85 protein-coding genes and 11 pseudogenes are annotated in these 103,791 nt (G+C 72.8%); 47 read left to right on the forward strand and 49 right to left on the reverse strand.

The window, feature by feature from the left end:
• Nucleotides 1-120: 120 nt before the first annotated feature.
• Nucleotides 121-909 carry a GntR family transcriptional regulator gene (locus tag AC5WRT_RS26045; RefSeq protein ID WP_496096349.1) on the reverse strand — a complete coding sequence of 263 codons (789 nt, stop codon included), beginning with the start codon at nucleotides 907-909 and terminating at the stop codon, nucleotides 121-123.
• Nucleotides 910-1,334: 425 nt separating this feature from the next.
• Between AC5WRT_RS26045 and AC5WRT_RS26050 the strand changes: the two genes are divergently transcribed.
• A complete protein-coding gene (locus tag AC5WRT_RS26050) occupies nucleotides 1,335-2,384 on the forward strand; it encodes a DUF2637 domain-containing protein (protein ID WP_496096350.1) in 1,050 nt (349 codons plus the stop codon).
• A gap of 183 nt (nucleotides 2,385-2,567) precedes the next feature.
• On the opposite strand, the gene AC5WRT_RS26055 is transcribed toward AC5WRT_RS26050, so the two are convergent.
• From AC5WRT_RS26055 to AC5WRT_RS26065, 3 genes and pseudogenes are all read right to left on the reverse strand, one after another.
• Complete coding sequence (locus tag AC5WRT_RS26055) at nucleotides 2,568-3,041, reverse strand: ATP-binding protein (RefSeq protein ID WP_496096351.1); 474 nt, start codon at nucleotides 3,039-3,041, stop codon at nucleotides 2,568-2,570.
• Nucleotides 3,042-3,342: 301 nt separating this feature from the next.
• Nucleotides 3,343-3,716 (reverse strand): annotated as a pseudogene (locus AC5WRT_RS26060) (thiamine pyrophosphate-dependent enzyme); the annotation flags it as partial.
• A gap of 12 nt (nucleotides 3,717-3,728) precedes the next feature.
• Nucleotides 3,729-5,231: a protein phosphatase 2C domain-containing protein gene (locus AC5WRT_RS26065; protein ID WP_496096352.1), complete on the reverse strand. Its 1,503-nt coding sequence runs from the start codon at nucleotides 5,229-5,231 to the stop codon at nucleotides 3,729-3,731.
• A 507-nt stretch (nucleotides 5,232-5,738) separates the two neighbouring features.
• On the opposite strand from AC5WRT_RS26065, the gene AC5WRT_RS26070 reads away from it, so the two are divergent.
• Nucleotides 5,739-6,719 carry a helix-turn-helix domain-containing protein gene (locus tag AC5WRT_RS26070; protein ID WP_496100647.1) on the forward strand — a complete coding sequence of 327 codons (981 nt, stop codon included), beginning with the start codon at nucleotides 5,739-5,741 and terminating at the stop codon, nucleotides 6,717-6,719.
• 343 nt (nucleotides 6,720-7,062) lie between these two features.
• Here AC5WRT_RS26070 and AC5WRT_RS26075 read toward each other — a convergent pair.
• Nucleotides 7,063-8,287: pseudogene (locus AC5WRT_RS26075) on the reverse strand (SGNH/GDSL hydrolase family protein); the annotation flags it as partial.
• A gap of 377 nt (nucleotides 8,288-8,664) precedes the next feature.
• Here AC5WRT_RS26075 and AC5WRT_RS26080 point away from each other — a divergent pair.
• Nucleotides 8,665-9,036, forward strand: a complete 372-nt coding sequence (locus AC5WRT_RS26080) for a PPOX class F420-dependent oxidoreductase (RefSeq protein ID WP_496096354.1) — start codon at nucleotides 8,665-8,667, stop codon at nucleotides 9,034-9,036.
• A gap of 27 nt (nucleotides 9,037-9,063) precedes the next feature.
• Here the strand turns inward: AC5WRT_RS26080 and AC5WRT_RS26085 are convergent, their stop codons facing one another.
• From AC5WRT_RS26085 to rsgA, 3 genes are all read right to left on the reverse strand, one after another.
• The gene (locus tag AC5WRT_RS26085) at nucleotides 9,064-9,639 is read right to left on the reverse strand and encodes a methylated-DNA--[protein]-cysteine S-methyltransferase (protein ID WP_496096355.1); all 576 of its coding nucleotides are present in this window, start codon (nucleotides 9,637-9,639) and stop codon (nucleotides 9,064-9,066) included.
• Nucleotides 9,636-11,030, reverse strand: a complete 1,395-nt coding sequence (locus AC5WRT_RS26090) for a DNA-3-methyladenine glycosylase 2 family protein (RefSeq protein WP_496100659.1) — start codon at nucleotides 11,028-11,030, stop codon at nucleotides 9,636-9,638. Before AC5WRT_RS26090 ends, AC5WRT_RS26085 begins: the two co-directional genes overlap by 4 nt.
• Before the next feature lie 220 nt (nucleotides 11,031-11,250).
• Nucleotides 11,251-12,411: a ribosome small subunit-dependent GTPase A gene (rsgA, locus tag AC5WRT_RS26095; RefSeq protein ID WP_496096356.1), complete on the reverse strand. Its 1,161-nt coding sequence runs from the start codon at nucleotides 12,409-12,411 to the stop codon at nucleotides 11,251-11,253.
• A 466-nt stretch (nucleotides 12,412-12,877) separates the two neighbouring features.
• Between rsgA and AC5WRT_RS26100 the strand changes: the two genes are divergently transcribed.
• Entirely contained in the window at nucleotides 12,878-15,049 is a 2,172-nt protein-coding gene (locus AC5WRT_RS26100) for a SpoIIE family protein phosphatase (RefSeq protein WP_496096357.1), read from the forward strand.
• Between the two features lie 183 nt (nucleotides 15,050-15,232).
• Here the strand turns inward: AC5WRT_RS26100 and AC5WRT_RS26105 are convergent, their stop codons facing one another.
• The 3 genes from AC5WRT_RS26105 to AC5WRT_RS26115 all read right to left on the reverse strand — a co-directional run bounded on the left by AC5WRT_RS26105 (nucleotide 15,233) and on the right by AC5WRT_RS26115 (nucleotide 19,025).
• Nucleotides 15,233-16,711 (reverse strand): cellulose binding domain-containing protein, encoded by a 1,479-nt coding sequence (locus tag AC5WRT_RS26105; RefSeq protein WP_496096358.1) that lies wholly within the window; start codon nucleotides 16,709-16,711, stop codon nucleotides 15,233-15,235.
• A gap of 237 nt (nucleotides 16,712-16,948) precedes the next feature.
• A complete protein-coding gene (locus AC5WRT_RS26110; protein WP_496096359.1) occupies nucleotides 16,949-18,292 on the reverse strand; it encodes a radical SAM protein in 1,344 nt (447 codons plus the stop codon).
• A 58-nt stretch (nucleotides 18,293-18,350) separates the two neighbouring features.
• The gene (locus tag AC5WRT_RS26115) at nucleotides 18,351-19,025 is read right to left on the reverse strand and encodes a pyridoxamine 5'-phosphate oxidase family protein (protein WP_496096360.1); all 675 of its coding nucleotides are present in this window, start codon (nucleotides 19,023-19,025) and stop codon (nucleotides 18,351-18,353) included.
• Nucleotides 19,026-19,180: 155 nt separating this feature from the next.
• On the opposite strand from AC5WRT_RS26115, the gene AC5WRT_RS26120 reads away from it, so the two are divergent.
• From AC5WRT_RS26120 to AC5WRT_RS26160, 9 genes are all read left to right on the forward strand, one after another.
• Nucleotides 19,181-20,455, forward strand: coding sequence for an FAD-binding protein (locus AC5WRT_RS26120; RefSeq protein ID WP_496096361.1), 1,275 nt, complete (start codon nucleotides 19,181-19,183; stop codon nucleotides 20,453-20,455).
• A 130-nt stretch (nucleotides 20,456-20,585) separates the two neighbouring features.
• A complete protein-coding gene (locus tag AC5WRT_RS26125) occupies nucleotides 20,586-21,848 on the forward strand; it encodes an ROK family transcriptional regulator (protein ID WP_496096362.1) in 1,263 nt (420 codons plus the stop codon).
• Nucleotides 21,845-22,309 (forward strand): RICIN domain-containing protein, encoded by a 465-nt coding sequence (locus AC5WRT_RS26130; RefSeq protein WP_496096363.1) that lies wholly within the window; start codon nucleotides 21,845-21,847, stop codon nucleotides 22,307-22,309. The genes AC5WRT_RS26125 and AC5WRT_RS26130 overlap by 4 nt, the downstream gene beginning before the upstream one ends.
• Before the next feature lie 257 nt (nucleotides 22,310-22,566).
• Nucleotides 22,567-23,829: an ABC transporter substrate-binding protein gene (locus tag AC5WRT_RS26135; RefSeq protein WP_496096364.1), complete on the forward strand. Its 1,263-nt coding sequence runs from the start codon at nucleotides 22,567-22,569 to the stop codon at nucleotides 23,827-23,829.
• Nucleotides 23,830-23,849: 20 nt separating this feature from the next.
• Nucleotides 23,850-24,815, forward strand: a complete 966-nt coding sequence (locus AC5WRT_RS26140; RefSeq protein ID WP_496096365.1) for a carbohydrate ABC transporter permease — start codon at nucleotides 23,850-23,852, stop codon at nucleotides 24,813-24,815.
• A 23-nt stretch (nucleotides 24,816-24,838) separates the two neighbouring features.
• Nucleotides 24,839-25,654 (forward strand): carbohydrate ABC transporter permease, encoded by an 816-nt coding sequence (locus AC5WRT_RS26145; protein WP_496100660.1) that lies wholly within the window; start codon nucleotides 24,839-24,841, stop codon nucleotides 25,652-25,654.
• A gap of 12 nt (nucleotides 25,655-25,666) precedes the next feature.
• On the forward strand, nucleotides 25,667-28,567 hold the full coding sequence (locus AC5WRT_RS26150; protein WP_496096366.1) for a glycoside hydrolase family 2 TIM barrel-domain containing protein: 2,901 nt from the start codon (nucleotides 25,667-25,669) through the stop codon (nucleotides 28,565-28,567).
• Nucleotides 28,568-28,971: 404 nt separating this feature from the next.
• Nucleotides 28,972-29,163: a DUF397 domain-containing protein gene (locus tag AC5WRT_RS26155; protein ID WP_496100648.1), complete on the forward strand. Its 192-nt coding sequence runs from the start codon at nucleotides 28,972-28,974 to the stop codon at nucleotides 29,161-29,163.
• Nucleotides 29,163-29,759, forward strand: a complete 597-nt coding sequence (locus AC5WRT_RS26160) for a TetR/AcrR family transcriptional regulator (protein WP_496096368.1) — start codon at nucleotides 29,163-29,165, stop codon at nucleotides 29,757-29,759. The genes AC5WRT_RS26155 and AC5WRT_RS26160 overlap by 1 nt, the downstream gene beginning before the upstream one ends.
• A 2-nt stretch (nucleotides 29,760-29,761) precedes the next feature.
• Here AC5WRT_RS26160 and AC5WRT_RS26165 read toward each other — a convergent pair whose 3' ends face one another.
• The 4 genes and pseudogenes from AC5WRT_RS26165 to AC5WRT_RS26180 all read right to left on the reverse strand — a co-directional run bounded on the left by AC5WRT_RS26165 (nucleotide 29,762) and on the right by AC5WRT_RS26180 (nucleotide 33,922).
• The gene (locus tag AC5WRT_RS26165) at nucleotides 29,762-30,850 is read right to left on the reverse strand and encodes a cellulase family glycosylhydrolase (RefSeq protein WP_496096369.1); all 1,089 of its coding nucleotides are present in this window, start codon (nucleotides 30,848-30,850) and stop codon (nucleotides 29,762-29,764) included.
• Between the two features lie 260 nt (nucleotides 30,851-31,110).
• Nucleotides 31,111-31,897, reverse strand: a pseudogene (locus tag AC5WRT_RS26170) (isocitrate lyase/phosphoenolpyruvate mutase family protein).
• Between the two features lie 110 nt (nucleotides 31,898-32,007).
• Nucleotides 32,008-33,729, reverse strand: a complete 1,722-nt coding sequence (locus AC5WRT_RS26175; RefSeq protein WP_496100661.1) for a DUF2264 domain-containing protein — start codon at nucleotides 33,727-33,729, stop codon at nucleotides 32,008-32,010.
• Nucleotides 33,730-33,796: 67 nt separating this feature from the next.
• Nucleotides 33,797-33,922 carry a hypothetical protein gene (locus AC5WRT_RS26180; RefSeq protein WP_496096370.1) on the reverse strand — a complete coding sequence of 42 codons (126 nt, stop codon included), beginning with the start codon at nucleotides 33,920-33,922 and terminating at the stop codon, nucleotides 33,797-33,799.
• A gap of 3 nt (nucleotides 33,923-33,925) precedes the next feature.
• On the opposite strand from AC5WRT_RS26180, the gene mmuM reads away from it, so the two are divergent.
• Complete coding sequence (gene mmuM / locus AC5WRT_RS26185) at nucleotides 33,926-34,852, forward strand: homocysteine S-methyltransferase (RefSeq protein ID WP_496096371.1); 927 nt, start codon at nucleotides 33,926-33,928, stop codon at nucleotides 34,850-34,852.
• A 496-nt stretch (nucleotides 34,853-35,348) separates the two neighbouring features.
• Here mmuM and AC5WRT_RS26190 read toward each other — a convergent pair whose 3' ends face one another.
• The gene (locus AC5WRT_RS26190) at nucleotides 35,349-36,917 is read right to left on the reverse strand and encodes a carboxylesterase/lipase family protein (RefSeq protein WP_496096372.1); all 1,569 of its coding nucleotides are present in this window, start codon (nucleotides 36,915-36,917) and stop codon (nucleotides 35,349-35,351) included.
• A gap of 478 nt (nucleotides 36,918-37,395) precedes the next feature.
• Here AC5WRT_RS26190 and AC5WRT_RS26195 point away from each other — a divergent pair, with 478 nt between their 5' ends.
• The 3 genes and pseudogenes from AC5WRT_RS26195 (at nucleotide 37,396) to AC5WRT_RS26205 (ending at nucleotide 39,149) form a co-directional block, all read left to right on the forward strand.
• Nucleotides 37,396-38,412 carry a hydroxyacid dehydrogenase gene (locus tag AC5WRT_RS26195; RefSeq protein ID WP_496096373.1) on the forward strand — a complete coding sequence of 339 codons (1,017 nt, stop codon included), beginning with the start codon at nucleotides 37,396-37,398 and terminating at the stop codon, nucleotides 38,410-38,412.
• A 21-nt stretch (nucleotides 38,413-38,433) separates the two neighbouring features.
• A pseudogene (locus tag AC5WRT_RS26200) lies at nucleotides 38,434-38,886 on the forward strand (substrate-binding domain-containing protein); the annotation flags it as partial.
• 62 nt (nucleotides 38,887-38,948) lie between these two features.
• Nucleotides 38,949-39,149, forward strand: coding sequence for a hypothetical protein (locus AC5WRT_RS26205; protein WP_496096374.1), 201 nt, complete (start codon nucleotides 38,949-38,951; stop codon nucleotides 39,147-39,149).
• Between the two features lie 94 nt (nucleotides 39,150-39,243).
• Here the strand turns inward: AC5WRT_RS26205 and AC5WRT_RS26210 are convergent, their stop codons facing one another.
• From AC5WRT_RS26210 to AC5WRT_RS26220, 3 genes and pseudogenes are all read right to left on the reverse strand, one after another.
• Nucleotides 39,244-39,507: a hypothetical protein gene (locus AC5WRT_RS26210; RefSeq protein WP_496096375.1), complete on the reverse strand. Its 264-nt coding sequence runs from the start codon at nucleotides 39,505-39,507 to the stop codon at nucleotides 39,244-39,246.
• A complete protein-coding gene (locus AC5WRT_RS26215; RefSeq protein ID WP_496096376.1) occupies nucleotides 39,504-40,367 on the reverse strand; it encodes an isocitrate lyase/PEP mutase family protein in 864 nt (287 codons plus the stop codon). The genes AC5WRT_RS26210 and AC5WRT_RS26215 overlap by 4 nt, the downstream gene beginning before the upstream one ends.
• A gap of 156 nt (nucleotides 40,368-40,523) precedes the next feature.
• Nucleotides 40,524-40,937 (reverse strand): annotated as a pseudogene (locus tag AC5WRT_RS26220) (ThuA domain-containing protein); the annotation flags it as partial.
• A 467-nt stretch (nucleotides 40,938-41,404) separates the two neighbouring features.
• Between AC5WRT_RS26220 and AC5WRT_RS26225 the strand changes: the two are divergent.
• Nucleotides 41,405-41,806: a VOC family protein gene (locus tag AC5WRT_RS26225; protein WP_496096377.1), complete on the forward strand. Its 402-nt coding sequence runs from the start codon at nucleotides 41,405-41,407 to the stop codon at nucleotides 41,804-41,806.
• Here AC5WRT_RS26225 and AC5WRT_RS26230 read toward each other — a convergent pair.
• Together AC5WRT_RS26230 and AC5WRT_RS26235 are read right to left on the reverse strand one after the other, a co-directional pair.
• Nucleotides 41,789-42,475 carry an AraC family transcriptional regulator gene (locus AC5WRT_RS26230; protein ID WP_496096378.1) on the reverse strand — a complete coding sequence of 229 codons (687 nt, stop codon included), beginning with the start codon at nucleotides 42,473-42,475 and terminating at the stop codon, nucleotides 41,789-41,791. The genes AC5WRT_RS26225 and AC5WRT_RS26230 overlap by 18 nt on opposite strands.
• A 108-nt stretch (nucleotides 42,476-42,583) precedes the next feature.
• Nucleotides 42,584-43,774 (reverse strand): YihY/virulence factor BrkB family protein, encoded by a 1,191-nt coding sequence (locus tag AC5WRT_RS26235; protein WP_496096379.1) that lies wholly within the window; start codon nucleotides 43,772-43,774, stop codon nucleotides 42,584-42,586.
• 131 nt (nucleotides 43,775-43,905) lie between these two features.
• Between AC5WRT_RS26235 and AC5WRT_RS26240 the strand changes: the two genes are divergently transcribed.
• The 15 genes from AC5WRT_RS26240 to AC5WRT_RS26310 all read left to right on the forward strand — a co-directional run bounded on the left by AC5WRT_RS26240 (nucleotide 43,906) and on the right by AC5WRT_RS26310 (nucleotide 59,008).
• On the forward strand, nucleotides 43,906-45,543 hold the full coding sequence (locus AC5WRT_RS26240) for an acyl-CoA dehydrogenase family protein (protein WP_496096380.1): 1,638 nt from the start codon (nucleotides 43,906-43,908) through the stop codon (nucleotides 45,541-45,543).
• Nucleotides 45,544-45,986: 443 nt separating this feature from the next.
• The gene (locus AC5WRT_RS26245) at nucleotides 45,987-47,273 is read left to right on the forward strand and encodes a GAF domain-containing protein (protein WP_496096431.1); all 1,287 of its coding nucleotides are present in this window, start codon (nucleotides 45,987-45,989) and stop codon (nucleotides 47,271-47,273) included.
• A 173-nt stretch (nucleotides 47,274-47,446) separates the two neighbouring features.
• The gene (locus tag AC5WRT_RS26250) at nucleotides 47,447-48,781 is read left to right on the forward strand and encodes a hypothetical protein (protein ID WP_496096381.1); all 1,335 of its coding nucleotides are present in this window, start codon (nucleotides 47,447-47,449) and stop codon (nucleotides 48,779-48,781) included.
• 66 nt (nucleotides 48,782-48,847) lie between these two features.
• On the forward strand, nucleotides 48,848-49,420 hold the full coding sequence (locus tag AC5WRT_RS26255) for a GNAT family N-acetyltransferase (protein WP_496096382.1): 573 nt from the start codon (nucleotides 48,848-48,850) through the stop codon (nucleotides 49,418-49,420).
• Nucleotides 49,421-49,559: 139 nt separating this feature from the next.
• A complete protein-coding gene (locus tag AC5WRT_RS26260) occupies nucleotides 49,560-49,643 on the forward strand; it encodes a putative leader peptide (protein WP_316248393.1) in 84 nt (27 codons plus the stop codon).
• 127 nt (nucleotides 49,644-49,770) lie between these two features.
• Nucleotides 49,771-51,468, forward strand: coding sequence for a nitrite/sulfite reductase (locus AC5WRT_RS26265; RefSeq protein WP_496100649.1), 1,698 nt, complete (start codon nucleotides 49,771-49,773; stop codon nucleotides 51,466-51,468).
• Nucleotides 51,465-51,644 (forward strand): hypothetical protein, encoded by a 180-nt coding sequence (locus AC5WRT_RS26270; RefSeq protein WP_496096384.1) that lies wholly within the window; start codon nucleotides 51,465-51,467, stop codon nucleotides 51,642-51,644. The genes AC5WRT_RS26265 and AC5WRT_RS26270 overlap by 4 nt, the downstream gene beginning before the upstream one ends.
• Complete coding sequence (locus tag AC5WRT_RS26275; RefSeq protein WP_496096385.1) at nucleotides 51,641-52,351, forward strand: phosphoadenylyl-sulfate reductase; 711 nt, start codon at nucleotides 51,641-51,643, stop codon at nucleotides 52,349-52,351. Before AC5WRT_RS26270 ends, AC5WRT_RS26275 begins: the two co-directional genes overlap by 4 nt.
• Before the next feature lie 26 nt (nucleotides 52,352-52,377).
• Nucleotides 52,378-52,914 carry an adenylyl-sulfate kinase gene (gene cysC, locus AC5WRT_RS26280; protein WP_496096386.1) on the forward strand — a complete coding sequence of 179 codons (537 nt, stop codon included), beginning with the start codon at nucleotides 52,378-52,380 and terminating at the stop codon, nucleotides 52,912-52,914.
• Nucleotides 52,911-53,846, forward strand: a complete 936-nt coding sequence (cysD, locus tag AC5WRT_RS26285; RefSeq protein WP_496096387.1) for a sulfate adenylyltransferase subunit CysD — start codon at nucleotides 52,911-52,913, stop codon at nucleotides 53,844-53,846. Before cysC ends, cysD begins: the two co-directional genes overlap by 4 nt.
• Before the next feature lie 2 nt (nucleotides 53,847-53,848).
• Nucleotides 53,849-55,183, forward strand: a complete 1,335-nt coding sequence (locus tag AC5WRT_RS26290; protein WP_496096388.1) for a sulfate adenylyltransferase subunit 1 — start codon at nucleotides 53,849-53,851, stop codon at nucleotides 55,181-55,183.
• A 250-nt stretch (nucleotides 55,184-55,433) separates the two neighbouring features.
• Entirely contained in the window at nucleotides 55,434-56,534 is a 1,101-nt protein-coding gene (locus AC5WRT_RS26295) for an aliphatic sulfonate ABC transporter substrate-binding protein (RefSeq protein ID WP_496096389.1), read from the forward strand.
• Nucleotides 56,535-56,570: 36 nt separating this feature from the next.
• Nucleotides 56,571-57,356, forward strand: a complete 786-nt coding sequence (locus AC5WRT_RS26300; RefSeq protein ID WP_496096390.1) for an ABC transporter ATP-binding protein — start codon at nucleotides 56,571-56,573, stop codon at nucleotides 57,354-57,356.
• Nucleotides 57,343-58,221 (forward strand): ABC transporter permease, encoded by an 879-nt coding sequence (locus tag AC5WRT_RS26305; RefSeq protein WP_496096391.1) that lies wholly within the window; start codon nucleotides 57,343-57,345, stop codon nucleotides 58,219-58,221. The genes AC5WRT_RS26300 and AC5WRT_RS26305 overlap by 14 nt, the downstream gene beginning before the upstream one ends.
• A gap of 1 nt (nucleotide 58,222) precedes the next feature.
• Nucleotides 58,223-59,008 carry a sirohydrochlorin chelatase gene (locus tag AC5WRT_RS26310; RefSeq protein ID WP_496100650.1) on the forward strand — a complete coding sequence of 262 codons (786 nt, stop codon included), beginning with the start codon at nucleotides 58,223-58,225 and terminating at the stop codon, nucleotides 59,006-59,008.
• 4 nt (nucleotides 59,009-59,012) lie between these two features.
• Here AC5WRT_RS26310 and AC5WRT_RS26315 read toward each other — a convergent pair whose 3' ends face one another.
• The 4 genes from AC5WRT_RS26315 to AC5WRT_RS26330 form a co-directional block, all read right to left on the reverse strand.
• The gene (locus tag AC5WRT_RS26315; RefSeq protein ID WP_496096393.1) at nucleotides 59,013-59,321 is read right to left on the reverse strand and encodes a hypothetical protein; all 309 of its coding nucleotides are present in this window, start codon (nucleotides 59,319-59,321) and stop codon (nucleotides 59,013-59,015) included.
• Between the two features lie 680 nt (nucleotides 59,322-60,001).
• Nucleotides 60,002-60,637 carry a mycothiol-dependent nitroreductase Rv2466c family protein gene (locus AC5WRT_RS26320; protein WP_496096394.1) on the reverse strand — a complete coding sequence of 212 codons (636 nt, stop codon included), beginning with the start codon at nucleotides 60,635-60,637 and terminating at the stop codon, nucleotides 60,002-60,004.
• Between the two features lie 55 nt (nucleotides 60,638-60,692).
• Nucleotides 60,693-61,283 (reverse strand): sigma-70 family RNA polymerase sigma factor family protein, encoded by a 591-nt coding sequence (locus tag AC5WRT_RS26325; protein WP_496096395.1) that lies wholly within the window; start codon nucleotides 61,281-61,283, stop codon nucleotides 60,693-60,695.
• Nucleotides 61,284-61,306: 23 nt separating this feature from the next.
• Nucleotides 61,307-61,858, reverse strand: coding sequence for a DUF1697 domain-containing protein (locus tag AC5WRT_RS26330; protein ID WP_496096396.1), 552 nt, complete (start codon nucleotides 61,856-61,858; stop codon nucleotides 61,307-61,309).
• A gap of 389 nt (nucleotides 61,859-62,247) precedes the next feature.
• Between AC5WRT_RS26330 and AC5WRT_RS26335 the strand changes: the two genes are divergently transcribed.
• Nucleotides 62,248-64,497, forward strand: a complete 2,250-nt coding sequence (locus tag AC5WRT_RS26335; protein ID WP_496100651.1) for an MMPL family transporter — start codon at nucleotides 62,248-62,250, stop codon at nucleotides 64,495-64,497.
• Nucleotides 64,498-64,791: 294 nt separating this feature from the next.
• Nucleotides 64,792-65,655 carry a phosphotransferase enzyme family protein gene (locus tag AC5WRT_RS26340; protein ID WP_496096398.1) on the forward strand — a complete coding sequence of 288 codons (864 nt, stop codon included), beginning with the start codon at nucleotides 64,792-64,794 and terminating at the stop codon, nucleotides 65,653-65,655.
• Between the two features lie 85 nt (nucleotides 65,656-65,740).
• On the opposite strand, the pseudogene AC5WRT_RS26345 reads toward AC5WRT_RS26340, so the two are convergent.
• The 4 genes and pseudogenes from AC5WRT_RS26345 to AC5WRT_RS26360 form a co-directional block, all read right to left on the reverse strand.
• A pseudogene (locus AC5WRT_RS26345) lies at nucleotides 65,741-65,860 on the reverse strand (3'-5' exonuclease); the annotation flags it as partial.
• A gap of 184 nt (nucleotides 65,861-66,044) precedes the next feature.
• Nucleotides 66,045-66,758, reverse strand: coding sequence for a 3'-5' exonuclease (locus AC5WRT_RS26350; protein ID WP_496096432.1), 714 nt, complete (start codon nucleotides 66,756-66,758; stop codon nucleotides 66,045-66,047).
• A 62-nt stretch (nucleotides 66,759-66,820) separates the two neighbouring features.
• Nucleotides 66,821-67,126 (reverse strand): annotated as a pseudogene (locus tag AC5WRT_RS26355) (exonuclease domain-containing protein); the annotation flags it as partial.
• Nucleotides 67,127-67,229: 103 nt separating this feature from the next.
• A complete protein-coding gene (locus tag AC5WRT_RS26360) occupies nucleotides 67,230-68,468 on the reverse strand; it encodes a DUF5919 domain-containing protein (RefSeq protein ID WP_496100652.1) in 1,239 nt (412 codons plus the stop codon).
• A gap of 1,144 nt (nucleotides 68,469-69,612) precedes the next feature.
• Here AC5WRT_RS26360 and glgX point away from each other — a divergent pair.
• Nucleotides 69,613-71,724 carry a glycogen debranching protein GlgX gene (gene glgX / locus AC5WRT_RS26365; RefSeq protein WP_496096400.1) on the forward strand — a complete coding sequence of 704 codons (2,112 nt, stop codon included), beginning with the start codon at nucleotides 69,613-69,615 and terminating at the stop codon, nucleotides 71,722-71,724.
• Between the two features lie 185 nt (nucleotides 71,725-71,909).
• On the forward strand, nucleotides 71,910-74,285 hold the full coding sequence (gene treY, locus AC5WRT_RS26370) for a malto-oligosyltrehalose synthase (protein ID WP_496096401.1): 2,376 nt from the start codon (nucleotides 71,910-71,912) through the stop codon (nucleotides 74,283-74,285).
• 7 nt (nucleotides 74,286-74,292) lie between these two features.
• On the opposite strand, the pseudogene AC5WRT_RS26375 reads toward treY, so the two are convergent.
• Nucleotides 74,293-74,598: pseudogene (locus tag AC5WRT_RS26375) on the reverse strand (LysR substrate-binding domain-containing protein); the annotation flags it as partial.
• 11 nt (nucleotides 74,599-74,609) lie between these two features.
• Between AC5WRT_RS26375 and AC5WRT_RS26380 the strand changes: the two are divergent.
• Both AC5WRT_RS26380 and AC5WRT_RS26385 read left to right on the forward strand, forming a co-directional pair.
• Nucleotides 74,610-75,183, forward strand: a pseudogene (locus tag AC5WRT_RS26380) (oxidoreductase dimerization domain-containing protein); the annotation flags it as partial.
• Nucleotides 75,184-75,321: 138 nt separating this feature from the next.
• On the forward strand, nucleotides 75,322-76,572 hold the full coding sequence (locus AC5WRT_RS26385) for a M14 family zinc carboxypeptidase (RefSeq protein WP_496096402.1): 1,251 nt from the start codon (nucleotides 75,322-75,324) through the stop codon (nucleotides 76,570-76,572).
• 149 nt (nucleotides 76,573-76,721) lie between these two features.
• On the opposite strand, the gene AC5WRT_RS26390 is transcribed toward AC5WRT_RS26385, so the two are convergent.
• Entirely contained in the window at nucleotides 76,722-77,144 is a 423-nt protein-coding gene (locus AC5WRT_RS26390) for an SSI family serine proteinase inhibitor (RefSeq protein WP_496096403.1), read from the reverse strand.
• Nucleotides 77,145-77,252: 108 nt separating this feature from the next.
• Nucleotides 77,253-77,804 carry an FHA domain-containing protein gene (locus AC5WRT_RS26395; protein ID WP_496096404.1) on the reverse strand — a complete coding sequence of 184 codons (552 nt, stop codon included), beginning with the start codon at nucleotides 77,802-77,804 and terminating at the stop codon, nucleotides 77,253-77,255.
• A gap of 192 nt (nucleotides 77,805-77,996) precedes the next feature.
• On the opposite strand from AC5WRT_RS26395, the gene treZ reads away from it, so the two are divergent.
• Nucleotides 77,997-79,742, forward strand: a complete 1,746-nt coding sequence (gene treZ / locus AC5WRT_RS26400; RefSeq protein WP_496100653.1) for a malto-oligosyltrehalose trehalohydrolase — start codon at nucleotides 77,997-77,999, stop codon at nucleotides 79,740-79,742.
• Nucleotides 79,743-79,769: 27 nt separating this feature from the next.
• On the opposite strand, the gene AC5WRT_RS26405 is transcribed toward treZ, so the two are convergent.
• From AC5WRT_RS26405 to cyc2, 5 genes are all read right to left on the reverse strand, one after another.
• Complete coding sequence (locus AC5WRT_RS26405) at nucleotides 79,770-80,702, reverse strand: aminoglycoside phosphotransferase family protein (protein ID WP_496096406.1); 933 nt, start codon at nucleotides 80,700-80,702, stop codon at nucleotides 79,770-79,772.
• Nucleotides 80,703-80,753: 51 nt separating this feature from the next.
• Nucleotides 80,754-81,881, reverse strand: coding sequence for an aminopeptidase P family protein (locus tag AC5WRT_RS26410; RefSeq protein ID WP_496096407.1), 1,128 nt, complete (start codon nucleotides 81,879-81,881; stop codon nucleotides 80,754-80,756).
• A gap of 226 nt (nucleotides 81,882-82,107) precedes the next feature.
• Entirely contained in the window at nucleotides 82,108-82,686 is a 579-nt protein-coding gene (locus tag AC5WRT_RS26415) for a PDZ domain-containing protein (protein WP_496096408.1), read from the reverse strand.
• A gap of 212 nt (nucleotides 82,687-82,898) precedes the next feature.
• Nucleotides 82,899-83,450 (reverse strand): hypothetical protein, encoded by a 552-nt coding sequence (locus AC5WRT_RS26420; RefSeq protein WP_496100654.1) that lies wholly within the window; start codon nucleotides 83,448-83,450, stop codon nucleotides 82,899-82,901.
• A 295-nt stretch (nucleotides 83,451-83,745) separates the two neighbouring features.
• Complete coding sequence (gene cyc2, locus AC5WRT_RS26425) at nucleotides 83,746-85,908, reverse strand: germacradienol/geosmin synthase Cyc2 (protein ID WP_496100655.1); 2,163 nt, start codon at nucleotides 85,906-85,908, stop codon at nucleotides 83,746-83,748.
• Nucleotides 85,909-86,110: 202 nt separating this feature from the next.
• Between cyc2 and AC5WRT_RS26430 the strand changes: the two genes are divergently transcribed.
• Nucleotides 86,111-86,911 carry an alpha/beta fold hydrolase gene (locus AC5WRT_RS26430; protein ID WP_496100656.1) on the forward strand — a complete coding sequence of 267 codons (801 nt, stop codon included), beginning with the start codon at nucleotides 86,111-86,113 and terminating at the stop codon, nucleotides 86,909-86,911.
• Nucleotides 86,908-88,170 (forward strand): cytochrome P450, encoded by a 1,263-nt coding sequence (locus AC5WRT_RS26435; RefSeq protein ID WP_496100657.1) that lies wholly within the window; start codon nucleotides 86,908-86,910, stop codon nucleotides 88,168-88,170. The genes AC5WRT_RS26430 and AC5WRT_RS26435 overlap by 4 nt, the downstream gene beginning before the upstream one ends.
• Here the strand turns inward: AC5WRT_RS26435 and AC5WRT_RS26440 are convergent.
• The 3 genes from AC5WRT_RS26440 to AC5WRT_RS26450 form a co-directional block, all read right to left on the reverse strand.
• On the reverse strand, nucleotides 88,142-89,344 hold the full coding sequence (locus AC5WRT_RS26440; RefSeq protein ID WP_496100658.1) for a damage-control phosphatase ARMT1 family protein: 1,203 nt from the start codon (nucleotides 89,342-89,344) through the stop codon (nucleotides 88,142-88,144). The genes AC5WRT_RS26435 and AC5WRT_RS26440 overlap by 29 nt on opposite strands.
• Nucleotides 89,345-89,366: 22 nt before the next feature.
• Nucleotides 89,367-90,014, reverse strand: a complete 648-nt coding sequence (locus tag AC5WRT_RS26445) for a ScbR family autoregulator-binding transcription factor (protein WP_496096414.1) — start codon at nucleotides 90,012-90,014, stop codon at nucleotides 89,367-89,369.
• Nucleotides 90,015-90,494: 480 nt separating this feature from the next.
• Entirely contained in the window at nucleotides 90,495-91,148 is a 654-nt protein-coding gene (locus AC5WRT_RS26450) for a Tat pathway signal sequence domain protein (RefSeq protein WP_496096415.1), read from the reverse strand.
• A 578-nt stretch (nucleotides 91,149-91,726) separates the two neighbouring features.
• Between AC5WRT_RS26450 and AC5WRT_RS26455 the strand changes: the two genes are divergently transcribed.
• Both AC5WRT_RS26455 and AC5WRT_RS26460 read left to right on the forward strand, forming a co-directional pair.
• On the forward strand, nucleotides 91,727-92,425 hold the full coding sequence (locus AC5WRT_RS26455; protein ID WP_496096416.1) for a DUF6230 family protein: 699 nt from the start codon (nucleotides 91,727-91,729) through the stop codon (nucleotides 92,423-92,425).
• Nucleotides 92,425-92,892, forward strand: coding sequence for a DUF6114 domain-containing protein (locus AC5WRT_RS26460; RefSeq protein WP_496096417.1), 468 nt, complete (start codon nucleotides 92,425-92,427; stop codon nucleotides 92,890-92,892). Before AC5WRT_RS26455 ends, AC5WRT_RS26460 begins: the two co-directional genes overlap by 1 nt.
• 240 nt (nucleotides 92,893-93,132) lie before the next feature.
• Here AC5WRT_RS26460 and AC5WRT_RS26465 read toward each other — a convergent pair whose 3' ends face one another.
• Nucleotides 93,133-93,501, reverse strand: a complete 369-nt coding sequence (locus AC5WRT_RS26465) for an ArsR/SmtB family transcription factor (RefSeq protein WP_496096418.1) — start codon at nucleotides 93,499-93,501, stop codon at nucleotides 93,133-93,135.
• A 201-nt stretch (nucleotides 93,502-93,702) separates the two neighbouring features.
• Here AC5WRT_RS26465 and AC5WRT_RS26470 point away from each other — a divergent pair, with 201 nt between their 5' ends.
• Complete coding sequence (locus tag AC5WRT_RS26470) at nucleotides 93,703-94,158, forward strand: tellurite resistance TerB family protein (RefSeq protein WP_496096419.1); 456 nt, start codon at nucleotides 93,703-93,705, stop codon at nucleotides 94,156-94,158.
• A gap of 58 nt (nucleotides 94,159-94,216) precedes the next feature.
• On the opposite strand, the gene AC5WRT_RS26475 is transcribed toward AC5WRT_RS26470, so the two are convergent.
• Both AC5WRT_RS26475 and AC5WRT_RS26480 read right to left on the reverse strand, forming a co-directional pair.
• Entirely contained in the window at nucleotides 94,217-95,779 is a 1,563-nt protein-coding gene (locus AC5WRT_RS26475) for an aromatic amino acid ammonia-lyase (RefSeq protein WP_496096420.1), read from the reverse strand.
• 22 nt (nucleotides 95,780-95,801) lie between these two features.
• On the reverse strand, nucleotides 95,802-96,764 hold the full coding sequence (locus AC5WRT_RS26480) for an ABC transporter substrate-binding protein (RefSeq protein ID WP_496096421.1): 963 nt from the start codon (nucleotides 96,762-96,764) through the stop codon (nucleotides 95,802-95,804).
• Between the two features lie 231 nt (nucleotides 96,765-96,995).
• On the opposite strand from AC5WRT_RS26480, the pseudogene AC5WRT_RS26485 reads away from it, so the two are divergent.
• Nucleotides 96,996-97,945 (forward strand): annotated as a pseudogene (locus tag AC5WRT_RS26485) (ATP-binding protein); the annotation flags it as partial.
• A 53-nt stretch (nucleotides 97,946-97,998) separates the two neighbouring features.
• Nucleotides 97,999-98,386 (forward strand): annotated as a pseudogene (locus AC5WRT_RS26490) (GTP-binding protein); the annotation flags it as partial.
• A 14-nt stretch (nucleotides 98,387-98,400) separates the two neighbouring features.
• Here the strand turns inward: AC5WRT_RS26490 and AC5WRT_RS26495 are convergent.
• The 6 genes from AC5WRT_RS26495 to AC5WRT_RS26520 all read right to left on the reverse strand — a co-directional run bounded on the left by AC5WRT_RS26495 (nucleotide 98,401) and on the right by AC5WRT_RS26520 (nucleotide 103,502).
• The gene (locus AC5WRT_RS26495; RefSeq protein WP_496096422.1) at nucleotides 98,401-99,069 is read right to left on the reverse strand and encodes an ABC transporter permease; all 669 of its coding nucleotides are present in this window, start codon (nucleotides 99,067-99,069) and stop codon (nucleotides 98,401-98,403) included.
• Complete coding sequence (locus AC5WRT_RS26500) at nucleotides 99,066-99,719, reverse strand: ABC transporter permease (RefSeq protein ID WP_496096423.1); 654 nt, start codon at nucleotides 99,717-99,719, stop codon at nucleotides 99,066-99,068. Before AC5WRT_RS26500 ends, AC5WRT_RS26495 begins: the two co-directional genes overlap by 4 nt.
• The gene (locus AC5WRT_RS26505; RefSeq protein ID WP_496096424.1) at nucleotides 99,716-100,882 is read right to left on the reverse strand and encodes an ABC transporter ATP-binding protein; all 1,167 of its coding nucleotides are present in this window, start codon (nucleotides 100,880-100,882) and stop codon (nucleotides 99,716-99,718) included. The genes AC5WRT_RS26500 and AC5WRT_RS26505 overlap by 4 nt, the downstream gene beginning before the upstream one ends.
• 127 nt (nucleotides 100,883-101,009) lie before the next feature.
• Nucleotides 101,010-101,729 (reverse strand): FAD:protein FMN transferase, encoded by a 720-nt coding sequence (locus AC5WRT_RS26510; RefSeq protein ID WP_496096425.1) that lies wholly within the window; start codon nucleotides 101,727-101,729, stop codon nucleotides 101,010-101,012.
• 1 nt (nucleotide 101,730) lies between these two features.
• Complete coding sequence (locus AC5WRT_RS26515) at nucleotides 101,731-102,147, reverse strand: FMN-binding protein (protein WP_496096426.1); 417 nt, start codon at nucleotides 102,145-102,147, stop codon at nucleotides 101,731-101,733.
• 17 nt (nucleotides 102,148-102,164) lie between these two features.
• Nucleotides 102,165-103,502, reverse strand: a complete 1,338-nt coding sequence (locus tag AC5WRT_RS26520; RefSeq protein ID WP_496096427.1) for a ferredoxin reductase family protein — start codon at nucleotides 103,500-103,502, stop codon at nucleotides 102,165-102,167.
• Between the last annotated feature and the right edge of the window lie 289 nt (nucleotides 103,503-103,791).

A 103,791-nucleotide genomic window follows, 5' to 3' on the forward strand; every position in this document is an offset into this window, starting at 1 on the left:
CACAGGCCGGTCGCCGACTGCGGGCCGGGCGGGGGCGCGGCGCAGGGTCGGGGCGGTCCGGTCCGGTCCGCCGCCGGGGGCGCACGCGCAGTTCCCCGCGCCCGTTCGGGGCGCTCCCGCTCAGCTCGCCCCTGCGAAGTGCTCGGTCACCAGCCTGCGCACCACGTCCACGTCTCCGGTGATCAACGCATCCAGCAGGGCCATGTGCTCGGCCGCGTCGGCGGCCAGGTACGCCCGGCCGTGCCGGACCGGCGGCCACTGCGAGCGGCGGTGCAGGTCGGCGGCGATGCGTACCAGCTGCTCGTTGCCGGACAGGGCGAGCAGAGCGCGGTGGAAGGCTCGGTCGGACTCGGCGTACGTCGCCGGACAGCCGGAGGCCGCCGCGCGTGCCGTCTCCTCCGCCAAAGGACGCAGCTCGGCCCACCGCTCCCCCGGCACGGTCCGGGCCAGCCGCAGCATCACCGGCACCTCGATGAGTGCCCGCACCTCCGCCAGCTCGGCCAGCTCCCGCGCCCCGCGCTCGACGACCCGGAAGCCGCGGTTGGGCACGACCTCGACGGCGCCCTCCAGGGCGAGCTGCTGCATGGCCTCGCGCACGGGCGTCGCCGAGACGCCGAACCGCTCGCCGAGCACCGGCGCCGAGTGGACCTCACCCGGCTTCAGCTCCCCGGTCGCCAGCGCCGCACGCAGCGCGTCCAGGATCTGCCCCCGTACGGAGGAGCGCTGCACCGCGGGCCGCGCACCGGGGACGGGCCGCTCACCGTGCGTGTGCTCGCCCCGCGCCGAGGGCACGGCGGTGTCCCGCTCACGGAAGCCCTCGGGGGCGTCCGCCGCGCGCGCCTGCACGGGCACCCGGGCCTCTCCGGGCGGGGTCCCCGCGCCGGCGGAGCCCTGCGCGCTCTGCTTCACGGGTCCCTCCTGGCGGCTTGTCGGCACTTGGGTCATTGACGGCAGGTCCGTCAAGCACCATAGGCGGCCGAGGCCCCGGTTCAAATTCACCGACGAGCGACCAAGGCATGCCTCGCCTGAGTTCCCCGGCACTCCCCCACGTCCACTAAGATCATCGCCGATACAGCCACCCGCACACCTCATCACCCCCGACAGGTGATTCACAGCTTCCTCACCCGTCGCGGGAACTTTCCGAGGAACCATCCGTACGGGTAGTCTTATTCGAACTCAACTCCCGCCCCTCAAGCGGCAGTTCGAGCAGAACGCCGTCCTGGGCATCCCCTTGCGCTTCCTTGGCGGCCTCTTGCCCCGAAACCCCCTGAGGGCCCTCGGGAGTGGGCCACTATGGCGGGCGTTACGCCCCATCCCAATGCAAGGGACCCGTGATGAGACTGACCGACATATCGCTGAGCTGGCTGCTTCCGGGCGCCGTACTGCTCCTGGGCATGCTGGTCGCGGTGGCGGTGCTCGCGCGCGGCAAGCGCTCCTCCGGGGAGAACGCGAGCGCGGACGACTCGTGGGAGCGCAGCGAGGAGCGCCGCAGGCGCAAGGAGGCCATCTACGGCACGGCCTCCTACGTGCTGCTGTTCTGCTGTGCGGCGGTCGCGGCCGCCCTGTCCTTCCACGGCCTCGTCGGTTTCGGCGAACAGAACCTGGGGCTGACCGACGGCTGGCAGTACCTGGTGCCGTTCGGCCTGGACGGCGCGGCGATGTTCTGTTCCGTGCTCGCGGTGCGCGAGGCCAGCCACGGCGACGCGGCGCTCGGCTCGCGGATACTCGTGTGGATGTTCGCCGCGGCGGCGGCCTGGTTCAACTGGGTGCACGCGCCCAGGGGCGTCGGCCACGCGGGAGCACCGCAGTTCTTCTCCGGTATGTCGCTGTCGGCGGCCGTCCTGTTCGACCGCGCGCTGAAGCAGACCCGCCGGGCCGCGCTGCGCGAACAGGGCCTGGTGCCGCGCCCGCTGCCGCAGATCCGCATCGTGCGCTGGCTGCGTGCCCCCCGCGAGACCTACAGGGCCTGGTCGCTGATGCTCCTGGAGGGCGTGCGCAGCCTGGACGAGGCGGTCGAGGAGGTCCGCGACGACAAGCGGCACAAGGAGGAGCAGCGGCAGCGCCGGCGCGAGCAGCAGCGCATCGAGCGCGCCCAGCTGAAGGCCATCAGCCGGGGCCACCGCCCCTTCGCGGGCCGCGGCGGACGGCAGGTGGAGGTCGAGGTGCAGGCGGTGGAGCGCGGCCCCGCCCCGGCGACCGCGGAGCCTGCCATATCGGCCGCGGAGCAGCTGCCCGTGCGCGCGCGTCCCTCCCTGCAGCCCGTCCGCAGCGCGTCCGCCGAGCCGGTGACCGTCGACCTCACCGCCGAGGACGACACCATGGCGCTGCCGCGCCTGGACTCCCTGGAGCGCAAACTGAAGGATCTTGAGCAGCAGTTCGGCTAGGACCTGTCTGACCATTCGCGTCGTTGCCCGAAGCGCGGCGGACGGGAATCGTCGGACAGGTCCTGGGACAGCCCCTCGGCGCAGTCCGGCCGTGACCCACCGCTCATCATGGGCGGGGGGCGTGACCGCACGGGTCACGCCCCCGGCCCGTTTCCGTCCGTGAGCCGGCGTGCCCGCCGGGCGTCACGCCGCCTCGGCGCCCAGTTCGAACCACACCGACTTGCCCACCCCGTGCGGCCGTACGCCCCAGGCGTCCGCGAGGGACTGCACCAGCACCAGTCCCCGCCCATGGGTGTCGTCGTCCGAGTCCGGGCCTCTCAGGTCGGGTCTGCGGCCCACGAAGTCCCGTACCTCCACGCGCAGTCCGCCCGGCTCCACGACCGCCGTGAGAACCGCGTCGTCGTCGGTGTGGACGAGCGCATTGGTGACCAGTTCGCTGGTGAGCAGCTCGGCGATCTCCGAGCGGCCCGGCTTGCCCCAGTGCCGCAGCAGTTCGCGCAGTTCCCGGCGGGCCTCGGGCACCGCCCTCAGATCGGCCCGGCCCAGCCTGCGCCGGAACCGGTGCGCGTGTTCCGTGATGGTGTCGGCCTCTTCCCCCGTCGCCGCCGAGGAGCCCCCGACGACCGCGGGACCGCCCCCTCGTGCCTGACTCTTCATGACCCCCGCCCGCACGCCGCTGGACCCTGCCCCTCGTGGTCGAACACGTTCACGGAGGATGCTTGCCCAGCCCGCACACAGCCAGTCATCACACGTGCACGATGACCGGCGGTTCGGCCACGGCCGTACGGCATCCGCGGCGCCCGCCGGGCCGTGCCGCGCCCGGTGCGCCGACCCTCAGCACGCCGCGGGCCGCCTCGGACGCCCCGGTACGGCGAGGCAGATGCGCCCGGCACCGGCCGTCGGCACACCGTCACACGCCGTGAAACTGGCCGAAATCCGCTCCCCGGTACGGTTTTCCTCACGTGCGCGGCACGTGGCGCAGATTGGAGCGGGCCATCTGGACCATGCGGCCGACGCCGCCGTCCAGCACGGTTCCGGAGGCGGACAGCGCGAACCCGGTGACCATCTCGGCGCTGATCCTCGGCGGGATGGACAGGGCGTCGGGATCGGTGACGACGTCCACCAGGGCCGGCCGCTGTGCCGGAAGGCGTCCTTGAGGGCGCCGGCGAGCTGCTTGGGCTTCTCCACCCGGATCCCGGGGGGGCCGCAGACGCGGGCGACGGCGGCGAAGTCGGGGTTGGTGTCGGCCAGCGTCAGGAAGTCACCCATCAGCATGGCGAACCCGCCGTCGCCCGACATGGAGACCACCTGCCGACTCCGGTCGGTGAACCGGGGCGGCAGCGGTCACGCCTCCCACACGGCCGCCGCCGTACGGTCATCGGCGTAGCCCTTCACCCGTACCTGGGCGTCGGCGAGGAACGCGGCGAGCCCCGGCGGGGTCCGGCCGGCCCAGCGGCGGGCCAGGTAGGCGCAGAGGGCGGCCTCGCCGCGCAGCGGATCGGCCAGGCCCCCGGTGCACATCACCAGGGCGTCACCCGGGCGGGCCACCGAGGCACGGAACCGGAAGGGCTCCCGGGGCGGCTCGGGAGCCGGCTCGTACGGGCTCGGCGGGGTCGGGATGCCGAAGTCAATGGTGAGCCGGTCGCCGTCGGGGGTCTCGGCGGGAGGCGAGCCGAAGCCGACCACGGGAACGCCGGTGCCGGCCTCGGACGTGACCTGCGGCTCGATGTCCTGCCACGCGCCGTCGCGGAGCCGGAACAGGCCGCCGCCGCCGACGCCGAAGAACACGCGGGTGCGGCAGCCGGGGTCGGCGGGCAGCAGCAGACAGCGCAGGCTCGCGGTGTACGCCTCCGGCTCGACGCCCCGCTCCGCGGCGCTCGCGCGGAGCTTGCCGAGGCTGCGGTCGGTCAGCCGGTTCAGGCCCGACTTCAACTCACCGCGCCGGGCCGCCCGGATGTCCTCGACGAGCCGGTGATGGCTGCGGCCCACGGCGCGCCCGATCCACCGGCACGCCTCGGCCGCCGCCAGATGCGCGTCGCGGGCACCGCGCACCCCGGTCGCCATGGCGACGAGCACCAGCGCGTTCTCGCCCGTCCCGAACCGCGCGGTCAGCAACGAGTCACGCCGCTGCTCGCCCCGGAACCGCGCCGAGTCCCCCCGCAACGACACCGCCCGCACCGTGCACGCCCCGTACCGGGCTCCGTCCAGCACGGTGTCCGCGACCAGGTCCCCCAGCCCGTCCGGATCGGCGACCGGCAGGGCGGTGGGCTCCGGGTCGTAGGTGGGCGGCCCTGAGCCGACGTAGTCGACGCAGGAGGGTGGCGGGGCGGGGGCGGTGCCGGACTGCACCGGCGGCTGAGCGGGCCGGGCGGGGGCCTGCGGCTCCTGCGCGGGCTGTTCGGCGGGCGTCACGGGGGGGTGCGGTCCGGTGCGCCGTGGTGGCTCGGGGGGTTGCTGCCCCGTCGGCCGGGGCGGCTCGGGTGGCGTCGGGGCGGTCGGTCGCCACGGGGCCGGGCGGCGGGACGGCGGTACGTCGGTGGCGGGGGGTGGCAGGGCCTCGGACGGGCGTTGCGCCGGCAACGCCGGGTCGCGGTGAACCGGTGCCGGGGGCTCCTCGGGGTCCGTACCGCCCAGGGGACCGTCGCCGGTGTCGGCCGGTGCGGGCGCCTCCGGCTCGCCCGGTGGTGCCGTGAGCGGCCGGTCCGTCACCGTGCGCTGCGCGGAGGCGAAGCGGTCGTCGAGGGAATCGGCCGCGGCTGCCGGCCCCGTGTCCTCGGTGGAGTCGTCGTACAGCTGTCCCCACCAGTCGTCCTCGGGACGGGCGGGCCTTCCCCCCTGCTGGTTCATGCCCTGATTGTCCACCGCACGGGCCGTGTGAAAACGGGGCATCGGGAAATTCCGGCGCACCCGGCGTCGCCGGACGGCGTGTCGAGTGAGGTGTCGAACAACTGTACGGGCGGGGGTGGACGGGCGGAAGTGCCGCCGGGCGGCCCCACCCCCCACGGGAGGGCCGCCCGGCGACGTCTGAAGTGGCCCGGTCCCGGATCCCCTTCGCGTGCCTCGCACACGTCCGGGCCCGGGCCACGGCCCGGGGCGACCGGGGCCGGAACAGGGCACCCGGCCGGTTGGCCGGATTGTGGCTTGGTTTCCGGGGACGCGGCTGCGCATTCGGTGCACGGTCGCGTTCCGTGGTGCTGCAACCTTGGCAGAGTCACCACATGTACGGCGATGATGTTGCGCGGCGGGTTTGCGCCGTGGCCGGTTTCCGCCAGGCCGGGCCCGTCGTGGCAGCTTTTCGGTGGCGAGTTCTCGGGCCCGGGTGCCGGGTCTGTGCCAGGGGAGGGACGTGAGCCGATGCTGGCGGCGATAGGGCTGGACGAGACCCACGAGGCGGCGTACAGGGCGCTGGTGTCCGTGGGCGCGGCCGACGTGACCGATCTGGCGCGGCGCCTTGCACTGTCGGAGCCGGACGCCGAGCGGGCGCTGCGCCGGCTGGAACGGCAGGGGCTCGCCGCCCAGTCCCCGGCGCGGCCGGGCCGCTGGGTGGCCGCTCCGCCCGGCGTCGCACTGGGCGCGCTGCTCACCCGGCAGCGGCACGAACTGGAGAAGGCGGAACTGGCGGCGGCGCTGCTGGCGGAGGAGTACCGGGCGGCGGCGACCGAGCCCGGGGTGCACGACCTGGTCGAGGTGGTGACCGGTGCCGCGGCGGTCGCCCAGCGCTTTCTGCAGCTGCAGCTGGGGGCGGCCGAGGAGGTGTGCGCCCTGGTCACCGGCAATCCGATGGTCGTGTCCGGCGTGGAGAACGAGGCGGAGGAGCAGGCGGCCGCCCGCGGGGTGCGCTACCGGGTGGTGGTCGAGCGCGCGGTGCTGGAACTGCCGCACGGATTCACCGAGTTGTCGGCGGCGCTCGCCCGCGACGAGCAGGTACGGGTGGTGGACCGGGTGCCGACCAAGCTGGTGATCGCCGACCGTGCGCTCGCCATGGTCCCGCTGACCTCGCGCACGGCGGAGCCGGCCGCGCTGGTGGTGCACGCCAGCGGGCTGCTGGAGCTGCTGGCCGGGCTGTTCGAGTCGGTGTGGCGGGGGGCGCTGCCGCTGCGCTTTGGGGCGTCCGGCGCGGTCGAGGAGCAGCCGGACGATCCCGACGCCACCGATCTGGAGGTGCTGTCGCTGCTGCTGGCCGGGCTGACCGACGCGAGCGTGGCCAAACAGCTCGACGTGGGTCTGAGGACCGTACAGCGCCGGGTGCGGCGGCTGATGGAGCTGGCGGGGGTGACGACCCGGCTGCAACTGGGCTGGCACGCCTACGAGCGGGGCTGGGTGAACCGCGCGTAGGCTCCGGCCGCCCGGCGTCCGCCTGCCCTCTCACGCCGTCTTCGGCACTCTGCGCGGACGGGCCTGTGGAAGCTCCTGCCGGCCGGCGTGGTCGTCGTGCACGGCCGGTGCGCAGTGCTGGTGCCCGGCGTGCCGGGTCGTGGCCGGTGCGGGCCGCGGTGCCGCGGTGGGCGCCGGCCGATCCGCGGCCGCCGCCCCGGGCGGTCCCGGTGGGCGCCACCGTGGTGCCGCTGGCGTCGCCGACGGGCCGCGGAGCGTTCCCCGGCCTGGTCCTGCCGGTGCCGGGCGCGCACCAGGGGCTCGTGGTCTGCTCCGGCGGCCCGACGGAACTCCGTCACCGGGTCCAGTGTGCGCAGCACGAGGTCGGCGAGCTTCGCCATGCCCGTGTCGTCGAGGTGCAGGTGGTCTCCGGGGTCGTAGGCGGGGAGGAGGCGGGTCGGGTCGGCCGGGTCGCGCAGGACGGCGTCGGCGTCGACGACCGCGTCGAAGGCGCCGCCGGTGCGGATGAAGGCGTTCACCCGCTGCCGCACCTCCTCGCGCGCCTCCGAGTAGGCGGGAAAGCCCCGGTACGGCGTGAGGGTGACGCCGACGACGCGGATGCCCCGGGCGTGGGCGCGGGCGACGAGGATGCGGTAGGCGCCGGCGTAGGCGGTGACGTCGTCGGCCTTCGGTGTGCCCTTGATGTCGTTGATGCCCTCCAGGACGACCAGCACCCGCACCCCGGTCCGGTCCAGGGCGTCGGCGTCCAGGCGGGCGAGGGCGCTCGGTCCGGTGCCGTCGCGCAGCAGGCGGTTGCCGGAGATCCCGGCGTTGAGGACGCCGAGCCGGTCACCGCGGAGCCGGCCGGCGAGCCGGTCGGGCCAGCGGTGGTTGGTGTCGGGCGTGGAACCGTCTCCGTCGGTGAGGGAGTCGCCGAACGCGACTACGCTGCCGGCGGCGGTGCCGAGGACGTCGACGCCGGTGACGTAGTACCAGCGGCTGACCGTGGTGGTGTAGGAGGCGCCGTCCTCGTCGGCGGCCCGGCCGGCGCCGTCCGGGGCGATGTAGCTGGTCTGCAGGGCGGTCCGGTGGAAGGTGGCCGGGCCGTCGTCACCGGGGGTGTGGACGGTGACGAGCAGGTCGGCGGCGGCCCGGACGGGCAGCGGCACCGGGTCGGTGACCGTGTCCTCGCCGGGCGGGACGGTGACCGTACGGGCGCCGCCGAACGTGGCGACGCGCAGGGTGCCGGGCACCGCGTCGGGACCGCCCGCCCGCAGCGCGACGGTGACCGCGTCGAGCACCAGCGGCGCGGTGCCGAAACGGTTGCTGAGTCGGACGCGGACGGCACGGCCGCCGACGCTGAGGTGGATCACGTTGCGGACGGCGGCGCCGGGCAGCGCGGAGGCGGTTCCCGACGGCGCGCTCTCCCAACTCCCGGTCCAGTGCACCGGCTCCGTCCCGTGGCCGCCGGTCCAGGTGCGCGAGACCGGCCCCGCCCCCGGTCGGGCCGGCGCAGCGACGGCCGGACGTGCCGTACCCGGCAGCATCGCCAGCACCAGCACCGCGAGGATCCGCCCGACCCCGGCCATCTGCGCACCCGACCTTCCCCGTCGCCCGTCGGAGCAGACCGTGCCACACGGCCGGGCCGTGCCGGCGCACCCTCGGCGGTCATCCACCCGCTCGGCGCAACGGGGCGCAGGACGGCGGACCCGGGCCCGTCCGACCATTCCCGTCTGCCGCGCGACGCCCTGCACGCTCCCCCACTGCCTGGGCGGCGTGGAAGGCGCCCCCACTCGCCGCACCGGCCCCGGACCCGAGTACGTCCGGTACGAGGGACGGGGTCCGGCGCGCCGGGAGCACGCCCCTGACGCCGCGCGGCCGCCCTTCGGGCAACGACGCGATTGTCGGGCAGGACCTAGGCCAGGAGGCCGATGTGCCGGACGGGCGGGCGTGCTTGGCTGGTGGTATGACCGAATTCGGCGAGGCGGAGCGGGCGTATCTGGCGTCGCAGCGGCTGGGCCGCATGGCCACCGTTGACCGGCACGGCCAGCCGCAGGCGAACCCGGTCGGCTTCCACGTCCAGGACGACGGCACGATCCTGATCGGCGGCTACGCGATGGGGACGACGAAGAAGTGGCGCAACCTTCGGCAGAACCCGAAGGTCGCCCTGGTGGTCGACGACATCGTGAGCGTGCGGCCCTGGCGGGTGCGCGGGGTCGACATCCGCGGCGAGGCCGAACTCCTCGTCGGCCCGCACGACCTGGGCCCGCATTTCAGCGACGAGGTGATCCGCGTCCATCCCCGCAAGGTGCACAGCTGGGGCCTGGAGGAGGAGTAGCCGAGCGGAGGGCCGACGGGTCCGGCGTCAGCGGGCCGGCTCCGCGCGACCCGTGCGCGAGGCCGGTCCGCCCATGGCGGTCACCGCCCGGCCGGTGTCCGTGAGCGCGCCCTCGAGGGTCAGCAGCCACACCTTCCGTTCGAGTCCGCCCGCGTACCCGGTCATCGCCCCGTCCGCGCCGATGACCCGGTGGCACGGGCGCACGATCAGCAGGGGGTTGGCACCGATCGCGCCGCCGACGGCGCGCACCGCCGCGCGGGACGCACCGATCCGCGCGGCGATCTCCCCGTAGGTGACGGTCGCGCCGTACGGCACCTCGTCCAGCGCGGCCCACACCCGCTGCCGGAACTCGGTGCCCGGGGACCTCGACGGCAGGCGGAACTCCTCGAGTTCACCGCTGAAGTAGGCCGCCAGTTGCCGTGCCGCCGCCCGGAACGGACCCGCGTCGCTCCGCCATCCGTCCCCCTGGCGCCGCACGCTCTCCACACGGCGCCCGCCCTTCTGCCCTGGCACGGACAGCGAGGTGAGCGCCCCGTCCGCATCGGCGGTGAGCAGCAACCGACCCACGGGCGAATCCAGTTGGGTCCAGTAACCGGCCGTCATCGGCTCCACTCCCCCGCCACACGCAGATGCTGGACGGCGTACGAGCGCCAGGGCCGCCACCCGTCGGGCACGTCCGCACCGGGCGGAGCGACGTCCGGATCGCCGAGGGCGCGCACGCGTACGGCGGCCACGGTGGCCGGGTCCATGCCGGGCAGGGCGAGCAGGGCCTCCTGCGCGTCCTCCCGGTCGACGCCCGGATCCAGTCGTACAGTGCCGTCGGCGAGGGCGGCGGCGAGCACGCCCAGCGGGCCGTGCGGCTCTGCCTCCGCGAGGACGGCGGTCTCGGGAAAGAGCCGGGTGAGGCTGCCGCAGGGCGCGTCGAGCACCTTGCCGTAGCGCCGCACCAGTTCCTCGGCACCCTCCTTCCCGACCATGGACCGGACGGCGGGTTCCAGCGGGTCGACGGCGCCGGGTGAGCGCAGTCCGGGCCGGGCGGCCACCAGCGGGCCGAGCCGCGGGTCGGCGCCGAGCCGCTCGTCGACGGCGTAGGGGTCGGCGTCGAGGTCGAACAGGCGCCGCAGCCGCTGCACCGCGGTGGTCAGGTCTCTGGGGTCGGTGAGGTGCAGCCGTGCGTCGAGCCAGCCGCCCGGACGGGTGCCGGTGACCGTCCTCGGCGCCCGGGTGCGCTCCGCCACGGCGACGATTCCGGTGCCGTAGGGCAGCCGCAGCGTGCGCCGGTAGGTGCGGCCGCCCGGCACGCCGGACACCTCCTCGACACCGGTCACCGCCTCCCGCGCGAACTGGTCGAAGACGGCGCCGGCCTGGTAGGGGCCGCGATGGGCGAGCCGCAGCGGGATCCCGGCGCCCGAAGCCGCCCCGCGGCCGCCCCGGCGCCGGGGTGCGGTGGCCCGCAGCTCGGTCGGGGTGGAGGCGTACACCTCCCGTACGGTGTGGTTGAACTGGCGCACGCTGGCGAACCCGGACGCGAACGCGATCTCGGTGACCGGCAGTTCGGTGGTCTGCAGCAGCACTCGCGCGGTGTGCGCCCGCTGGGCCCGGGCGAGCGCCACCGGCCCGGCGCCCAGCTCGGCGGTCAGCTGCCGCTGGACCTGCCGCGCGCTGTAGCCGAGCCGCGCGGCGAGCCCGGCGACGCCCTCGCGGTCCACGACACCGTCGGCGATCAGCCGCATGGCCCGCCCGACGACGTCGGCCCGCACGTCCCACTCCGCCGACCCCGGCACGGCGTCCGGCCGGCACCGCCGGCAGGCCCGGAACCCGGATCCCTGTGCGGCGGCGGCCGTCGGGAAGAACCGCACGTGGGGCCGTTTCGGCGTCACCGCTGGGCAGCTGGGCCGGCAGTAGATCCCGGTGGTTTCGACGGCGAAGAAGAACACCCCGTCGAACCGCCCGTCCCGGCTGCGCACCGCCTCGTAGCTGGTGTCCTCGTCCATCACGCTTCCCAGTGTCGGACGCCGCAGGAGGACCGGGCCAGCGGAAATCGGACATGGCGGTGGTGGAGGCGCCCCGAAGCAGCGCGGGGGGGTGCCGGCCTGCGGCCCGGCCGCGACGGCTCCCCCAGGTCCGGGCGAAGCCGCGGACCCTGGGGAGCGACCGGCCACGCCGTACCCGTGCCCCGGCGCCTCAGGCGCGACCCGTACCTCGCGCGTGCGCCTACTCCCGGCGCCCCCGTTTGAACTCCATGGCGGCCTTCCCGGCGGCGCCCCGGCGCTTCCAGTCCCGTCGCAGCTCCGCACGGACCCGTGCGTCGGTCTTGGCGACGATCCACTGGTTCTCGCGCACCAGTTTCCGGTAGCTCTCCAGCCGCCGCGGCGCGAGTTGCCCGCTCTTCACGGCCGAGCGCACCGCGCAGTCCGGCTCGGTCTCGTGGGCGCAGTCGTGGAACCGGCACCGCTCGGCCAGTTCCTCGATCTCGGTGAACACCTGGCCGACCCCGCTCTCGGCGTCGTACAGCCCGACACCCCGCAGCCCCGGCGTGTCGATGAGGACCCCTCCGGAGGGCAGGACGAGCAGGTTGCGGGTGGTCGTCGTGTGCCGTCCCTTGCCGTCGACGTCCCGTGCGGCCCGCACGTCCATGACGTCCGCGCCGACCAGGGCGTTGGCCAGTGTGGACTTGCCCGCGCCGGACTGGCCGATCAGCACCGAGGTGCCGGCTCCGACGAGCGCGACGAGCACGTCGAGTCCTTCGCCGTCCACGGCGCTGACGGTGAGCACCGGCACGCCGGGCGCGCCGGTCTCGACGTCCTGCACCAGATGGGCGAGGGTGACCGGGTCCGGCACCAGGTCGGCCTTGGTCAGCACGACGACCGGCTGGGCACCGGACTCCCAGGAGGATGCCGACCTGTGCAGCAGAGCCTCACCGCTCGAGCAGGACATCGCGAGCGCGAGGAACCGCTCGATCCGCCCGAGGTCCAGTTCGGCCGCGAGCGACACACAGATGACGACGTGGTCGATGTTGGTGGCCAGCACCTGGCCCTCGGAACGCTTGGACGACGTCGACCGCACGAACGCGGTACGGCGCGGCAGCAGTGTGCGCACGTACAGCGGATCGCTGCCCTCGGGGTCGACGGCTGACCAGTCTCCCGTGCACACCACCTTCATCGGGTCACGGGGGACGACGAACTCGGTGTCGGCGCGGACGAGGCCGGCCGGGGTGACGACGTCGCACTGGCCCCGGTCGACACGTACGACACGGCCGGGCAGGAGACCCTGCTCGGCATACGGAGCGAACTCCGCTTCCCATCCCTCGTCCCAGCCGTAGGGGGCCAGAGCGTGTGACGAGGCGGAAGAAGCCGGAAGAGAAGAACGATTCAAGGGGGACCCTTCACAGGGGCGGCCCCGGCCGCGCGCACGCACAGGCGCACAGAAGACAGGAAGGATCAGCCGGAGGCCACGGAGGTGGAGTGGATGAACTTCTGACTGCGGGCAGCGCCCGTCACAGAGACGGCCATCGGTCACACCTCCCGTTCTGCACACGACTGACCGCGGCGGCCGGCGGCCACCGCGAGGAGCAAGCCCCACCCTAGACAGGCTCGCTCAGCGGCACCACGGAATTTCCCCCGTCGCTCCTCCGGAGGGACGGCCGGGCCGCCTCCGGTGGACGACCGGGCCCGGCACTCCGGGCGCCGCCGGCCCTCGTGGAGGTCGAGCCGTCAGGCACCCGGCTCCCGGTCATGAGCTGCGACCGGCCCGGCTGCGGCCTGGAAACAGCCGAGACATGTGTCAGAGTGGAGGGGCGGGACGACGTCGTCAGCGGACGGAGGAGACAGGGCGGCCTGTCATGTCCATATATTCCGATCCCCACAGTTCGACCACGACCCGCTCCGTCGCCAGCGACCGGCGGAGCGAGGAGTACGCGGACCTCTTCGGGCAGGCCCCGGTGATCTTCGCTGCGCTCGGTGGCCCGAGACACCTGCTGGAAGCAGCGAACTCGGCGTTCTTCGAGGCCGTGGGGTGCGACCGCGGGCGCGTCGGGGAGCCGGTCGGAGAGCTGATTCCGGAACTGGTTCCGCAGGGCGTCGTCGACCGGCTCGACGAGGTCTACCGCACCGGCGTCGCCTACCGGGCCCGGGACGGGCGGCTGATGCTGGGAGAGCCGAGCAGGCAGCGGGAGGGGTTCTTCGACTTCACCTACGAACCCCGGCGGGACGAGGCCGGCCGGATCGACGGGGTCGTGGTGATCGCGGTCGAGACCACCGCGTACCACGACGCGCATCTCCTGGCCCTGGAGCAGCGCGTGTTGCTGGAGCAGATCGCACGCGACGCCCCTCTCAGCGAGATCCTCGACGGCATGGCCACGGCGATCGAGGAGTTCTCCCCGGACATGATCGTCTCGGTACTGCTCGTCGATCCCGACGGACAGCGCCTGCGGCACGGCGCCGCCCCGCACCTGCCCGGCTTCTACAACGAGGCGATCGACGGGACACCCATCCGTGAAGGTGCCGGCTCGTGCGGCACGGCCGCCTTCCGGCACGAACCCGTGATCGTCACGGACATCGCCACGGACCCCCTGTGGAAGGACTACCGCGACCTGGCCCGGCGGGCCGGGATCGCGGCGTGCTGGTCCACGCCGATCCAGGACACGGACGGCCGGCTGCTGGGCACCTTCGCGATGTACCACCGCGTCCCCAAGGCTCCGGCGGACAGGGATGTGACGCTCAGTGTCGTGTTCGCGCGGACGGCCGCGCTCGCCATCGAACGCCACTTCACGGTGGAGGCGAGGCGCGTCGCCCAGGAGCGGGAGAAGGCCGTCCGTGAGGATCTGGCCTTCCTGCTGGAAGCGAGCACCGCCATCTCGGGCGAGACGCACTATTCGGAGAGCCTGCAGTGCATGGCCAGGCTGACCGTTCCGGCGCTGGCACCGCTGTGTGCCGTCCATGTGGTCGAGCGCGGCCGGACCCGCCGCATCGCCGTCGCCGCCTCGGCGCGGGAGGGGGAGCACCTCCTCTGCTCCCGCGCGCTGTGCGACGCCGTGGACGCCGCCGTCGCCCGCGTACTGGCCTCCGGCGCCGTCGAGACGGCACACACGGGCGGCCCCTGCGCGCGACTCGGCGTCACGGGCTACGTATGCGTGCCGCTGGCCACCCGGGGCCGTACCTTCGGCACGCTGACTCTCCTGGCCACCTCCCTGACTCTGGACGGCCACACGATCGCCCTGGCCCAGGAGCTGGCCCGCCGGGCCGCTTCGAGTGCCGACAACGCCCACCAGTTCACCGACCGCGTCCGGCTGGCCCACGATCTGCAGGCAGGCCTGCTGCCTCCCGAGCTGCCCAGGATTCCCGGCGCGACCTTGGCCGCCTCCTACCGTCCGGCCGGTGAAGGACTCGACGTCGGCGGCGACTTCTACGACGTCTTCGCGCTGTCCGGCGACCGCTGGGCGTTCATGATCGGCGATGTGTCGGGGCGCGGCGCGCTGGCGGCCACCACCACCGGAATGGTCCGCCACACCGCACGCGCCGCCGCCCGCCTTCTGAACGACCCGGCGGCGGTGGTCGCCGCCATCAACGACGCGCTGACGGCCGGCACCGCCGAAGAGGACCAGTTCGTCTCACTCGTCTACGGCGAGCTGCGGCACTCCGCTTCCCACTTCGCGCTCAGCCTGATCCGGGCGGGCCACGTACCGCCCCTCGTGCGCCGGGCCGACGGCACGGTCGAGGAACTCGCACAGTCCGGCCTGCTGTTGGGCATCCGTCCCGACCCCGGCTTCTGCCCGTGCGGCATCGCCCTGCTCCCCGGCGACAGCCTGGTCCTCGTCACCGACGGCATCACCGAGGCGCGCTCCGCCGACGGTGAATTCTTCGGCGAGGACCGCCTGGCCCACGCGCTCGTCACCTACCGGACCACGACGCCCACTGCGGCGACCCTCATCGAGTCCATCACCGCCGCGGTCACCACGTTCGCAGGCGATGCCTCCCTCGACGACCGGGCCGCGCTGGTGGTGACCGCCACCTGATGGTGGCGGTGGCGCAGCAGTCACCGGAGATGTCCTCGGCTCCCTTGGGGCCGATTCCCCCAAGCCTGCGCATCGTGTCGATGACCCGGCCGCTGACGGCATTCTCCACCGCCGGCGGAACGTCGGCCTCCTCGGCCTTGAGGCTGTGCTGTTCCTGCGGTCGCCGCTCGCCGTGCGGCGTGATCAACCGACCGCGCAGGACGCCCCGTTGAGCGTGAAGCCGTACGGGGTGCGGTTCCTCTCCCGCCAGGTGCCGATGAAACCGAAGGTCAGCGTGCCGTGTGCGGCGACGGCCTTGTCGTAGTCGGCCGCGGTGGCGGTGACGTGGGTGTCGCTCTGGTGGACGGTGGCGTCCCACGTCTGGCCGACCTGCTGGCCGTCACGGAAGGCCCAGGACACGCTCCAGCCGTCGAGGGCCCGGTCGGTGGTGACGGTGACCGTGGCCTGGAAGCCGTCCTGCCACTGGTCGACGAGGTGGTAGGCGACCCGGCAGCCGGCCGCTGCGGCGCGGGTGCGGTCGGGGCCCGGCGAGTGGGCGGCCGAGGAGGTGCTGCCCTGGGGTTCGGGGTCGGGCTCTTCGCGGCCCGAGCCGGTGGCCGTGGCCGACGCGGAGGCGGTGGCGGCGGGTGCTGTCGGGGAGGCCGGCCGGGTGGTGGGGCGGGAGACGCTGGGGTCGGCGACGGGCTGCCGGTCGTCGCGGGCGGCGGCGCTGTCGTCGCCGGAGCCGCCGAACGGCATCATCGACACCCCCAGTGCCAGCGCCGACAGCAGCACGGCCGCGGCGAGCAGGCCGCCGCGCAGCGCGCGGTGACGGCCGGTGCCGCCCTCCTCGGGGTCGTCGCCGGCCGCCTCGGCGTCGGGGCGGCCCGCGCCGAGGCGGACCTCGGCGGCGCGGCGGCGTCGTTCCAGGTAGGCGAGGCCGCCCCAGCCGATGACCCCGCCGGCCAGCGCGGCGGGCAGTCCGCCGCCGTGCAGGCGCAGGCAGGCGGCGGCCTCGGCACACCGCACGCAGGTCGCGAGGTGCCGGGAGAGGTCGTCGGGGGTGTCGGCGGCCGGGGAGCGGGTGACCGCGTCCAGCAGACGGGCGTAGGAGCGGCACTGCGCGTCCATCGGGGTGTCCAGATGGGCGCGGTGGCAGCGGTCGCGGAACAGGGTGCGGACCTGGTCGAGCTCGTCGGCCACGGTGGCCGGGTCCAGGCCGAGCCGGCGGGCGACGGTGGGCAGCGGCAGCGCCTCCACCTCGACGAGCCACAGCAGCGACGCGTCGGCCTCCTGCATGTCCCTCAGCCCCCGCAGCGCGACCGGCCGCTCCAGCGGCGGGCCGGAAAAACGGGCGGCGCTCCCGGAGTTCAGCCACAGCCTGAGGTCGGGGTCGAGCCTGTGGCCCTGGCCGTCGGCCTCCCAGGCGGCGGCGGTGTCGCGTACGGCGGTGAGCAGGGCCGGGATCGTGGGCAGCCGTGGGGTGCGGCGGCCCGCGCCCCGCACATGGGTGCTCGCGGCGGCGCGGACCTCGCGCATGCCGAGCGCGAACGCCTCGTTCGCCAGTTGATGGGCCGTCAGCGAACCGGAGGTACACAGGTCCGCGTAGCTGAGCACCGCGTCCCAGCCCTCCGAGAACAGCGCGGCCTCGGTGACGTCCTTGGGGGTCGGCAGGTCGGGCATGGCACTCCTGCATCCACGAGCGAGGGCAACTCACCACAGGGGGAAAGGAGTTGCGGTGAACCCCGCGGCAGGGCACAGAGCCTTTCACGTCTCTGACACAACTGACAAGCGGCCTGTTCACATCCGGTTACCGTTGGTGGCGGCGCGGATGCGCGACGCGACGGGCCCACAACTCCGGCCTCCTGTACGGATGCCGGAGCCGCTTCGCTCAGCGCCGGGCCGGCCGGGTGCGCGGGATCACACCTCGGCCGGCGCCTCCCCGGCGTCCGGCACCGGCTCGTCGGCCGGCAGGCTGTCCATGAAGGAACTGACGGAGAAGACGGCGCGGCCGGGGCCGGGCGGACCGTATCCGGGCGGGGAGGACAGTCCGAAGTCCTCCATGGTCCGGCGGTAGGCCTGGAGCAGCCGGATGTGGTACTCCAGCGGAGCCCCCTGCGGATTGGCCTTGCCGAGCGGGGTGGTGGGCTCGGGGCACCAGGTGGTGAAGCGGGGCGTGATGCCGTGCGACATGAAGAAGCGCAGGCCCTCGGTGGTGGAGTCGATCGCCTCGTCGACGGTGGTGAAACCGAACGGCTCGGCCATCTCCACGCCGGCCACGAAGTTGGGGATGACGTTGCGCGCGCCGAACACCTCGGCGGAGTCCAGGATCCGCCTGTGCCACTCGTCCCGGCCGACGTACCGCTCCTTGCCGGGGCAGTACAGTTCGAACAGGCGCCGGTCCCACACCTCGAAGTTGGGGTGGTAGATCTGCACGCCGTAGTCCTTGAACCGCTGCACGTCCGCCTTCGGCAGCGCCTGGGCGACGACCTTGCCGATCCAGCGGCCCGGGAAGCGCTCCTCGATGGCCTTGGCGTAGTGGCCGTAGAAGTCGGCCTCGTCGCGTCCGGCGACCGTCTTCGTGATGGCACCGCCGGTCAGCGTGTACGCGGTGGATGCCTTCTGGGTGTCGTACCGGTCGATGATCTCGAGGGCCTCCAGGACCTCCTCGACGTCCTTGACACCGGTGTACGGCCGCCCGGCCGCCTTGTGCTGGCGCCAGTTGTGGTTGATGTCGCAGTACTGGCACTCCTCCTTGGCGCCGAAGTACTGGCAGACCCGGAAGACCGTGAGGTAGATCAGGTAGCCCCACTGGATGGTCGGGGCCACCTCCATCACGGACTTCCCGTTGGAGAGAGTGTGCCGGTAGTACTCGGGCATGGGCGGCACCCCGACGTCGGCGACGCGCTTCCCGTCGAGGTAGAGGCCGAGCAGCCCCTCCTCGTCGGCGGCCACCCGGTACGGCGAGGCCGGGTTCACCCGTACGGAGACGACGGTGCGGCGCAGGTCGTACGGGCCTCCGGTGAGGATGATCTCCTCCGGCGGGCGGCGCAGCGCGGCCTCGCCCAGTTCGGGCAGGGTGCCGTGGTCGAAGGAGAAGATGAAGTACGACTTCGGCTTGACCTCGCCGCTCTCGTTGTCGCTGAGGGCGGACGGGTCGAAGGCGACGCCCCCGCGGAGCAGGTCCTCCTTGAAGACGGCTTCCCGTGGCACGTGCGGGAACCGCTCCATCAGATCCTCGACCAGCGCGGTACGGCTGCCCATCCGTCTGTCTCCTCCCGGTTCAGGCGTACGTCTCACACCGTATGCCCCCGCCTGCGGCTCAGCCGTGCCGGGTCCCCGCACGGCGCGCGACGTGCTCCGGTACGGCCGTCCCGGCGGGCAGCGCGGGGTCGGGCTCCGGTGCGCCCCAGACGGTGGTCAGCGGCAGCACGCCGGCCCACAGGCCGAGGGCCGCGTCGGGACCGTCGCCGTCGTCCGGGGCGCCGGTGCGGATCTTGACGGAGGCCTCCTGGAGGGAGAGGGCGAGGAGGGTGGTGGCGGCCAGTTCCTTGCGGCTGGGGCGGCGGGCGTACGACCACTGGCCCGGCGTGCAGTGCTCGGTGAGCCGGCGCAGGCCCTCCAGCTTCTCCCTGGGGTCGGTGACCTTGCGGGCGGTGCCGTGGATCATGGCGCTGCGGTAGTTGACGCCGTGCTCGAAGACGGACCGGGCGAGCACGAGCCCGTCCACATGCGTCACGGTCACACACACCGGGGTGTCGCCGGCCAGGCTGCGGCCGGCCACGGATCCGTGCAGATACAGCCACCGCTCGTCCCGCCCGTACACCGTGGGCACGACGACCGGCCGCCCCTCGACCAGCACACCGAGGTGACAGACGAAGGCGGTGTCGAGGACAGCCTCCAGGTCGGCCCGCTCGAGGCTGCCCTGCTCGCGCAGCCGGCGGTGGCGGGTGCGGTCGGTGACGGGAAGGCGGGCGGGGAGCGGCTCCTGAGTCATACGCCGACGGTACCGATATCGCAGACATGAGGCCAATGGAATGTCGATTACGCCCAGAGGAACGGCATTCACAACGAAATCCGAAGCACGACTCCCTGTCGGGTCGTTCCGGATGAGAGGGTCGACGCAGAAACACTCTCCAGGAGGACGCAACTGTGGCAGGGACGGCCGAGACCGCCGGGACGGTCAGTAACTGGGCGCGCACCATCACGTACACCGCGCGGGAATTCCACCGTCCACGCACGCTCGACGCGCTCGCGGCGCTGGTGGGGGCCAGTGACCGGGTGCGGGTGCTGGGGAGCGGGCACTCCTTCAACCGGATCGCCGACCCGGGTCCGGAGGGCGTGCTGGTGTCCACCGCCGAGCTGCCCCGGGTGATCGACGTCGACACGGCGGCGCGCACGGTCCGGGTGTCCGGCGGCGTCCGCTACGCCGAACTGGCCGCGACGGTCCACGCGCACGGTCTCGCCCTGGCCAACATGGCCTCCCTGCCGCACATCTCGGTGGCCGGTTCGGTGGCGACGGGCACGCACGGCTCCGGCGTCGGCAACGGCTCGCTCGCCTCGGCGGTCCGGCAGGTGGAGATGGTCGTCGCGAGCGGTGACACCGGGACTATGGGCCGGGACGACCCGCGGTTCGGCGGCGCCGTGACCTCCCTCGGCGCGCTCGGTGTCGTCACCGCACTCACCCTCGACCTGGAGCCGGCGTACGAGGTGGAGCAGCGGGTCTACACCGAACTGCCGCTGGAAGAGCTGGACTTCGATGGCGTCGCGGCCGCGGGGTACAGCGTGAGCCTGTTCACGGACTGGCAGAAACCGGGCTTTCGACAGGTGTGGGTCAAGCGGCGCACGGACCGGGCGGCCGTGGACTTCCCGTGGGCGGCGCCCGCCGAGGTGCGGCTGCACCCCGTCCCGGGGATGCCCGCGGGCAACTGCACGGAGCAGCTCGGCGCGCCGGGGCCGTGGCACGAGCGGCTGCCGCACTTCCGTGCCGAGTTCACGCCGAGCAGCGGGGAGGAGATCCAGTCGGAGTACCTGCTGCCCCGGTCGGCCGCTCTCGACGCCCTGTATGCGATCGACGGTATCCGGTCGACGGTCGCCGGTGTCCTGCAGACCTGCGAGGTGCGTACGATCGCCGCGGACGCCCAGTGGCTGAGCCCGGCCCACGACCGGGATTCGGTCGCGCTGCACTTCACCTGGGTGCGGGACGAGACTGCGGTGCTGCCGGTGGTGCGCCGACTGGAGGAGGTGCTGGAGCCCTTCGACCCGCGCCCGCACTGGGGAAAGGTCTTCGAGACCCCCTCGGCCGTCCTGCGCGGGCGGTACGCGCGGTTCCACGACTTCGCGTCCCTGGTCCGGCAGGTGGACCCGTCCGGCACGTTCGCCAACGCCTTCGTGCGCGACCTCCTCGGCCTCCCCGGCCACCGGTAGCCGTCGTACTTTCTTCAGCCCCTTTCCTAACCCCTTGTCGAAATGCCCTGCCAGCCCCTAGCCTGGCGCCCGCGCCGGTGCCGAGGTCGCCCGGCCGGATCCGGCGGGACAGGATGGGAGGGGCAGCCGCGTGAAGCGCACATCACGTGACATCCGCACCGCGAACCGCTACGAGGTGTTGCGCCAGATCATCGCCGAGTCCCCCACCTCCCGGCAGGAGCTGGCCGCCGCGACCGGACTGAGCCTGGCCACGGTCGCCACGCTGGTCGGCGAGCTGCTCGACCTCCGCCTGATCACCGAGGTGGGGTTCGAGGACTCGGCCGGCGGCCGGCCCCGGGGCCTGGTGGCCGTCAACGCGTCGGGGGGTGCGTTGATCGGCGTCGACATCGCGGAGACGTACGTCCATGTCGAGCTGTTCGACCTGGCGCTGAACGTGCTGGCCCGCGCCGACGAGGACATGCGCCCCGGCGAGAGCCGCCCGGAGCAGGTGGTGGGTCATGTCGCCGCGGCCGTCGGCTCCGTGGTGGCGCAGGCCGGCATCGAGGCGGCCCGGGTGCTCGGCGTCGGGGTCAGCGTGCCGGGCCAGGTGGACCGGGACACCGGCGTCGCCGAGTACGCGCCCAACTGGGACTGGCACGACGTGCCGTTGCTCGATCTGCTCGCCGAACACATCGCCCACCCCCTGCACCTGGACAATCCGCTGCGTGCCTGCGCGGTGGCCGAGCTGTGGTTCGGGGCGGCGCGAGGGCGCGGGGACGCGGTCGTGGTCAATCTGGGCACGGGGGTCGGCGCCGGTCTCGCCCTCGGCGGCGGGCTGCACCGGGGGGTGAGCAACAGCGCCGGTGAATGGGGCCACACCACACTCGTGCTGGACGGGCGGCTGTGCCACTGCGGCAACCACGGCTGCGTCGAGACGTACGTCGGGGCGCCCGGCATCATGCAGAACCTGCGCGAACTCAGCCCGCAGTCCCCCCTGCTGCACCCCGAGGACCAGACGGCCACCATCGACGCGCTGGCCCGCGCGGTAGCCGCCGAGGACCCGGTCGCGCTCAAGGTCGTCCGGGACACCGCCCGTTACCTGGGCGCCGGCATCTCCGACCTGATCAACCTGCTCAACCCCGAGGTGGTCGTGCTCAGCAGCTGGGTCGCCGCCCGGCTGGGCGAGCCGCTGCTCGGCGAGGTCCGCCGGGCCGTCGCCCGGCACGCACTGCACCGGCCGCTGGCCGCCACCGAAATCGTCCTCTCCCCGATCCCCACCGACCCGGTGTCCCTGGGTGCGGCCACGTTCGCGCTGGAGGGGGCGTTGCAGTCCGTCGGGCAGAGACAGGGCACCACGAAAGGCACCGCCAAGCGCCCCACCCCCGCAAGGAGCCGTACCGCACCGCCTTCATGACGACGGAAGGGATGCACGTGTCCCACCCCCGCAGGAGATCCCTGCTGCCGACAGCCTCCGCCTCACTGTCCGTCACCGGAACCCTCCTCCGCCCGCCGCCCGCGAGTGCCACTGCCGCCCCGGCCGCTGCCGAGGTCTCCCCCACGCCGCCCAGAGCGTCGAGCAGCGTCGGCGCGTCCGGCGCCCGGTGGGTCGACGACCTGCAGCACCTCGACCCGAAGGTCCATGCCCGGACCGCCCGGCTCCTCTTCTCCGGCCAGGGACCGGCCCTCAGCTCGTACCGCTGCAACAGCGGCGGCGGTACCGGCGTCACCGGTCCCGCCCGCGCCGCCGAGGACCTCCTCGTGAACGAGGCCTCCGGCGAGTGCCTCGACGTCGGCGGACCGGCGACGACCGGCGGCAGCAAGGTGATCCTCCACCCCCGCAACGGCGGCGCCGACGAGGCCCGATCCAGGCGGTAGGCCCCTCCTCCCCACCGGCCGAGGGCCGTCGGACCACTCCCCTGACCCGGCGGCCCTCGCCCTCCTGCCCCCACTGCCCGCCCGCCGCGCCGTTCGTCATGCCGAACCGCCCACAACACTTCGAACCCACTTCGTCCAACCCCTTGCCGAAGCATTAGCCGAAGGTTAACGTCCGGCACCGCACCCCGCGTCCGGGCCACGAGGCCACCGAGCCGTTGAGCAGCGGCAGCCGCATCCGACAGACAAGGACGTCCACCATGCCGGCACAGAGCAACAGCACCTGGGACCGCCGTTCGATACTCCGCGCCGCGGCCGGAGCGGCCGTCGCCGCCCCGCTCGCCGCGTGCGGCAGCAACAACGGCCGGGGCGGGTCCGGTTCGGGCAAGCAGCTCACCCAGATGTTCCACGCCTACGGCGAGCCGGGCGTGGAGCAGGCGGTCAAGCGGTATGCGGCCGGGTACAAAAAGGCGAACGTGACCACGCAGTGGATCACCAGCGCCGACTACGAGAGCAAGCTGTTCGCCACGCTGCTCACCAGGAACGCGCCCGACGTCTTCGAGTTCCACCCGCAGATCCAGCTGGTCAAGAGCGGCCAGGTCGCGGACCTCAGCGACCTCGTCGATCCGGTCAAGAACGACTTCGACGCGGCCGACATCACCTCGCACACGGTCGACGGCAAGATCTACGGCGTCCGCATGATCGACGACCCTCAGTTCTTCTTCTACCGGCCCTCCCTCTTCGAGAAGGCCGGTGTCAAGGTCCCCGAGACCCTCGACGAGCTGATCGAGGCCGCCGCCAAGCTCACCACCGGAAAGACGAAGGGCGTCTACCTCGGCAACGACCTGCACGCGATCGTCAACCCGCTGATCTGGTCCGCGGGCGCCGACACCCTGAACGACAAGAACGAGATCGCCTACCACACACCCGCCGTCGTCGACGGCCTGAAGAAGCTCCGGACGCTCTTCACCAGCGGCCATCTGCTCCTCGGCGCCCCGACCGACTTCTGGGACCCCTCCTCGCTCACCCAGGGCCTGTGCGCCGTCCAGTTCTGCGGGATGTGGGCGATGCCGCAGTTCCAGAAGGCGCTCGGCGACGACCTCGGCATTTTCCCGTTCCCGAAGACCGTCGACTCCGGCAAGCCCTCCGTCTACAACGGCGGCTGGTCGATGTTCGTCAACGCAAAGGGCGACAACGTCGACGCGGCCAAGGAGTACGTGAAGTGGCTGTGGATCGACCAGAAGCAGTACCAGGAGGACTTCGCGACCTCCTACGGCTTCCACATCCCGCCGCGCTCCTCGATCGCCGCCTCGGCCACCAAGCTCAAGTCCGGTCTGCCCGCGCAGGGCGTCAAGCTGTTCAACGACTACGGGCACTTCGACAACATCGGCTGGACCCAGGCCATGATCCAGGCGAGCTGGGACGTCATCGCCGACTGCGTCCGCAAGGGCGGCGACCCGAAGGCGGCTCTCGACCGGTGCGACAAGACCGTCGAGCGCGAGCTGAAGAAGCTGTTCGGATAGGCCGGCGGACGGACCACGACATGTCGACGACCACCGAGCGCGGCCCGACGGCCCCCGCCCCTGCCACGTCCCGCCCGGCCGCCACCTGGCAGGGCCTGCGGGGCAGCCGCACCTTCAACTTCTGGCTCTTCCTCAGCCCCTTCCTCGCCGGGCTGATCGTCTTCGTCTACGTGCCGATCGGCTGGAGCGTCTACCTCAGCTTCTTCGACGCCCGTTTCACGGTCACGCCGTCGAAGTTCACCGGCTTCGACAACTACACGTACATGCTGACGGACCCCAAGTTCGTCCACTCGCTCGGCACCTTCACCGTCTTCGCCGCCTTCATCGTGCCGACCACCTGGGCGGTGTCCCTGGGCCTCGCCCTGCTGGTGAACCGGCTCCGGTTCATGCGGGCGTTCTTCCGGTCGGTGTTCTTCCTGCCGACGGCGTGCAGTTATGTGGCCGCGTCGCTGATCTGGAAGATGTCCCTCTTCAGCGGCGTGCGCTTCGGTCTGATGAACACGGTCCTCGGCTGGTTCGGAATCGACGACATCGCCTGGCTGGCGAGCCCCAGCCCACCCTGGTACTGGCTGGTGATCGTCACGGCACGACTGTGGCTGCAGTCCGGCTTCTACATGATCCTCTTCCTGGCCGCGCTGCAGAACATCCCGGCCGAGCTGTACGAGGCCGCCGCCATCGACGGCGCCAGGCAGGGCTGGCAGACGTTCCGGCACATCACGCTGCCGCAGCTGCGCGCCACGTCGACCGCGGTGATCCTGCTGCTGCTCGTCGCCGCCTACCAGGCCTTCGACGAGTTCTTCAACCTGCTCGACAGGACGACCTGGGGCCGGCCCCCGCTGGTCGAGCTGTACTACACCGCCCTGGGCACCGAGCAGGACTACGGCGCCGGCAGCGCGGGCGCCGTCATCCTGACCGCACTGATCGTCGTCGTGACCCTCTTCCAGGGCAGGATCATGGGCTTCGGAAGGGGTGACGACTCCACGTGACCGCCACACGCAGGGGCGGGGTGATGGGCAGCACCGGCCTGTGGATCGCCACAGGTGTCGCCGCCTTCCTCTTCCTCGTCCCGTTCTACGTGCTGCTGCGCAACGCCCTGTCCACCGACCCGCAGATCACCGGCGAACACTGGGAGTTCTTCCCCACACATCTGCAATGGGGCAACGTCGGTGAGCTGTTCGACGACCAGTCGGTACCGTTCGGCCGGTCGCTGGTGAACTCCACTATCGTCGCCGTCTCCATGACCGCCGGCATCCTGCTGGTGTGCTCGCTCGCCGGCTACGCCCTGGCCCGCATCCCGTACCGGCACGCCAACAAGATCTTCTACGTCGTCCTGGGCACCCTGATGGTCCCGACCTCGGTGACCTTCGTACCGAGCTTCGTGCTGGTGTCGTCGCTCGGCTGGGTGGACAGCTACCGAGGGCTGATCATTCCGGGACTGTTCAGTGGTTTCACCTGTTTCCTGTTCCGGCAGTACTTCCTCGGGTTCCCAAAGGAGCTGGAGGAGGCGGCGCGCGTGGACGGGCTCGGCCACTGGGGCGCGTACTGGCGGGTCGTCGTGCCGAACTCGCTGAACTTCTTCGCGGCGATCGCCACGATCACCTTCATCAACGGCTGGAACGCCTTCCTGTGGCCGCTGGTCATCGGTCAGGACCCGAACTCGTGGACCGTCCAGGTGGCGCTCTCGTCGTACATCACCAACCAGACCGTCGTCTTCCACCAGATCTTCATGGCGGCCGCCGTTTCCATCCTGCCGCTGCTGTTCGTGTTCCTCTTCCTCCAGCGCTGGCTGGTGCAGGGGATCGCACAGACCGGCATCAAGGGCTGAGCTAGGAGACCGATGCACTTCCCCCACCGCACCGTCACCGACTACGTCGAGGACGTCTCACCGGGCTCCGGGGCGCTCCCTCCCCGTGCGTGGTACGCGAACTCGGACGCCACGTCACTTTCCCTCAACGGCAGTTGGCGGTTCCGGCTGTCACCGACCGCGGACGCCGAGGACGACTCCTTCGCCGCGCAGGGGTACGACGCCGGTGACTGGGCACAGATCGCGGTTCCCGGCCACTGGGTGCTCCAGGGTCACGGATCGCCGATCTACACCAACCACCTGTACCCGTTCCCGGTCGATCCGCCGCGGGTGCCGACGGAGAACCCGACCGGCGACCACCTGCGGGCCTTCGACCTGCCGCAGGACTGGCCGGCCGGCTCTGGTGCGGTGCTGCGCTTCGACGGGGTGGAGTCCTGTGCCCGGGTGTGGCTGAACGGCACGGACCTCGGCGAGTTCAAGGGCTCGCGGCTGCCGCACGAGTTCGCGGTCGGCCACCTGCTGAGGCCCGAGGGCAATGTCCTGTCGGTCCGCGTCCACCAGTGGTCGGCCGGCTCCTATCTGGAGGACCAGGACCAGTGGTGGCTTCCGGGCATCTTCCGGGACGTCACCCTCCTGCACCGCCCCGCGGGCGCCGCCCTCGACTTCTTCGTGCACGCCTCCTACGACCACCGCGCAGGCACCGGGACCCTGCGCGTCGACTCCGACGTGGACGGCCGGGTGACCGTGCCCGGACTCGGCATCGACGTCGCGACCGGCGACAGCGTCACCGTGCCTGTCGAGCCCTGGTCGGCCGAGGTGCCCCAACTGTACGACGGCGTGCTGGCCACCGAGGGCGAGCGGGTGCCGCTGCGCATCGGTTTCCGTACCGTGGAACTGGCGGACGGTCTGATCAAGGTCAACGGCAGGCCGGTCCTCTTCAAGGGCGTCAACCGGCACGAGTGGCATCCGGAGAAGGGCCGCGCGCTGGACCTCGCCACCCTGCGCGAGGACGTGGTGCTGATGAAACGGCACAACATCAACGCCGTCCGCACCTCCCACTACCCGCCGCATCCGTCCTTCCTCGACCTGTGCGACGAGTACGGCCTGTGGGTGATCGACGAGTGCGATCTGGAGACCCACGGCTTCACCGAGCAGGGGTGGCGGGACAATCCCGTCGACGACGACCGCTGGACCCCGGCCCTGCTGGACCGGGCCTCCCGCATGGTCGAACGCGACAAGAACCACCCGTCTGTCGTGATCTGGTCGCTCGGCAACGAGGCCGGCACCGGCCGGGGCCTGACCGCGATGGCCGAGTGGATCCGCGCCCGGGACCCCTCCCGGCTCCTGCACTACGAGGGCGACCCCACCTGCCGTGACACCGACGTGTACTCCCGGATGTACGCCGGCCACGCCGAGGTCGAGCGGATCGGCCGGCGCCTGGACGGCGGCACCCGCAAGCGCCGGGACCTGCCCTTCGTCCTGTGCGAGTACGCGCACGCCATGGGCAACGGGCCCGGCGGACTCGCCGACTACCAGCGGCTGTTCGAGTCGTACGACCGGCTGCAGGGCGGCTTCGTGTGGGAGTGGATCGACCACGGGATCGCGCATCCCCGGCTGGGCTTCGCGTACGGCGGCGACTTCGGCGAGGAACTGCACGACGGCAACTTCGTCTGCGACGGCCTGCTCTTCCCGGACCGGGCGCCCTCCCCCGGACTCGTCGAGTTCAAGAAGGTGATCGAACCGGTCGGCATCGCCGGGAACGTGGACGACGGCACGGTCCGGATCGTCAACAAACAGGACGTCGCCGATCTGTCGGCGCTGGCGTTCTCCTGGTCGTACGAGGTCGACGGGGAGCCCGTGGAATCGGGCGCCCTGGCGGTGCCGGCGCTGGCGCCCGGAGCGTGCGCCGACGTCAAGCTGCCCGCGCCGCCGGCCGGTGCCCCGGCCGGCGAGGCCCACTGGACGGTCCGCGCGGCGCTCGCGGAGGACACCCGATGGGCGCCTGAGGGCCATGTCGTGGCCTGGAGCCAGGTCCCGGCGTCGGAGCGCCGGGCACCGTCGGTCGCGGCGACCGCCCGGCCGGTGACCGGCACCGGGGTGATCACCCTCGGCCCCGGCACCTTCGACGCCTGCACCGGCCGGCTCACCGCCGTCGGCGGGGTGCCCGTGTCCGGGCTGCGGCTGGACGTGTGGCGGGCCACCACCGACAACGACGACGGCGCGGCCTGGCAGTCCGACCTGCGGTACGGGCCGCAGTGGCGGCGGCTCGGCCTGCACCGGATGAGGCACCGGCTGGAGGTGGTGGAGACGGGCGAGCACACACTGACGGTCCGCACCCGGGTCGCGCCGGCGGCACGGGAGCTGGGGCTGTCGACCGTATACCGCTGGACGTCGGACGGAGACCGTCTGCGGTTGACTGTGGGCACCATCCCCGAGGGCGACTGGACCCTCCCTCTTCCCCGGCTCGGCATCCGCTTCGCATTGTCCGCGGTCGACGGTGTGCGGTGGTACGGCGGCGGCCCCGGCGAAGCGTACCCGGACACCAGGACGGCGGCGATGGTCGGCCGCTGGCAGTCGACGGTGGACGGTATGCAGACGCCGTACGTCCGTCCCCAGGAGAACGGTGCCCGCATCGACGTCCGCTGGGCGGAACTCGGCGGTCTGCGCATCGAGGGCGACCCGGTCTTCTTCCTCACCGTCCGCCGCTGGACCACCGAGCACCTGGACGCCGCCGCGCACCGCACCGACCTCACTGCCGGGGCCGCGACCGACAGCGGCTCCGCCACGGCGACCTGGGTCAACCTGGACCACGGCCAGCACGGCATCGGCTCCCAGTCCTGCGGCCCCGGCCCGCTGCCCCGGTACCACCTGCGAGCCGAACCGGCCGAGTTCTCCTTCGTGTTCTCCACCGCCCCCGCAGCCGGGTCCCGTTGACCGACACGGCACTGGGATCCACCACGGCCGGCCGGCTCTTCTCCCGGCCGGCCGCGGCCGCTCCCGTGTGGGTTTCGTCCTCACCCGCATGCTCCGGACGCCGTGCGGCCCGGCGGTCCCGGGCCTGCGCGCCGAGACCGGCCGTCGGGGCCGCCGGGGGCCTCGGCCCGAGCCCGCACTTCAACCGGCGACCGACGTGAGCGGCATCGAGGCGCGCGCCGGCCCGTACCTGCCACACCACCGTGCACCGCCCCGGTTTCCCCGATGCGCCCAGTTCCCCGGTGCATCAGGGGCGTGACGCCGAACACGATCAGCGCACTCCCCGTGCGGTGTGCGAAACTTCGCTCACAGGCTCCGGCCCCGGACGACACCCCGAGCCTGCTGGAGCGGATACGAGGAGCGTCATGAGCACCACCGGACCGGCCCGGTTCAGGAGCAGCTGCAGCGGCGACACCTCCGGTCGGGGCATCGAAGTCGCCGCGCGCCCCACCGCCCTCCACGTCCGCGCCTGCGAGAACACCGTCGGCCCGCGGCTCGCCCTTTCCCCGGCCTCCTGGACGGAGTTCGTGGCGTTCGCCGCCGACGACGCACGCTGATGGCCCGTGCCGGACTCACCGTCGAGCGGCTGATCGCGGCGGCGGCCGAGATGGCCGACGAGGCGGGCTTCGCGAACGTCACCCTGTCCGCGCTGGCCCGCCGCTTCGGCGTGAAGGACGCGAGCCTGTACTCGCATGTCAGAGGGCTGGAAGACCTGCGTACCCGGCTCGCGTTGTACGCCGGCGGCGAGCTGATCGACCGGATCGCCCCGGCCGTGGCCGGCCGCGCGGGCAAGGACGCGCTGGCCGCCTTCGCCGGCGCCTACCGGTCCTACGCTCTGGAGCACCCCGGCCGGTACGCGGCCACCCAGATCCGCATCGACCAGTCGCTGACCGCCGACTCCCCCGCGATGCGCCGCACGGCCGTGATCACCTACGGCATGCTGCGCGCCTACGGCCTGGACGAACCCGACCTGACCGACGCCGTACGCCTGCTGCGCAGCACCTTCCACGGCTACTGCGCGCTCGAGTCCTGCGGCGGGTTCGGCGCCGACCGGGACGTCCAGGCCTCCTGGGACAAGGCGGTGGAGGCCCTGCACCTGGCTCTCACCCACTGGCCGCGCCAGACGCCGCGGGAGGACACCGGAACCGGCTGACGTCACCCTTCGGTCGCGGGACGTCCCTTGCCCCAGGCCCAGGCGAGGCGGTCCGCGCCGGAGGAGTTGGTGGTGGCCAGTCCCAGGCGGGTGCCGCTGCCGGTGAGGGTCTGCATGCTGTAGGTGTCGCCGGTGCGCAGGCCCGGCCAGTAGACCGCACCCATGTCCAGGGCCCGGAACGTGTCGGTGTCGGCCTGGACGAAGGCGACCGAGTTGGGATCGGCGGCGGCCGAGGCGGGCTGGTCGTAGTTCAGCCCCGTCGTCATGGGCGCGCCGAACTCGTCCGCGACGGTGCGGGAGGCGCAGTCGCCGATACGTGCCTTGAGGTCGGTGACCCACTGGTCGTAGGTGGCGTTCTGCTTCCAGAAGCCGTAGTGGTGCAGGGAGAGGTAGGTGCCGTCGAGGCGGTGGTCCGCGCAGACGCTGACGACGCTGTCGTTGTAGCCGGAGCCGCTGACGAAGATCCGGTTCCGGGGCACGGAGGGGTAGCTGCCGATCCACTGTGCCGCCAGATCGGCCCAGGCCTGGGCGGTGTAGCCGTGCGGCTCGTTCATCGGCTCGAAGTAGACCAACGGGTTGCGCCGGTAGGAGTCGGTGACGGTGCGCCACATGCGCCAGAAGTCGGGCAGGTTGTCGACGATGCCGTCCTTCCGGGCGCCGGTGCCCTCCCAGTAGCTGAGGACGACCTTGAAGCCGTGCGCGGTGGCGGCGTCGATGACGGCGCGGTAGGAGTGCCAGTAGGGGCCGTCGACGGTGTACGGGTTGACCGGCAGCCGCACCGTGTTCGCCTGGAGGTTCTTGCGGAATCCCGCGATGACGCCGTCGGCCTTGGCGTAGGTGGTGGCGTAGTCGTCGGAGAGGCTCAGACCGGACAGCACCACCGGGTCGTCGGCGTAGTTGTCGCGTGGATCGGCCCAGTTCACGCCGTGGAACCGCCCGGGCACGAGGGAGGCGGCCGCCGTGTCCGCACCCGACGCGGGGACGGAGGCCAGCCCGATGAGGGCGCTGCTGCTCAGAGCGACGGCCGCGGCCAGTACGGTGCGGGCGAGTCCGGTGGCGCGCCGTGCGGCCGTGCGTGCGGAGCGGAACATGTGCGGGGACCTTCCTGTCGCGGGTCTGGGGGCGGGAGCGGCGTACGGAAACGGGCGTCCGGCGGGGTTTCCGCGGGCGCCGTGGGGGCCGGTTCTCCTGCCGGGCCGAGGGCGTGGGCGGCTCAGGGCAGTCGTGCCCGGGCAGGGCGCTCCCTGCACATCTGACGTGCTGTCACGCCGGGGGGGAACACCTTTCGGGCGAGAGCCTCGCCGTAGCCGCCCGGCACTGTCAATACATTGGACAGTGCTTCGTCAAACCATTACTGAAAGTCGGCGTCCTCGAAGCGAGCGCGGCTGAGCGCCTGTACCTCCCCGTGCGACGGGGTGGCACCCTGCGGCGCGCGGCCGGCCGCCACGGCGGCCATCGCCTCCACGGCCGCGCCCAGCGCCCGCCGGTAGAGCAGCGAGCCGAGGCTGACGCGGCGGACGCCGAGGTCGGCGAGCCGGGCGACGTCGGGTCCGGTGGACGAGTAGAGGATGTTGAGGGGGAGCTCCAGGTGCCGCACGAGGGCCGCGATCCGTCGGGGGTCCGTCAGGCCCGGCACGAAAACCCCGTCGGCACCTGCCTGCTGACAGGCCTCCAGGCGCCGCAGCGTCTCCCGCTCGTCGCCGTCACCCAACCAGTACGTGTCGGTACGGGCGTTGACGAACAGGCCGGGTGCGGCCTTCTTCACGGCGGCGGTCTTCGCCGCGTGCCGGTCGCTCGGTCCGAGCCCGTCCTCCAGCCCCCAGAGCCCACAACTGCCTCGCTGGCGCTGCTGCTTCGTCGGGATCGGGGCTGAACGCGTCCTCTGCGTCGACCGAGAGGAGCCAGGGCCCCGAGCCGAGGGTCAGGGCGAGTGCCAGGGTCTGTTCCCGGTTCGCGCCCTCGCCGTCGGACAGTCCGGCGGCCGCCGCCGTGGCCAGGCTGCTCGTGCCGATCGCCGGGAAGCCCCGGGCGGCGAGCGCCGCCGCCGAGGCGTGGTCCCAGGCGTTGGGCAGCAGCAACGGCTCGCCGGGCCGCTGGTGGAGTGCCGCGAAGGGGATCGGGGCGGGTGCCGGGGTCATACGACCACGCTGGACACCGGACGCTTCGGCGCCTGCCGAACCGTGCCCTCCGCCTCCGGTCAGTGCCGGCGCGGCCCTCGGGACAGCGTCCTCCCCCGTCCCGCGCCCCCTCACCGGGGCACCACTGACCACACCGGGCCCGCGCATCCCGCCTCCGCGACCGTGAAGACGAAGACGCCTTCCGCGCCGGACGCCCAGCGGACGCTCACCCGATGGTCCTCCCCCGCCGTCACGGACACCAGCTCCGTCAGCGGCCGGGGATCCGGCTCGCCGGTGAGCCGGGCGAGCGCCACGAACAGCGTGGCCCCGCCCGCCTCCGTCTCCCCGGTCAGCCCCTGCGTATCCTCCGACAGGCCCGACACCGGCAGCAGTTCGGCGCGCAGTCCGTCACGGGTCTGCCACCCCGTGATCCGCACCGGGGTCCCGGGCGCGGCCCCGGCCACGAGATGGGCGCGCACCTCCGCCGCGCCCTCGGCGAGCACGAGGCTGGTGACGGTGATCCCGTCGCGCACGGTGTGCCGGGATGCGATCCAGCCCTCGCCGGTGCCGAGCGGCTCGATGCGGGTGCGGCTGGGGTCGCCGTGGACGATCACGCTGTTGTCGTACGACGCGGAGGGCACGGTCGCGGTCGAGTAGGCGAGCCGGGTGTAGTAGGGGTCGTAGCGGACGTCCTCGCTGCCGTGGTTGTGCAGTCGGACCACACCGTCCGAACGGGTCGACTGGAGCAGCCAGTTGGGGACGGGTACGGGCCGCACGTCGTCGGCGCGGTCGGCCGGGCCCGGTTCCTCGGTGGCGGTCCACACCTCGTGCTGCGGCGGCAGCAGCAGGCCGAGGAACCCTTTGCCGGCCCAGTACGGGGAGGCCGGGCCGGAGTAGCTCTGCACGAGCGACGCGTCGGGGCCGAGCCAGCCCAGCGGGAGCAGTCCGCGCCCGTCGACGGCGCCGCCGTCGAGGAAGTACCGCAGCGCGCCGGACGCCAGGCGCCGGGTCTCGCCGGGGGTGAGGGGGGTGTGTCCGGTCAGGGCGCCGAGCCAGAGCGGGGCGGCCGTCGCGAAGCGGTAGGTGAGGGAGCGGCCCTGGTGGAGGGGAGCGCCGTCACCGCCGAACAGGCGGGCGTAGTCGGCGAGGTGGCGTGACAACCGTCGACCGTATACGGACAGCAGTTCATCGTCGTCCGCCAGCCGTGCGTGGAGGACGGTGTACAGGTGCATCGCCCAGCCGTTGTAGTAGTCGAACTTCCGGCCGTCTCCGTCGGTGTACCAGCCGTCCCCGAGGTACCAGTCCTCGATCCGCTCCAGGCCCCGGTCGATCGCCCTGCGTGCCGCCTCCGGCCGGTGGCCGATCTCCTGCAGGAAGCCGCCGACGGTGACGGGGAACAACTCCCAGTTGCACGGCCAGGGTTCGGCGCTGAGGGCGTCGGCCAGCCAGTCGGCGGTGCGCTGCCGCACGGGGTCCTCAAGCCGGTCCCACAGCAGCGGCCGGGTCAGCCGCAGGGCGAGTGCGACGGAGGCGGCCTCGACGAGCGGCTGACTGCGCTCCTCGATGGTCGGCCAGACGCCGCGGGGGCCGGTGGCGAGGCCGTCGGCGTAGCGGCCGAGCGCGTTCTCGTCGCGGCGGAAGGCGGCCAGCAGCAGCGTACGGGCGTATCCCTCCAGGCCGTCGGAGAGGTGCCCGGAGTGGCTTACGTGGTCGCCGGGGAGGTGGTAGAGGGCACGGTCGGAGGTGGCGTAGGGCTCGACGGCGGCCAGCAGGCCGTCGGCGGCGGCCTCCCAGTGGGCTCGGGTGTAACCGGTTACGGGACTCGTCCCACGGTCCTCGGCGGGCAGTTCGATCACGGCTGCGGTCTTCCTTCCTGGCGCGGCCCGGCACGCCCCGGTTCCGGTCGGGGCGCCTCGGGGCTCATCCCACCCGTACGGCGCCCTCGGGCACCAGGCGCAGGGCGAGGAGTCCGTCGCGCGCCGGGCCGGCGTAGACCGTGGCGCCGTGCACGGAGGTCCGCCGGAGTTCGGCTTCGACTAGCGTCAAGGCATGACCAGCGACACCTCCTCCAGCCTCCCCGACGCCCTCGCCGCCGGGACGCTCGTGCTCGACGGTGGCATGTCCAACCAGCTGGAGTCGGCCGGGCACGACCTCAGCGACGCGCTGTGGTCGGCGCGGCTGCTCGCCGAGCGTCCGGAAGCGGTGGCCGAGGCGCACCTGGCCTACTACCTGGCGGGCGCGGACGTGGCGATCACCGCCAGCTACCAGGCCACCTTCGAGGGCTTCGCGAAGCACGGCATCGGCCGGCAGGAGGCCGCGCGACTGCTGGCGCTGAGCGTGGAACTGGCCCGGGACGCCGCCCGACAGGCCAAGGACGCGGGCGTCGACCGGCCGCTGTGGGTGGCCGCGTCGGTCGGACCGTACGGCGCCCTGCTCGCGGACGGCTCGGAGTACCGGGGCCGGTACGGGCTGAGCGTGGCCGAGCTGGAGCGCTTTCACCGGCCGCGCATCGAGGTGCTGGCCGCCGCCGCGCCGGATGTCCTCGCGCTGGAGACGGTGCCCGACGCCGACGAGGGCGCCGCGCTGCTGCGGGCGGTGCGCGGGCTGGGGGTCCCGGCGTGGCTTTCGTACACGGTCGACGGTCGGCGCACTCGGGCGGGGCAGCCGCTGGAGGAGGCGTTCGCCCTGGCCGCCGACGCGGACGAGGTGATCGCCGTCGGCGTGAACTGCTGCGCGCCCGAGGACGTGCGGCCCGCCGTGGAGCTCGCGGCACGGCTCACCGGCAAGCCGGTCGTCGTCTACCCCAACAGCGGCGAGGCCTGGAACGCCGGGGCGCGTGCCTGGACGGGACGGACGAGGTTCGGCGCCGAGCGGGTGAAGGCCTGGCGGGAGGCGGGCGCGCGGCTCGTCGGGGGGTGCTGCCGCGTGGGGCCGGAGGCGATCGCGTCGGTCAGGCGGGCCCTGGACGCGGCCTGAGGGCGCGCCCGGCGGCTCACCCGTGGACCGGCAGCACACGCAGCCGCGGCCGTCCTGAGTCGTCCGGTGTGCGCGCGCCCTTGTCCGGGCACGCGGTCGGGCGCCGGGGCACGCAGTGGTGCGGCACGGGCCGCCTCGGGGCGTCGACCCGTCGGACAGAAAACGCTTTCTGCCGGTAGTGCGCCGCTCTCACCGCTCACAGGGGATCGCGGACGGCCGGGGAGGGCGACAACGCCTGGAGGGACGACGGGCGGCAGGCAACGGCCACGGGCGACCGGCAGCCACCCGACGACCGACGGACAACGGGCGACCGCCGACAGGCGACACACAACGGGCGACAGGCGACACACAACGGGCGACGGGCGACGGGCGACGGGCGACGGGCGACAGGCGACAGGCGACAGGCGACAGGCGACAGACAACGGGTGGCCGCCGACGGGCGACAGGCGACCGTAGAACCCGCGACCAGTAACGATGGACCGGCGACCGTGACCCGTCAGCGGCGTGGGGCCGGCCCCACCGAGCGTCGCAGGCGTCGCACCGCCGCCGCCAACTCGGCGCCGGGGGCCCGGACTTCGGATGCAGGAGCCGGTTCCGGGACAGTGCGGGCGAGCGACCAGAGGGCGATTTCCGCATCCCGGGGGCCGTATGCGGTACGTGGTTCACCATCGCCGAAGATCCGCACCGGGTGGGACGCGTCCCAGGCCTGCCAGCCGGGATTCCCGGTGGCCGCGAACCGCACCCAGGCCGCGTGCATCGTCTCGGCCAGCTCGTGCGGGGCACCCTCACCGGCCAGTCTCTTCGACTCGGGAATGTCCCCGGAGTCGAAGACGAACCCCAGCTCCAGGGCGTGACAGGCGCCCAGGCCGGGCAGACGCGAGGGCCAGGCGAACTCGTAGAGGTAGGAGCTGCCGGCGCGGGCGTCGGCGAGGCGGTGCAGCGGGATCCGCAGCAGGTGGTCGGTGACCATCTGACCGACGATCTCGGCGGCGCCCGCGTCGGGGTTCAGGGCGCGGTACCCGCGGGGCACCTCGTGGCCGGTGCGGCAGCGGGCCATGGCTCCGGCGAGGGCGACGGGGCCGAGCCGGTCGACGCGCTCCAGCAGCCCGCCGGGCACGAGCCAGAGGCGGTACTCCTCGCGGGTCCAGCCCATGAGCAGGCCGACGTCCCGGGCGGCCCCGTCGATCAGGGCCTCCAGCGGGTCGCGCGGTACGAGGTCGCCGTCCACGACGATGCCGAACGCGGGTCCGCCCAGCACCGGGCTGCTGAGTCGGCCGACCTCGGCCTGGGTGCGCAGCAGCAGGTCACGGTCGACAGCCGCGAAGGCCTCGGCGGTCGCGGGAATCCTCAGCCGGGCGGCCATGCGGCGCACCATCCGCCGTACCTTGTCCCGTTCGGACGACTCGGGCGGTCCGCTCTGGAGGACCGCGCGGCGGATCAGGCCCCGGCCCGCGGGCGCGGCGAGCAGGGCGCCGGCGCTGATGGCGCCGGCCGACTGCCCGCACAGCGTGACCCGGGCCGGGTCGCCGCCGAAGGCACCGATCGCGTCGTGCACCCAGCGCAGGGCGGCGAGCTGGTCGCGCAGGCCGGGGTTGGGCGGGGCGTCGGGGAAGAGCCCGTAGCCCTCGATGCCGAGGCGGTAGTTGACCGAGACGCAGACGACGCCGTCCCGGGCGAAGGTGGCGCCGTTGTAGACAGGTACGGCCGAGGATCCTCTGGTCAGGGCGCCGCCATGGAGCCAGACGAGGACGGGGAGGCGGGCACCGGGATCCGGATCGGGGGTCCAGACGTTGAGGTTGAGGCAGCCGTCGCCGGGGATCACGGGGTCGGACAGGTACTGGGCGAATGCCTCGGAGTACGGCGGTTTGGGTGCGGTGGGCCCGAAGCCGGCGGCGTCGCGCGCCCCGTCCCAGGGCTCGGGCGGTTCGGGCGGGCGGAACCGGCGGGGACCGAAGGGCGGGGCGGCGTACGGGATGCCCCGGAAGACCGCGACGCCCTGCTCGTACCGGCCGCGAACCGCTCCGTACGGCGTTCTGACCACGGGATTCGCCTGGTCTGCCGTCATCGCCCACCAGCCTTTCGCCGCGTGCCCCGTGCATCATCAGAGCACCACAGGAGTGCCGGGTATTCCGGCGCACGGGCGTGCGGAAGGGCCGTTCGGGCGATGTCCGGTACGGTGAGTGACCAGGAGATCCCATTGCCCGCAGGAGGGCGCCGACGCCGGGCCGCTCGCAGTGTCGCGTGCACCGGCCGTGCCTGTCCGTGCGTTCCGATGCCGATCGCCGTCTGCGCCTGCGTCTGCCGGGCGCGATTCGGCCGCTGCGCGGGGTGCGGGCCCTTGTGGCGGCGGTCGTCGGTGGCCGCGTGAGGCGGTGGTCGCCGTACGCGAACCGGGCGGTGTCCCCGTTCGGGATCGGGCAGGCCCTGCCGTGTCTCGTCGCGACCGAGCCGCCGCGTCCGCCGATTGACCGCCTCTTCCCGGCACGCCTACCGTAGAAGGCGCTTTCTGAAAGCGTTTCTGCTTCCGGATCGTCAGGAGAGCCATGTCGCCCAGCGCCCAGCCGCCGCGGATCGTGTTCGCGATGGATCCCGTCCACCTTCCGCTGCTGTTCCCGGCGCCGCTCATGACCCGGCTGCGGCGCACGGCCGACGTCGACACGGCGCTGGTCGTACGGGACTTCGCCGATCCGGCGGTGACCGACGCGCTGGCCCCGGTCGAGGTACTGATCACCGGCTGGGGATGCCCGCGCCTGGACGCCGGTGTCCTCGCGGCCGCCCCGAAGCTGCGTGCCGTCCTGCACGCCGCGGGCTCGGTCCGCTCCCTGGTCGGTGAGGCGCTGTGGAAACACGGCGTCACCGTGTCCAGCGCGGCGTTCGGCAACGCCGTGCCGGTGGCGGAGTACACGCTCGCGATGGTTCTGCTCGTCGGCAAGGACGCCTTCGACCATCGGGAGCGCTACCGCCGCACGCACACTCCGCCGGCTCCCGCCGAGACCGCGGCCACCGGCAACCTGCGCCGCCGCGTCGGGATCGTCGGCGCCTCCCGGGTGGGCCGCCGGCTCATGGAGCTGCTGCGGCCCTTCGACTTCACGGTCCTGCTGTACGACCCCTGTGTGGGCCCCGCCGAGGCAGCGGCCCTGGGTGCGGAGCTGCTGCCGCTGGAGGACCTGCTGCGCCGCAGCGACATCGTCAGTTTGCACGCCCCCGACATCCCCGAGACCCGTCACATGCTGGACGGCGCCCGGCTCGCCCTCGTCCGGGACGGCGGCGTGCTGCTCAACACCGCGCGCGGTGCGCTGGTCGACCACGAGGCGCTGACCCGGGAGCTGGTCTCCGGCCGGCTGCGTGCCGTCCTGGACGTCACCGAGCCCGAGCCGCTGCCCGCCGACTCGCCGCTGTACGAGTTGCCCAACGTCTTCCTCACCCCGCACATCGCGGGCTCGCTCGGCAACGAGCTGGAGCGGCTGGGCACGATCGTCGTGGAGGAGCTGGAGCGGCTGGCCGCGGGCCTGCCGCCGCTGCACGAGGTGCGGCACGCGGATCTGTCCCGAGTCGCCTGAATCCGGGCCCCGTTCGGTCGAGCCGCCCGCAGATGTGCGCTCGCCTCGGCCGGGCCGCGGCACCGCGCCGAGTACGTGCGGCACGCCGGCTTCGACGCGACCGCCGTCCGGCGGTGCACGCACGGGTTGCTGGACCTGTCCGAGCCGCCGACCGCGGTGTTCGTGTGGTCCTCCCGGATGGCCCTCGGCGTGTACGAGACTCTTGCCGGACGGGATGTGAGGGTGCCGGGCGACGTGAGCGTCGTGGGCTTCGACGCCCTGCCCGAGGCCCGCTGGGCGGCGCCGGCGCCGCCCACGGTCCGTCGGCCGCTCGGCGAGACGGCGACGACCGCGCTCCGGCTGCCGGTGCGGATGATGCACGGCGAACGCCCGGAGGGCACCGGAGCACCGGAGGGCACCCGTATCGAGCTGTCGACCCGGCTGGTGACGCGCGCGAGCACGGCCGCGCCACCCGACGGGCGGCCAACGGCGTGACGTACGGCGCCCGTTCGGAGCCACGGCGGTGACCGCGCCCCGCACCGGCGCGTTTTCCGGTCATGAACCTCACCTCGCGCACCACAGCGGCCCTCGCCGTGGCCGCGGTCGCTCTGATCGCCGTCTACGGCACGGCCCACGCCTCCTGCCACACCCTGGCTCCCGGCCGGCACCGCGCCACGGTGGCCGCGCCCGGCGACGGGCACGGCACGGAGGAGGACGTGGAGTTCGGCGGGAGCGGTCCCGGCCTCGCCGAGGACTGACGCGCGCGACGCGGTGACGGACGGGCGCCTCCCGCACGGGGTGCCCGGCCGTCACCGTCGATGCCGGATTCTCGGCGGCCGGTCTCCCGGTCGCTCAGTCCCAGACCTCCCGGTGCCGGCGGCTGCCGCCGACGAGGGCCTGGATCGCGTCCACGGCGCTGCCGTCGTGGTCGCTGCCGGCCGTGCCCCTGCCGGTCTGGACGTTGGCCGTGCGGTCGACCTCCAGCCAGGAGTCGGCGTGGGAGTTGTCGATCACGGTGATCAGGCTTCCGGACGCGGCCGCGGGTACGGCACCGGCCCCGAGGAGTGCGGCCGCGGCCGCCGCGGCCGTCCCGAGCCGCGGTACGACGCCCGTCACACGCCCACACTCTCGGGGACGAGCCGGTCACGGGCGATGTTGCGCTCCAGCAGGCTGGTGGAGGCCTTCACCCCGACACCGCTCGCGGGATGCACCTCCGGCAGCCGCCCGTCGGCCGCCTTCAGGCCGGCGAGCGCGGAATCCATCGCCTCGTGCGCGGCGAACAGACAGGGGGTGCTGTAGATGGCGACATCGACGCCGAGGTCGGACAGCTCGCCGAGGGACAGGCGGGGCGACTTGCCGCCGGCGATCTGGTTGAACAGCAGCGGCTTGGTCCCGACGACCTCGCGGATCCGTTTGATCCACTCCACGCTGCGCACCCCGTCGACCAGGACCACGTCGGCGTCGGTCGCGGCGAGCCGCTCGGCGCGGTGCAGGATGTCGTGCTCGTCGGTGGCGTCCGTACGGGCCACGACGACCAGGTCCTCGCGGGTCTCGAGGACCTTGTGCAGTTTCTCCAGGTACTCCTCCAGCGGGAGTACCTGCTTGCCGTCGGCGTGGCCGCAGCGGCGGGGCCGCTTCTGGTCCTCGAGGATCACTCCGGAGGCGCCGATGCGTTCCAGCCCTTCGACGACGTGACGGGCGACTTCGGGGTCCACGTACCCGTCGTCGATGTCGACCAGCAGATGGTGGTGGGGGAACGCGCCCCGCAGCCGCTGGACGAAGGCCACCATGTCGGGCCAGGCGATGAAACCGATGTCCGGCAGCCCGTAGTACGAGGCCGCGAATCCGAAGCCCGAGACGAACATCCCGTCGTAGTGCTTGGCCGCGATCGACGCCGAGTACATGTCGTACACGCCGATCAGCGGTGTGGTCCCGGGCCCGGCGATGCGCTCGCGCAACTTCTTACCGTAGGTCAAGGTCCGGCTCCTCCTGTGGGTGGGTGACGCGGGGCCGGCGGCCCGCACGTCTCGACGCCCTTTGCCAAGACAAGAGCATGTCTAGGTATTCACGTGACTTTCCATGTGTGCGGCCTTTACTCACCTCAATGGCGGAACCGGTTCACCGCAGAAACGTCACGCACAGAGCCGTCCCGCCCAGCCGAGCCCGCCGTCGAGGTGGGCCGGGAAGGCGGGATCGCGGTGGGCCCCGGCGGCGTGCCCGAGCACCGTGCAGCAGAAGACGCGGCCGCTGCCCGCCCCGTGTTCGCGGCACCAGGCGAGCGGATGGTCCGCGCCGATCCCGCCGTCCTCGTACGAGGTCTCGTCGGCGCTCAGCAGCACCCGCGTCCGGCCCCGGGGGCTCGCGTCGAAGTCGTACCACTCGTCGCTGAACTCCCGGACCGCCGGCAGCGCGCGGGTCGCGGGGTGAGCGGGATCCTCGACCACGGCCCGGCCCGGCTGGAAGGCGGGGTGCCGCACGAAGCGGGCGCCGAGGAGTTCCCCGTAGTACGGCCAGCCGTACTCGGTGCAGGCCGCGGCGTGCACCCCCGTTCCTGATCGACTGGGGCGGCTCTCCCCACCCCACGGCCTCCGGGCTACCGCTCACCCCCCTGCTGCACATGTCCGCGACGGCCCCGGTCCGGCCGACCTGCACGGCCCGCTGACGGCCCTCGGCACCGCCCTCTCCTTCACCGTGGAAACGCCGAAGGGACCGGTCACCTTCGGCTGAGGCGGGGGCGCGGCAGGGGGCGAAGCAGCATGCGCGCCGGGGCGTTCGAGTGGGGGATGCGCGTTTTTTTCGAGCGGCGTCGGCCGTCGGAACAGGTCGGAGGGCCAGGACGGTTCGCCGGCGCGGGCACGGGGGGTGCGGAGCCGGGGACGGCGGACCTCGGGCAGGCGGGCCAGGTGCGTGCAGGAGCGGGTCACGGTCGCGGAAGGGGCGGCGCGGCGGCGCGGGCTTCCGGGTGTCCGATTCCTTCAAGACCGGGCACCGGCCGTCCGCCTACGGTGACGGCATGACTCCACGATTCGCACTGATCGGCGTGGTGACGTCCGACATGGCCGCCGCGCTCGCCTTCTACCGTCGCCTCGGGCTCGTCTTTCCCGAAGGGTCCGAGAAGGAGCCGCACGTCAATGCCGAGCTGCCCGGCGGGCTGGTCTTCGCGCTGGACACCGAGGAGACCGTCCGCTCCTTCCACTCCGCCTGGAATCCGTGCGAGGGCGCCGGACGCGTCGGGCTCGCCTTCCGGTGCGACTCGCCCGCCGAGGTCGACGCGTTGTACGACGATCTGGTGTCCGCCGGGCACCACGGGGAGCTGAAGCCGTGGGACGCTTTCTGGGGGCAGCGGTACGCCATCGTGCACGACCCCGACGGCAACGGCGTCGACCTGTTCGCCCCGCTACCCTCCGCCGAGTAGCCGCCCGAGCGGCATACCCGTCAGCTCTCTCACCTCGCGGGCGAGGTGGGGCTGGTCCGCGTACCCTGCACGGACGGCCGTCTCGGCGTACGGCGCCCCGGAGCGGGCCAGCGCCAGCGCGCGTTGCAGGCGCAGGATGCGGGCCAGGGTCTTCGGGCCGTAGCCGAACGCGTCCAGGCAGCGCCGGTGCAGCGTGCGCGTACCGATGCCGAGTTCGCAGGCCGTGGCGGACACCGGGCGGCCCTCGTCCAGGCGCTGCACCAGCCGGTGCAGCTGGGGGTCGGGGGCCGGGGTCCACGCGGCCCGGTCCAGGGCGATGTCCTCCAGTGCCGTCGCCGGGTCCGCCGCCGCCTCGACGCGCTCGCGCAGCCGCCGGACCCGGGCGGCGGGCCAGAGGTCGGCCAGGTCGACGCGCAGATCGCGCAGTTCGTGCGCGGGTACGCCGAGCAGGACGGGCGCGGTGCCGGGGAAGAAGCGGACGCCGGCCCAGGAGCGTGGCGGCCCGTGCGGAACGTACGGACGCGTGTCGGGGCCGGCGACCAGCAGCCGGCCATCGCTGCACAGCAGGTCCATGCAGCCGTCGGGCAGTACCGGACCGCCACCGGTTCCGTCCGGGATGTTCGTCCACACGACCGCGCCGGTCAGCCGGGAAGCCCGCTCCGTGTACACGGCCACCAGCCTACGGCGACAGCCGCGTCCGGCGCCTGCTCCCCGCGGCCTCGGGCCCCGGCCTCCCCGCCCTGCCCGGCCGGAACGCCCACGCTCCACCGCTGCCGGTCACTTCCCGTACCCCGCCGGACCCTCGTCCCGGGGGCCCTCGTGCGGGTGGCGGCCGTTGGCCTCGTGGGGCCCGCCGGGTCTGGAGGTGTGCTTGGCGTGGGTGCGCAGGCGGGCGGTGACATCCTCCGGGGGCAGGAAGCGGGACCAGCGCTCGGGGAACTCCGAGGGCATGTCGGGGTCGTCGGGGTCGGCCTCCCGGCCCGCCGCGGCGCGGGCGACGTACTCGGCGACCTGGGCCTCGCGCATCCGCTCGTTCGCGGCGCGGGCGGCGGCCGTCGCGGCGGCGGGCCAGACGCGGTCGATGGCGGCGTTCACGGCTGCGCCGACGAGGACGGCGAAGGCCGACACACCGATCCAGAGCAGGACGGCGACGGAGGCGGCCAGGGAGCCGTAGATGGTGGCGCCCTCGATGGTGTGCACGAGGTAGATCCGCAGCAGGAAGCTGCCGAGGACCCACATGGCCAGGGCGACGAGGGCGCCGGGGACGTCCTCGATCCACGGGGAGCGGACCGGCACGGAGACGTGGTAGAGGGTCGTCAGGAAAGCGACCGACAGCACGATGACGACCGGCCAGTACAGAACCTGCACCACCGTCGCCGACCAGGGCACCACCCGCACCACCGCGTCCGGACCCGCCACCATCAGCGGCAGGGCCACCGAGCCGATCAGCAGTGCCACGATGAACAGCACGAACGACATCACCCGCGTCTTGACGATGCCCCGGACGCCGTCGAGGCCGTACATGACGGTGATGGTGTCGATGAAGACGTTCACCGCACGGGAGCCGGACCACAGGGCGAAGAGGAAGCCGATGGAGATGATGTCGGGCCGGCCCTTCATCACGTCGTGCAGGATCGGCTCGGTGATCTCCTTCACACCCTTGTCGGACAGGACCGTCCGGGAGGCCTCGAGGATGTTGGTCTCGAGGCTGCTGATGGTGTGGGCGCCGGTCCAGGTGTCGACGTAGGCGAGGAGCCCGATGAGGCACAGCAGCAGCGGCGGCACGGACAGCAGCGTGAAGAACGCCGCCTCGGCCGCGAGGCCGAGGATGCGGTACTCCATGCAGGAGTTGACGGTGTCCTTGAGCAGCAGCCAGGCGGTCCTGCGCTTGGAGACGTTCCGGTAGAGGACTCTGGCGCGGTGGAGGCGGCCGGCGGGCCGCTCGGGGGATTCGCTTGCTGGCTGCACGACCCAACGGTATCCGCAGCACGGGACCGGCCTCACCTTCCGGGGCAGGTGAGCGCATCCGGCGCGCCCGGGGGCGGCGCTGTGCCACTCTGGAGGCCATCACAGCCGCTGACCCGGGTAGGTTCGCGACCATGGCAGGCACCTCCACCCACACCGTGACGAACCAGCCGCCGCTCCTGGTCGGCTACGACGTCTTCACCGCCGACCGGGCCCTTGTGGAGGCCGTCGAGCGGCACACCGGTCCCGACCTGCTGGACGAGACGCGCTCCGAGCTGTCCGCGCTGGGCCGGGCCGCGGGATCGGCGCAGCTGCAGGAGTGGGCCGTGCAGGCGAACGAGCACCCGCCCCGGCTGCGCACCCACGACCGGTACGGCCACCGGATCGACGAGGTCGAGTTCCACCCGGCCTGGCACCGGCTGCTCGGCAAGGGCGTCTCGGCGGGTCTCACCGGCGCCTGGACCCGGCCGTCCGGGCACGTCCGCCGGGCCGCCGGCTTTCTGGTCTGGACCCAGGTGGAGGCGGGGACCTGCTGCCCGCTGTCGATGAGCCACGCGGCGGTGCCCGCGCTGCGGACCGACCCCGGGCTCGCCGCCGAGTGGGAACCGCGGCTCACGTCCACGGTGTACGACCGCGCACTCAGGCCCGCGGCGCAGAAGCCCGGAGCACTCGTCGGCATGGGCATGACGGAGAAGCAGGGCGGCAGCGACGTCCGGGCGAACACCACCGAGGCCCGCCCGCTCGCCGAGCCGGGCGCGTACGAGCTGACCGGGCACAAGTGGTTCTGCTCGGCGCCGATGTCGGACGGGTTCCTGGTACTGGCGCAGGCCCCCGGAGGCCTCACCTGCTTCCTGGTGCCACGCGTCCTGCCCGACGGCTCCCGCAACGTCTTCCTCCTCCAGCGGCTGAAGGACAAGCTCGGCAACCGGTCCAACGCCTCCGCGGAGGTGGAGTTCGCCGGCACCTGGGCGCGCCGGGTCGGCGAGGAGGGCAGCGGGGTGCGGACGATCATCGGGATGGTCGCGGCGACCCGGCTGGACTGCGCGCTCGGCTCGGCGGGGCTGATGCGGCAGGCGGTGGCGCAGGCGATCCACCACTGCTCCCACCGCGAGGCGTTCGGCGGCAGGCTGGTCGACAAGCCGCTGATGCGCAACGTCCTCGCCGATCTCGCGCTGGAGTCCGAGGCCGCGACCGCCCTCGCGCTGCGGCTCGCGGCCGCGTACGACGACGGGGGCGAACAGGAGCGCGCCTTCCTGCGGCTGGCGGTGCCGGCCGCCAAGTACTGGATCACCAAACGCTGTACGCCCGTTGCGGTCGAGGCCGCGGAGTGCCTGGGCGGAAACGGTTACGTCGAGGAGTCCGGGCTGCCCCGGCTGGTACGGGAGTCGCCACTGAACTCCATCTGGGAGGGCGCCGGGAACGTGCAGGCCCTGGACGTGCTGCGGGCGTTGCAGCGGGAGCCGGGCGCGCTCGACGCCTGTCTGACCGAGATCGGCCGCTCGCACGGCGCCGACCACCGCCTCGACCGCGCGGTGAAGGACCTCTTCACCGAACTGGCAGACCTGAGCGACGTCGAGGGCCGGGCGCGGCGGCTGGTGGAACGCCTCGCGCTCGTCCTGCAGGGCTCGCTGCTGGTCCGGTACGCGCCCCCGGAGGTGGCGGACGCCTTCTGCGCCTCCCGGCTGGGCGGCGACCACGGGGCCTCGTTCGGCACCCTGCCGACGGGCCTGGACCTGCACGCGGTTGTGGAACGGGCACGCCCGATCTCCTGAAGCACGGGCCGGCTTCGGCGATCCGCCGTGTCGCCGTGCTGCTGCGCCGCGACGCGGGTCCCGCCGGGTCCGAGCGAGGTCGGGGACCTGGGGGCGGGCGGCCACGACGCACCACCGCCGGGCACCCCCTGACGGTAACCGGCCCCGGCGGGGGTGGTGCTGCGCCGACACGGCACCACCCCCACCACCTGGGCCCGTTGAAGCCCGCGGACGCGACCTCGCGGACGCGAGTCGCGCCGGAGTCAAGTCTTGGCCACCCTCCGAACGCCCACCAGGGTTGCAAGGGGTTGCAATTTGTCGGCGCACGTGCGCGGAGTGTGTGCCTCCGGCCTGCCCGTAGCGGCAAGATGAGAGGGCACAACCGGTCCGGAAAGCGCCGCCCGGACGGCTTGACAAGGATGTTCGACGCCCCTTCCGGGAGGACCCCCGTGGTGAACCCGCCGATGAACGTGGCGCGCCTGGCCGCCGTGGACGCGATGCAGGCGGCGCGGCTGCTGAGCGAGGTGCGCGACGCCACTCTTGCCGGTCAGCGGGCGAGGATCGCGCCCCGGCCGGTGATCGAGCAGTCCTGGGGACGGATGCTGCGCAGCGGGGTCGACCCCGACCGCGACTTCAGATCAGGGCTGCTTTCCTTTGACGAAGTACGGCGCAGGCGCGAGGAGTCACCGCTCAGACATGTGCTGCCGGTCCTGCGGCAGGGTCTGCTTTCGGTCGCCGACACGGCCCAGCACATCATGGTCGTCGCGGACGCCGACGGGCGGGTGCTGTGGCGTGAGGGCGCCTCGCCGGTGCTGCGCAAGGCGGACGGGCTGGGTTTCGAACTCGGCGCGGACTGGCGCGAAGACGTCGTCGGCACCAACGGGGTGGGCACCTCGGCGGTCGTACGGCGGCCCGTGCAGGTCTTCGCGTCCGAGCACTTCGTCCGCTCGCACACCTCCTGGACGTGCACGGGAGCGCCGATCACCGATCCGCGGGACGGCCGGCCGATCGGCGTGGTGGATGTCAGCGGCCCGCTGGAGACCATGCATCCGGCGACCCTCGCCTGGGTGGACTCGGTGGCCAAGCTGGCCGAGGCGCGGCTGCGGGAGTTGCACCGGGACTCGCTGGAGCGGCTGCGGGCGGTGGCGGCGCCGGTGCTGGCCCGGCTGACGGGGCGGGCGCTGGTGGTGGACCGGGACGGCTGGTCGGCGGCGGTGACCGGGATGCCCTACGTACGGCGGATCGGGCTGCCCAAGTCGCTGGCACCGGGCCGTCGGTGGCTGCCGGGGTTGGGTTCGTGCGCGGTGGAGCCGCTGGCCGGGGGCTGGCTGCTGCGGGTGGCCGAGGAACCGGTCGGCGCGCCCGCGCGGGTCGTGCTGGATCTGGCCAGGCCGGGGCACGCCGCGCTGACGGTGTCCGGTGCTGCGGGTTCCTGGTCGCGGGAACTCAGCCCCCGGCACGCGGAGTTGCTGTATCTGCTCGCGGTGCACCGCGCCGGCCGGGGGGCGGCGGCCCTGGCCGAGGATCTGTTCGGGGATCCCTCACGCACGGTGACGGTACGGGCGGAGATGTCCCGGATCCGGCGGTACTGCGGGGAACTTCTGCAGCATCGGCCGTACCGTTTCCGAGAGGACGCCCAGATCGAGGTGCTGTTCCCCGACGACCCCCGTGACCTGCTGCCCTTCTCCACGGCACCGGCGATCGCGCGGGGGCGGCCGGCCGGGCCGGGCAGCGGGTGCGGGGCCCGGTGAGGGTGTCTTCCGGGTATTTGCGGGGTCTTCGGCGTGCGCGGGCCGTTGCTGCCGTAGCATCCCTTGAGGGCCTCCCCAGCGGCTTCACGCGTCAACGTTCGGATCATCAGGCGCAGTTGGCACGGCGCCGGCCGGCGCCCGGGCGGCGAAGGAGCCCCGGAGAAGGGGACGAGATGAAGCATCGCGGCAGACACCGCCGGCGCAGGAGGGGCGCTGCCCTGCGCGCGGTCCTGACCGGGACCGCGCTGGCGCTCACCGCGGCCGCCACCCTGATCAGCGTGTCCCAGGCGGACGTGACCGACAGCCCCGGCGCGCTCAAGCCGGTGTCCTCCCGGGCGGACACCGGCCGGCTCCGCCTCCGGGAACGGCTGGTACCGGCCCGCACGCTGGACCGGCTCTCCGCCGCGATGGGCCGCCCGGTCGGCGTGGACGCCGTCCTGGCGAGCGCCGACCGCACGATGCGCGCCTCCGCCGACTGCTCCGCCGACGACCGCGCGTCCCTGCCGGTCGCTCCGGCCCCCGCCCGCGCCTGGTGCTGGGACCGGGCCGATGCCACCGGCACCGGCTGGCGGCCGGCGTCGGTGACCACCTCGGGGGATGCCGACGACGACGGTGTCTGGGGCACGCACCGGGTCGTGCTGGCGGGCTGGACCCACAGCACCACCACGGGCCGGGCCGCCGAGCGGGGCCTGGCCAGGATCGCCTTCGTGAACGCCGACGATCCCGCCCGCCTCGCCTACCGCTGGGTGCTGCTGGTGGTGCCGGTCGACGGTGGCCGGGACTACCGGGCCCTGGTCTCCGGCATCTCCGGGATGGTCTGGTACCAGGACAAGCTGCTGGTCACCGCCAGGTCCGGGGGCGCCGACGCACTGTATGTGTACGACCTCGACCGGATCCAGCGCATCGGCGTCGACGGCCCCGCGATCGGGCGGGTGCCGGGCGGCTGGTCCGCCGACGGGTACCGGTACGTGATGCCCGCGATCGGCTCCTACCGCTTCGCCGCGGGCCGCTGCGCCCGCGTGGGTCCGCCCTGCCCCGGTGCGCTCGCGCTCGACCGGGGCACCGCGCCGGACAGCCTCGTCGCCGCGGAGTGGACCGCGCCGGACGGCGACCGGGGGGCCCGGCTGTGGCGCTATCCGTTCAGCACCGCCCCCGCCCGCAAGGGGCTGCTCGCCGCGGACGCCTGGGGGCGGGTGGCTGCCGTGGAGGAGTACCGAAGCCGGGCCGCCGGGATCCGGGGCGTGCTGTCGTACTGGCAGCCCGGCGCGGACGACGCGTCCTGGTATGTGGGACGGCTGCCCGACTCCCGGGACGGCCACGGCACGCTGTGGCGGCAGGACACCGCCGGAGCCAAGGTCGCGTCCTGCGGCGCGGACGGCTCGCACCGCTGCTGGGCCGAGGCGGCGGGCTCCCTGTCCTACTGGCAGGCGACGGGTGAGGTGTGGTCCCTGTCGGACCGCATGCTGTTCAGCATGCCCCTGGCCGGGCTGGACAGGTCCCTGGGGTGACCGCCGCACCGGCGCCGTGACGCACCCGATCGACAGACCCGGCGGCGGAATGATTCCCTGGCCCGCATGAGCAGCGTTCCTGTCACCGTCTGGTCCCTGGAGCAGACCTCGCCGAGCGACCTCCTGCCCGCCGCCGCACCCGAGGGCGATGTGCGGATCGTGCGCGCCGAGGTTCCCGCCCCGGAGTTCAGCCGCTTCCTGTACGCCTCGGTCGGCGGCGACATCCGCTGGACCGACCGGCTCGGCTGGACGTACGCGCGGTGGCAGGAGTACCTGGAGCGGCCCGGCGTGGAGACCTGGGTGGCCTACGACCGGGGCACCCCGGCCGGCTATGTGGAGCTGGAGCCCCAGGACGAGGGCGCGGTCGAGATCGTCTATTTCGGTCTGCTCCCCGCCTTCCGCGGCCGGCGCATCGGCGGCCATCTGCTGGCGTACGGCACGGCCCGCGCCTGGGACCTCGCCGAGCGGTGGCCGGGGCGGACGCCGACGAAGCGGGTGTGGCTGCACACCTGCAGCAAGGACGGCGAGTTCGCCATGGACAACTACCGGCGACGCGGCTTCACGCTCTTCGACACCAAGGTCGAGTTGGAGCCGGACGTGCCGACGCCGGGGCCCTGGCCCGGCGCGCACCGGGCCTGATACCCCGTCGGCCCCGTCGGGACAAGCCCCCCGGCGACGCATGTGAGCGACGACACCCTTGTCCCACAATACGGGACGAGGGTGTCCGCATCTTGGATAAAGCTGGACTGTGTCCAGATCGCCGTGACAGGCTTCCGTCATGCCTGGAACTGGAATTGCCTTGGTGAGTCGGCGGCACGTCGACCTCGGCCGCATGTCCAGCGCCATCTGTCCGGCCGGCTGACCTCCCCAGCACCGCCGAGACCACCTCTTTCCGATTTCGCCTGCGCAAGGACGCGCACGCCTGTCCGCGTGCGCCCATACGCGCTGGTCACGTGCCGATTCCCACCGGTCCCGAAGGACGTAGAACCATGGCCGCCACTCCGCCGAACCCCGCCGCCTCCGCGCCCCGCCGCAAGGTGAGCCGTCACCGCGGCGAGGGCCAGTGGGCCGTAGGCCACTTCACCCCGCTGAACGGCAACGAGCAGGTGAAGAAGGACGACGACGGTCTCAATGTGCGGACACGCATTGAGACGATCTACTCCAAGCGCGGTTTCGACTCGATCGATCCCAGCGACCTGCGCGGCCGGATGCGTTGGTGGGGGCTTTACACCCAGCGCAAGCCCGGCATCGACGGCGGCAAGACGGCGGTGCTGGAGCCGGAGGAGCTGGACGACCGCTACTTCATGATGCGGGTGCGCATCGACGGCGGCGCGCTCACCACCCGGCAGTTGCGCGTCATCGGCGAACTGTCCCAGGAGTTCGCCCGCGGCACCGCGGACATCACCGACCGGCAGAACGTGCAGTACCACTGGATCCGGATCGAGAACGTGCCCGAGATCTGGGAGCGCCTCGAGGCCGTGGGCCTGACGACCGTCACCGCCTGCGGCGACACCCCGCGTGTGATGATCGGTTCCCCCGTGGCGGGCATCGCCGAGGACGAGATCATCGACCCGACGCCGGCGCTGGAGGAGATGAAGCGCCGCGTCCTGAACAACAAGGCCTACTCGAACCTCCCCCGGAAGTTCAAGACGGCCATCTCGGGCTCGCCGCTGCTGGACGTGGTGCACGAGATCAACGACGTGGCGTTCGTGGGCGTACGGCACCCCGAGCACGGCCCGGGCTTCGACCTGTGGGTGGGCGGCGGCCTGTCCACCAACCCGAAGCTGGGTGTGCGGCTGGGTGCCTGGGTGCCGCTGGAGGAGGTCGCGGACGTCTACGAGGGCGTCGTCTCCATCTTCCGTGACTACGGCTACCGCCGGCTGCGCAACCGGGCCCGGCTGAAGTTCCTCGTCGCCGACTGGGGCGCGGAGAAGTTCCGTCAGGTGCTGGAGGACGAGTACCTGCAGCGCAAGCTGGTCGACGGGCCCGCGCCCGAGCAGCCCGTGCAGCACTGGCGTGACCACGTCGGTGTGCACCGGCAGAAGGACGGCCGTTACTACGTCGGGTTCGCCCCGCGGGTCGGCCGCGTCGACGGCGCCACGCTCACGAAGATCGCCGATCTCGCGGAGGCGCACGGCTCGGGCCGGGTGCGCACCACCGTCGAGCAGAAGATGATCGTCCTGGACGTCGAGCAGGACAGGGTCGACTCGCTGGTCGAGGGCCTGGAGGCGCTGGACCTCACCGCGCGTCCGTCCTCCTTCCGGCGCGGCACCATGGCCTGCACCGGCATCGAGTTCTGCAAGCTCGCCATCGTCGAGACCAAGCAGCGCGGCTCGTCGCTGATCGACGAACTGGAGCGCCGCCTTCCGGACTTCGGCGAGCCGATCACCATCAACCTCAACGGCTGCCCGAACGCCTGCGCCCGCATCCAGGTCGCGGACATCGGTCTCAAGGGCCAGCTGGTCCTGAACGACAAGGGCGAGCAGGTCGAGGGCTACCAGGTCCACCTCGGCGGCGCGCTCGGCCTGGAGGCCGGTTTCGGCCGCAAGGTGCGCGGCCTGAAGGTCACCGCGGAGGAGCTGCCCGACTACATCGAGCGGGTCCTGAAGCGGTTCCAGGCCGAACGCGAGGACGGCGAGCGGTTCGCGGCCTGGGCGGCACGGGCTTCCGAGGAGGCACTGTCGTGAGCGAGCGTGCGGCGCCGTTCTACTGCCCCTACTGCGGTGACGAGGACCTGCGACCGCAGGAGCAGGGCCACGGCACCTGGGAATGCGGGGCGTGCAACCGCGCATTCCAGCTGAAGTTCCTCGGGCTGCTCGCCCGGGGCCTTCGGCGAGCCGACAACGGAGGGGACGGGACATGACGACCAGTCAGCAAGACTGGGCGGCCGAGGAGTTGCAGGCGCTCGCCGAGCAGGCGGGCCGGGACCTGGAGGACGCCTCCGCCCTGGAGATCCTCCGGTGGGCGGTCGACACCTTCGGCGCGAAGTTCTGCGTCACCTCGTCCATGGAGGACGCCGTCGTCGCCCATCTCGCCTCGCGCGCGCTGGGGGGCGTGGACGTGGTCTTCCTCGACACCGGCTACCACTTCCCCGAGACCGTCGGCACCCGTGACGCCGTGGCGGCCGTGATGGACGTCAACGTCATCACGCTCACGCCGAAGCAGACGGTCGCCGAACAGGACGCCGAGTACGGCCCGCGGCTGCACGACCGCGACCCCGACCTGTGCTGCGCGCTGCGCAAGGTCAAGCCGCTCGAAGAGGGGCTGAAGAACTACCAGGCGTGGGCGACCGGCCTGCGTCGCGACGAGTCCCCGACCCGGGCGAACACCCCCGTCGTCGGCTGGGACGCCAAGCGGCAGAAGGTCAAGGTCTCCCCCATCGCCCGCTGGACGCAGGACGACGTGGACGCCTACGTCGCCGAACACGGCGTGCTCACCAACCCGTTGCTCACGGACGGCTACGCCTCCATCGGCTGCGCCCCGTGCACCCGGCGGGTCCTGGAGGGCGAGGACGCGCGCGCCGGCCGCTGGGCGGGCCGCGCCAAGACCGAGTGCGGGCTGCACGGATGACGACTCATCGGAACCAGGAGAACGACGTGACCACCGGAGCCACCGTCTGGCTCACGGGTCTGCCGAGCGCCGGCAAGACCACCATCGCCCACGAGCTGGCCGGCCGGCTGCGTGCCGATGGCCACCGCGTCGAGGTGCTCGACGGCGACGAGATCCGCGAGTTCATCTCGGCGGGCCTCGGCTTCTCCCGCGAGGACCGGCACACCAACGTGCAACGCATCGGCTTCGTCGCCGAACTCCTCGCCCGCAACGGCGTGAAGGTGCTCGTCCCGGTCATCGCACCGTACGCGGACAGCCGGGACGCGGTCCGCAAGCGGCACGGGGCGAACGGCACGGCGTACCTGGAGGTGCACGTCGCCACCCCGGTCGAGGTGTGCTCCGTGCGGGACGTCAAGGGCCTGTACGCCAAGCAGGCCGCGGGCGAGCTGACCGGGCTGACCGGTGTCGACGACCCGTACGAGGAGCCCGAGGCCCCGGATCTGCGGATCGAGTCGCAGCACCAGAGCGTGCAGGAGTCCGCGGCGTCCGTGTACGCCCTGCTGAACGAGAGGGGACTGGCATGACCACGGTCGCCAAGGTGGAAGAGGGTACGGACAGCCCGTACGCCCTGTCGCACCTGGACGCGCTGGAGTCCGAGGCGGTGCACATCTTCCGCGAGGTGGCGGGCGAGTTCGAGAACCCGGTGATCCTTTTCTCCGGCGGCAAGGACTCGATCGTGATGCTGCACCTGGCGCTGAAGGCGTTCGCGCCGGCGGCGGTGCCGTTCTCGCTGCTGCACGTCGACACCGGGCACAACTTCCCGGAGGTGCTCGAGTACCGCGACCGTACGGTGGCCGGGCACGGGCTGCGCCTGCATGTGGCCTCGGTGCAGGACTACATCGACCGGGGGGTGCTCAAGGAGCGCCCGGACGGCACCCGCAACCCGCTGCAGACGCTTCCGCTGACGGACAAGATCCGGTGCGAGGGGTTCGACGCGGTGTTCGGCGGCGGCCGACGGGACGAGGAGAAGGCGCGCGCCAAGGAGCGGGTGTTCTCGCTGCGCGACGAGTTCTCGCAGTGGGATCCGCGCCGGCAGCGGCCGGAGCTGTGGAACCTGTACAACGGCCGGCACGCCCCGGGCGAGCATGTGCGGGTGTTCCCGCTGTCGAACTGGACCGAGCTGGACGTGTGGCAGTACATCGCCCGGGAGGGCATCGAGCTGCCGCAGATCTACTTCGCGCACGAGCGCGAGGTGTTCCAGCGGGGTGGCATGTGGCTGACGGCGGGCGAGTGGGGCGGTCCGAAGGACGGCGAGAGAGTGGAGAAGCGGCAGGTCCGCTACCGCACGGTCGGTGACATGTCCTGCACCGGCGCCGTCGACTCCGACGCGACCACGCTGGACGCCGTGATCGCGGAGATCGCCGCGTCCCGGCTCACCGAGCGGGGCGCGACCCGCGCCGACGACAAACTGTCCGAGGCCGCGATGGAAGACCGCAAGCGCGAGGGGTACTTCTAAGCATGAGCACGATGACGACCGAGGCGCTCTCGGCCACCACCCTGCTGCGGTTCGCCACCGCCGGCTCCGTCGACGACGGCAAGTCCACGCTCGTCGGGCGGCTGCTGCACGACTCCAAGTCGGTCCTCGCCGACCAGTTGGAGGCCGTGGAGCGGGCTTCCGCCGGCCGTGGCCAGGAGGGCCCGGACCTGGCGCTGCTCACCGACGGCCTGCGCGCCGAGCGGGAGCAGGGCATCACCATCGACGTGGCCTACCGCTACTTCGCCACCCCGCGGCGCCGGTTCATCCTGGCCGACACCCCGGGCCACGTGCAGTACACCCGGAACATGGTCACCGGTGCCTCCACCGCCGAGCTGACGGTGGTCCTGGTCGACGCCCGCAACGGCGTGGTCGAGCAGACACGCCGGCACGCGGCCATCGCGGCCCTGCTGCGTGTCCCGCATGTCGTCCTGGCGGTGAACAAGATGGACCTCGTCGGCTACCGGGAGAGCGTGTTCGCGGCGATCGCCGAGGAGTTCACGGCGTACGCGCTGGAGCTGGGCGTGCCCGAGGTCACGGCGATCCCGATCTCGGCGCTCGCCGGTGACAACGTGGTGGAGCCGTCCGCGAACATGGACTGGTACGGCGGCCCGACGGTGCTGGAGCATCTGGAGACCGTGCCGGTCAGCCACGACCTGGCGCACTGCCACGCCCGGCTGCCCGTGCAGTACGTGATCCGGCCGCAGACCGCCGAGCACCCGGACTACCGGGGCTACGCGGGCCAGATCGCGGCCGGCACCTTCCACGTCGGCGAGGAGGTCACGGTCCTGCCGTCCGGGCGGACGACGAGGATCTCCGGCATCGACCTGCTGGGCGTGCCGGTGGACGCGGCATGGACGACGCAGTCGGTGACGGTACTGCTCGAGGACGACATCGACGTCTCGCGCGGTGACCTGATCGTGCCGACGAAGGACGCGCCGGCCACCACGCAGGACGTGGAGGCGACCGTCTGCCATGTGGCCGACGCCCCGCTGACCGTGGGGCACCGGGTGCTGCTCAAGCACGGCACCCGCACGGTCAAGGCGATCGTGAAGGACATCCCGTCCCGGCTCACGCTGGACGACCTGTCCCTGCACCCGCACCCGGGACACCTGGCCGCCAACGACATCGGCCGGGTGAAGATCCGTACCGCCGAGCCGCTGCCGCTCGACTCCTACGCCGACTCACGGCGCACCGGCTCCTTCATCCTGATCGACCCGAGCGACGGCACGACGCTGACCGCGGGCATGGTCGGCGAGTCGTTCGCCTCGCCGGAGCCGGTCAAGGACGAGCCGGACGACGACGGCTGGGACTTCTGATCATGAACACGACCGACGTCTACTCGACGTTCGCGAAGGAGGGCGGCCGCGTCGGCAGCGGTGCCCTCGGATGGGGGTCCCCCCGAACGGAGTTCGGGGGAGGGCAGGGCGGAGTGGGCCGATGTGTGCGCTGACGTACGCGCACCGCATGCGCGCCCTCGCCCCCCGCCGCCGTCGACGAAGACCTGCCGACCTCCCGGCCACGACCTGAGAGACCGTGACCGCCGGGCCGACGAGAGGAAAGCCTCCCGTGCCTGCCACCGAAGTCCTGCGCCGCGTATGCGCGGTGACCGCCGCCCTCCCCCTCCTCGCGCTCGCCGCCTGCGGTTACGGCTCCGAGGCCAAGACCGACGACACCGCCAGGATCGCCGCCGGCGCCCGGAAGATCGACGGGCTCGACTCCGTCAGGATCGGCTACTTCGGCAACCTGACCCACGCCACCGCCCTGGTCGGCCGTGAACAGGGCCTGTTCCAGAAGGAACTGGGCGCGACCAAGGCTTCGTACGCGACCTTCAACGCCGGGCCCTCCGAGATCGAGGCCCTGAACTCCGGTTCCATCGACATCGGCTGGATCGGCCCCTCCCCGGCGATCAACGGCTACACCAAGTCGGACGGCAAGAGCCTGAAGATCATCGGCGGTTCGGCCTCCGGCGGGGTGAAGCTGGTGGTGAACCCGAAGAAGGTCAAGTCCCTCGAGGACGTCAAGGGCAAGAAGATCGCCACTCCGCAGCTCGGCAACACCCAGGACGTGGCGTTCCTCAACTGGATCGCAGGCCGGGGCTGGAAGGTCGACGCGCAGAGCGGCAAGGGGGACGTCACGGTCGTCCGCTCCGACAACAAGATCACCCCCGCCGCCTACGCGTCCGGTTCCGTCGACGGCGCCTGGGTGCCGGAGCCGACCGCGTCCAAGTTGGTCGCCGAGGGCGCCAAGGTGCTGCTGGACGAGTCGTCGCTGTGGCCGGACCACAAGTTCGTGATCACGAACATCATCGTGCGGCAGGCCTTCCTCGAGGAGCACCCGAAGGCGGTCGAGGCCGTGCTGAAGGCATCCGTCGAGGCCAACAAGTGGATCAACCGGAACCCGGATCAGGCGAAGGCCGCAGCGAACAAGCAGCTGGCGACGGACTCCGGAAAGGCGCTCCCGGCGAACGTCCTCGATCCGGCGTGGAAGTCCATCCGGTTCACCGACGACCCGCTCGCCTCGACCCTCGACACCGAGGCGGAGCACGCGGTCGAGGCCGGCCTGCTGGACAAGCCGGACCTCAGGGGGATCTACGACCTCAGGATCCTCAACAAGGTCCTCGAGGCCTCAGGCGAGAGCACGGTCAGCGACGCCGGTCTCGGCGGCTGACACACGAACCCGACGAGTTCCCAGGAGGTGACGACCATGGCCACGACCACGACGCTCGCCAAGGCCGACGAGTCGGTCGACTGCGCGGCACGCCTCGAGCATGTCTCGAAGTCCTTTGCGACACCCGGCGGGCAGCAGCTCGTCCTGGACGACATCAGCATCGATGTCGCGCCCGGCGAGTTCGTCACCCTCCTGGGGGCCTCGGGCTGCGGCAAGTCCACGCTGCTGAACCTGGTGGCCGGACTGGACCGGCCCACCGCCGGCGCCATCACGACGGACGGCCGCCCCGCCCTGATGTTCCAGGAACATGCCCTGTTCCCCTGGCTGACCGCGGGCAAGAACATCGAGCTCGCCCTGAAACTGAGGGGAGTCGCGAAGAACGAGCGGCACGGCAAGGCCGAGGAGCTGCTCGAACTGGTCCGGCTCAAGGGCGCCCACGGCAAGCGTGTCCACGAGCTGTCCGGCGGTATGCGCCAGCGGGTGGCGATGGCCCGCGCGCTGGCGCAGGAGAGCAACCTGCTGCTGATGGACGAGCCGTTCGCGGCGCTGGACGCCATCACCCGGGACGTGCTCCACGACGAGCTGACCCGTATCTGGGCGGAGACCGGTCTGTCCGTGCTGTTCGTGACGCACAACGTGCGCGAGGCGGTGCGGCTCGCCCAGCGGGTGATCCTGCTGTCGTCCCGGCCCGGCCGGATCGCCCGCGAGTGGCAGGTCGACATCCCGCAGCCGCGCCGTATCGAGGACGCACCGGTGGCGGAACTGTCCCTTGAGATCACCGAAGTCCTGCGTGGGGAGATCCGCCGCCATGGCCAGCACTGACACGACACCGGCCCAGAACGCCGGAAGCGTCGAGGCCGGCCTGGACGCCCTGGAGACCACGGCCGTCGGCCGACCGACACTACGGCAGACCCTCGTCGACAAGATCCTGCCGCCACTCGTCGCGATCGCGGTGGTCCTCGCGGTCTGGTCCCTGCTCTACCCCGTCGTCGACAACCCGACCAAGCTGCCGTCGCCGGCGGCCGTGGGCGGCGCGTTCAAGGACGCCTGGCTGCAGGGCACCCTGCTCGGCTACATCTGGACGTCCGTCTCGCGCGGTCTGCTGGGCTTCGCCTTCGCCCTGCTCATCGGCACCCCGCTGGGACTGCTGGTGGCCCGCGTGAAGTTCGTGCGCGCGGCCATCGGGCCGATCCTGTCCGGTCTGCAGTCGCTGCCGTCGGTGGCGTGGGTGCCGCCGGCCGTGATCTGGCTGGGCCTGAACAACTCGATGATGTACGCGGTGATCCTGCTCGGCGCGGTCCCGTCCATCGCCAACGGCCTGGTGTCCGGCGTGGACCAGGTGCCGCCGCTGTTCCTGCGCGCGGGCCGCACCATGGGCGCGACCGGCCTCAGGGGCGTCCGGCACGTCACCCTGCCGGCCGCGCTCCCCGGCTATGTCGCCGGCATGAAGCAGGGCTGGGCCTTCTCCTGGCGCTCGCTGATGGCCGCCGAGATCATCGCGAACTTCCCCGACCTGGGCACGGGCCTCGGCCAGCTTCTGGAGAACGCCCGCACCGCCAGCGACATGGCCATGGTCTTCGAGGCCATCCTGCTCATCCTGTTCGTCGGCATCGCCATCGACCTGCTGATCTTCAGCCCGCTGGAGCGCTGGGTACTGCGCAGCCGCGGCCTGTTGGTGAAGGGCTGACATGAAGCCGCCCGTTCTCCTCGTCATCGCCCACGGCAGCCGCGATCCGCGGCATGCCCGGGCCGTGCACGCCTTGGCGGAGCGGGTGCGGTCGATGCGGCCGGGGCTGCGCGTGGAGACCGGGTTCCTGGACTTCAACGTGCCGTCCGTGCACGGGGTGCTGGACTCTCTGGCAGCGGAGGAGCGGCGTGAAGCGTCTCGCTGCGAGGACGGTGACGGGCGACGGGCGGGCGTAAGGGACGTGGTGGCGCTGCCGCTGCTGCTGACCCGCGCCTTCCACGCCAAGGCCGACATCCCGGCCGTGCTGCGGCAGGCGCCGGCCCGGCTGCGGATCCGGCAGGCGGACGTGCTCGGTCCGTCGCCGCTGCTGCTGTCGGCGCTGGAGCGGCGGCTGTACGAGGCGGGGCTGACGCCCGCCGACAAGTCCTCGACCGGGGTCGTGCTGGCTTCGGCGGGGTCCACCGACCCGGAGGCGATCGCAGTGATCGCAGCAATCGCGCGGGAGTGGCGGCACACCGGTTGGTGCGCCGTGCGGCCTGCGTTCGCCTCCGCATCCCTTCCGCGCACCGAGGACGCCGTGGCCGAGTTGCGCGCCCTCGGCTGCGCACGGGTGGCCGTCGCGCCGTACGTCCTGGCCCCCGGCTTTCTGCCGGACCGCATCGCGCGGGGCGCGGCCGGGGCGGACGTACGCGCGGACGTGCTGGGGCCGGCGCCCGAGGTCGCGCGGCTGCTGCTGGAACGCTACGACGCGGCGCGCCGCCCGGCGCTGACGGCCCTGGGCGCCTGACCGGTCACAGGTCGAGCCCCTGCAGGAGCTGCCGGGTGAAGTTGAGGCTGGCGGTACCGGCTCCCGCCGTGATGGCGACGTTCTCCAGTGCGGTGCGGATCCGGCCCCGGTTGGGCGGCAGGCCGTCCTCGGCGGACAGCGCCAGCTCCGCCTGGATGACCTCCCCGTTGCCGGCGATCCCCGGGTACTCGGCCCGCAGTGCCTCGGTGAGGCGGTCGGCGACGGCCATCAGGGTCTCCAGGTCCGGCGGACCGTTCCGAAGGTCGATATGACCGAAATCGGCGGGGCCGTTCCCGAAGTTGTAGCTGCTCATGCAGTGTCCTCGCTTGTGGTCCGAAGGAGCCTTCGGCGGTAGGGGGGTGGCTACGGCTTCGGTGCGGGCGACCGGGAGCCGGTTGCCGAAGGCGCTGGGGAGGCCGATGCCACCGGGGTCGCGGCCCGGTGCCGGGCGGCCGTGGGCCGTCCCGCACCGGGCCGGTGACGGGTGACGCCCGCATACGCTCGCGAGAAGGCCGAAAATCGCCACCCGTCTGGGTGATCGGTGTCCGTTGACCAGGCGACGGAGGCGGCGAGGGGCACGTGGGGCACCGCGGCCGCGTGACGCGCGAGCCGACGGCCGGGCGCCCCACGTGCGCCGCCGCGCCGCTTCGGGGCTCCCGGCAGCCGGAAACGCCCCGGCTGCCGGGGGCGCTCCTGGCCCGGGGTGCCGCGACAACGCCGGTGGTGGTCCGCCCGTCACGCTCATCCGCCCCTCGCCCCCCTTCCGGCCGTCCGCGCGGTTCACCCTAGGGACCGCGGGACGGGTTTGTCGCGAGGTTCGGCGCGGGCTGGCCCTGGAGGGCAGGCGCGTGGTAGAGGGCCGCCGGGTCCGGCGCTCCCCTGTGACGTCGGACCGCGGCGGCTCTTCGTTCTGCGCCGGTGGCGGCCCGCGTGTCACACGCTCGGCGAACGCGGCGCGGTCGAGGGACGGTTATCGGCCAACGGCGGTAGCGGTCAGTCGAAGCGGAGGGCGCCGGTGCGGGTCCGCTTGAGCTCGAAGAGGTCGGGATGGCGGGCCAGCACCCGGAAGGCGTCGAAGAGTTCGGCCGCCTCCTCGCCGCGCGGAACGGCGCGCAGCACGGGCCCGAACCACACCGTGCCGTCGACGTGGAGGGTCGGCGTGCCCACATAGCCGGCCGTCTCCGGCTCGACGCCGGCCTCGTGACTGCGGCGCACCGCGTCGTCGTACGACGCGTCGTGGGCGGCGGCCGACAGCCCGGCCGGCAGCCCGAGTTCGGCCAGCGACTCGGCGATCACCTCGTCGAAGTCCTCGGTCCCGCCCTCGTGGATGCGGGTGCCGAACGCGGTGTACAGGTCGCGCAGCACCGTGTCGCCGTGCCGTTCCGCGGCGGCGACGGCGACCCGCACCGGGCCGATCGAGCGGTCGACCAGGTCCCGGTACCAGGCGGGGAGTTCGTTGCCGATGTTGTGCAGATGGAGGCTCATCACCCGGAACCGGAGGTCCAGCGGGCGCAACCGCTCGACCTCCAGCAGCCAGCGGGAGGTGATCCAGGCGAAGGGGCAGGCCGGGTCGAAGAAGACGTCGACCCGGGTCGGGGCGGATGCGGCGGCGGAGTCGCGGTACGTCATGACTGCGACGCTAGTGGCGTGGTGGTGCAGCGTCCCGGCCCAATCCGGGATTGTTTCACCAGTCCAATTCGTCGGGCGCTCCGGCCTCCGCGGACCCCGGTTCCGGCACGGCGATCTCCGTCCCGCGCAGACGTTCCGGTTCCGCGACGACATCGACGCGGGTGATACGGCCGTCCGGGCCGAAGGCGAAGGCCAGGACCAGGCGCGGCCGCCCCCGTTCCGCCATGACCAGGCCGAACTCGCCGTCGAGCAGGGCGATCGCGGCGAGCCGGGCGCGTGCCACGGCCGCCATCGCGCCCCGCGCCACGGGCCCGGCGCCCCGCACGGTGATCGGCGCGGGCGTGGGGACGACCAGCGCGTCGGCGTGCAGCACCACATCCGGGTCGAGCAGGGCGACCAGGGCCGTGAAGTCGCCGCCGCGGGTGGCGGCCAGGAACGCCTCGACGGCCCGGCGCCGCCGTACGGCGTCGGCGGCGGGTGAGACGGCCCCTGGGGCTGCTGGGGCAGGTCGGACGTGGAGCGGGCCCTCACCCCGGACGACCTCGCGCCGCTGGACGCGGTGGCCGCGGCCGGCACAGACGAGGAGCGGCGCCGACCGCACACGGACCCGGGGCTCGTCGTGCCCCGCGGTACCCCTCTCGCGCACGGCCTTCCTCGGGCCGCGGACCGTCACTCCGCCGAAGCGGTCAGCTCGACCAGCTTGACCACGGTGTTCCAGTTCCTGCTCGTGGCGATCAGGCCCTTGGTCACCGGTCGGCGGGAGAGGGCCTCGGCGAGCCTGGAGCGGCCGAGGCCCTGCGGGGCGTACAGGTACAGGCAGCGGTCGCCGAGGCGGAACTCCTCCGGAAGATGGGCGGCGGGGTCGATCTCCGCGAACCGGTCCGGGGCGACCCGTTCGGAGAAGTAGGTGACGTGCAGTTGCTTGGGGGCGAGGTCGGCGGCCGGGAACGGGCAGGCCTCGGCGACCGCCTTCAGATAGGCGTGGTCGCGCACGATCACGTCGACCGGGAAGCCGAACCGCTCCTCGGTCGCCCGGCTCAGTTCCGCCGCGAGCGAGGTCTCGTCGCCGTGGCCGGTGGTGAACACGGCCTGGCCGCTCTGCAGATGGGTCCGTACGCCGGTGTGGCCGAGGCCGCTCAGCAGCGAGCGGAGGTCGGCCATGGGCACCTTCTTGCTGCCGCCGACGTTGATTCCGCGCAACAGCGCCACGTAGGTCGTCATCCGGCCAGCCTAGAGGGGCCGTCGTGCCCCGTGGGGGCGGGCACGACGGCCGGACCCGCGCGGAGCGGGCTGCGCGAAACTCTGGCCGATCGACGGGCGCCGTATCAACCTCTACACGCACCTGTGACCTGTTCAACAAGGTTCTGTCATCGCACATCGCCTGCCGGGGGGCGGAACGGACGCCCCACGGCGGGCGGAACCCCGAGAGCTGTCTTCGGGGAGCCCCGATAGGTGTAAGGGGCCGCGGTCCTCCCCAGTGCGGACGCCCGGGCCGCCGAGTTCACCGGGCAGCACGACGAGCCGCGCCGGCGCGGCTCATACCGTCAGGAGGGAGCAAGCCGGACGTGGCGGCAGGGGGTCGCCACCGCACACGAGGGGGAAGACCCGCGATGGGGAAAAGGGACGTGCCGGTGCGGGGGCTGGCCGCCCGCGCCGGCGGCTGGAGCGCCCGGCACCGCTGGGCGGCCGTCGGCATATGGGTGCTGTTCGTCGTGCTGGCCATGGGGCTGGGGTCGGCGGCGGGCCGGGTCGACGTCGACGAGAACAACCAGCTCAAGGGCGAGACGCACACCGCCGCGCAGATCATCGACGACGCGGGGATCAAGGAACCGGCCGGTGAGACGGTCCTGATCCAGTCCAAGGACGCCTCCGCCACGGCGACCGGCGCCGAGTTCAGGGCCGCCGTCGCCGACGTGGTGAAGGCCGTCGAGGGCACCGGGAAGGTCACGGCCGTGACCTCGCCGTACGACACCCGCACCATCTCCCGCGACGGCCGCAGTGTGCTGGTGCAGTTCGACATGCGCGGGGACGCCAAGACGGCCGTCGACCGGATCGAGCCGGTGCTGAACGCCGTCGCCGGGGTCCAGAAGACGCACGACTCGCTGCGGATCGAGGAGATCGGCAGCGCCAGCATGCAGAAGCAGTACAAGGACGCCTTCGGGAACGACTTCAAGCAGGCCGAGTACTCCGCGGTGCCGGTGGCGCTCGGCATCCTGCTGATCGCCTTCGGGGCGCTGGTGGCGGCGCTGCTGCCGGTGGCCCTCGCGATCACCGCGATCATGGCGACGATGGGTCTGATGGGCGTCGTCAGCCATCTGCAGCCGATGAGCGACACCGCCAACTCCGTGATGCTGCTGGTCGGTATGGCCGTCGGCGTCGACTACTGCCTGTTCTATCTGCGCCGCGAGCGCGAGGAGCGGCAGGCCGGGAAGGACGCGGGCACGGCCCTCAGGATCGCCGCCGCCACCAGCGGCCGTGCGGTCATCGTCTCCGGGGTCACGGTGTGCGTGGCGATGGCGGGCATGCTGTTCACCGGGCTCGCCGAGTTCGAGGCCATGGGCCTCGCCTCGCTGATGGTGGTCGCGGTCGCCATGGTCGGGTCGGTGACGGTCCTGCCGGCGCTTCTGTCGCTGCTCGGCGAGCGGGTGGAGAAGGGCCGCATCCCGTTCCTGAGCCGGCGGAACGGCAAGCGGGCCGCGGGCGGGGGCAGCCGCGTCTGGACGGCCGTGCTGCGCGCGGTACTGGCCAGGCCGCTGGTGTCGGTCGTCGTGGCGGCCGGCGCGCTGCTGACGGTCGCGGCGCCCGCGCTCGGCATGAAGACCCAGCAGCTCACCCTGGACCAGGAGTTCGGCAAGTCGCTGCCGATCGTGCAGACGTACAACCGGATCAACGACGCCTTCCCGGGTGGCAGTGAGCCGGCCCAGGTCGTCGTCAGGGCCAAGGACATCGACGCACCCGAGGTGCGGCAGGCCCTCGCCGACTTCAGGCAGCGGGCGATCGCCTCGGGCGCCTCGCGCGGCCCGGTCGACATCCGGCTGCACGAGGCGCAGAACGTCGCCGTGGTCTCCGTGCCGCTGGTCGGCGGCTCCGACATGGACCGGGCGGTCAAGAGCCTTCAGAAGCTGCGCGACGAGGTGCGGCCCGCCACGCTCGGCAAGGTGGACGGCGTGCAGGCGCCGATCACCGGGCAGGTGGCCGGCAACCACGACTTCAACGACCAGCTGCTCGGTTCCGTCGTCCCGGTCTTCGCGTTCGTGATCGTCTTCGCCTTCCTGCTGATGCTGCTGTCGTTCCGCTCGCTGACCGTCGCGATCACCTCGATCGTGCTCAACCTGCTGTCCGTGGGCGCCGCTTACGGCATCCTCGTCGCGGTCTTCCAGCATGGCTGGGGCGCCTCGCTGGTCGGCGCGCAGGGCGTCGGCGCGATCGTGACCTGGCTGCCGCTGTTCCTGTTCGTGATCCTGTTCGGGCTGTCGATGGACTACCACGTGTTCGTGGTGTCCCGGATCCGCGAGGCGCGGATGAGCGGCCGTACGACGCAGGACGCGATCCGGCACGGCGTGGTCACCACGGCCGGCGTCGTCACCAGCGCCGCGGTCATCATGGTCGCCGTGTTCGCCATCTTCGGCACGCTGTCGATGCAGTCCATGAAGCAGATGGGCGTCGGCCTGGCGGCGGCGGTCCTCATCGACGCGACGGTCATCCGCGGTGTGCTGCTGCCGGCCGTGATGGCCCTGCTCGGCGAGCGCAACTGGTACCTGCCGAAGTGGCTGCGCCGCCTGCCCGATCTCACGCATGACGAGGCACCGGACGCGGGTGCCGGCCGGCCGGCCCGTGAGGAGGAGCGGCTGCCGGTGTGAGAGGCGCCCACCCGGAGGGGCGGTTGAGGCCGTGCGCGGGTGCGGGGGCGTGGGGCCGACCGCGCAGGCCTCCGCGCCCCCTCGGCGCCCCCTCGGCGCCCGGCAGCGTCGGCGGGGTCCGGGCGGCGCCCATCCGACGGGGCCCTTCAGACCATGCGCGGGCGCGGGGTATGACGGGCCGGCCGCACAGCCCCCGCCCCTCGGCGTGCTGCGGTGGCCGTGGCCGATCCGGGTGAGTGCGAGACTGGCCGGGCACGGCACACAGCGCGGCGGGACGGTTTCGGAGGCGGCGGGATGGACGAGGCAGGGGCACGGGACGTACTGGCCGCGGCGGGGGTGCTGCCGGGGCCGGTCCGGGACGCTGCTCTCCTCGCCCTCGGCGAGAACGCGGTGTTCGCCGCCGGTGACCTCGTGGTGAAGGTGGGCCGTGACGCCGAGCTGCTGGAGCGGGCCCGGCGTGAGGTGGACATCGCCGGCTGGCTGGCCGAGGCAGGCGTGCCGGCGGTACGGCCGGCCGAGCCGGAGCCGCGGCTGGTCGAGGGGCACCCGGTGACGGTGTGGCACCGGCTGCCGCAGCCGGTACGGCCCGCCGAGCCGCGTGATCTGGCCCCACTGCTGCGCATGGTGCACGCGCTTCCCTCCCCTCCCTTCGCCTTGCCGCCCCGCGAGCTGCTGGGCGGTGTGGAGCGGTGGCTGCGGCTGGCGGGGGGCGCGATCGACCCCGAGGACGCGGCCTACCTCCGGGCGCGCCGGGACGGGTACGCGGCGGACGCGGCCGCGCTGACGCCCCATCTGCCGCCGGGGCCCGTCCACGGTGACGCGCTGCCCCGCAATGTGCACGTCGGACCGGGCGGGCCGGTCCTGGTCGACCTGGAGACCTTCTCCGCCGATCTGCGCGAACACGACCTGGTGGTCATGGCGCTCTCCCGCGACCGGTACGGACTGCCGGCCGAGGCCTACGAGTCGTTCGTCCGGGAGTACGGGTGGGATGTACGGGAGTGGGAGGGATGCGCGGTGCTCCGCGGCGCCCGGGAGACGGCGAGCTGCGCCTGGGTGGCCCAGCACGCGCCGAGCAGTCCGAAGGCGCTGGCCGAGTTCCGGCGCCGGGTGGCGTCGCTGCGGGACGGCGACGAGACCGTCCGCTGGTACCCGTTCTGACAGTAGGCCGGCCGGCCTCCTGCCGGACAAGGCACGACCGCCGGAGGCGAGAACGGTCCGCGGCCCTGGGCGGGCTGGCTCTCGTCGGTTCCCGCAGGGGCCATGCCCCGTCCACCACAGCCCCCGCATCGCCCTTGCGCCGCAGGAATGTCTGAAAGTCCGCCGCCCACTGTGCGTACCACTCGATCTGCCGGTGATGGAGGTCGTATCCGGGCTCCGGCTCCTGGATCGTGTACACGCTCTGGCCGCTGATCACGGTCACACTCGCCGTTCTCGTCGTGAAACGCCGCGGCGTGTGAGCGTGCCTCCAGGGCGCACACGTCGTGCCTTGGAAGCGCACTCTGGGGCAAGGCCCCGCAGCTCGTCGCAGCGTTGATTGATCCAGGCCGTCAGCCGACGTACGGGATGACGGGCCAGGCCGACTCGACAGTCGCCTTCGGATCAGACGTACGCCGAAGGTACTTCTGTAGCGACGCGGCCTGCTCGGCTGCCGCCCGTATCTGAAGATCATGCAGGTCCGCCAGTGTCAACGCTCCTATGGCCGTGTGCTTGACCCCCATGGACCGCGCGGCACGTGCCGCGGCCACCGCGTCGGCGACGGCGTTGTGCGCGTCATCGAGCGTCACGCCGTAGTGCGCGCAAAGGGCCTGCAGATTCCGCGACCCCTTCCTGTACCGATCCACATGCTTGTCCAGGACCAAGGGGTCGATGACCGGCGACGCGATTCCGCGCAATCGGTCACCGAGTGGCCTTATCCCATGCCGTCGGCACTCGCGGTCGAGGAGCGAGAGGTCGTACCGCGCGTTCATCACCACCAGCGGAGTCCCCGAGTTCAGCACCTCGGCAACGGCCGAGGTGATCTCTTCGATCGCCGACCCTGCCTCCATCCCGTGCTCGCGGGCGTGGTCGGTGGAGATGCCGTGGATGGCCGAAGCCTGCTGCGGGATCACCACCCCGGGGTCGAGCAGCCAGGTCCGTGGCTCCGGAGGTCGCCCGTCCGGGTCCACGGCCACCACCGCCGCAGTGACGATCCGGTCGGTTTCGATGTCGGTTCCTGTGGTCTCCAAGTCGAAGGCCACCAGGAGCCGACTCGTCCAGCTCATCACCGGGCCCCGCTCACCGTTGCCGGCTGAGACATCTGAGACGTTATCGATGTGCGTGGACAAAAGGCGGCGTTGTAGGGGACGACCGGAACGCCCGTCCTGCAGTAGCCCACCAGGGTCTCGGCGATGGACTCGGCGACCCGGTCGGCCGGGTGGCCCTCGGCCGTGACCCGCTCGGTGCTGACGCCGTGCACCGCCACCGCGCCGGCCGGGACCTCCACGCCCGGACCGGCCAGCCATTCCCTGCGGCCCCTGGGCTCACCGGCCCTGACCTCGATCACCGCGCCGGTGACGATGCGCGCCTCGCGCGGATCGGTCCCGGTCGTCTCCAGGTCGAAGCCGATCAGCAGCTCCCGGTGCCAGCCCATGGGCGGCCCCCCTTCTTGGTGGTGCTTTCCCCCAGTGGCCTCCACCATCGCAGGCGGCACTGACAATCAGAGGATCGCGTTCCGCTTGCGCCCGGTGGACGGTTCAGGACACCGGGCGCGAATCCACCCAGGCCAGTTCGAACTCCTCACGGTATGTCGGGAAGAGACCCCCTTCACCGGTGTCATCCGACTTGACCAGCTTGCTGCCGTTGCGCAGCACCAGCACCGGCGACTCCATCCCGCGCGCCCCGCGCAGATAGGACTGCACCACGGCGATGCCGTCGGCACCGTCGCCGTCCACGAGGTAGGCGGTGAAGCGCGGTGTCTCGTCGTAGACCTGGATCTCGAAGGCGCCCGGGTCGCGCAGCCGGGAACGCACCCGGCGCATGTGCAGGATGTTCATCTCGACGGACCGACCCAGTTCGCCCCGTTTCATCCCGAGCTCGCGCTCGCGGCGCTTGACCGAGCTGGAGGCCGGGTTGAGGAAGAGCAGCCGTACCCGGCAGCCGGACTCGGCGAGCCGGACCAGACGGCGGCCGGAGAAGTTCTGCACCAGCAGGTTGAGGCCGATGCCGATGGCGTCGACCCGGCGGGCGCCGCCGAAGATGTCCTCGGCCGGGAACTGCCGCAGCAGCCGTACCCGGTCGGAGTGGACGGCGACGACATCGGCGTACCGGTCGCCGACCAGGTCCTCGACCGCGTCCACGGGTAGCCGGCGCGCGGAGGGCACGTCGCCGCCGGCGCCGAGCACGTCCAGCAGCCGGGCCGAGGCCCGCTCGGCCTGGCTGAGGACCGCCCCGGAAAGCGCCCGGTTGCGGGAGACGACGTTGCGGGTCACCTCGAGCTCGTCCAGGGCGAGTTCGAGGTCGCGGCGCTCGTCGAAGTACGGCTCGAAGCACGGCCAGTGCTGCACCATCAGCTCGCGCAGCTGCGGCAGGGTCAGGAAGCTGAGCACGTTGTCGTCGGCCGGGTCGAGCAAGTAGCCCTTGCGCCGGCTGACTTCACGGACGGCGACCGCCCGCTGCACCCACTCCTGCCCGGCCGGGCCGGCCGCGGCCACCACCCAGTCGTCCCCGTGGACGGGTTCGTAGACGGGACGCAGCACGGCGGCGACGACCGCGCGCAGCCGCTGTTCGACGAGGTTCAGCCATATGTAGGCCCGGCCGGCCCGCTGGGCGCGGGTGCGCACCTCGCGCCAGGCGTCGGCGTCCCAGTCCAGCTCCGGCCCGATGGAACCCGCGTCCATCGGGCGGGCCAGGGACACCGCGCCGGGCGGGATGTCTGTGGAGTTCCCCTCGTGACCCTCGTCACCTGGGGGCAGCTCCAGGCCTCCCGAGCCCACCCGCGCACCGCCTTCCGCTCCCCCGGGCCTCTCCCAGTCTCAACGATCAAGGAAGGGTACTCCGCGAGCGGTGGGCGGTGCAGCCGGATGGACAGGTCGGTTTCTCAACTGCTTTCCTCAACTGAGCTGCCTCCAGTGGCGGTTCCGCCGCAGCGGGTCACGCGGAGTGAGCGGATTCATAGCCGTCACCTCCCGAGGCGCGAGCACGAAGCCCTTCCGGAGCACCCGGCAGGGGCCGCTGCGCCTCGCCCCCGCCGTGAGGCCGGGACCGACGTTCGTGCGGATCCTTGTGGTGAACAGCCGGACGCACCGGTTGACACCGTACGGGCCGAGGAGGGCGGGCCGGGCGGCCGGTGCGGCGTGGTGTACGCCGCCGCTCGGCAGCAGCCGGTCCGGGAGCGAACTGCCGGTGGCCTCCTCGGAGGCGGCCTCCGAGGACCGCGCCGAGCGGGGACGGCCGACGGCCCGGCTGCGACGGCGGCCGCCGGTACCGGCCGGACCGACGCTCCCGCCCGAGGCCGACGGCTGCGGGTCGAGGGCCGTCCTCCCGGCCGGTCCCTCCCGTCGTCGGTCAGCGGATCCGGACCGTGCCCCCGGCCTGCCGTCACCTTCCCGTCGTCCCCGGGAGCACGGCCCCGCGGCGTGTGGTGCGTGCGCTCGGCGTGCCGGGCGGAAGTCCTCGTACGGGACGTACTCGGACCTTGCCCGGTGCGCCGAGCGGGGGCACCTCCCACGCCCTTGGGGCAGTGGGGGAGCGTGCCGGGCGTCGCGGGGCGGACAAGAAGGTGACGACAGGCCCGAGAACCCTCGGAGGGCACCTGCCCCCTCACCCGGGCCCGGGCCGACCCGCGTACCGCCGCCTCCCGCCCTCCTGACCGTCCGGCAGGGTGACGGCGACCGTCGCCACGCCCCCACCTGAGCGAGCGCCACTCACCCCGCCGTCGCCCCCGCATGCACGCCCTCCCCTGCTCCTCCCCGGGCCCACGGGAGTGCACGCCGCCGCACCGGCCCGCCCACAGCGGGTACAGGAGTCGCCGTGCGAGCTGGTCGGCGGGTAAGAAGACACGGGAGGTTCCGTCAATTCGGGGAGACTCGGGGGCGAACGCGGCCCCCGGGCGGCGGTACACCTGGGAGAGTCGTAGCCATGCAGGTCTGGCCTGGAGAGGCGTATCCGCTCGGCGCCACCTATGACGGCGCCGGAACCAACTTCGCGGTCTTCACGGAGGCCGCGGACCGAGTAGAGCTGTGTCTGCTGCACGACGACGGCTCGGAGACGGCGGTGGAACTCCGCGAGAGCGACGCGTTCGTGCGGCACGCGTACGTGCCGGGCGTGATGCCCGGGCAGCGATACGGGTTCCGGGTGCACGGCCCGTACGACCCCGGGCGCGGGCTGCGCTGCAACTCCGCGAAGCTGCTGCTCGACCCGTACGCCAAGGCGATCAGCGGCTCCGTCCGGTGGGGCGAGGAGGTGTACGGCTATCACTTCGGCGCGCCTGACAGCCGCAACGACCTGGACTCGGCCCCGCACACCATGGCCTCGGTGGTGATCAACCCGTACTTCGACTGGGGCGACGACCGGCCGCCGCGCACCGAGTACCACCACACCGTGATCTACGAGGCCCACGTCAAGGGCCTGACCATGCGTCATCCCGGGCTGCCGGAGGAACTGCGCGGCACGTACGCGGGGCTCGCGCATCCCGCCGTGATCGAACACCTGACCAAGCTCGGGGTGACGGCTCTGGAGCTGATGCCCGTCCACCAGTTCGTGAACGACCACCGGCTGGCCGACATGGGCCTGAGCAATTACTGGGGCTACAACACGATCGGGTTCTTCGCCCCGCACAACGCCTACGCCTCCTGGGGGGACCGCGGGCAGCAGGTGCTGGAGTTCAAGTCGGCGGTCCGGGCGTTGCACGATGCCGGGATCGAGGTCGTCCTGGACGTCGTCTACAACCACACCGCCGAGGGCAACCATCTGGGCCCGACGCTGTCCTTCAAGGGCATCGACAACCCGTCGTACTACCGGCTCACGGGCGACCGGCGCTACTACATGGACACCACGGGCACCGGGAACTCGCTGCTCATGCGGTCCCCGCACGTCCTCCAGCTGATCATGGACTCGCTGCGGTACTGGGTCACCGAGATGCACGTCGACGGGTTCCGGTTCGACCTCGCGGCGACCCTGGCCCGGCAGTTCCACGAGGTGGACCGGCTGTCGTCGTTCTTCGACCTGGTGCAGCAGGACCCGGTGGTCTCGCAGGTGAAGCTGATCGCCGAGCCCTGGGACGTGGGCGAGGGCGGCTATCAGGTGGGCAATTTCCCGCCGCTGTGGACCGAGTGGAACGGCAAGTACCGGGACACGGTGCGCGACCTGTGGCGGGGCGAGCCGCGGGCGCTCGCCGAGTTCGCCTCGCGGCTGACCGGCTCCTCGGACCTCTACCAGGACGACGGCCGCCGCCCGCTCGCCTCGATCAACTTCGTCACCTGCCACGACGGCTTCACCCTGCACGACCTGGTCTCGTACAACGAGAAGCACAACGCGGCCAACGGCGAGGAGAACCGGGACGGCGAGAGCCACAACCGGTCCTGGAACTGCGGGGCGGAGGGTGAGACCGACGATCCGGACGTGCTCGCGCTGCGCGGGCGGCAGATGCGGAACTTCATCGCCACGCTGATGCTGTCCCAGGGCGTGCCGATGATCGGCCACGGAGACGAGTTCGCCCGCACCCAGCGCGGCAACAACAACGCGTACTGCCAGGACAACGAGTTGTCGTGGCTGCACTGGCCGGAACCCTCGGAGGGCGACCTGCTGGAGTTCACGCGCGCGATGGTGTGGCTGCGGCGGGACCACCCGGTACTGCGCCGGCGCCGGTTCTTCCACGGCCGTCCGGTGGAGGGCACCCACGACGAACTGTCCGACATCGCCTGGTTCACCCCGGAGGGCACCGAGATGACACAGCGGGACTGGGACTCGGCTCGGGCGTCCGCGCTGACGGTGTTCCTCAACGGCAACGCGATCTCCGAGCCCGGTCCGCGCGGGGAACGCATCACCGACGACTCCTTCCTGCTGATGTTCAACGCCTCCCCGCAGCCGCTGGACTTCGTGGTGCCGGTCGACCACGGCCGGCAGTGGCAGGTGGTGGTCGACACGGCCCATCCGGACGGCGTGCCGCCGGGATCCGGCACGAAGGTCGGGGCCGGCGACCGGCTCACCCTGCCCGACCGCAGCCTGACGGTGCTGCAACGGCCGGCGTAGCGGGCGGCGGGCGGCGGGCGGCGGGCGGCGGGCGGCGGGCGGCGGGCGGCGGCAGCCTCAGCGGCGGGCCGCCCGCCCGGTACGCGCCCGTGACGGACGTTTCCGCCAGTGGGCCGGATGGGCGGATGTGCGTCCGTTCAGGCGGTGATGACACGAAAGGCGGCAGGCTGGGTACGTAGGTTTCCATGACTTCCGCCCGACCCGGACCAGGAGTGCCCACCGCCACCTACCGGCTGCAGCTCCAGCCCGCGTTCCCGTTCGCGGCCGCCGCTGCGGCCGTACCGTACCTGGCGTCGCTCGGCGTCTCGCATCTGCATCTGTCGCCGGTCCTGGAGGCCGTGCCCGGCTCCCCGCACGGCTACGACGTGGTGGACCACGCACGCGTGCGCGAGGAACTGGGCGGTGAAGAGGGCCTGCGGTCACTCGCGCGCACCGCGCGCGAGCACGGTCTCGGCCTCGTGGCCGACATCGTGCCGAACCACATGGCCATGGCACCCCGGCACAACCACGCCCTGTGGGAGGTGCTGCGCGAGGGGCCCGGCTCACCGTACGCGCGCTGGTTCGACATCGACTGGGAGGCGCAGGGCGGGCAGGTGCTGCTGCCGGTGCTCGGCGGCCCGGTCGGCTCGCAGCTGGAGCACCTCGTGGCCGAGGGCGACGTGCTGCGCTACCACGAGCACGCCTTCCCGCTGCGGGCGGGCACCGCCGGTCTGCCGCTGCCGGAGCTGCTGGACGCCCAGTGGTACCGCCCGGTGTGGTGGCGGCTGGCCCGTACCGAGCTGAACTACCGGCGGTTCTTCAGCATCTCGGAGCTGATCGGGGTGCGCGTGGAGGACCCCGAGGTGTTCGAGGCCACCCACGCCAAGATCCTCCAGCTGCTGCGCGAGGGCGTGCTCGACGGACTGCGCGTCGACCATCCCGACGGGCTCGCCGACCCCGACGGCTACCTCGCGCGGCTGCACGAGGCGACCGGCGGGCGGTGGACGGTGGTGGAGAAGATCCTCGCCGACGGCGAGCGGCTCCCGGCGTCCTGGCCCGTCGCGGGCACCACCGGCTACGACGCCCTGCGGCAGGTCGATGGCCTGTTCACCGACCAGACCGGGGCGTACGAACTGCTCGGCCGCTACCGGGCGTTCGCGGCGCCGCAGACGGACCGGGGCGGCAACTGGGAGGCGACGGTACGGCGGGCCGCCTACAAGGTGCTCACGCACGAGCTGGCCACCGAGACCGACCGGCTCACCCGGGTGGCCACCCGGCTCTGCGCGACCTCGCCGGATCCGGGCCTGCGCGACCGGGCGCCCTGGGCGCTGCGCACGGCCGTGGAGGAGCTGCTGGTGAGGATGCGGGTGTACCGGCCGTACGCCTCCTGCGACGCGGGCACCGTCATCACCGAGGAGGCCGCCGAGGAGGCCCGGCTCGCCTTCGTGGTGCCGGAGGAGGCGGACGCCGTCGATGTGGTGCGACGGCTGCTCGTCGAGCCGCCCGGCGATCCGTCGGCGCCGGACCGGGCCGACCGGGTGGAGTTCCGCACCCGGTTCGCGCAGACCGCGTCGGCGCTGCGCGCCAAGTCGGTGGAGGACACGGCGTTCTACCGCTATGTGCCGCTGCTGTCGGCGACCGAGGTGGGCGGTGATCCGGGCCGGCCGGGGGTGTCCCCGGACGACTTCCACGCGTACTGCGCGCGCGTGCAGCGCGACTGGCCCGACACCGGCACGGTGGTCTCCACGCACGACACCAAGCGGAGCGCCGACGTCCGCGCCGCGCTGGCCGTGCTCACCGAGTGCCCCGACCGGTGGGCGGAGCTGCTGGCGGAGGTGAACCGGCCCGAGGAGGGCGTGGGCGTGCCGGACGGGCAGCTGGCCTGGGCGGCCTGGCAGACGGTGTTCGGTCTCGGGCCCGCCGAGGAGGAGCGCGTGCGGCAGGCGCTGCTGAAGCACGCGCGCGAGGCGGGCATGTACACCAGTTGGACGGAGCAGGAACCGCCGTACGAGGAGGCCGTGGCCGCGTTCGTCGCGGCCGGGCCGTGCGGGCCGCCCGGCGAACGCGTGGCCGCGTTCCGCAAGTCGCTGGAGCCGCACGTCCGGGCCAACGTGCTCGGCACCGCCCTGGTCCATCTGACGATGCCGGGGGTGCCGGACCTGTACCAGGGCACGGAGAGCGAGTACCGGGCGCTGGTGGACCCGGACAACCGGCGTCCGGTGCCTCTCCCGCCCGAGGCGCCCGGCGAGAAGGACGCCTTGACGGCGGCGGCCCTGCGGCTGCGTGCCCGGCGCCCCGGCGCCTTCGGCGCGTCCGCGTCCTACGACCCGCTGACCGCCGAGGGCGCGGCGGCCGGCCACTGTCTGGCGTTCGCGCGTTCCGGCGAGGTGGTCACGGCCGTGACCCGGCTGTCCCTCCGGCTCGCGGAGACGGGTGGCTGGCGGGACACCCGCCTCACGCTGCCGCCCGGCCGCTGGACGGACGTCCTCGCCCCGGACCGGGAGTTCACCGGCGACACGCCCGTGGCGGACCTTTTCGAGCGGCTTCCGGTGGCGCTTCTGGAGCGGTTCGGGGAGGAGTGAGCGGGGCTCAGCCGAGCGATGCGGTGAGCGGCTCGTGCGGGCCGGGCCACGTGCCCGGGGCGGGCCATGTGGTGCGGAGGAGGTCCACGAGGTCCTCGGCGGCGCCCGTGGGCGGCACACGCGCGTGGACGGCCAGGGGGCGCTTCCAGGCCGGGTCGGGGGTGAGGACGGCGCAGTCCTCGCCCACCGCCCCGCGCACGACGTCGGCCGACGCCACGCACGCCCCGGCCCCGGCGGCGGCCATGCGCACGGCCGTCGAGGTGTGCTCGGTCCATACGGCGGTCCGCGGCCGGAACCCGGCTTTCTCGCAGGCCCAGCGCACAGGTGCGCACCGTGGAGGCCGAGCGGCTGCTGGTGGCGGTGGGCCGGGCGCCGGTCACCGAGGGCCTGGACCTGGCCGCGGCCGGCCTCGCGACGGACCCTCGGGGGTTCGTCGTACCGGCGGACTGGAACCGGCTGGAGACGGCCGTGCCGGGCATCCATGTCGTCGGGGACCTGCTGCCGCCGCCCTCGCCCGGGCTCGTGGACTACGCGGCCGTGCCCCGGGTGACGTACTCCGCGCCGCAGACCGCCTCGGTGGGGCCGAGCGAGACGGAGGCACGCGCGCGTGGGCGTGAGGTCGACGTGAACACGATGCCGCTGACCGCCGTGGCCGAGGGGACGGTGCACGGCCGGGGGCATGGCGAAGGTCGTCGCCGAGGCCGGCGGCGGTCGGGTGCTCGGCGTGCACCCGGTGGGCCCGCACGTGTCGGAGACGATCGCCGAGAGCCAGCTGATCGTCGGCCGGGACGCCGATCCCTCGGACGTGGCCCGGCACGTGCACGCGCACCCGACGCTTTCGGAGGCGGTGGGCGAGGTGCTCCTGACGCTCGCGGGGCGTGGCCTGCACCAGCAGTGACCGCCCGGCACGTGCCGCCCGCAGCGCGCCCCGGGCTTTGTGCCCGAGCGCCCCCGGGAGCCTCCCTCTCCGCATGCTTGACAGTTCACCTTTCGCGTGCGGGACTTGGAGTGCGAAGCCGGGCGGAACAAGTCGGGGGTGAGTCTTCTGCCGGAGCTGCGCTACCCCAGCGTTCCCGAACTGGTCGGCTCCGCTCAGGCGTTGGCCGCTCAGGAACCCGGGCTGTGCTCGCTCAGGAAGGTCGGCGTCTCGCGGGCGGGAAGGCCCCTGCATCTGCTCTCGGTGGGGCATGCCCGGCGGGCGGTGCTGGTGGTCGCCGGCGCGCACGCCAACGAGCCCGCCGGCGGCTCCACCCTGCGGGTGCTGGCGGAACGTGTCCTCGCCGAGCGTGAGTTGCGTGCCGACGTGTCCTGGCACTTCCTGCTGTGCGCGGATCCGGACGGCGCGAGCCTGCATGTGACACCGGCGCCGCGCAGCCTGCTCGACTACCATCGCGGCTTCTACCGGCCGACGGGCGCCGAGCAGCCGGAATGGTCGCCGTCCGTCCTGCCGCCGGACCGGCTGCCACCCGAGACCCGGGCGCTGACCGGGGTGATCGACGAGTTGCAGCCCTACCTCCAGGTGACTCTGCACGGCACCGACCTGGGCGGCAGCTGGGTACAGCTGACCCGGGACGTGCCGGGGCTCGCGGAGCCGTTCGCCAAGTCGGCCGCCCAGTTGCACATCCCGGTGGAGACGGGCGCCTCCGACGCCGCCGGCTGGCCGGCCGCCGCCCCCGGGGTGCATGTCATGCCCGGCCCGGAGACGGGCGCCGCGTACCCGAGCATGCCGGACGACGCACGGCACAGCACCTGGTACCACGCGCACCGGTACGGCGGTCTGACGGCCGTGGTGGAGGTTCCGATGTGGGCCAGCGACCTGGTGGACGACCCGGCGCCGCACCCGGCGCCGGCGGCGGCGATGCGGCGCCTGGCGAAGCGGCTGCTGCGGGACTCGTTGGAGGTGGAGCGGATCCTCGCCGACGCGCTGCCCCGGCTGGACGGCGTGGACGGTCCGCTGCTGCGGGCGGCGCGCTGGGCGCTGGAGCTGATCCCGGGGCTCGCCGAGGACTGGATCCACACGCCGCCGGCCGGGACGACGATGGCGTACGTCGGCAGTGTGGACGCCTTCGGGCGGCGGCTGCCGCTGCGCGCGGCGGCGATGCTGCTGCGGGTGCTGCGGGAGACGGACGACCGGGCGGCACCCCGGCTGGAACAGCTCGTGGCCGACTGGTGCGACGCCTTCGCGGAGCGCTTCCGGGCCCGCTGGGTGCCGCTGGATCACCAGGTGGAGCACCAGTCCCGGACGGTCCTGGTGGCGGCCCAGCAGGCGCGCGAGCGGGCGATGTGAGCCGTCCGGCCCCACACCGCGCCGCCTGTGCCGGCCCACGTCGGCGCGCCCGAGGTGACCCACACCGCGCGGCCGACGGCGGTCCGCACCGCCCGGGCCGCGAGGGTCCACACCGCCCGGGCCGCGCCGCCGGCCGCGCCCGTCGGCCGTCAGCCCTCGGCCGTCGGCCCCCGGCCGTCCAGGTCGAACACCGCGCCGGTCCGCGCCTTCATGGTGCACGTGTTGCTGTAGGTCTCCCGGAAGGAGACCGGCCGGCCGTTCCAGCGGCCGTACGCGCGGGCGGTCACCGGGGCGTAGATCATCGGGCAGAACACGTGCTTGGGCGGGATGCGGCCGGTGTCCCCGTCGGCGGCGGCGAGTTCGGCGCAGGCCTCTTCCGTGTGCGCGTCGCGCCGGGGCAGTCCGCACAGCAGCAGGGCGCCCCGGACACTCGTGCCCTTGGTGACGGTGAGGTAGAGCCAGTTGCCGTGTCCGTGGTCGTGGGTCGCCGCCCGGGCCGGGCCCGCGACGAGGAGTCCGGCGGCCGCCAGCAGGGCGCCGCCTGCCGCTGCCGCTCTGGTGATGTACGTCATGCCCCTTGCATCGGCACGTCGGCCCGTGTTCCGCAGTGCGGCTCACCCGATCGGGACGGCAGGCGCGCGTGCGGGAGCGCCTGTTCGAACCGGACCGGCCGGCGCCGGTCAACTCACGGCGAGCCGGTACGCCACCCGGCCGAAGGCGACCTGGTCGCCCTCGCGGACCACGACCGAGCCGATCACCCGGCGGCCGTTGACGGTGGTGCCGTTGGTGGAGCCGAGGTCCCTGAGAACCCACATGCCGCCCTGGCGGCTCAGCTCGGCGTGCACGCGGGAGACCGTCTCGTGGTTCAGGCGCAGCCCGTTGGCCGGGTCGCGGCCGATGCGCAGCGGGTGGGCGTGCGCGGGGTGCGGCAGCAGCAGCTTGGGCAGCCGCTCGGCCTGCCAGGCCCGGCGCAGCCGAACGGTGAATCCGGAGACGGCCTCGACGGTGCCGAGGACCGCGCGGGAGAAACGGTTCTCGCGGGGCAGGTCGGCGACGAGGGCGGCCAGTTCGTCGGCGCGACGGGCGGCGAGGGCCAGTTCCATGCGGCGCACGAACGTGTCGTGCGAGAGCCGGCCCATGGCGACGCCGTCCCGCAGCACCCGCAGCGCCTTGTCACGCTCCGCGTCGGACAGCCGCGCGGGGTACGTGGAGAACTCGAAGGACGACGTCACGCTGGTGATTGTCGGGCAGTGAACCCCGGGTGTCCAGAAAACGGGGAATCGGCGCCGATCTGCGGGTACCTCCAGCGACGCCCGGCGGCAAAGGACGGATTCGACGGCTGACCGATCGTTTCGGCGGGCACGATGAGGACGCGGGACATCACGGTGGGCAGACGAGAGATCACAGACGAAGGGGAACCGTCCGTGCAGTTCGAGGTGTGGGCACCGCAGGCAGACCGAGTGACGCTCCATTGCGGGGGTGGCACGCGCGCGTTGACGCGCGATCCCGGGCGGGCGGGCTGGTGGACGGGGGAGGCGGAGGCCGCGGACGGCGTCCGGTACGGGTTCGCCCTGGACGACGGCCCCGCGCTGCCCGACCCCCGCTCACGCCGCCAGCCGGACGGCCCGGAGGGCCTGAGCGCGGTCGTGGACCACGGGCGTTACGCGTGGCGTGCGCAGTGGGCGGGGCGGGGGCTGCCCGGTGCCGTGCTCTACGAGATGCACGTGGGCACCTGCACCCCCGAGGGCACCCTGGACGCGGCGGCGGCCCGGCTGGAGCACCTGGTGGAACTGGGCGTGACACACGTGCAGTTGATGCCTGTGTGCCCGTTCCCGGGACGGCACGGCTGGGGCTACGAAGGAGTGTCGCTGTGGGCGGTGCACGAGCCGTACGGCGGCCCTGACGCGCTGAAGCGGTTCGTGGACCGGGCGCACGAACTCGGTCTCGGCGTCCTCCTGGACGTCGTGCACAACCACCTGGGCCCGTCGGGGAACTGTCTGCCGCTCTTCGGGCCGTACTTCACCGACGCGCACCACACGCCGTGGGGTGCGGCGGTGAACCTGGACGGGCCCGGTTCGGACGAGGTGCGCGCGTTCCTCGTCGGCAGCGCGCTGGCCTGGCTCAGGGACTACCGGATCGACGGGCTGCGGCTCGACGCGGTGCACGCGCTGTACGACACGCGCGCGTGCCACTTCCTGGAGGAGCTGTCGGCGGCGGTGGACGGCCTCGCCGAGGAGCTGGGCCGGCCGCTGTTCCTCGTCGCCGAGTCGGATCTGAACGACCCGCGGTTCGTCACCCCGCGCGCGGAGCACGGCCTCGGGCTGCACGCCCAGTGGAACGACGACTTCCACCACGCGCTGCACACCGCGCTGACGGGTGAGTCACAGGGCTATTACGCCGACTTCGCGCAGGCACCGTTCGCCGCGCTCGCCAAGACGCTGACCGGCGGTTACTTCCACGACGGCACGTACTCCAGCTTCCGGGGGCGGCACCACGGCCGGCCGCTGGACCGCGCGCGGGTGGCCGGGCACCGGCTGCTCGGCTACAGCCAGACCCACGACCAGGTCGGCAACCGCGCCCAGGGCGACCGGCTCTCCGGCCTCGTCTCCCCCGGCTTGCTGGCCTGCGCGGCCACGCTCACGCTGACCTCGCCGTTCACGCCGATGCTGTTCATGGGCGAGGAGTGGGCGGCGGGCACTCCCTGGCAGTTCTTCACCGACCACACCGATCCCGAGCTGGCCGAGGCGGTACGGCGGGGGCGGCGGCGGGAGTTCGCGGCACACGGCTGGGCCGAGGAGGACGTACCGGACCCGCAGGACCCGGCGACCCGCGAGCGGTCCTGCCTGGACTGGTCGGAGCCGGAACGCGAGCCCCACGCGCGCGTGCTGGACTGGTACCGCCGGCTGATCGCCCTGCGCCGCGAGCAGCCGGACCTCACCGACCCCGACCTCGCCGACACCAAGGCGGCGTACGACGAGAACGCCCGCTGGCTGGCCTTCCGGCGCGGTGACGTGTGCGTGGTGGTGAACCTGGGCAAGGCACCGGCGTCCATCCCGCTCGGCACCCGTCCCGCGGCGGTCCTGGCGGCGTGGAAGCCGGTGGACACGCCGGACGGGAACGGCCTGCTCCAGGTGCCGGCGGAGTCCTGCGTGGTGCTGGCGCAGCCCTGAGGCCGGTGACGCCCCGGGGCCCGCGGGCTACGGCTCGGTCCCGTCCTCCTTGAAGTCCGACAACCGCTCCAGCAGGATCGGCTCCCACGCCCGCCGCAGCCGAGTCCGCAGCAGTGCCGCGGAGCCGCCCGCGCGGCCCTCGAGATGGCCGGCTAGACGGATGACGGCGTCGCAGCGGGCGAGCCACAGGCCGCGCAGGCAGGGGCGGGCGCCGTAGCCGGCGAGGGTGGCGGCGCGGACGGCCGCGGGGGAGCCGACGGCTACGGCAAGACCGGCGATGTCCTCGGCGGGGTCGCCGAGGGCCGCCCGGGTCCAGTCGAGGACGCCGCGCACCCGGCCGTCGACGCTGACCACCACGTGCTCGCCGGTCAGGCCGTGGTGGGTCAGGACGGCGGTGCCGGGCTGCGCGGCGAGCTGGGCCGCACCCGCCGGGGGCAGCTGGTGCAGCCGGGCGGCGTCGAACTCGTCAGCGGTGGCGAGCCGTTCGGCCGCGTGCACGGCCATGCGGCGCAGCGCCTCCAGGGAGCGCGGCGGGGTGCGCGGCACGCCGAGCGCCTCCGCCTGCCGTGCGGGCACCGCGCGCAGCCCCTGGAGCAGCCCGGCGAGGTCGGCCTCGCCGACGGCGGAGACGTCGTGCTCCTCGGCCGTGCCTCCGGGCACCTTGGTGTCCAGGGTGCAGGCGAGGCCGGGCGCCCAGTCGCCGTGCGCGACGCTGGCGGGGACGGCGACGGGGACGTGCGGGCGGACCAGGTCGCGTACCCGCAGTTCCCGGCGGCGCGCCACCGAGGCCTCGCGGTCGGGCGCCAGGCGCAGCACATGGCGGGTGCCGACCCACCAGGTGTACGCGCGGTCCCCGGTCACGGGCCGTACGTCCGGTCCCTTGCCGTCGTCGCTCTCCTTGAGCAGCGAACGGACCAGTCTGCGGACGGTGTCCGCGGTGGGTGTCGGTGCCTGGGTCATGGATCGCGGGTCGCCGTTCCGGGTGTCGTCGAAGGGTGTCTCCTGGGCCTCTCAGTCCACTATGACCATCTCACGGGTGGTGTTGTTCAAACGCCGCACGCCGTCCTCGGTGACCGTCACGATGTCCTCGATGCGCACCCCGAAACGGCCGGGGAGATAGATGCCGGGCTCGACGGAGAAGCACATGCCGGGCACGAGCGGCTGCTCCTCGCCCTCGATCATGTACGGCGGCTCGTGCGTGGTGACGCCGATGCCGTGGCCGGTGCGGTGGATGAAGTACTCGCCGTACCCGGCGTCGGTGATGACCGCGCGGGCGGCCCGGTCCACCTCCTGGCAGGCGGCGCCGGGCCGTACGGCCTGACAGCCCTGCTCCTGGGCCTCGCGGACGATGTCGTGCACCCGGCGCTCCTCCTCGTCGGGCTCGCCCACGTGCACCGTGCGGGTGGTGTCGGAGCCGTAGCCGGCCATCAGGCCGCCGAAGTCGAGGACGACCGTGTCACCGCGCCGGATGACCCGGTCGCCGACCTCGTGGTGCGGGTTGGCGCCGTTGGGGCCCGAGCCGACGATGGTGAAGTCGACCTGCTCGTGGCCGAAGCGGCGCAGCAGGCCGGCGAGGTCGTGGCCGACGTCGGACTCGCGGCGGCCGGCGAAGGGCACTTTGCGGATCTCCTCGAACGTCGCGTCGGCAGCCGCTCCGGCGGCTGCGAGGAGTTCCAGTTCCGCGGCGTCCTTGACGGCGCGCAGCATGGGGAGGGCGTCGGTGAGAGAGGCGTAGGAGGTGTCCGGCAGGGCCCGCTGGAGGCCCAGCAGGTGCATGGCCCAGGCGTTGTCGCTGATGCCGAAGCGGCCGCGGCCGTCGAGGAGGCCGGCGGTGACGGCGTAGGGATCCTTGCCGTCGGTCCAGTCGCGCAGGGTGAGTGCCGACGCGCCGGCGGCGTGCTCGGCGTCCGGCGCCTCCAGGGTCGGCACGACGAGCACCGGTTCCCGGCCCGGCGCGAGCACGAGCAGGGTGAGCCGTTCGGTGACGGCCGTGGGGGTGTAGCCGGTGAGCCAGACCATGTCCGGCCCCGGTGCCACGAGCAGCCCCGCGAGGCCGGCGTCGGTTGCGGAGCGCACGGCACGCTCCATACGGGCCCTGTGGTCGGCGGCGGTGAAACGCGCGGGCGTGCTACCGGTCATCCGGGCCTCCGGGTGATTGATGGGGAAACGGGCGACGGCGTCTCGGGCAGCATCCTGCCCGGCCGGACAGGGGCGCGCGAGCCGGTCGCCGGTGCTCCCCGCGGGGCGCGGTCGGCTCGGAAGGGACACGGCATGGGGCCATCATGGCGCGCGGGACGGACGGTGACCAGCGGGTTTCCCGGGGCGCCCGGGGGGGGTTGCGGGACCGCGGACGGCACCGGCCCGTTCAGGTCACCACCCCCGGTGCGACCGTCAACTGCTGACAGCCCCCGGCGCTGTGTCGCACGGTGAGGACCACCTGCTTGCCGGGCCGGGCCCCGGCCACGGCGCGGGCGAGGTCGGCGGCGGTGTGGACGCGGCTGGAGCCGAACCGCAGCACGACGTCCCCGCGCACCAGGCCGGCCGCATAGCCGGGGCCGGGCACGTGCACGCCCACGACCAGCGCGCCCGCCTTCTCGGCGTCGACGGCCTCGACGCCCAGGGTCGCCCCGGTCGCGGCGGCCGGACCGGGGCCCGGACCGGCGGCGCGGGCGGTGGGCGCGGCCCTGTCCGGCGGGGTGGCCGGCGGGGCATGGTGCCGCGGCGCTGCGAGCCTGCTCATGCCGATCGCCGTGGTGCCGACCGTGCCGATGCCGACGCCGGTCAGCACCAGCAGGATGCCGGTGAACAGGCCGAGCAGCAGGGCCCGCAGCCGCCGCGCGCGGCGCGGCGCGGCGTGCGGGCGGTGCGGCGGGCCGGGGGTGATGCAGCTCTCCCGACGGTCCTGACCGGGCATGGGCCTGGGACGCAATGCAGTCTGTTCCATGGTTCGCTCGCCTCCGGCTGATGCTCTACCCGGGGCGCCGGGCCACGACGAGACACGAACGAGTGAGAATGGCCGGAGGGTGGCGGAGGGTAGCCATGGCACACGGGGGCGGGCGTCCGGGGGCTCCGCGGTGCCGAGGGGGACCCGCGGGGTGCCGCGGTCACGCCCCTCCCACCAGTCCGCGGATCACCTCCCGTGCCGCTGCCCCGGGGTTACCGGCGTGCACGAGTTCGGTGCGGTGGACGACCCGGGGCGCGGTGAGCGGGACGGCGGTCGTGCCCGGTAGCGGTGGAGCGGGGCGGCAGGGCGAGTCCGTGTCCGGCGGCGGCGAGGTCGGTGCCCTCGTCGCACGGGGCGGGGCGAAAAGCGCCGCCGCCGGTCGCGGCGCGCATCTGTTCGAGCGGGATGGCGGCGTCGGGCGCGTCGAGCCAGCGGGCGTCGGCGAGGTCGGCGAGGTCGGCGAGGCGCAGACCGGTCCGGGTGGCGAGCGGGTGCCCGGCGGGGAGCAGGACGCTCACGGGTTCCTCGGCGGCGCCGTGCGTGGTCGGCGGTGCCGCGTCGGGCGGACGCAGCGGATCGCTCGGCGCGGCGAGCCCGTCGACGAGGCCGAGGTCGGCGGTTCCGGCGGCGACGGCGGGCGGGATCTCCGCCCGGGCGAGGACCCGCAGGGTGACGCCGTCCGGCGGGAGGGCGGCGAGGACGTGCTGACCGCGCGCGGTCGGGGTGGTGGCGAGGGTCGGGCCGTGCTGGGGTGCGGCGGCCATGCGCACGACGTCGCCGCGGGCCGCGTCCAGGCGCAGCAGCAGCGGGCCCGCGTGCTCCAGCAGCGGCTCGCCTGCCGCGGTCGGGGTGACGGGACGCCGGTCAGCAGGGGCGCGCCCTGGCGTCCCTGTTCCAGCCAGAGCCGGCCGGCGACGACTCGCGCCCGCACCCGATGGTCCGGGCCCTGGCGCGAGCCGCGGTCGGGCACGCGGCGTCCGGGCTCCGCCGGCCGGCGTGGCTCTCCGGGTCAGCGCTCTGCCCCGTCCTCCGTGAGCCTGCCGATGGTCTCGGCGACCGTCAGCGGAGCGAGAGGACCGGTACGGCGGGGGCGCGGTCGGGCAGGAAGCCGTGGGTGCGGCGGGCCAGCCACTCGGCCTTGTAGCGCTCGACGTTCCGGTGCCAGTTGAGGATTCCGGCCATCCAGTTCTGCAGGTCGCGGACATAGCCGTCCATGGCGGACCGCCCCGCCTCCGACAGGTCGAAGTCGTCGTAGAGGACGGGCAGTTCGTGCTCGATGACGTGCTCGAACTGCTGCATGCGCTGGGTGGTCAGGTCGTGGACGACACGCAGCGCGGTCGGATAGTCGACGCCGAAGAAGTTCTGCACCACCAGGACGGAGTTGTGGATCTCGCCCTCGTACTCGATCTCCTTCTGGTACGAGAAGATGTCGTTGAGGAGACAGGCGTAGTCGACCGCGGCGTTCTCCAGGGAGCGCACCGGGCCGCTGCGGTACACCTGCGGCGGCACGGCCGGGCCGTGGCCCGTCCGGCACAGGCTCAGAGTGAGGTCGGAGCCGAAGGTGGCGCGCCGCATCTCCAGGTAGTCGACCGGGTCGGGGATGCGGTTCTGCAGTTGGTTGGACAGCTCCCACACCCAGCTCTCGGTCATCGTGTCCACGGCGGCCTTCAGGGTGCGCCGCTGGTCGGCGGTCATACCGGCCGTCGTGCGCACCCACAGGTCGATGAGCCCGCGCTCCATCGCGTCGGCAGGGACGAGGGCCGGCTCGCCCTCCACGGGCATGCACCGTGACAGCCGGGCCGTGGTCAGGCGGGCGGCGGCGAGGTCGCGGCGGTGACCGTACACCAGCGGGTAGTAGTCGTCGCCGTACGTCCCCCAGGCGAGCCACTGGGCGCTCAGGTCGAGGGCCTCCTCGGTGGCGTCCGGGTCCAGGCCGGCCGAGCACAGTGCAAGGTCGTAGGCGGCGAGCTTGTCCTCGTCCCACACGCCCTCCTCGAGGAGACCCATGCGGTGCGACCAGTCCGCCAGGTTCCGGCGGGCGGCGGCGAGGTGGGGGCTCAGCTCGAGCCGGTAGGGCATGTGGAACTCGGGCAGGATCGACGGACCGACCTTCTGGAACGGCACGTGGGTGTGGGCGCGCAGGCGTTCCTGGGCGGCCGCGGCGAGGAGCACGCCGACGTCGGCGGCCGACGTGCCGGGGCCGCTCGGCGCCCGCCACGGCGAGCGGGTGCGCACGCCCTTGTTCATGTAGCGGCTGGAGCGCATGTGCCACTCGTGGCCGCCCGACTGCCAGTCCTGCAACCCCTTGGTGTAGGCGGCGACCGCGGCGACCTGGTCCGGGCCGAGGCCCTTCTCCAGGGCCGCGGCGGGGACTTCGGTGAGCGCGGTGTGCTCGAACTGGTGCAGGCGTGAGGTGAGGATGTCGTTGACGGTCTCGGCGGCCTCCTGTGTCGTACAGCCGAAGAACTTCTCCAGGACGAGCACACCGTTGCTGTTCTCGCCCTCGTCCTCGACCTCGCGCTGGTAGGAGAACAGGTCGTTGCGCAGGTGGACGGCGTCGGAGAAGGTCTCCATGAGGACCCGCAGCGGGCGGGTCCCGGCGACCGCGTCGGGCACCTCGGCGGTCGCGTACTCCACGAGCCCGGCCGACCAGGGGGCGCCGCCCACCTTGCGGCGCATCTCGATGTACTCGACGGGGTTGGCGATCCGCCCCCGGTCGATGTTCGACAGCTCCCACATCGACTCGTTGAGCAGGTGCTCGGTGGCCACGGAGAAGCGGCGCCGCCAGTTCGCTGACATCGACGGCACCGTGCGCGCCCACAGGTCCTTCAGACCCGCCTCGACGGGGTTCCGCGGCTCGGGCACGGGGGTCGACGGGGCGAGCGGCATGAACAGCGGCAGACGGTCCAGGTGGGCCTTTCCGGCGGCCCTGTCCTGGGTGCGCTTGTACCTGTCGAGGAAGTGGTCGTCGAAGAAGAACACCCACACGTACCAGTCGGTGATCAGCGAGAGGGCCGGGCCGTCGCAGTCGGGGTGGGTGCAGGCGCACAGGAGCCCGTAGTCGTGCGCCTCCAGGTCGGCCTGCTCCCAGATCCCGGAGCCTTCCAGGATGCCCATCTCGCGCGCCCACGCGGTCGAGTGGGCACGGGCCTCGTCGAGGTGCGGGTTGAGCCGCGCGGGATACGGCATGTAGAAGTGCGGGAGTTCGAACGGCTGCGTCATGGCCGGGCCCTACCCGCGCCACCCCGCACACATCCGCCGCGCGGAACGTGATCACACCATCGCGTGAAATCCCCGGGGACCGGAACTGCGGCCGCCACCACGGGTGTTCACGACAGGCGGGCGACGGTCCGGACCGGCGGGTCCGGCAGCCGGGCCCGCCCGCGCCCTTGCCCCGCCCCCGGCCGCGGGCCACGGTAGGCGCATGACCTCCTTCGTGCTGCCCCATGAGGTGCACGGCGACGGCGCCCACAAGGTGTTCGCCGTGCACGGCTGGTTCGCCGACCGGACCGCCTACGCGCCCGTCCTGCCGGACCTGGACCGCACCGCCTTCACCTACGCGCTCGTCGACCTGCGCGGTTACGGCGAGGCCCAAGGCGCGTCCGGTGCGTTCACGACGGCTGAGGCGGCCGGGGATCTGGTGGAACTGGCCGACCGGCTGGGCTGGGAGCGGTTCTCGGTGATCGGGCACTCCATGGGCGGCGCGGTGGCGCAGCGACTGGCGGCCCTGGCGCCGGACCGGCTGCGGCGGATGGCCGGTGTCTCTCCGGTACCCGCCTCGGGGGTGCCGCTGGCCGGCGAGCAGGCCGCGCTGTTCGCGGGCGCCGCGGACGAGCCGGGGAACCGGCACGCGATCATCGACCTCACCACCGGCGGCCGGCGGCCCGCCGCCTGGCTGGACCGGATGGTCGCCCGCTCGCTGGAGCGCAGCGACGCGAAGGCCTTCCGGGCCTGGCTGGACTCCTGGGCGGGCGAGGACTTCCACGCCGACGTCGAGGGCAGCGAGGTGCCCGCCCTGGCGGTGGCCGGGGAACTGGACCCGGCCCTCTCGCCCGAGGTCATGCGGCAGACCTGGATGTCCTGGTATCCGCGCGCCGAACTCGTCACGCTGCCGTTCGTCGGTCACTACGCCATGGACGAGGCGCCGCTGGACCTGATCCGCGTGGTCGAGGACTTCCTGCGGGCGGACACCGAGGACCCGGCCGGTGACAGGGAGCCGGAGTGAGCACGGGCGAGACGCCGCCGGTGCCGGACGTGTTCGACCCGCGCCGCTACGCCGCCGGTGTGCCGTACGACGACTACCGACTGCTGCGCGACCACCATCCGGTCGTCTGGCAGCACGAGCCGGAGGTGCTGGGCTGGCCGGCCGGACCGGGGTTCTGGGCGGTGACCAGGCACGCGGACGTCGTCCGGGTGCTGAAGGACGCGACGACGTACTCCTCGCACCTCGGCGCGACCCAGATCCGCGACCCGGATCCGGAGGACCTCCCGTTCGTCCGGCGCATGATGCTCAATCAGGACCCGCCGCGGCACGGGCGGTTGCGGCGGCTGGTGAGCCGGGCCTTCACGCCGGGCCGGGTCGGCCGGTTCGCGGCCGTCGCCAGGGAGCGGGCGCGCACCCTGCTCGCCGAGGCGCTCGAGCGGGCGCGGCAGGGGGACGGCACCGCCGATCTGGTGGCCGCCGTCACCGACGAGTACGCCCTCCTCAACCTCGCGGATCTGCTGGGCGTCCCGGAAAGCGACCGTCGGTTGCTGCTGCACTGGACGCAGCGGGTGATCGGCTACCAGGACCCGGACGAGGCCGGACCGGCGGTGCTGGACGGGTCGGGGAAGCCGGTCGATCCGCGCTCGCCGGCGATGCTGAAGGACATGTTCGCCTATGCCGGACAGCTGGCGGCGCACAAACGGCGGTGTCCCACCGACGACATCATGACGACGCTCGCCCACGAGACGGAGCTCGCCGGGGCGGAGCTGGAGATGTTCTTCTTCCTGCTGACCGTCGCCGGCAACGACACCGTGCGCAGCGCGGCCCCCGGCGGACTGCTGGCGCTCGCGGAAAACCCGCAGGCGTACGCGTCGTTGCGCGCCGGGCAGGCGGAGGTGCCCACAGCGGTCGAGGAGCTGCTGCGCTGGCATCCACCCGTGCTGACGTTCCGCCGGACCGCCGCGCGGGACACCGAGCTGGCGGGGCGGCGGATCCGGGCCGGGGGCAAGGTCGTGGTCCTCCACGCCTCGGCCAACCGGGACGAGCGGGTCTTCGCCGATCCCGGCCGGCTCGACCCGACCCGCTCCCCCAACCCGCACGTGTCCTTCGGCGACGGCCCGCACGTCTGCCTGGGCGCCCACTTCGCGCGGCTGCAACTACGGCTGCTCCTCGAGGAGGTGCTGCGCGCCCTGCCGGACCCACGGCTCGCCGCCCCGCCCGGGCGTCTGGTGTCGAACTTCATCAACGGCATCAAGTCGCTGCCGCTGCGGATCGCTTGACGTCCACCTGGACCAGCGCATGGGTGCCGCCGGTGCGCCAGCGTCGGCCCTCGGCCGCGACCAGGGCGGCCTCGGTCGCCGCGGACAGACCCGTGATCACGTCGGACTTCAGGGTGCGCAGTGCGGCGACCGGGCCGGGAAAGTACGCGGTCGTGTCCTGGAAGCGCGTGGTCGGCGGCCACAGCCGGTCGCCCACCAGACGCCGGTAGTTGAGGTCGCCCTTGAACAGGGTGAGTGTGGCCGCAGCGAACTCGGCGCGCAGGTCGTCCGGCATGTCCGCGTACCCCAGCGGGGCGCAGGAGAAGGGATGGGCGCGGACGGTGAGGCGGCCGTCGGCCATGGCCGACCAGAGCACGCGCGCGTACTCGGCCGCGGCGCCGGGTGCGGCACGCAGCCGGTGCAGCGCGTCGACCACGTCGGCGGTCGTGGCGTCGGAGACGTAGTACGGGTACGGCTTGACGTGCAGGACCGCCCGGGCGGCCCGGCCCTCGGCGAGGAGATGGGCGATCAGCAGCAGGTCGGGGACGAGTTCGCGGCCCGCGTTGTCCGCGACCAGGACCAGTGTGGCCGTACCGTCGGGCGGCAGCAGCGACCACAGGGCTTCGCTGTCGTCGGCGACCAGGGCGGGCACCGGGTCGCGGGTCTCGGCGCCTTCGGCGGAGAGCCGGAAGCCGAGGTCGGCGCGGTTGCCCCACAGCGAACCGTGCAGCAGGGCGTGCGCCCGCCGCTCCTGAGGCAGACCGGGCAGGGTGTCCAGGGCGGCCAGTTCCTCGTCCGTCTCCGGCGCATCCAGTTCGGCGCGCTTGAACGGGCGGAAGGGGTCGACGCCCTGCCAGGCGCCGGGTCCGAACCAGCCGACGGCGTCGAGGAGCCGCCGGTAGAAGTAGCTCTCCGACCACAGCCACGGCAGGTCGTACCAGGAACGCCCGGCACAGTCGTCCAGACCCCACTGCCGCCAGCGGTCCCGGTCCGGAGCGTCGGCCGGCAGCGGCTCGACCGTCCCTCCAGTGCAGCTCTTGAGCAGTTCGTCCAGCGCCCGATGCTGCCCGGGGCCGTACGGGAAGGCGTCCCGTACCCGGCCGATGATCGCCGGGTGCCGCTCGGCCAGCACGCTGTGCGGGAAGGAGCCGGGTTCGTTGCCGAGGATCACGGGTGCGAACGGGGTGGAGGGCATGTCCGTCACCGTATCGCGCGCTTCAGGCGGTTCTGGTCTCCCGCTCCAACTGCGTGGCGAGGGTGATGTAGCGGGGGCGGCGGTGCACCGGGACCAGGCCCCTGATCAGCAGGTACCACATCTCGGCGACCCGGCGCGGGAGCCGTCCCACCGGTTCCAGCGAGCGGCCGGCGACCCGGGTGCCGACGAAGAAGGAGACCAGGGAGTGCGCGACGATGCCGACGTCGAGATCGCCGTGCACGTCGGACTCCCTGACGGCGCCGGTGAACTTCCGGGTTGCGAAGTCCAGCCACTCGGTGAACGGGTGCCGCAGGGGCGACCGTACGGCGACGTCGGCGGTGGCGAGGCGGAGTGCGGCGCGCGGCACCGGGTCCTCCACGGCGAGCCGGGCGATGCCGAAGGTGGTGCGGATCAGGGCCTCCAGCGAGGAGCAGCCACGGCTTTCGACCTCGGTGACCAGCGTCCTGGCGGCTCTGGCGTTGAGTTCGAGGATGGCGCCGGCGAGGTCCTCCTTGGCCGCGAAGTGGAAGTACAGCGCGCCCTTGGTGACCTTCGCGTGCGCGACGATGTCGCTCAGGCTCGTGGACTCGTAGCCGTGCCGGTCGAACAGATCGGCGGCAGCCGTGATGATCGTTGCCCGGGTCTGCTCGGCGCGTAACTGCCTCGCCATCCTGTGACCCCTCCTCGCGACTCATACCAACGGGACGTGCGGTTTGTTTTTGGCTCCCTGCCCACCATAGCCGACCGAGAACCGGCGGCGGTGCGGAGCGCGGGCCGGCGTCACGACACGTGCCGCCGGCGGATCCGGCATCGGACGAACCCTCGACCGATCGTGAACGACGAGACCAGGACGGTTTCCCCTTCCCTTGCCCGACGGCCCACGGCGGCGCGGGGCGGCCGGTGCCCGACCCATGATCGCCACCATACGCAGCCCACGGCCGGCTGCTCAACGGGGCCTCGAAGCAGGCGCGAAACAGCCGAACCGGTCGGTGTCTTTGCGCCCCTGGTGCACCAGTGCGCCGACAGCGCACCCGCTGCGGTCATGCCGACGGGCGGCGCCCCCGGTGAGAGTGCTCACCGGGGGCGCCGCCCGCGCAGTTCGTCTGCTACGACGCTGAACTCAGCTGTTTTTCGGGTGCGTCGACGGAGGTCAGTTGACGAAGACCGGGGCCCCGCCGTCCGTCACCGGCGCGTACTTGGCGGTGAAGTAGCCGCTGGAGAAGCACAGCGACGAGCCGGAGGTCTTGGCGAACCGCTGGTTGGTGAAGCTGATGCTGTTGTCGGAGTTGTCGGCCTTCCCGGTCAGCGAGGGCGCCTGGTAGACGCAGGTGACGGAGCCCAGCAGGGTGCGCAGCTTCACGGTGGTCTGGATCGTGGAGCCGTCGGCCGGGGTGACGGTGAGGGTGCCGTCGGAGGCGACCGTCGCGGTGTAGGGCAGGTTCTCGACGGTGATGCCGCTGACGCCGAGCACGCCGGTGACGTTGCTGGTGCAGGAGCCGCTGTCGAAGGTGTGCCCGGTGACGGACTCGGTGGCCGTGCCGGGGGCGCTCGGGTTGCCGGTGACCGTGGCGGTGAACTGGGAGGACGTGCAGGAGACGCCGCTGGTGCCGCTCGCGCTGGAGCGGAACGCGGCGGACGTGCCGGAGGCCAGCGGGGCGGCGAGGGTGTCGCCGGTCGCGACGGCCGTGCCGCCCGCGCCGCCGGTGGTGAGGACGGCGCCGCCGTCGGCGGAGGCGGGTGCGGCGAGAGCGAGCGCGAGTGCGGTGGCGGTGCCGGCGAGGGCGAGAAGGGATCGCGTACGCATGCGGGTTCCTCTTTCCTGGGTGGGGTCCGGATGAGGTGTTCGTGCCGTCGGCGCAGGACCGCGACGCCTTCTCCGTACGCGGCGGTCCGGCGACGACGGCGGTCCGGGCACCGGCCGAAGACCCCGGGGGAAGGGCCTTCGGCCGGGCCGGCTGGGAGCGGCCCGGCACGGCCGGGGGGAAGGGCCGTGCGCGGCCGCGGTGATGTGAACGGTTTCTGCGATGCGGTGCGAGCGGCCGACTCGGCGGCCGGGAGAACTCGGCCGGTGCCGCTCGCGGATCCGGCGCCACGGATCCGTGAAGCAGGCCAAGTTGTAGACCTGATCGAGCGTCAACGTCAAGGCGGGCAGGGTGAGTTGCGCCGCCCACTCGCAGCTCGCGCACATCCGGCACCCTTTTTTCACATCTCCCTTGACCCTCCGAAGTAACCGGCGGTAACTTCCTGGAAGGCTACTGCCGCGTAACCAGAAAGCCCTTGCTCCGCCGGGGTGCGAGGAGGCGTACGCGGCAGTCGCTGTCCGCGCCAGGACACGCGCCGCTGAAGCCCGGCCCGCAGCGATCCACGCCCATGGGAGCAGACATGGCCTCGTCCCCGGACGTCCCGTCCGTCGGCAACAACCCCGAGAACCCGCAGGACGGTTCTCCCTCCGAGACACCGCCCGCCCCCGGGAGCCCCGCCGCAGGGGAAGGACGGGGCCGGGTCCGGGCCCGTCGCGCCGCGGTGATGGCGGTCCCCGCCACCCTCGTCGCCGCCGGACTCGCGGTACTCACGGCGCAGGGAGCGCTGGGCGTGCAGTTCGCGATCTCCGGCATGCCGTTCACGGTCACCGCGACGGAGCTCGACGGAACCGGTTTCGAGCAGTTCGGCGGGCTCGACGGCATGGCGGACGGCAGTCCGAACGCCGGGGACACCGGCGGCCAGGTGCTGGTGGTGACCTCGGCGATCAAGAACGCCACGCTCGACCACCTGTGCCAGAGCGTCGACCTGGGCGGCACCAACCTGCTCATCACGGCGGGCAGCGGCACGGACAAGGTGCAGGCCGGCGATCTGACCACCGACTCCACGGAGCTGTCCGGCGACGCCGCCTTCGACAACATCGAGATCGGCAACGACGCCAGCACCCTGACCAAGGCGGGCGTGAAGGGCCCGATCGGCGTGTTCAGCCAGCAGGCCGACACCGTGCGCATCCACAACCTGCGGCAGACCAACTACGCCACGACGGCCGGGGTGTTCAAGCTTCCTGGTCTCAAGCTCCGCTTCAGCGACTCGGGGTGCTGATGAGCACGGCCGCCCGTCCACGTCCGGGAGCGCGGGCCGTCTTCCGCGGCTGGCGGGCCCGCCGGCCGTTCTGGGGCGGGCTGCTGCTCGCCCTGGCCGGCGGCGAGATCCTGCTCACCGAGAAGGCCTCGCTGAAGGTCGTGATGCACATCGGCATGCAGGGGGTGGCAGGTTATCTGCTGCCGACGCTGATGGCGCTGCTGGGCCTGCTCATCCTCTTCAACCCCGCACAGCGGCTCTTCTACTCCATCACCGGCGTCCTGCTCTCCCTGGGCTCCTGGGTCACGTCCAACCTGGGCGGCTTCTTCATCGGGCTGTTGCTGGGCGTGACCGGCAGCTGCCTCGCCTTCGGCTGGCTTCCCGACCAGGAGCCGCGCGTCAGCCGCCGCAAGCGCCGCGGGCAGGCGCGGGCGGCGGCGAGCGCCCTGACCGAAGACGCGGAGGGAACGCAGGGCGTGGCCGCCTGACGGCTCGACGGAACGTACGGCTGCACGGACCCCGGCGCACGAACGGCGAGGACGGCACAGAAGGGGCCGCGCACGCCCCGCCGCCCGCGGCGGAGCACGGAGGGTGCGCGGGCGGGGCGGAGTGTTCTCGCCGTACACGGCGAGCCGTACGGCGTCCCCGCGCCGGTGAGTCCGCGCGGGACGGGGTCCAGGCGCCCCGGCGCGGGGACGTTCTCGTCAGAGGTCCGGCCCGGCGGGGTCTCAGAGGCCATGGCGGCGGTGGGCCGGGCGCGGGGCGCCGACGTGCGGTTCGGCGAGCCGGCCGACGAGCAGGCGTACGACCTCGACGACGGCGGCCTGCTCCGCGGTGTCCACGAAGTACACCTGGCGACGGCCCTCGCGCCGGGAGCGGACGAGTCCGGCGAGCTTCAGCTTGGCCAGGTGCTGACTGACGGCGGGCAGCGCGCCGCCCACCCGCTCGGCGAGCGCCGTGACGTCGCTCTCCCCCTGGATCAGCGCCCACACCAGGTGCAGCCGGGCGGGCGAGGCGAGCAGTCCGAAGGCGGCGGCCGCCTCGGCGAGCACCTCGGCGGAGGGGTCCTGCCGGCCGGTGCCGGGCGCTGTCGCCACTGTCACCCTCCGCTTCGTCTCGTCGTCTTCTGCCTGTCGTCGTCCTGTGACCGGTCTGTGCGGGGATTCAGTGTAGGTCGGCCGGCGTCCGCCGGAACTTTCCCGGTGTGCCGTCAGTTTTCCCGGTGTTGAAAGCGGTGTGCGGGGGGAGACCGCCCGGCCGGCGCCGTACCGGTGATACGAGTGACACGAGGAGTGCGCATGGCCCTGTGGGACCGCGTCAAGGAGTCGGCGTCGCAGATGCAGACCCAGCTGGTGGCGAAGAAGAACGACCTGAAGAGCGGCGCGTTCCGCGACGCGAGCATGGCGATGTGCGCGCTCGTGGCGGCCGCCGACGGGACCGTCGATCCGTCGGAGCGGCAGCGGGTGGCGCAGCTCATCGCGACGAACGAGGTGTTGCAGAACTTCCCGGCGGACGACCTGCGGCGCCGCTTCGAGGACAACCTGAACAAGCTGACGGCCGACTTCGCCTTCGGGAAGGTGAGCGTGCTCCAGGAGATCGCCAAGGCGAAGAAGAAGCCCGCCGAGGCGCGTGCGGTGATCCAGATAGGCATCGTGATCGGCGGCGCGGACGGCGACTTCGACAAGACGGAGCAGGCCGTGGTGCGCGAGGCGTGTTTCACGCTGGATCTGCCGCCGCACGAGTTCGACCTCTGAGCCGTGCGGAGCCGCGGGCACGGCCGGTCCCACTGGGCGATGGGCCGTGCCCGTCGACTCACAACTCCGCCAGCGCGGGTAGGAGTTCCGTCGCCGCGGTGATGTCTCCGGTCAGCGGGCGGTCCTCCGTGTCGGTGGGGAGGCGGGCTGCCGCAAGGGTGTGGACGGGGACGGCGGGGGGTACCGGATGCAGACCCAACGCCCGTACCGCCACCACGAGTTCACAGGCCAGGACTGTCGCGTAGGCGGTGGTGGCGCGTTCCGTCTGGTGGGCTGCCTGGCCCGCGAAGCCGGCCGCCTCCTCCAGACCGTGGGAGAGGACGGCATGGCCCGCGGAGGCGGGTGCGGCGGCGCTCGACCGCAGCTCGGCGAGGGCGGAGTTGGCGGTGTACTCCAGGATCATCGTGCCGGAGCTGCCCACCGGGCCGGTGGCGAGGAAGGCGGGCAGGCCGGTCAGGTCGGGGCGGCTCAGCGCGGACAGCCGGGCGGCGGAGAGCTCCGCGGTCTTCAGCATCGCCAGGTTCAGGCCGTCCAGCGCCAGCGCGAGGTGCGCTGCGAAGAAGCCGCCGTGGTGGTACAGCTGGCCGTCGGGGGTGAGGACGGGGTTCTCGGTGGCGCAGTTGATCTCGGTCTCGACGATCCGGCGCAGCGCGTCCGAGGCTTCCAGGGCGGCCCCGTGCACCTGCGGGAATGCACGGAAACCGTAGGGGTCCTGGATGCGGCGGCCGGCGGTGACCGGGCGGTCGGGCATGCCGAGCAGCCGCCGTACCTCCGCGGCGGCACGGGCCGGACCCGGGTACGGCCGCAGGGCGTGCACCGGTGCGGCGTACGCCTCCGGAGAGCCGAAGACGGCGGCGAGGGACAGCGCGGCGACCGCGTGCGTGGCCCGCAGCAGCAGTTCCGCCCGGTGTGCGGCGAGCGCGGACCGGGCGAGGGTGAGGGCGTTGCTGCTCAGCAGGGCCAGGGCGTCCCCCGGGCGGAGCGTGGGGGGCTCGGGCAGGTCGTGGTGCGGCCTTCCGCCATGGAGGTGGTTGTCGTCCGCCGGGTTCGAGGTGACCGGTCGCGCTCGCCCCGCCCCCTCGGGGCGCTGTCCCGCCGTCAGCCACGGCCGCTCCCCGAGCAGGGTCAGTCCTGTCTGGGCCAGCGCCGTCAGGTCGCCGGTGCCGACGGCGCCGTAGGTGTTGATCGCCGGGTGGGCGTGGAGGCGGACGGCGTCGGTGAGGGCGGTGACGAAAGAGGGGTGGATGCCGGAGCCGGCGGCGAGGAGCTGGTTGGCGCGCACGGCGAGCATCGCGCGGACCGGGCGGGCGGGAAGCAGGGGACCCGCGCCGCCCGCATGACTGCGCAGGAGCCGCAGGCCGTGGGCCGTCTCGTCCGCGGGGTCGACGGGGACCGAGCGGTGGGCGCCGACACCGGTGCCGCGGCCGTACCAACGGCCGGTCGCGGCGAGCCGGTCGGCCGTCCGACGGGCGCGGCGGACCCGGTCCAGCGCGGCGGGGTCGACGACGGGTTCGGCGGTGCCGTCGGCGAGCCGGACCAGATCCGGCAGTGCGAGGGCGGTGCCGTCGAGCACGACGCGGGCGCTCCCCGCCTCCGGGGGCACCCGCGTCGGCACGTCCATGGTCGTACGCGTCGGCCGGGCGTCAGGCGAGGCCCGCGGACGTCAGCCAGGCCTTGGCCACGTCCATCGGGTCCTTGTTCTGGACCTGTACCTGGGTGTCCAGGCCGAGCAGGGTCGTGGTGTCGAGCTTGGCCGAGACCGCGTCGAGCGCGTCGGCGCCCTTCTGGGAGAGGGCTCCCTTGTGGACGAGGGGCTGGACGTTCTCGAAGCCGAAGAGGTTCTTCGGGTCCTGCAGGACGACGAACTTCTCCTTGGAGATGGTCGGGTCCGTGGTGAAGATGTCCGCGGCCTGCACGGCGTTCTTCTTCAGCGCGGCCTGGGTGAGCGGACCGCCCGCGTCGAGCGCCTTGAACGACTTGAACTCCAGGCCGTAGACCGACTTCAGGCCCACCAGGCCCTGCTGCCGAGTCTGGAACTCCGGCGAGGCGCCCATGACCAGGTCCTTCGCGATGCCCTTCAGGTCGGCGATGGACGACGTCCCGGTCAGGTTGTACTTCTTCGCGGTGGCCGCGTTGACGGTGACCGAGTCCTTGTCCTCGGCCGGCGAGGGCTTGAGGAGGGCCAGCTTGGAGTCCAGCTTGGCCTCGATGGCCGCGGTGGTGGCATCGGCCGTCTTCGGCGCCGCCTTCGGGTCGAGGTAGGCGAGCAGCGCGCCGTTGTACTCGGGCAGCACCTTGATGGCGCCGTTCTTGATCAGCCCGTAGGTGGTCTCACGGCTGCCGATGTTCGGCTTGTAGCTGACCTTGATCCCCTTGGCCTTGAGAGCCTCGCCGTAGATGTCGGCCAGCAGGGTGCTCTCGGGGAAGTTGTTGGATCCGACGACCACGGTGTCGCCGCCGACCTTGCTGGTGTCCGTCAGCGGGTTGCCGCCGGACTTGTCGTTGGAGGAACAGCCCGCCAGCAGAGCCGTCGCCGCCGCGAGGGCGACCGCCGCCGCGCCTCGGTTCCTCCGGATGGACCTGCTGATGCTGTTGGTGGAAGTCACGCGCCGATCCAATCCAGCCGGTTCTCGGTCAGTCAAGGCCCGTGGATCACTGATTGGCCTCGATCTGCGGTCAGTTGCGGGGGGAGGAACGTCGTCTTCGTTACGCATACTTGATGAAAGGCGTCCGGCTCACTCCTTCAAGCGACTGTAGTCTTCGGGCCGTTGACAGCGGGGCACAGCGGTGCGACGGGGCCCGCCTCGGTGTCGGACACACCCCGAGAAGGAGGCCCGGTGTCCACGGACCGGGTGGACGCGCCCGCCCGGCACGCCCACGGACAGGGCCGCACCACCGGTTTCGCCGACCGCTGGCCCTTCCGGCGCAGCTCAACCTGCTGGTCGGTGTCCCGCTGGCGGTGATCGCCGTCCTGTTGTCCTGTCTGTTCACCGATCTGGTGCGGCAGTCGGGCGGCGCCGTCTCCGCGGCCCGGCTGGTGCGGGACAGCGCGCAGGTGGCACGGCTGGTGGACCGGGTGGAGGCCGAGCACCAGCAGGCGATCCTGCTGTCCGCGCGGTACGAGTCCGGTGTCGCGAGGCCGTCCACGTCCGCCTACAGCGCGGCGCAGCGGGCGGTCGACTCGCAGGTGGCAAGGGTGCGGACGGCCTTCGGCGACCGGCTGCCGGCCGACGAGGCACAGGCGCTGCGCGAGGTCGAGGGCCTGTCCAGTCTGCGTACCTCGGTGGAGCAGGCCTACCTGCCGGCCGACGACATCGACCCGGCCTACGCGGGCGCCGCCCAGCGGCTGATCGACGGCCTCGGCCTGGAGCGCAACACCGACCTGGCCGCCACCTTCACCGGCAACCTGCTGGACTCGCTGCTGCGTGCGGACGCCGCCCACGGCACCTTCGAGACCGATGTGTTCGCCGCGACGACGGGGGACACCAACGCGCTGATCGAGTTCACCAACGCGGTCGGCGCGTACGACCTCTACACCCACCAGGCCGACCGGTTCACCCGGTTCGCCTCCGAGGCGCAGGCCGAGCGGCTCGGCGGCATCGAGCACACCCCGGCGCAGGGCGCCATCGCGCAGTCGTACGCGGAGTTGCAGGTCGACGCGGGCGGGCTGCAGGCGAACGGCCAGGCCGAGATCCGGCAGGCGGTCCAGGACGCGCTGGCCGACTACCCGTACCACCCGCAGGAGGCCGCCGCCCGGCTGAAGATCACCACCGCGCTGATCGAGGAGCGGATCGCCGTCGGCGGCCGCGGGGCGCGCGGGCGGGGACGGGGCGGCGGGGGAAGACCACGACGACCGTGGCGATGGACTTCGGCTGCATCACCGTCGACCCGACGCTGAAGCTGTATCTGTTCGGCACGCCCGGACAGGAGCGGTTCGGGTTCATGTGGGACGACATCGTGGGGGGCCGTCGGCGGCCTGGTCGTCGTCGACACCCGGCGGCTGGACGACTGCCATGCCGCCGTGGACTACTTCGAGCACAAGGGCATTCCGTTCGCCGTCGCCGTCAACGCCTTCGACGGCAGGGTGGAGCACACCCTGGAGGAGGTCCGCTGGGCGCTGGACGTGTCCGACGGCCTACCGGCCGTCGTCTTCGACGCCCGGGAGCGCGGCTCGGTGCGGGACGCGCTGCTCGTCGTCCTCGAACTGGCGCCGGCCCGCGCCGAGGCCTGGTCCTCGGCTCCTCAACTCCCGCGCCGTACCCCGGGCGACACCGTGATCCGCGAGGCCGCCCAGAACACCAGGAGGGTCGCGAGGGCGAGTCCGGCGACCAGGGTGGCGCCGCCGACGACCTTCTCGTAGTTCTTCTGGTAGAGCCCGTCGATGATGTACCGGCCGAGTCCGCCGAGGCTGACGTACGCGGCGATGGTGGCCGTGGAGACGATCTGGATGGCCGCCGTGCGCAGGCCGCTGAGGATCAGGGGAAGCGCGACCGGCAGCTCGACCTGGAACAGCACCCGCGCCTCGGTCATGCCCATGCCCCGGGCGGCATCCACCGGCGAGGGGTCGACGGAGCGCATCGCCTCGTAGGTGGTGACCAGGACGGGCGGTACGGCGAGCACGACCAGCGGGATCATCACCGGCAGCAGCCCGAACCCGATCCAGATGAACATCAGGACCAGCAGACCGAAGCTGGGCAGCGCCCGGCCGGCGGTGGCGATCAGGGCGAGCGCGTTGCCGCCACGCCCGTAGTGACCGGTGACCAGGCCGACGGGCAGCCCGATCAGGGCGGCGAACAGCAGCGCTTCCAGCGAGTACTCGACGTGCTCGGCGACCCGGGTGGGGATGCCGTCGTAGCCGTGCCAGTGGGCGCTGTCGCTGAAGAAGGCGTGCGCGAAGTTCAGGACGTTCACCGGGTGGCACCCTTCCTCGGCATCCAGGGGGTCAGGAGGCGGCGTACGAGGACCAGCAGTGCGTCGGCGAGGATGCCGAGCAGCGCCGTCGTCAGGACCGAGTTCACGGCCAGCGCGGGCCGGTGGTAGGTGGTGGCGTCGTTGAGCATGTTGCCGAGGGCGCCCTGGTTGCCGATGAGCATGCCGACGCTGACCAGGGAGAAGCTGGAGACGACCGCCACCCGGAGACCGGCGATGATCGCTGGGGCGGCGATGGGCAACTGGATCTGGAGGTACCGGCGTACGGGACCGAAGCCCATGGCCTGCGCGGCGGCAAGGGTCTCGGGGGGCACCGAGCGGACGCCGTCCACGATCGCCGGCACCAGCACCACCAGGCTGTAGACCGCGAGCGGGATCATCACCGTGGTCTCGCTCTGCCCGAAGTAGTCGATGAGGACGACGAAGAAGGCCAGCGAGGGGATGGAGTAGAGCACGGTGGTGATGCCGAGGACGGGCGGGTAGAACCAGCGGAAGCGCACGCAGAGCTGGGCCACCGGCAGCGCCACGAGCAGGGCGGCCAGCACCGGCAGCAGTCCCTCGCGCACATGCAGGCCGACGAGCCCGAGGTAGCTGTGCTGGAGATCGCTCGGGAGGTCGAAGAAGCCGTTCACCGGACGGCCCTGACCTCGTCGGCACCGTCCGCGTCCTGCCCCGGTTCGCCGCCGACGGCGTCGGCCGCCCGGCTGTGTGCCGTACGGATGGCCTCACCGATGACCTGCTGGGAGACGACACCTACGGCGCGTCCCTCGCCGTCCACCGCGACGGCCCAGCCGGTCGGCGAGAGGACCGCCCCGTCGAGCGCCGTGCGCAGAGAGTCCCTGCCGGGTACGAACGGCCGTCCGGGGTCGAGCAGTCGGGTCACCTCGATGTTCCCCGCGGTGAGCCGGTCCGGCTCGCTCCAGCCGAGCGGCCTGCCGTCGGTGTCGGTGACGAGGAGGTAGGGGGCGTCGGCGCGGGAGGCGAGCTTGCCTGCGTCGGCGTCGATGCCCACGATCGGCGCCGTCTGCAACTCGAGCCCGGCTGACGGGAAGAAGGACAGTCGGCGGATGCCGCGGTCGGCACCGAGGAAGTCCTCCACGAAGGAGTCGGCGGGCGTGCTGAGGAGTTCGGCGGGCGGGGCGAACTGGGCGAGCCGGCCGCCGGTGCGCAGCACGGCGACCATGGTGCCGAGTTTGATCGCCTCGTCGATGTCGTGCGTGACGAAGACGATGGTCTTGCCCAACTCACCCTGAATGCGAAGCAGTTCGTCCTGGAGTCCCTTGCGGACCACGGGGTCGACGGCGGAGAACGGCTCGTCCATCAGCAGCACCGGCGGATCGGCGGCGAGCGCCCGGGCCACCCCGACGCGCTGCTGCTGGCCGCCGGAGAGCTGATACGGGTACCGCTTGGCGAGCGAGGTGTCGAGCCCGACCCGCTCCATCAGCTCGGCGGCTCGCGCGCGTGCCTTCTGCTTGCTCCAGCCCAGCAGCCGGGGCACGGTGGCGATGTTGTCGAGGATGGTGCGGTGCTGGAAGAGACCGGCGTTCTGGATGACGTAACCCATCGAGCGGCGCAGGGTGTTGACGGGCTGCTGCCGGATGTCGGTGCCGTCGAGGAGGATGCTGCCTTCGGTGGGTTCCACCATGCGGTTGATCATCCGCAGGGTCGTCGTCTTGCCGCAGCCGGAGGGCCCGACGAGGACGGTGATCGCGCGGTCCGGTATCTCGAGCGACAGCCGGTCGACCGCGACCGTGCCGTCCGGGTACCGCTTCGTGACAGAGTCTATCCGTATCAAAACGCCGAACACCCTTCGGGTTTGGCAGCTCTCCGCCCGCTTTCGGCCGAGGTCGTTCCTGCGCGGGCCATTGCCGGGAGAGTCTAGACCGCGAGTGTTGCGGCGTTCTGCCGGGCGAGGGGGACGGTCAGGCCACCGGCAGACCCGGCGTGCGCAGCACGCTGCGTTCGGTGTCGACGGCGAACACCTCGCAGCCGGGGCGGGCGGCGGCCCAGGCCGGGCCGCCCGTGCCCAGGGCGAAGGCGGCCGTGGCGGTCGCGTCCGCCTCGGTCAGGGTGGGGGCCACCACGGTGAGACTGAGCAGACCGGTCGCGGGGCGTCCGGTGCGGCCGTCGAGGATGTGGTCGCCGCGCTCGTACCGCCCCGAGGTCGCCACCGCCGCGTCGGTGAGAGCCAGCACGGCACAGACCCGGTCGGCCTGCTCCGGGTGCCGGATGCCGATCCGCCACGGCCCGCCGCAGACGACCACGTCGCCGCCGGCGTTGAGGCAGAAGCGCCGCACCCCGGCGGCGGACAGCAGCCCGGCCGCCCGCTGCACCGACCATCCCTTGACCACCGCGCAGGGGTCGAAGGACCGGCCGGGCAGCCGTACGTCGAAGGCACCGCCGGTCGCGGCCCGGTAGCGCTCGCACAGGCCGAGGACCTCTCTCAGGTCCGCGCTCGGCTCGCCGTCCGCCAACTCGCCGCGCCCGTACCGGGACACCTCGCTGTCCCGTTTGAACGGGCTGAAGCGGGCGTCCACCCGGCGCAGCCAGGCGAAGACCTCCTCCGCGGCTGCGCCGAAGTCGCCCGCGTCGTCGATCCGCAGCGACACCGGCAGGCCCATGACGTGCTCGACCCGCCGCATGTCACACCCCCCTGGCCTCGATCGCGGCCTGGAGGGACTGCTTGTACCCCGCGCTGGTGATCGTGGCCCCGGACACGGAGTCGATGTGCGCGCTCTGCGCCTTGAGCGTCTCGGCGATCAGCTCGGGCACGGCCCACCGGGTCTGCGGATGGTGCGGCGCCTGGAGCATCCGCACGGAGACGATCCGGTCGCCCTGGAAGGTCACCTCCACCTGGAAGACGCCCTTGCTGGTGCTCACCGCGGTGCCCTGGACGACCTTCGACGCGTGCGCGGCGGACGAGGCGGGGGCCGAGGACGGCACGGGGGGCGGCGGCACCGCGGGCTGTGCGGTGTCGGCGGTTCCGGTCGACGGGTGGTACCGCCACACCGGTATCAGACCTGCGACGGTCAGGACGAAGACGGGAATGGCTCGCTTCACGGTGCAAAAGCCCTCTCTCAGCCTGCGAGGCTGAAGCGCTCGAAGTGGATCTGCCGTTTGGGAACGCCCAGTTCGGCCAGGCTGCGCAGCACGGCGGCCGTCATTCCGGGGGGCCCGCACAGGAAGACGTCCCGGTCGGCGATGTCGGGCACGAGCCGGACCAGTTCGCTCGGGGCGAGCCGGTCGGGGAGGACCGGTCCGGTCACCAGGTGCAGGTCGGCCCCCTTGGTGAGGGCGAGGTCGCGCAACTCGTCGTAGAGGACGGCGTCGCGGTCGGTGGACACCCGGTAGATGACCACGGCGTGGCCCTGCAGGTCCTCCAGCAGCGCCCGGATGGGTGTGACGCCGACACCACCGGCGATCAGCACCGACTCCGGGCGGGTGCGGTGCAGGGAGGTGAACGCGCCGTAGGGGCCCTCGGCGAAGACGCGGGTGCCGACCTGGAGGTGCCGCAGGCCGGCGCTGCCGTCGCCGGCCGCCTTGGCGGTCAGGCGCAGGGTACGGCCGTCGGGAGCGGCCGACAGGGAGAAGGGGTTGGCCTGCCACCAGCGGTCCCGGGTGAGGAAACGCCACAGGAAGAACTGGCCGGAGCGTGCGGGGAGCCGGTCCAGGTCGCGGCCGGTGACGTAGACGGACACCACGTCGTCCGACTCGGGCACGACCGCCGCGACGCGCAGCCGGTGCCGCAGGTTCCGCCGCAGCGGCAGCACCACCCGGCCCAGCAGTACCGCGCCGAGGGCGGCGCCCCACAACGTGTACCAGTAGGTCCGCGCCAGGGGCGAGGAGGTGAAGGTCGTACCGGCCGCGACCTGGTGGGTGAAGGCGAGGACCACGGCGGCGTAGGTGTAGAGGTGGAGGAAGTGCCAGGTCTCGTAGGCGAGCCGGCGGCGTGCCCAACGGGCCGAGACGGCGCCGACCACGACGATCAGCCCGAGCGCGACGACGGCGCGCAGTACGCCCTCGACGGTCTCGGCGAGGTTCACCAGCTGGTTCAGCGGGTCCATCGAGGACGCCTGCGCGTAGCCGAAGACGATGAACACGGCGTGCGTGAGCAGGGTCCACAGCAGGCCGAAGCCGATCCGGCGGTGCCAGGTGGTCAGCCGGTCCATGCCGATGCGGCGGTCCAGCCAGGACAGCCGGGCGACCAGCAGCAGCTGGAAGGCCATGAGGAGGGCGCCGTACAGGCCGCACAGGCGGCCGAGCACGATCAGGGTGTTCGAGGCGAATCCGGCCTGGACGTAGAACCAGGTCGCGACGACCGCGTTGGCGGCCAGCACGGCGTACAGGCCGGTACGGGCCACCACCCGGGGGCGGATCGTCATGGGGGGCGCGGGACGGGTCTGGACGGTCGTCACGACCACAGCTCCTTGGTCGGTCCTGGGTGACGAGCTTCGCCCGCAGATAGGGTCCTTCTCCTGTCGGACGACTTTCACTCGAGTATCGAAAGCCTCACCGGGACCGGCAGCTCCGGCGGGGCCGGACGGGTGGCGCGTCACGGTGCGCCTGGATGCCGGCGGGACCGTGCCGAGGCCCTGTCGCCGAACTCCCGCCTGCCCCGCGCCGCCATGCACGCTCCCCCACTGCCTCAAGGGCGTGGGGGAGCGTGCCGGGCGTCGCGACGGGGCGAACGCGCCGGTCGGGGCA

This window comes from Streptomyces sp. NTD91, from assembly GCF_059510455.1.

Bases quoted from the DNA above. Each gene is read 5' to 3' on its own strand.
- AC5WRT_RS26050 (WP_496096350.1), top strand. From the start codon at position 1,335: ATGAGACTGACCGACATATCGCTGAGCTGGCTGCTTCCGGGCGCCGTA.
- AC5WRT_RS26055 (WP_496096351.1), bottom strand. From the start codon at position 3,041: ATGAAGAGTCAGGCACGAGGGGGCGGTCCCGCGGTCGTCGGGGGCTCC.
- AC5WRT_RS26065 (WP_496096352.1), bottom strand. From the start codon at position 5,231: ATGAACCAGCAGGGGGGAAGGCCCGCCCGTCCCGAGGACGACTGGTGG.
- AC5WRT_RS26070 (WP_496100647.1), top strand. From the start codon at position 5,739: ATGCTGGCGGCGATAGGGCTGGACGAGACCCACGAGGCGGCGTACAGG.
- AC5WRT_RS26080 (WP_496096354.1), top strand. From the start codon at position 8,665: ATGACCGAATTCGGCGAGGCGGAGCGGGCGTATCTGGCGTCGCAGCGG.
- AC5WRT_RS26085 (WP_496096355.1), bottom strand. From the start codon at position 9,639: ATGACGGCCGGTTACTGGACCCAACTGGATTCGCCCGTGGGTCGGTTG.
- AC5WRT_RS26090 (WP_496100659.1), bottom strand. From the start codon at position 11,030: ATGGACGAGGACACCAGCTACGAGGCGGTGCGCAGCCGGGACGGGCGG.
- AC5WRT_RS26100 (WP_496096357.1), top strand. From the start codon at position 12,878: ATGTCCATATATTCCGATCCCCACAGTTCGACCACGACCCGCTCCGTC.
- AC5WRT_RS26105 (WP_496096358.1), bottom strand. From the start codon at position 16,711: ATGCCCGACCTGCCGACCCCCAAGGACGTCACCGAGGCCGCGCTGTTC.
- AC5WRT_RS26110 (WP_496096359.1), bottom strand. From the start codon at position 18,292: ATGGGCAGCCGTACCGCGCTGGTCGAGGATCTGATGGAGCGGTTCCCG.
- AC5WRT_RS26115 (WP_496096360.1), bottom strand. From the start codon at position 19,025: ATGACTCAGGAGCCGCTCCCCGCCCGCCTTCCCGTCACCGACCGCACC.
- AC5WRT_RS26130 (WP_496096363.1), top strand. From the start codon at position 21,845: ATGACGACGGAAGGGATGCACGTGTCCCACCCCCGCAGGAGATCCCTG.
- AC5WRT_RS26135 (WP_496096364.1), top strand. From the start codon at position 22,567: ATGCCGGCACAGAGCAACAGCACCTGGGACCGCCGTTCGATACTCCGC.
- AC5WRT_RS26140 (WP_496096365.1), top strand. From the start codon at position 23,850: ATGTCGACGACCACCGAGCGCGGCCCGACGGCCCCCGCCCCTGCCACG.
- AC5WRT_RS26145 (WP_496100660.1), top strand. From the start codon at position 24,839: ATGGGCAGCACCGGCCTGTGGATCGCCACAGGTGTCGCCGCCTTCCTC.
- AC5WRT_RS26150 (WP_496096366.1), top strand. From the start codon at position 25,667: ATGCACTTCCCCCACCGCACCGTCACCGACTACGTCGAGGACGTCTCA.
- AC5WRT_RS26155 (WP_496100648.1), top strand. From the start codon at position 28,972: ATGAGCACCACCGGACCGGCCCGGTTCAGGAGCAGCTGCAGCGGCGAC.
- AC5WRT_RS26160 (WP_496096368.1), top strand. From the start codon at position 29,163: ATGGCCCGTGCCGGACTCACCGTCGAGCGGCTGATCGCGGCGGCGGCC.
- AC5WRT_RS26165 (WP_496096369.1), bottom strand. From the start codon at position 30,850: ATGTTCCGCTCCGCACGCACGGCCGCACGGCGCGCCACCGGACTCGCC.
- mmuM (WP_496096371.1), top strand. From the start codon at position 33,926: ATGACCAGCGACACCTCCTCCAGCCTCCCCGACGCCCTCGCCGCCGGG.
- AC5WRT_RS26190 (WP_496096372.1), bottom strand. From the start codon at position 36,917: ATGACGGCAGACCAGGCGAATCCCGTGGTCAGAACGCCGTACGGAGCG.
- AC5WRT_RS26195 (WP_496096373.1), top strand. From the start codon at position 37,396: ATGTCGCCCAGCGCCCAGCCGCCGCGGATCGTGTTCGCGATGGATCCC.
- AC5WRT_RS26205 (WP_496096374.1), top strand. From the start codon at position 38,949: ATGAACCTCACCTCGCGCACCACAGCGGCCCTCGCCGTGGCCGCGGTC.
- AC5WRT_RS26225 (WP_496096377.1), top strand. From the start codon at position 41,405: ATGACTCCACGATTCGCACTGATCGGCGTGGTGACGTCCGACATGGCC.
- AC5WRT_RS26240 (WP_496096380.1), top strand. From the start codon at position 43,906: ATGGCAGGCACCTCCACCCACACCGTGACGAACCAGCCGCCGCTCCTG.
- AC5WRT_RS26245 (WP_496096431.1), top strand. From the start codon at position 45,987: ATGAACGTGGCGCGCCTGGCCGCCGTGGACGCGATGCAGGCGGCGCGG.
- AC5WRT_RS26250 (WP_496096381.1), top strand. From the start codon at position 47,447: ATGAAGCATCGCGGCAGACACCGCCGGCGCAGGAGGGGCGCTGCCCTG.
- AC5WRT_RS26255 (WP_496096382.1), top strand. From the start codon at position 48,848: ATGAGCAGCGTTCCTGTCACCGTCTGGTCCCTGGAGCAGACCTCGCCG.
- AC5WRT_RS26260 (WP_316248393.1), top strand. From the start codon at position 49,560: ATGCCTGGAACTGGAATTGCCTTGGTGAGTCGGCGGCACGTCGACCTC.
- AC5WRT_RS26265 (WP_496100649.1), top strand. From the start codon at position 49,771: ATGGCCGCCACTCCGCCGAACCCCGCCGCCTCCGCGCCCCGCCGCAAG.
- AC5WRT_RS26275 (WP_496096385.1), top strand. From the start codon at position 51,641: ATGACGACCAGTCAGCAAGACTGGGCGGCCGAGGAGTTGCAGGCGCTC.
- cysD (WP_496096387.1), top strand. From the start codon at position 52,911: ATGACCACGGTCGCCAAGGTGGAAGAGGGTACGGACAGCCCGTACGCC.
- AC5WRT_RS26290 (WP_496096388.1), top strand. From the start codon at position 53,849: ATGAGCACGATGACGACCGAGGCGCTCTCGGCCACCACCCTGCTGCGG.
- AC5WRT_RS26300 (WP_496096390.1), top strand. From the start codon at position 56,571: ATGGCCACGACCACGACGCTCGCCAAGGCCGACGAGTCGGTCGACTGC.
- AC5WRT_RS26305 (WP_496096391.1), top strand. From the start codon at position 57,343: ATGGCCAGCACTGACACGACACCGGCCCAGAACGCCGGAAGCGTCGAG.
- AC5WRT_RS26310 (WP_496100650.1), top strand. From the start codon at position 58,223: ATGAAGCCGCCCGTTCTCCTCGTCATCGCCCACGGCAGCCGCGATCCG.
- AC5WRT_RS26315 (WP_496096393.1), bottom strand. From the start codon at position 59,321: ATGAGCAGCTACAACTTCGGGAACGGCCCCGCCGATTTCGGTCATATC.
- AC5WRT_RS26320 (WP_496096394.1), bottom strand. From the start codon at position 60,637: ATGACGTACCGCGACTCCGCCGCCGCATCCGCCCCGACCCGGGTCGAC.
- AC5WRT_RS26330 (WP_496096396.1), bottom strand. From the start codon at position 61,858: ATGACGACCTACGTGGCGCTGTTGCGCGGAATCAACGTCGGCGGCAGC.
- AC5WRT_RS26335 (WP_496100651.1), top strand. From the start codon at position 62,248: ATGGGGAAAAGGGACGTGCCGGTGCGGGGGCTGGCCGCCCGCGCCGGC.
- AC5WRT_RS26340 (WP_496096398.1), top strand. From the start codon at position 64,792: ATGGACGAGGCAGGGGCACGGGACGTACTGGCCGCGGCGGGGGTGCTG.
- AC5WRT_RS26350 (WP_496096432.1), bottom strand. From the start codon at position 66,758: ATGAGCTGGACGAGTCGGCTCCTGGTGGCCTTCGACTTGGAGACCACA.
- glgX (WP_496096400.1), top strand. From the start codon at position 69,613: ATGCAGGTCTGGCCTGGAGAGGCGTATCCGCTCGGCGCCACCTATGAC.
- treY (WP_496096401.1), top strand. From the start codon at position 71,910: ATGACTTCCGCCCGACCCGGACCAGGAGTGCCCACCGCCACCTACCGG.
- AC5WRT_RS26390 (WP_496096403.1), bottom strand. From the start codon at position 77,144: ATGACGTACATCACCAGAGCGGCAGCGGCAGGCGGCGCCCTGCTGGCG.
- AC5WRT_RS26405 (WP_496096406.1), bottom strand. From the start codon at position 80,702: ATGACCCAGGCACCGACACCCACCGCGGACACCGTCCGCAGACTGGTC.
- AC5WRT_RS26410 (WP_496096407.1), bottom strand. From the start codon at position 81,881: ATGACCGGTAGCACGCCCGCGCGTTTCACCGCCGCCGACCACAGGGCC.
- AC5WRT_RS26415 (WP_496096408.1), bottom strand. From the start codon at position 82,686: ATGGAACAGACTGCATTGCGTCCCAGGCCCATGCCCGGTCAGGACCGT.
- AC5WRT_RS26420 (WP_496100654.1), bottom strand. From the start codon at position 83,450: ATGGCCGCCGCACCCCAGCACGGCCCGACCCTCGCCACCACCCCGACC.
- cyc2 (WP_496100655.1), bottom strand. From the start codon at position 85,908: ATGACGCAGCCGTTCGAACTCCCGCACTTCTACATGCCGTATCCCGCG.
- AC5WRT_RS26430 (WP_496100656.1), top strand. From the start codon at position 86,111: ATGACCTCCTTCGTGCTGCCCCATGAGGTGCACGGCGACGGCGCCCAC.
- AC5WRT_RS26440 (WP_496100658.1), bottom strand. From the start codon at position 89,344: ATGCCCTCCACCCCGTTCGCACCCGTGATCCTCGGCAACGAACCCGGC.
- AC5WRT_RS26445 (WP_496096414.1), bottom strand. From the start codon at position 90,014: ATGGCGAGGCAGTTACGCGCCGAGCAGACCCGGGCAACGATCATCACG.
- AC5WRT_RS26450 (WP_496096415.1), bottom strand. From the start codon at position 91,148: ATGCGTACGCGATCCCTTCTCGCCCTCGCCGGCACCGCCACCGCACTC.
- AC5WRT_RS26455 (WP_496096416.1), top strand. From the start codon at position 91,727: ATGGCCTCGTCCCCGGACGTCCCGTCCGTCGGCAACAACCCCGAGAAC.
- AC5WRT_RS26460 (WP_496096417.1), top strand. From the start codon at position 92,425: ATGAGCACGGCCGCCCGTCCACGTCCGGGAGCGCGGGCCGTCTTCCGC.
- AC5WRT_RS26470 (WP_496096419.1), top strand. From the start codon at position 93,703: ATGGCCCTGTGGGACCGCGTCAAGGAGTCGGCGTCGCAGATGCAGACC.
- AC5WRT_RS26475 (WP_496096420.1), bottom strand. From the start codon at position 95,779: ATGGACGTGCCGACGCGGGTGCCCCCGGAGGCGGGGAGCGCCCGCGTC.
- AC5WRT_RS26510 (WP_496096425.1), bottom strand. From the start codon at position 101,729: ATGCGGCGGGTCGAGCACGTCATGGGCCTGCCGGTGTCGCTGCGGATC.